This is a genomic window from Tolypothrix sp. FACHB-123 (assembly GCF_014697075.1).
Lineage (GTDB): Bacteria > Cyanobacteriota > Cyanobacteriia > Cyanobacteriales > Nostocaceae > Aulosira.
The window spans coordinates 57,672-140,783 of the sequence record NZ_JACJRE010000015.1; the positions used below are offsets into that span (position 1 = coordinate 57,672).

Genomic DNA, 83,112 nt, shown 5'->3' on the forward strand with positions numbered 1-83,112 from the left:
AGAACAAATTATTAATTGTCCCTTTACTGGTTTAACTAAAAAACTTTATTTAGAAAGTAAATGTTTAGAGCTAATTGCTTTAAAACTTGAACAATTAGCTGCTAGCGAAAATAGTTCCACAAAAGTCACTATTTTAAAGGGAGATGATATTGATAGAATCCATTATGCCAAAGAAATTTTAGCTCAAAACCTAGATAATCCTCCTTCCTTAATAGAACTAGCCAGACAAGTAGGATTAAACGACTATAAACTTAAGCTAGGCTTTCGCCAAGTATTTGGTACAACTGCATTCAGTTACTTACACCAACAACGCATGGAAAAAGCACGCCAACTACTTTTAGAAGGTCAAATGAATGTCAAAGAAGTAGCGCGTGCTGTTGGCTATACTAATCAAAGCCATTTTGCTACAGCTTTTCGTAAGCAATTTGGTACTAATCCTAAATCCTATGATTTGTTACTAAGAGCCTAAAAACCAGCTATTAGCTGTTAATTTTCGGAAAAATCCGTCTTCGGTTCAAAAAAATCCGTCTTCGGTTCAATCAGGTCTTCAAATTTATCTGCATTGTAGATTAAGCTTCTTGAAAAAGATTCCTAGCTAAGCATCATTATAGCCTCGGACATTCTATCGAGGTTAATCTACGTGAGGAGATTATGAGGAGACAGCCACAATTATTGATGGGTTTATGGTTAATCGGAGTAGTAATTGCTGTACAACCAGCCTGGGGGAACAGTATTACCTCTAGCAATCCTCAAGAATTAATATCTCAAGCATCTACACCTCAGTCTCCAATTGCGATTAATGGAGTGCGGATTGAGACCACAGATAAAGGTATAGAAGTAATTTTAGAAACTAAGCAAGGCGAAAAATTACAAGTAGCAAATACTAATTCGGGGAATAGCTTAATTGCTGATATTACTAATGCTCAACTAAGTTTGCCTTCTGGAAACACATTTCGCCAAGAAAAACCTTTTACAGGGATTGCTGAAGTTACAGTTGTCAACCAAGACAGTAATACTATCAGAATTACCGTCACCGGAGATGGGGGAATACCAACGTATGAACTATTTGATAGTGATGCAGGTTTAATTTTTAGCGTCACACCCGTATCTTCTTCCACATCTCAACCAGAAACACCACAAAAGCCACCAGCAGATAAGCCGACAACAGAGACTCCTACAGAACAACCAACGGCTGAAACTGATACACCTATTGAATTAGTAGTGACAGGTCAACAGGAGGGTTATCGAGTTCCAGAAGCATCAACAGGTACAAAATTGGATGTACCACTGCGAGATGTCCCAGCCTCGGTGCAGGTAATACCCAAAGAAGTCATTCAAGATAGACAAGTTATCAGACTAAACGAACTAGCAGATAATGTCAGTGGTGTACGTCCGCAAGAAACCTATGGTGGACTAGCATCTCAAGGTTATTTCATTCGTGGTTTTGCTACAGAATTTGAGAGTCTGCGTGATGGCTTTAGAGATTTTGGCTTTTTTAGCCCTCGTGATGTCGCTAATATTGAGCGTGTGGAATTTCTCAAAGGCCCTGCATCAGTTCTTTATGGTAGTGCTACCAGTCCAGGTGGTGTGGTTAATACAATTACTAAAAAGCCATTAGCTGACCCCTTCTATCAAATTAATGGCACTATTGGTAATAATGACTTTTATCGCACATCAATTGATTTTTCCGGGCCACTATTAGAAAATCGCGCCGCACTTTATCGGATTAATGCTGCTTACGAAAATGCTAAAAGTTTTCGTGATTTCGTCGAAAATGAAAGCACTTTTATTGCGCCAATAATTACTGTCAAAGCTGGAGAAAGGACAAATCTCACCTTTGGTTATGAATATCAAAAGTATGACTACACTTTTGAGAGGGGATTTCCTTCTGATAATCAAGTAGTTTTTGATTTACCTATCAGTCGTTTTTTAGGCGAACCTAACCTGAATAGAGGTGAAGCAACATCTAATAATTTTACTTATTTACTAGAAAGTGAATTTGGTTACAACAATAATTGGAAATTCCGCCAAGCTTTCAATGTTATTAACGTTAGCGGTAACACAAGAGGAGCGCAACCCAGATTTATCCGAGATGATGGAAGGACTGTAGCGCGGCGATATCGCAATGTTGATGAAGAGCAGAATAATCTATCATTTCAGAATGAAATTAGTGGCAAATTTAACACTGGTTCGATTCGCCATAATATTCTTGTAGGCTTGGAACTATCTCGTTACAAATACAGTTACAATTTCTTAAGTGGTAACATTGCAGATTTAGATATTTTTGACCCTGTTTACGGCGCAGCTGCACCATTAAATCTCAGCAGAGACAATAGTGAATATGGTGCAGATAATGTTGCGTTATATTTCCAAAATTTAATTGAACTTACACCCCAGATTAAATTATTGGCAGGTGGTCGCTTTGACTGGGTTGATTCATTTTATCGAGATCTCCAAACTAACACAACTTTGAATGAAAATTCAGATTCGGAATTTTCGCCAAGACTAGGGATAGTTTATCAACCTACTGATTCCACCTCAATTTATGCTAGTTGGACAAATTCTTTTAACCCACAAATATTTGGCACAACTCGCAATAATCAACCATTTAAACCAGAAACAGCAGCACAATTTGAAGTGGGAATTAAGCAGGAATTATTTGACAACCGCTTATCAGCAACTTTAGCTTATTTTGACATTACTAAGAAAAATGTCTTAACAACAGACCCAGAAGATGAAGACTTCCAAATTCAAACAGGGGAGCAAAAAAGCCGAGGTTTAGAGTTAGATATTGTTGGGGAGATTCTCCCTGGCTGGAAAATTATTGGCACATATGCTTACACTGATGCTTATATCAGCGAAGATAATGATGCCGGCTTACTGAATAATAGATTAACAGGTGTGCCTTATAATAGTGCGAGTTTATGGACTACTTATGAACTGCAACAAGGTAATTTGCAGGGTTTAGGATTAGGTCTTGGTCTTGTTTACGTTGGTGAAAGAGAGGCGAGTTTACCAAATAATCTCAAGATTCCTTCTTATCTCAGAACAGATGCTAGTATTTTTTATAAACGGGATAATTGGCGCGCTGCTCTCAACTTCAAGAATCTTCTTGATACCAAATACTATGAGTCTCAAGGCTTTTTCATTGTTCCCGCAGCACCTTTTACTGTTTTAGGAACTGTTTCTTTTGAATTTTAATATGGCTAGGGTGCTTGATACAATTTCAATTCAATAATGATATAAATAATCTATTTGTATTAGTATTTGGATCAAATGGTATGAAAATAAATTTAGGCGATCGCCAATTTTTAACCTATTAACAATAAAGGACAATTATACTTCATGCTGATAAATTATATAACATGAGAAAGTTCCTTAATTATTATATTAAAACTTTTGTGTTGCTAGTTATTTCATGCTTTCTCAGTATTGCTTGTCATAGCAATTTATATAGTAATTTACCAGATACAACATCGTTAAAATCTGAATGCAGATTAATTAAGCATGAATTAGGGGAAAGTTGTATACCTCTCAATCCGCAGCGCATTTTAGTGACAGATCAAGTTGCCTTAGAAGCTGTAATAGCATTAGGATTTAAACCTGTAGGTGCTCCTGATACTGCTTATGTAGCTAGTAAATCTAGCTTTCTAAAGAAAAAAATGACTGGTATAACTTATATAGGCAAAGAGCATCAGTTTAACCTAGAAACAATATTAAATTTACATCCCGATGTAATTATTAGCCTATACGGTATTAACTCAAATAACTATAAATTATTTTCCCGAATAGCCCCTACAGTTCAATTTAAATATGTTCATGCTAAATGGCAAGAATCTTTGCGGCAGATTGGTGAAGTATTAGGTAAGCGAGAACAAGCTGAAAAATTACTGGCTAATTACAAACAACGATTAACAGATTTACGAACTGTACTCAATCAGAAAATTAATCAACTAAAAGTCTCTATTAGCCGTTTTCACGGACAAGTCCAACTGCCTGAGTTTCGTTCTCAGTTTTCATTTCCTGGAAGTATTTTACAAGAAGTCGGTATTTCTATGCCAGAGGCTCAACGGCAGTTAATTAAAAATCCTGATGATACTTTAATAATTTTGAACTTAGAACGAATAGACTTACTCGATGCTGATGTTTTATTTGTCGCTGTAGATCCTGGTGCTAGAGATTTATTCCAAAAATATCAAAATACTCGTCTTTGGCAAACCTTAAATGTAGTGCAGAAGCAGCAAGTTTATAGTGTAGATTCTAGTTACTGGATTTTTGGCAGTATCCTCTCAGCTAATGCTATAGTTGATGATTTATTGAAGTATTTATTAAAAGCAGAGTGAATTGAATTCATTACTTTATCAGCCGAGCCGAAGCACTACGCCTAGCACAGCAGACTCTACTTAAAAATCCTAACTACGATCATCCACGCTTTTGGGCACCCTATGTTCTAGTGGGTAGTTGGCTTTGATCCCGAAATACCAATAAGCTAATGCGTGTCTCAAGCCCATTCGGGTTATTTTAACTATTAGCAATCAGAGATATTTTGGCAACTTGTTTTGGGGCATTTATTTCTGTAAATAACTGAATCGCCTGATGAAAATACATTTGACTCTCATCTAGTTTGTCTAAAGCTTGATAAGTTAAACCTAACTGAAAGTAGGATTCTGCCAAGTCACATTTTGCTCCTATTTTATCCAAAAGTTCGATTGCTTCTGTATGATGAGTAAGAGCTAATTTATAATCTGCTTGTTGGCGATAAATTTCTGCTAAACCATTTAGGGTTTTGGCTTTGACCTGCATATAATGACTTGCTTCTGCAAAGTTCAATACTTTCTGAAACATTTGATGAGCCTTGGATAAATCGCCTAACTTAACATAAGTTTGCCCTAAGATTTGCATAAAATAAGCAAAACTACCAGTCTTAATAAGTTTTTCGTTTTTAATATTTTCATAGGCGACATTAGCTAAATTATGGGCAGCATCACCTAATCCTAAATATGAATTAACTAAAGCTAAACACACAGAAGCTTTTTCTGCCCAGCGATGATGCGCGGTATTTTGAGCCAGGTAAATTACTTGTTGAAATAACTCTCCCGCCGTTTTTAATTCCCACAAATCTATTTTGTAAAGACCAATACTTAAAAGGGAATCTACTTCTAACATTCGCAGATAGTAAACTTTATGTTTATTCTCTGGTTGGGGTACAAGTGATTTGAGTGCTTGCCTGGCTAAAGTAATAGTTTTTTCTTGACAAATTAACGCCTGTTCAATATTACCTGCAATCCAATATAAATCACCCAAAATATTGTATAATTCAATAATATTTTGTTCGGATTCAACATGAATTAATACTCGTTCAATGGCTGTAAGTATGGGCTGAATTAAACCCATGCGATATAAGGTACTACCAAGAGGTAAAAACTGCTGCCATTGATTGTGACGACTCTGGAGAATCACTTTACCAGCTAACTCAAATTCATTAATTTCTATGTAGTGATAATATGCTTCTAGAGCTTGTAAAGCATCTTGAAAAGTGGCAATTTGGGTAACGCTAGCTGTCCAAAATTCTGCGGCTTTGTGGTTAGTAATTTGCCATTCATCACTCATGCGTAAACGCGCGATCGCTTCGACTTGAATTACCGGATGCAGCCAATATTCACCGCGATCGCATTCTACTAAGGAGCGATTTCTCAAAGAAGCTATAATCTGCCGATGTTCTGTCGGGGAAACGTCCCATAATAAACAAAATACTCCTGATGCTGGGATGGTGGGTATATCTTGATAACGATAGCAACCCAAACGGCAAAGCAGACGATAGGCTTGGGGATCGAGAGATTGTAGGCGATTAATTTGACTCACGGCTAAATTTTTTAAATCTGTTGCGGCTAAAGGATCGCCATGATTTTGTTGCCAATATAACGCCATATCACCGCCAAAATCTGCTTGCATTGCACCGCAGAGAATACCCATCGCTTTAGCATTCCCGCCATAGGTACGATGTATTTGTTGCAAGGTAGGGGAGTTAATAGTTAACCCTTGGATACTAAAAAACTTCAGCCATGCGCTTTGATCTAAACCAGGAAGGCGATAATGATGTACATTTAACTCTGGTTCGCACAGGCGATCGCGACTAGTAATTAGGGTGACAGATTTTACCCTAGCATCAGCTAAAATCCGCAACAGTTCTAAATAGTTGCGGTGGGGAGCAATTAACTTTCCTTGTTGATCTAAAGCTGGTTCCAAATTATCAATTAACACCCCAATGCGTCGATGATGAAGTAGACGCTTAAGTCGTCCCAAAGTTACGCCAAATTCTACCCCAGGTTCCTCACCAAAGTCTTGTTTGAGCCATTCTTCAACCACTCGTTGCGCTGAGGTGATGTTGTGAGTTTCTTTCGCCATCAACAGTTCTAAAACCAACTCAAAACCCTGAGTTTGTAGATATTGCTGTGCGAGAGTAGTTTTCCCTAAACCGCCTTCACCTTGGATGACAACTACTTTCGATCCCTGATTTACTAAAGTATTGAGGTGTGCGATCGCTTCTTCTCTACCCAAAAAATTGCTATCCTCTAGTTGAGGCGGTGAAAGCTGGGGCGTTTTTGGGTAATCAATTAGACCGGAGATAGTCGCAGTTTTTCTGAGAACACGTTCCAAAGTAGCGCGACAATTACTTTTATTAATCTTCTGTCGCAGGACTCGCGATAGCAACTTCCATAACTGCGAACCTACATCCTTAACGTGTCCTTCCGTACAACCGTAAGCATAGGCAATATCTAAATATTTTCTACCCAACCAAACCTGCACAAGAATAACTTTTTGCAAATCGCTCAACCGTTCTCCGGTCTGAGCAGGAATTATGGTATCTAACCATGCTAATGCTGCTTCAGCGTCCATTCTGTAGCGATGAGGGAGTTAAATTTGAGAACATAGATTAATCTACAATCCCCTGGCCTAATTTTCGGAGAAGATTCTGTAAATCCGACCTTTTCCCCGACTTTCAGACTGCAAATATTCCCAGCAGATCCGATCAAACTGCCAACTTCAGCCGACTGACAACAGAAAGTGCGATCGCTTAGGCTATTGGGCATAGAGTTAAAGTATAAACATTATGTTAAATACCGCCAGCGCGCAAAGCTTTTCTAGTTCTCACTACTGGCAAATACAGCATCGGATTCATTCTCTTATCGATAACTATCTTGCAGCCGCAAAACTACAAGAACGCTTGCAAGATTTACCCTTACAATTTACCAATCCCCAGCCACGCCCCTGGAAACCAATTAATTGGCAAGCTATTAACCGCAATCAAATTATCGGTATTAAACCAGAAGTATTTTTATCCATCTTAATCGGCGCAATGGATACAGAAGCCCCGATTCGCGGTTACACCCAAACCAGTCGCCAGTATTTAGAGAAATTGCATCCCCAAATGGCGCGGTTTGTTGGGGGAATAGTTGGTGAAGACGGCGAACTTCAAGAAATTGGCTTGTGGGAAAAAGAAGAACGCCAGCACACACCCGCATTAATCAAGGTTTACACCCAATTAACAGGCGAAAAAATCACCCCCAAACACCGCAGCGTCAGAGGCTACATCCCTACGGATAACCCCCACGAAGATCTCTATCGCCACGGCTTACATCGCGTAGCTACAGAATATGGTGCCACCTGCCTTTACCTGTGGCTGATGGCGCACACCACCGACGCACTCGCTGATGTTCTCGAAGAACTCGCCAAAGACGAAATTAACCACATGACTAAATTCTGGGGTTTTGGAGTCTGGGCTTTCCCCGATACCGGACTAATCCGAGTAGGAAGCACCCTCATCAAAACCCGTTCCCAAAGCTATAAACGTAACAACCTCATGCGTACCCTAGGCCGGATGATGGCGACACTCAACTGGAATGCTTGGACTTTCACCAACAAAGTCACCCTTCTATACACTTTCACCTACGCTATGCATCGCCTCTGGACATGGCACAACAGCCTCACACCAGAATATCTCAACAATCTCCTAGGAACCCGATAATCTCTCACCCTCTTCTCTGCGTCTCTGCGTCCTCTGCGGTTTGTTTTTCCCTTAACTCTACATAAATCCTGATAATATTCATCAATACCAATATGATCCCCCTAGACTTAAATCCCGAAAAAATGCCCCAACACGTAGCCGTGATTATGGATGGTAACGGTAGATGGGCGACTAGCCGAGGACTACCACGCATTGCCGGACATCGCCAAGGCGCAAGCACCCTTAAACAACTATTACGCTGCTGCAAAGATTGGGGAATCAAAGCCCTCACCGCCTATGCATTCTCTACAGAAAATTGGCAACGTCCAATAGAAGAGGTAGACTTTCTCATGCTGTTATTTGAGCGATTGCTACGCCACGAGTTAGAGCAGATGCATCGAGAAGGAGTGAGAATTTCTTTTATTGGCGATTTATCAGCTTTACCTGCATCTCTGCAAGCAGAAATTGAACGTTCCATGACAGAAACATTGCATAATCAAGCAATTCACTTTACTGTTGCTGTTAACTACGGTAGCCGCAACGAAATTACTAGAGCCTGTCGTCAAATAGCGCAACTGGTGGAACAAGGTAAAATCAGCGCCGAAGCCATCAATGACAGCCTTATAGAACAAAATCTCTACACAGCAGATACTCCAGCACCAGATTTACTAATTCGTACTAGTGGCGAGATGCGCTTGAGTAACTTTCTCTTGTGGCAAATGGCATATACAGAGATGTACTTTACTGATATTCTCTGGCCGGATTTTGATAGAGAAGTATTTCATCAAGCTTTGTTGAGTTACCAAAAACGCGATCGCCGTTTTGGTCAAGTGAAGGCTTTACTTTCAGCCTAACACCTAAGTTTTCTATGTAAAATCACTGTACTCATGAATTTTATAGACACCTAGCTCAAGCTTTTAGCTGATAAGCTAATGCGCGTCTAAATTGCATAACTATTAATATGGGCTGTTAACTGTTGACTGTTAACTGTCAAACGGTCAACAGCCCTCACAATGGATTGTACAACTTAAAAGCACAATAGCTTAACAGTCGCAGTGCAAATCAATGGACGTACTCGTACCACTATTACCGTTTCACCGAAAGCTTCGCATTCGGAAGCGATCGCACATTTCAGTTCCTGTAATCAATTTGCGGTTCGGTTGTGATTAGATTGGAAGTATTTAACCCCGCAGTTAATTAACTACTAGGTTAAATGTACTAGTCCAGAATGTCAAGCCAGGTTTTTGTTGAGTATTAGTCATCGGGCATGGAGCAAAGGGCATTGGTGAATGGCACTAAGAAAAGCTGAAAGCTCGTCTGGGTAGGGTGTTGGGGGCAGGGTGTTGGGTGTAGGGGGAAATTAAGAAAACCAAATATCGAGTACGAACATAAATATTTTCCTTCTTGCCTACGGCACGCTACGCGAACACTACACCCGACACCCGACACCCCACACCCAAAAGCCTTATAGGTAATGGGTTTGGCGTTATCTTAGTGCCATTCGGGCATTGGTAATTTCTTCGCCATGCCCCAAACCGCAGGATGCGCAGGGTGCGCACCCTACGCACCTACAGATCGGATTTTCCCGCAGCTTTCAATAAATTGGTAAGGTAATGATAAATTCAGTTCCTTTACCTGGGGTAGAAGTTACATCCAAACTACCGCCATGTTTTTCGACAATAATCGATTTAGCGATCGCTAATCCTAATCCTGTACCTTTACCTACTGCTTTAGTAGTAAATAAATGGTCAAAAATCTTTTGTTTTACTGATTCTGTCATACCTTTACCATTATCAGCAATTGCAATGGTGATGTTTTTATTTACGACTGAGGTTGTAATGATAATGCAGTTAGGATTGGCTTGGATTTCTGAATAAATTCGCCCCTGATTTGATTCATCTAAAGCATCAATGGCATTAGCCAGGATATTCATAAATACCTGATTTAACTGTCCAGGAAAACATTTAAATAACGGTAAATCTCCATAATTAGTCGTGACTTCAATTGCTGGACGTTGTTCGTTAGCTTTCAGACGATGTTTGAGAATTAAAATTGTGCTGTCAATTCCTTCATGGAGGTTAAACAGTACTTTGTAATCTTTATCGGCACGGGAGAATGTTCTTAAACTAGTGCTAATATTTTTTAGCCTATCGCAAGCCATCACCATTGATGCAATCATTTTTGGCAAGTCTTCTAAGCTATAATCCAAGTCAATTTCTTCCGCATGGTTGGCGATTTCATCATCGGGCTTAGGTAACTTTTCTTGATATAATTGTAAATGTTCTACAATATCAGCCAATGTTGGTTTAGCTTGTTGCAGACTAGCAGCTATAAAGCCCAAAGGATTATTCATTTCATGGGCTATACCAGCAACTAAATTTCCTAAAGCAGACATTTTCTCACTTTGAACAATTTGTAATTGTGCCTGTTGTAAATCTTGCAATGCTTGCTGTGCTTGTTGGTAAAGTCGAGCATTTTCTAAAGATATTGCAGCTTGAGAAGCAAGTAGCTTAATTACTCTGAGGCGTTCGTTAGTAAACACCCCACTTGTTAACTGATTTTCTAGATAGATAATCCCTAACAAATGCCCTTGATTAATAATTGGTGTACATAATATACTTTGGGGTTGGTGTTGCAACAAATATTCTTCAAGTAAACCAGGAATATCGGTTTGTCTGTGATTAATGACAACAGTTTCTTGCGTGTTTTTCACGTAATTAATCAGTTTGATCGGAATATCTGGAGATTCATCTAATAGTTGGGACTTAAGAATAGTTTTCACATGACTTTGAGCATGTAATTGATGTTCGATAAAGGTAAATGCCCGGACTTGCCATTGCTCGTTTTGGGGCAGAATTACTACAGATTTTTTTGCGCCTGAATTTTCTAAAATAATCCGCGTTAGCTGGGCGATTAGTTCATCTAATTCTAGAGAAATTGAAATTGCTTGAGCAGCTTTGAGAATGGAAGTTAAATCTAGAACATCTGAAATAGTAGTTTTACCAGTGCAAGTAGATGAGGAATTGGAAAGGCTGATATTACTGCTGATACTTTCTAGGGGATGTAACCCTAATTTTTGTTGTTGGAGGATTGGTTGCAACAGTTGCGGATAGCGTTTTTCTAAATCATCTGTTTTGGCTTTAGCTCCCCAACGGGCATAACAGTAATATGCTTCTTGCATATAGCCAGCAGCAACTTTTTGTTTGCCCCAGTTGAGGTAGAATTTAGCCGCTAATTCGTTGGCTAATCCTTCTTCATAGCCATATTTATTGATTTGTGCTTGGGTAATTGCTTGCTCATAAAATTCAATTGCCTGAGTTTTTTCTTGATTTAATCTAGCTTTTTCTGCTTGGATGAGTAGACACTTATGCAGCAGATTTTCTGGACAAGCTTTTGCCCAAAAATTTAAGCGTTCTTCCAGAGGAATCAGGGCTTGCCAATGGTGTTGATGTTCTGCTTGTGTGGTGGCAGTTTCAGCTAAAGCTAGATGCATTAAAGCTACATAAAAAACGCTAGAAGGCACTTTGGCATGACTGGCAATTGTATTTTCAATAATGCTGAGTTGGGGGATTAAATCAGGGTAGGCGGCTTGATTACCAAATAAATAGGCATGGCGAATTTTAACTGAATATAACCAAGCCAAGTTATAGGGAGCATTTTTGTATTTTTGCAAATACTGAACTTCACTAAAAGTTTCATCATCAAAGGTGAAAGGTGTTTTAGTTAAACCCAAAAGATTGCGAATTGGTTGAATGACTCCGGCTATTAAAGCATCCAGGTTATCTAAACTTTTAATTTGATGGAGAAAAGCGGCATGGTTTTGCGCGATCGCATATAAATCATCTAAGTTCTTACCGTAAGTCAGGCGATCGGAACCACTCTGCATCATCATAAAACTAGCTGTCAACCAGTTGCCGGCTTCCATACTATATTTATAGGCATTTTCGTAGTATGTATCTGCTTCTCGAATTGGGCGACTCCAGCTTTGGATATCGGCTGCAAACAAAAAGTTAGTCATACCGCGCACATCAGCATTATCAAACTGTTCGCACAGCTGTACTGCCATTTCGCCAATACGATGGGCTGTGTTAAAGTCCTTGAGTACAGTATTGGCAATTAAGCTATAGCCAGCATAGCCAAAGGGAGACATATCGCTATTGCCATATTCTAATGACAGGGTAGTCATTTTCGCCAGGGCTAGTAATGCTAAGGTACTTTGCCCATCTAGCCATGCAGCATAGAACACAATTTGTAAAATTCGCAGCATCTCTGCAATTTTGGCATCTTGCATTTTTGGGGCTGCGAGAATGGATTCAATGGAATGCTGTTGTAAAAATTGCTGTACAGTAGCGATTTCTGTATCTAGGTTAGCTTGGATCTGCGCCGGATCTGCGGGCATTGTCCAGCCAAGCAGCTGTAAACTTTGACGTTGAATTGCGATCGCTTCAGTATTTCTTCCTTGAAGTTGGTACTGCGTCATCTGCACGCGATAAATTATCGCTCGATCCAGGGGCGTTTGGGCGTGGATGAGTGCGGCTGCATACAAAGCTTCGGCTCGATCAAAGTTACCACAAAGATAAACCACTTCCGATCCATCGCGGTGCAAACTGTACATGAGCGGATAGTTAGTATGCCAAGTATTTTCGCACAATAAACCCATACCAATGGTGTAATAGTCCTGTGCGGCTTGATATGCGGCTGAAAGTTTAGCTTTTTGCCCAGCTTTTAAATTCAGAGCAGCTAATTCTTGTTTTTGCTCCTCCGTAGCGATGACAGCTTGCCCCATATTTAGCTGGTTGACAATATCAAACAGACGTTCTGCTTGTTCCTGTGGCGATAATCCTTGCAATAACAATTCACCAATCCGGAAATGGGTAGATTGTTTTTGGGCTTCGGGAATCAAAGAATATGCTGCTTGCTGAACGCGATCGTGGAGGAATTTGTAGGTGACAATTTGCGAACTTTTCACCTCATCCTGTGCTTCTTGCCCCACATAAAATTTATAAAATTCACTTTGGGGTAAAATCAATCCTTCTTGTAATGCCTTCCATAAAGCTGTAGCAGCTTCAATTTCTGATTTTTCGCAAATAATCGCCAATGTTACTAAATCAAATTGATTACCAATACAAGCAGCAAATTTTAAAATATTTTGTGTTGTCTCTGGCAATTTTTGTAACTGCGACGCCATAAATTCAACTACATCATCGGCAAGCGATAACTCTTTGACGGCAATAATATCACACTGCCAATTGCCCTCAGAACAATCAAATTTAATTAGTTCATCTTCATAAAGGGCTTTGAGGAACTGATTACTAAAAAAGGGATTACCTTGAGTTTTTTGATATACTAATTGCGTTAATGGCTGGGCAATTTCTAAGGAACAACTGAGTGTAGCTGCCACGAGTCGATTTAAACTATAGTGGCTGAGAGGCGCGAGGGTGATAGTATTGATTGTGGCTTGAAATTTTCTAATTTCTTCTAGAGTAAATATCAAAGGATGAGCGGCTGAGACTTCATTATCGCGATAAGCGCCAATTAATAATAAATAACCCGTTTCAGCTTCACTCATCAGCAATTCTATTAACTTCAAAGATGCTGAATCTGCCCATTGTAAATCATCTAAAAACATCACTAAAGGATGTTCTTTAGTGGTAAATACCTGCACAAATTTCTGAAATAATAAATTAAAGCGATTTTGAGCAGCAGTTCCTGAAAGCTTGGTAGCTGCTGGTTGTTGTCCAATAATTCTTTCTAATTCGGGAATGACTTCAATAATTACTTGGCCATTTTCCCCGACAGCCGCTAAAATTTTGCTTTGCCAAATTTGGATTTGTGCATTGCTTTCAGTAATCAATTGCGCCATTAAATCGCGGAAAGCTTGGACAAAAGCACTGAAGGGAATATTGCGATTAAATTGGTCAAATTTACCTTTAATAAAATAACCACGTTGTCTAACAATTGGTTTATGAATTTCGTTGATAACTGCTGTTTTACCAATCCCAGAAAAGCCAGCGACTAGCATCATTTCTGTTGTGCCGGTACTGACGCGCTCAAATGCTTGGAGTAGGGTTTCTACTTCGGCTTCTCTACCATAAAGTTTATCGGGAATTATGAAGCGATCGCACACATCCCGTTGTGCAATTGGGAAATCCCCAATTTTGCCAGTTTCCTTGAGTTGGATCAAGCATTTTTCTAAATCATACCTCAATCCTAATGTACTTTGATAGCGGTCTTCAGCATTTTTCGCCATCAATTTTTTGATGATTTTTGAGAGTACAAAAGGAATTTTCGGATTAATTTCATGCGCTAAAGGCGGAGTTTTCGCAATATGACAATGTACCAACTCCATCGCATCTTGTGATGGAAATGGTAATTGTTCTGTGAGTAATTCGTAAAAAGTTACGCCTAAAGAATAAAAATCAGTGCGATAGTCAATTCCTCGATTCATTCTTCCAGTTTGTTCTGGAGAAATATAACCTAATGTTCCTTCTAAAACATTAGGACTAATTAAAGTTTGCGTTTCTCTGGATAGCAAAGATGCAATACTAAAGTCAATTAATTTAACCTGTTTTGTTTGGGGATTAATTAAAATATTCCCTGGTTTAATATCTTTATGAATAATGCGGTCGTGGTAGAGAATATCTAATGTATTGCAAAGTGCGATCGCTAAAGTTAAAAATTCTTCAACAGAGATACCATCTAAATTCTCTACCTGAGTATAATCTTTGAGAGACATGCCTCCAAAGTCTTCCATCACTAATGCATAGCCATTTTGGCAAGGTTGGAGGCTGTAGGTTTGGATAATACTGGGTGAATTGAGATTTTTAGCGATTGTATACTGATTGCGAAATTGTACTAATTCGCTGAAACTAGGGTAAGCATTTTTTAGCAGCTTGATGACTACACTTAAAGAGTCAGCTTCTCGCACTGCACGATAAACTACAGTTCTTGAACCATTATAGAGTTGTTCGTTAATTCGATATCCAGGGATACTGACTACAGCGCTAACCATACTGTTGAATGTTGATGACTTCAAGATTTATTATTCCCACTTATACACAATAAATTTTTGAAAAATGGCACATAATTACTCATCATCAACTCTTCATATTCAACAAATTCAAACACGTTTTAACGGCTATTAGCTCTTTGCACAACTGATAATAGAACTACAGCTTAGCAAAATTATATTGCTGTCTATCTGGCTTATATCTTCCATTTTTAATGATATAAAACTAAGCCGATAATTAAGTGTACTGAAGAGCTAAAAATAAATATCTCAATGGTTTTACCAGAAAATACGCTTGAGTTAAGTGTAGGTTTAATTGAAGCATTTTATCAGGCTTTGTTGAGTTACCAAAAACGCGATCGCCATTTTGGTCAAGTGAAGGCTTTACTTTCAGCCTAACACCTAAGTTTTCTATTGGGGCGCGGCGATAAACAGATGTGTCTGATAACTTTTTGGATTCCGCCTGGTATTTTTTACGCTATCCATAGCGGTGTTTACATCAAACAATCCACAAGATTACCGAAAATATGCGATCGCTGAAATACAATACAGCGATCGCGGAAAAAATCATGCAACAGGTTTGTTCAAAATGCTATCCCTTGTAGCATTGTCACCCTATTGATTGAAGGAGTGCTTCGAGACGGTTCAAAGTTTCGCTGAGTCCCTCTTCCATGCCAGATTGGAGATGCCCATCTCGTTGCTCTCTAGATTGGTGTTGGATGTGGATATGCAGCGTTGTTTTGCCCTCAAGCTCAGTCAGGGTAAGAATATTGAGATGGTCGCTATTGGGAACAGGCTCATATATTTCGGTAGTTACCAATCGTTCTGGTGGGACAATTTCACGATATTCTCCTGAAAATGCGTGTTCAGTGCTGTCTTTGGGGTCATGTAAGACATAGCGCCAAACACCTCCCACGCGCAGGTCGATTTCGCAAACAGTCATTGTCATACTGCTACAACCCCCAAACCAGCGCTTAACATGCTCAGGCTGCGTCCATGCCTCAAAGACAAGTCTGCGTGGAGCCTTAAAGATGCGAGTAATCAGGATTTCTGTATCTGATGGTAATGTTACAGCAAAACCATTCTGTTGCTGTTTGGCTTGCTTGGCCAGGAATTCGTCGAGACAGTCGAAAGTGGAATTCCATCCTGCAACGACACCCATCTCTTCGTGCTTGCGGCGATCGCTTTCGGTTGCATGACGAATTTGGAGAGTCAGTTTAGTCTTGCCTTCCAAATCTTCAAACATCACTGTCATGACGATTCCTTGGGGCAAATCTCCGTTGATTAGTTGCTCAAAGCCTTCGTCAAATTCATCGCTGCTGACAATCCGTTCAGGAGGCACGATTTCGTAGAAAACACCTTTGACAGGATATTCTGTACCGTCAGGGCCCACCATGACATACCGCGATTGACCCCCTGGACGCAAATCTAATTCAGTTACACGAGTTGTAAAGCCTTTTGGCCCCCACCATTGGACAATGTGTTTTGGGTCTGTCCATGCCTGAAATACAAGTTCTCGCGGTGCATTGAAGATACGGGTAATGATAATCTCGCGTTCGGACTGAGTGGATGTGGAGTCATTTTGTTTCAACATCTTGTTTCTCCTGAAGAAGGGAACGCAGTTTAGGGTTCGCGATCGCGTTTGTTATCCTCTGCTTGCAATTGTTGTAAATACTCGTCTAGACGATCCAAATTCTGTTCCCAGAATTGGCGATATTGCTCAATCCAATCTGCTGCTTCCTTGAGCGCTTGTGCTTCTAATCGGCAGGGTCGCCACTGAGCCTCTCGACCTCGTGCGATTAATCCCGCACGCTCCAGCACTTTGAGATGTTTAGAAATGGCAGGTAGGCTCATCTCAAAGGGTTGGGCTAGCTCAGTTACCGATGCTTCGCCCAAAGCAAGATGAGCCAGGATTGCTCGCCGAGTCGGATCGGCAAGGGCGGCAAAGGTGACGCTCAATTGATCGGTGGACATTGAGATAGGATGTATTTAACCGCGCAGTTAATTAACTACTAGGTTAAATGTACTAGTCCAGAATGTCAACCCCTCCAAGAAATTTAAAATTCAAAATATCCTGCGGATTTGCTGTAGTGCTTTGCACAACCCGTATCCCTACTTTCAATCCGGGAGAAGGTCGGCTGAAGCGAACGAGTGCAGGAATTGAAATTGCGATCGCCCAAAATAACCAAGCAGCCAGGGCGAATTGCGACTCAGATTTTATCTGTCTTCAATAAGCGTACGTATCCTTTCAGCAATTGCGATCAACCTACCGTTCGCCAAATGCGTAGGCGCAGCCCAACCTAGGCATCGCACGTAACAGAAATTTTCTGCCGACAAACTAATCTAAAATTAGTCAACGCTTCAGGACAGACAGAATGTTAGAGAAAGATAAAGATATTTGGCAGAGCATTCGAGAAAAAGCGATCGCTTACGGAAGAGAGATGGTTCGCAAACAAACAGATATATCTCTCCCTCCTTTAAATACAACTGTTTCCACAAATCGTAAGCAGATCACCTTAAATTCGGTATCAGATAACGACTCCCAAAAATCGGCTTGAGCAAACGACTTCAACATGAGATAATCCTCTTCCGTCGTGGTATGAAGAGCATTTTTTTGTTGCTCGTGATTTTTCATTTGCTGCTGCAAATCGGTAATAGCTAAATCAATAGCTGGGTTTCGGGGTAGAGTTTGGAGTGTTTGTAGTTGGTGAGTCAGGGTAATAACTTTTTCATCAGTTTTTACTTCCTTTTGCGTCCTGCTGTTTACCTCCTTCACCACATCTTGAGCATGTTCTGAGAGAACCGTTATTACCTTTTTTTTAACTATTGATTTTGCGATTATTTTTCCGTTTGGACAAGCAGTTTTACCTAGCCGCTTGTACTGGGAGCATTGAAACTGTTGACCCGCCTTGGTTTTTGTCATTGCGCGTCCACAAACGCCACATTTGAATATTCCTGCAAGAATGTGTGGTTTAAACTTAGCTGGGTCTTTTTTGTTGGCGTGAGCAGTTATTTTTGATAAATCCTCATACTCTTGCTCGGATATTAACGCCTCATGGGTTCCGTAATGCCGTTCGATTTCTCCTGATTTGAGCTTATAAAATGTGTGCCCTCGCAGCGCAGGGTTATGTAACCAATTCCGGATGCTAGAAGGATACATTTTGATTGCAAAACTTTCTAGAAGCCAACGAGAAATAGAACCGTAGGAATTAGTGTAAAGCCTGTGAATCATTTCCTTGGCAATCAACCAGTTAGAAGGATGAGGAATGCATTTAGTGTTTTCGTCCTTTGTGTAACCAAATGGCGGACTCCCAAAGTATTTCAGATTGGAGCGGTAATAATCAGTTCCGTGAGAGATACGTTCAGATAATAAGCGACTCTCAAACTCTGCCAACCCAGCAATATTATTAATAGTTAGCCACCCGAAAGCAGAATTTGTATCGCCAAGAGGAGAATCAAGGATAGTTAACTTAACCCCCGTTTGTTGGAGTACTTCTAATGTTTTATGAATGCTAATTACGTTACGCCCAAGTCGATCTAGTCGCGTCACAATTATTTCTGTTGCTACCCCATTCTTGGCTAAGGAAATTATTTGGTTAAAGTTTTTCCTGGTGTCTTTTCTGCCAGATTCGATGTCATATAAGACTTTCTCAGATCCAGCTTTTTCCAGGCGGCTGATTTGTTGGTCAAGTGCTTCTGTATCTGCTTGCTGACGAGTTGAAACACGGGCATAGCCTATACGCATTTTGGGGTTTTGGGGTTTTTATCAGGTTGAAAATAATAGTACCACAGCGTATTTAAAACACAAACAATTATGGGGGTTCCCAAAGAGTTACCACCAGGCGTTAAACCCAAAGACTATGCCTTACTCACGATGGTAGCCAAAGACATAGCACCATCTTGGGCAGACGAAGATATTTTCACGATTTAGGGCATTAGGTATTGGGTATTGGGCATGGGTGAATAACTGATACCCTTGACCCTTGACTCTGAACTTTTGACTAATGACAAAGGACAAATGACAAATGACAATTCAAACATTAGATATATCGCCTGTCGGTAGAGTCGAGGGCGATTTAGATGTCCGAGTGGATATAGAGGATGGGTATGTAGTCAATGCTTGGACTCATGCGGAACTTTTCCGGGGATTTGAAGTGATCCTACGCGGTAAAGACCCCCAAGCAGGATTAATCGTCACACCTCGGATATGTGGTATCTGCGGTGGTTCGCACTTGACTTGTGCATCTTGGGCATTAGATACCGCCTGGGGTACAGAAGTTCCGCGCAATGCGATTTTGGCACGGAATTTAGGGCAAATTGTCGAAACAATTCAAAGTATCCCTCGCCATTTTTACGCACTATATGCCATTGACTTAACCCATAGAAAGTATCGCAGCAGTCGCTTCTATGAAGAAGCTACCAGACGCTTTGGGGCGTTTACTGGCACATCTTACGAACTCGGCGTGACTATTGCTGCTAAACCTGTAGAAATTTATGCATTATTGGGCGGTCAATGGCCCCACAGCAGTTATATGGAAATAAATTGGGGAATTGCTTATATAGTAAGGATTTACTAGGATAGGTGTAATCATTCCCTGGCTTTTCCTTAAATTAGGCTATCAACTACGCCATCAGCAAAGATCGCAAGCAGCAAATCAATTTATTTTTCTTTGCTAAAAGTTATTTAATTTTCTTCAGATATTACCTAATTTTTCCCTAACCCTAAATTAGCGATGTCTAACGACAAGCCGTACTCTCCGAGAAGCCTCACCCCTTCTCCCTCAGGAGAAGGGGAATTAAATCTCTTGCTCCCCTCTCCCACCAGGAGAGGGGCTGGGGGTGAGGGTAGAACGTTGTCGCCAAGCGGGTTTCGCCTTAAGTTGACACCAATGTGCCATGCCCCGAAGCGCGTACCTCATTTACCTGAAATATGCTGTAAGTATAATTATTCTCTTAATCTTGAAGTATAAAGCCGGATTTTCCTCAATATAAATACGCAAATAATATTATCTTGACTTTAAAAAATACATATTAGCTTAAGTATACAAGTATGAATTACTTTGAATTACTTTGTTTGTCAATTAAGCGATCGCTTTTCTCAAATCCCAATATATCAAGCATCATAACCATTTCCTTTGAGAATTATACGCAAATCAGTTAGCCCTTCCTACCTCGCCCCAACTCGAAAATCGTCTAAACTCAAAGTGTCCGCTAACTGCCAAAATCCCATGTCTCGCTGGTTCAACATTGCAGGCCCTTGTCAAGCTGACAAAAACTATATGCTATCCCCTACCAGTCGTCTCCCCGACTGGGAAATGCTGATTGAACAAGAAAGTTATTTTGTTGTTCATGCACCGCGACAAACGGGGAAAACCACAGCAATGTTAGCTCTAGCGCAGCAACTTACCGCAACTGGAGGTTATGCAGCAGTAATGGTATCGGTAGAGGTGGGAAGCGCATTTAATCATGACCCCAGTGCAGCAGAATTAGCGATTCTGGAAACTTGGCGCGATACAATTGAGGATATCCTACCTCCAGAACTACAACCCCCGACTTGGGTTTATAATGCTCCTGGGCAGAGAATTAGAGAAAATTTAAGAGCCTGGTCACGAGCGATCGAGCGTCCGTTGGTATTATTTATTGATGAAATTGACTCTTTACAAGACCAAACACTAATTTCAGTTTTACGACAGTTGCGGGATGGTTATCGCAGTCGTCCAGAAAATTTCCCTTCATCCGTGGGATTAATTGGTTTACGCGATGTGCGAGATTACAAAGTTGCATCCGGTGGTAGTGACAGATTAAATACATCCAGCCCTTTTAACATTAAAGTCAGTTCCATCACCCTGAGAAACTTTAACGCTACAGAGGTGCAAGAACTATACCAACAACATACAGAAGAGACAGGACAAATTTTTACAAAAGAAGCCACAGCAACAGCCTTTGATTTAACTCAGGGACAACCTTGGTTAGTTAATGCTCTGGCTAAAGAAGTTGTGGAAAAAATGGTTAAGGATAGAAGTATTGCTATTACAAAAGAGCATATTTTACAAGCCAAGGAAATATTAATTTCCCGTCAAGATACCCATCTTGATAGTTTAGCTGAACGCTTACGGGAACCAAGAATAAAAGCGATTATCGAGCCGATGTTAGCAGGTTTGGAATTGGGCGATATACCCAACGATGATATTCAATTTGTGATTGATTTGGGGTTGTGTAAAATGCATCCCCAGGGTGGATTAACCATTGCTAATCCCATTTATCGCGAAGTTTTACCCAGGGTATTAACGGTGACACCAATGGCTTCCCTACCAATGATTGCACCGACTTGGTTAACCCCAGAAGGAGAGTTAAATATAGATGCATTGCTAGCAGCATTTCTCAAGTTTTGGCGACAGCATGGCGAACCATTATTAGGTAGTACTGGCTACCATGAAATCGCCCCTCACATTGTGTTAATGGCTTTTTTGCATCGTGTTGTTAACGGTGGTGGAACCCTGGAGAGGGAATATGCAATTGGTAGTGACAGAATGGATTTATGTCTGCGTTACAAAGATGTAACTTTAGGTATCGAGTTAAAGGTATGGCGGGAGAAAAAGCGTGACCCCTTAACTGAGGGTATAGAGCAATTAGAATCCTATTTAGGGCGTTTGGGGTTGGATTTTGGTTGGTTATTTGTGTTTGATAGGCGTAAAAATGCCCTACCAATGGAAGAACGTTTATCGACTGAGGTTGTGCTGACAGAAAATCAGCGTAGGATTACTGTGATTCGGGCGTGAGTATTTTGAATGAATGATTGATTTCTTTGTTTGAAAATTGAGCGATCTCCGAAGACCAGGCTTTACCTATTGCTTTTCTCAAAGATGTTTAACGTTGCTCACCACCCGCCGCAGATAAACTCTGCATTATCGATCCACTTGTGGCGATCGGAGTGCATAGGCGTTGTTAGGATGCTCTTCAGACCACGTAAAATCCAATGAACTTTTGTAAGTCAATAACTATTTCACTCACTTTATTCTGCCTGACCTCCCAATTACTAACTCTAAAAATATTCCATCCCTCTACTTGTAATTTTCGATCTTCCTCTAGGCGTTTTGAGTAGGTTTCCTCATCAGCTATCCACTGATTACCATGCTTTATCGCGTAATGGCTAATGTCGTCAATCAATATCGCATATCTATGATTATTCCAAAATGCGACAAAATCTACACGATACAGTTCTTTTGCTAGTGAACTTCCTGAAGCTTGCAAAACCTTTTTAGATGACGAATGCCATTGTATCCAGGCTTGTGGAATTAACATTGGTATGTGATTATCAGCCATGCCGAAATGTTTGGCATATGACTGAAAAAATTTTTTTTCATACTCAGTTTGATTCATGGCAAAAAGAGCTTTTTTTAGTGCTAGGTTTGTTTCCGAGTTAATTCCACAAGCAGCTTGAAAAGTTGGAAAATCAAAATTTGGATATACATCCCGCCAAATAATACCTATCCCAGACTTCAATTCAAATTTCAATGATTGCTTGCCTTCCTTGGCAGTTACAGCAAACTCAGGTTTAACCAATCCAAAAGGAAGCCCCCCAGGAAATTGATGCATAAATAAATCATCAGGTTTATTAGGAGATGTTATTTGCGGAAGTTGGACTTGTTGCCCCTCAACAACCAAGCCTTCTTTTATACATATATTTCGTATAAAATCTTTTCCCTCATCAGAAATATAGGATTGCGATAACACCAATCCTATAACTTTTAAGAATTTTTGAGCATCTGTTAAGTTAGTCCAGTCTATAGATGCATAGTATTCCTCGACACGTGAACGTCTCGCACCGCTAACAACACGCTCAGATTGGCCTGGTTCAATACCAGCCATTTGGAAAATGTCATCAATCTGACGCAGAACTAGCTCGACACAGAATTCACGAAATTCCAAACGCAAAGCTGATGAAATATATTCCATAGAGCATTTTTATTTGTGGATAATTTTAGTTCACGGTCGCAGCCTAACTATTTATTATACGGAAAGTTTCTGTCTATCATGCCAAAAAATCCAGTCAAATAAAGCATTCTAGGTAATTGAGTCATAATATCAAGAACTTTTCTGGATATCGTCAATATTAAGCTTTAAACACAATTTTATTTCTCTAAAAAAAGGTATTAAAAAAGATTTACTGACAAAAAATGCGTAAATTTTTGTCAGTAAATCTAAATATTTGCTAACTGTTTTAACAACATATGAAGTTTTTGTAATTAACTACCAACAATATTTAAAAACAGGTTCCGGTTCGGTTGATTTAGACATTCTTCGACAATTTCAACTTTTCAACTTCCAACTTTAACCTTTCATTCTCCATCCTGAGCGCCAATATTTCATTTTTCTGCAACTCAATTAATGCTTTCTGACTAATTACCTCACCAAAGGCTTTTTTCCGATTTTCAATCCCAAACCATCTTTGATAGGTTTTTGTATGTTCATCAACAGTATGACCTAAATTGTCTGCTGCGGCTTTGATGGGTATTCCCTGAAGATGCGCTCGAATTGCGCAAGCATGACGCAAATCGTAGGGTTGAAACTCTATTCCCACTTTTCTAAACCATCTGGATATATCTCTGCGCATCCAATTAATATTTTGCACAGAGGCAATTTTTGTCACCTTTTTTTCTAAAATATTTAATGGTTTGGGATTTTGTAAATCAAATAATTCTATCCATTCTGGTACAAAAGGTATAACTTCTCGATATCCAGTTTTTGTATTTTTATTGACTTTCCAAGTATGGTCTATATTTTGGGGAGATATCCACCAATTAATATCAGGTTCTACAAATAATTCCCTTGGTCTTAACCCAAAGGTTGCTAACATTCCATATACCCAACGCCACATTTCCCATGTATCGATTTCATCACTGATGTTTGTATTTTTGCGGTTGAGGGCGAATTTTTCAAATAGGTCAAAAGCAGATATTATTTTATCATCGTCGGGGATTTCTCGATGGGCTGGGGTGACATTATCCCGTGTGACATCGAGTGTAAATCCTAAATTAAAGGTTTTAATAAAAACCGAAGTTACCGCAATCAGTTCATTTTTTTTATTTCCCTGAAATGAATTGATAATTTCCTCAAAGTTATTTTTTGTGGCTAAAGTCCTTAAAGGAAAGTTTCTTTTAATTACAGATAGATAGTTAGCAAAAGTATTTTGACTGGTAATAGTCTGCTGACGGTTTTGATAATATTTTTCAGCAAATATATCTAATAATTCCCCAATATTTTTTATCTCTTGCTTCTCTCTTGACTTAATTCCTAAATACTTTTCATTCCACTGGAAAGTATGACGAGCGATTAATTTACCCAACTCGTAACTTTCTTCAATTGCAGTTTTTAATCCCTCTAAATTTGCTGGTATTCCTAGAGACAAGTCATACTGCTTTTTTTCTTTACCTAAACTGCTATCGCCTGGTTTTAACGGTAGGGTAGCTCGTAACTGGAGAGAATTGCCAGTTTGTTTAATGCTAACTCTAACTCTATCCCTTTTTAAATTACTATTAGCTTCGACTAACTTCTGCTCAAAAACTGCTTGATACTGTAGTTCTGTTGCTTTAATTTTCGCCATTGTTCCCCTGTAGCTACCGTCTGTGGTGTTGTGCGGCTCAAAATCTGCAAACATATCGGCGAACAAGTCTGTTGAGTCTGCGTTTGCATACTCATCTGTAGGGGGATATGTATTATCGCAATTACCCTGATTTTGATTTTGCTCGCTCATTCCCTAAATATTCCCTTATTTATAAGCTGAAATAGTGAAAATAAAATGTTCTTATTGAGCAAAATCACTTTACACAACAAGTTACTCATGAACATTTTCAGCATATCACCAGTTACCACAGCAGTTATATGGTGCCTGGTGGTGTGATGTGCGCCCCTACCCTGACTGATATTACTCGCGCTTGGTCGTTGTTAGAATATTTCCGCACCAACTGGTTAGAACCTGTATGGTTAGGTTGTTCTCTAGAACGTTATGAGGAAATTCAGACTTATGATGACTTTATGAACTGGCTAGACGAAGACCGCAAGCATCGGGATTCGGACTTGGGTTTATATTGGCGCATGGGTTTGGATATCGGTCTGGATCGATATGGTGCAGGTGTGGGTAAATATGTCACATGGGGATATTTACCTCACGAGGACAAATATCAAAACCCCACGATTGAAGGGCGCAACGCCGCCATGATTATGAAAAGTGGGGTGTATGACAGTTTTGCTGACACTCATACCTTGATGGATCATACCTTTACCCGTGAGAATACTACTCACTCTTGGTATGATGAGGGTACAGCAGATATTCACCCCTTCGATCGCACTACGAATCCGATCCAAAAGAATACCAAAGACTTTGATAATGCCTATTCTTGGTCTACTTCTGTTCGTCACCAAGACTTTGGACGTTTAGAAGTTGGTGCTTTATCACGCCAATTGGTAGCTGGTGGTAAGCATGGCGAACCTTGGCAACATCAAGATGGGTTTATCCTCGATGTATTCAAACAAATGGGCGGTGCTAGTATCCATGTGCGTCAGTTAGCGAGAGTTCACGAACTGGTGAAGCTATATCGCCAAGCTGAACATTGCTTAAGAGAATTCAAATTAAACGACCCCTGGTATATTAGACCGAAAGAGAAAGATGGTAGAGGTTGGGGTGCAACTGAAGCTGCCAGAGGTTGTTTAAGCCATTGGGTAGAAGTAGAGGGTGGTAAGATTAAGAACTACCAAGTGATTGCGCCAACTACTTGGAACGTCGGCCCCCGTGATGGTGAAGGTGCAAGAGGCCCAATTGAGGAAGCTTTAGTTGGTACACCGATTTACGATCCGAGAGATCCAGTAGAAGTAGGTCACGTAGCGCGATCGTTTGATTCTTGTTTGGTGTGTACAGTTCACGCCCATGATGCGAAGACTGGCGAAGAACTGGCACGTTTTCGGACTGCTTAGATTCAGTTAATAGCTAATGGCTGATTATTCTTCAATTAGTCATTAGCTAAAGCTGTGTATAACTTTTAAAAAATTATTTTATACGTGTATTCAAAAAATCACAAAATTACTTATTATTTTGATTATTGACGTAGATAAGCTGAAACTTAATAGAGGTTTAGACTTCATATACCATGCCTAAAAATAATATTTTCAGGCATTGATTTTTCATGAAAACACAAGTACTTAAACCTCTTCCATAAATTATCTTACTAAACCTCTAACTGATAAATTTGTGTCAGTTCTGGCAATGTTCTAAACGTTCGCTATATGAAACTATCAATTGAATCGAACGTTCCGCCATATCTTCAAGGTGATCCTCAATTTTACTAATAATTTCTGAGAAATTAGCACATAATTCTTGTATTTTATCGTCAAGTTCATTCTCTGATAATCCACCAGCAATTGCACCAGCAGCCATTCCACCAACTAATTCACCAATCTTCCCAAACAAGACAGAACCAATTATACTACCCACAGTCTCAGCATTGTAAGCACTATCACTATATTTTTCTTCATATTCTCCTACCTCCTGAATGAAAAGTTCATAGCAAGATTCGTAATGATTTATCTCACTTTCTAAAAATGCTGTGTTACCTAAAATTGAATGTTTAACATTCTTCATCATACGAAATGACGGTCTGAGAGTAGACACTTGGGCGCTAGGATTTTCTTCTATAAACTCCTCATAAATCTCCTCACAGGCTTCTAAACAAACTTCTGAAAGCTTTTGCCCAGCATTAATAATTATTTGACGCAAACTATCTGGGTACATTAGTGGTAGACAATCGCTAATATCTTCTGTTCTTTCATACAAATCAAAAATATGGTCTATCTCTGAGTAAGCTGCTTCTCGAATTGAAGTAACTAATGGAGACTCTTGAGCGTCATTCATAAATACCTTACTGCTGTATCCGACACCATCAAAAATGTGATGGATGATCATAGTATTCCCCAGGATATCTGAGGTATAACTATTGGACAGTATTGATTATTCAAATATTATTTGGTTTTTACATTTAAAGCCTATAATGGCAATAATGCTGAAGATTTAGCGCATTTAGTACTAATTATAAAATTCTAAATAATCAATTATCATGCAAGTAAGAACACGGCAAAAATAGATTTTCGTTCAGGGAAATATCTAATTGATGCCGTGCTTCTGGCATTAGGGTATTTTTTTAATGGGAATTTCTTCGCTCATCAGCTGAGAGCGATCGCTAAAAAATTGCCTTTGATTTGATAAATTTTATACTGGATGCAAATTTACACATCCTGCATCACTTTGGGTAGCATCACAGCCATGACACAACCTACACCAAAAAATAAAAATCCGATACCCGGTACCCAAAATGCATCTAGGGTTAAGCCTGGTTCTAAAACGCTTTCACTGGGATTATCTGGCTTGTAGTAAACAGTCACCAATTTACCTTGAGGATAACGCTTGACTAAGGCCTGTGCTACAGACGAGCCACCGGAATCATTTCCTTTATAGGTGATGCGATCGCCTATATATGCTTTATCCTGAACTATAAACCGATAGCGCACCGCAGCGCGATAAGTTCTCTGACTACCTGAACCTTTGCTGCTAGTTACAGATGATTCCATAATTTGACCGGAAACTTGCGGCCAGGTTTCACTACTTTTGCCATTGTAGAGATTTTGCCCACCTATCCACAGTACTAGTCCACCTACAAGAATAAATGGCAAAGGAAAAAGTCGAGAAAACCAAAAAGAAAATTGCATGATTCATCTGCTAATCAACTGTGCTGCGATTATTTTCCCTTGTCAATGTCAGCAGACAGCGATCGCTTTACATTTTAATTTTTAACAGCCAATATAACCAAAATACAAGATGAACAGTTGCTATCAGCCAAAACACAACCTGATAGGAAACTTTGCTTGTCTTATGGCGTAGTATCTGTTGTGCCACAAACGCACCTAACCAGCCACCCGTTAATTCACATACATGCAAAGTATTTTCTGGCACGCGCCATTTACCTTGTTTGGCACGAGATTTATCCTCGGCGTAGAGTGCAAAGGTAATTAAGCTCATCAGAGGATAAAGAATCAGCCCAATTGGGTTGTTAGTTTTTATTGCAAGATAGATAGAACCCAAAATAGGCATTAAAGATAACAGCAACGTCTTGAAAGCTAAGGGTGAAAATTTCTTCACCAGCTTCTTTACCAGCTTAGTTTTAGACTTAACTGGTTTGCGAGAAGATGAGGAATTAACTATGGGTGTTGGTGTTCCCCCTTGAATGGAAGCCTTAGTGGCACTTAGTTTACCGTTTTTCTCAACTATCAGTTGATATTGAATCAAATCTCCAACTTGGGGACGATGGTTGATATTCTTAAATGCACTGATATGAATAAAGACTTCTTGACTACCATCATTAGGTTGTATGAAACCAAACCCCCGGTTGTCTATCCATCTAATTATTTGACCTTTACTGAAAACAGGTTTCATGGACAATGTTTATGACTATACTGAGTTTTAGTGTGCCCATTTATTCATAAAGATACAATCATAACTCTAGTTTTGCAGATTGTGCGATCGCTATTCCCCAGAAGCGATCCCCAAGGTGTTAGTGTAGTCATTACGCTTTCATGAATATGGCGATCGCAGTCAAATAAGTTGATTAATTATATATAAACAATCAAATCTCCCACTAAACCTAAATGAGTTTGTGGGAGAAGTAATGGTATGAGATTAAGAAAACAATAGCTAGTATTTATTCTCTATTTACCAAAAGCATCCTTAACGCTATCTACAGCACGTTCAACAGCATTCTTGGTGTTGTCTACTGCTTTTTGAGTGCGTGCTGCATCTTCTTCTGCTCTGCGTTCAATTGTTGCTCTGTCTCTTTTTGCTTTGCGCTCTACAAAGCTACCATCGTTATCAGTTGCGCGTTCAACTTTACTAGCATTTTTATTTGCAGTTTCCTCAACTTTATCTGCTGCATCGCGGATAAAATTCTTAGCACGTCCAGCATCTTCACTAGCTTTGCTTTGAATGCGATCGCCTGCGTCTGCTGAGGCGATGACAACTGGATTAGCCATTGCTGTGGTATTCGCCAAAAATCCACCTTGCCAAACAAAAGCAAATGCTGACAAGCAAAATAAAGTTGTAGCTAGCCAACGGACTACAGTAGAAAGCTTTTTGGTAAAATAATTTAGTTGCATAGAATACAATCTCCTTTAGATTTAGCATTCTATTTTTACTGCATCAGGCTCATCAGCTCAAACGCACCTGAGACAGAGGTTAGAAGTTTATTACCTATCAAAAGAATTAGCTCTTGCAATAGATTTAAGCACAGTTGTGGAGATTGAATCAGGCGATCGCTTATATTTGGTTGCTTCCTTAATATGCTCCCTGAGCAAAGCCGAAGGAAGCGTCCTTTGGCTAGCTGAGTGTGAAACCTGGAGATTATTTGACTCATTCACTCTCGGAGCTTGCTTCTCCTGGCTGAGCGAAGTCGAAGCCAGCATCTTATTCAAAAGCCGTAGCCTAACACACTAAAACTGCTCTACACATTGCGATAGGCTTGCCTTAATTCACTGCAAAAAATTCAAATCTATAAGGTAAGCTTGTGTCTGATATTGCGCTGCATAAATATCTCCCTCGCCTTCCCGACATCGCCCTGCAAGAGTTTACAGAATGGTGTGTTTTAGAACAGGCAAAAACAGCAGGATTTAACTTCACTCCTGATAATAGTAAGTTACAAAATTTACCGCCACAAGAATATATTCCCAAGCTGATTGAGCAGTTTATGAAAGTCAAACCAGACCCAATTAAAGCGGGTTTGGTAGCTGCAATCGCCGGAAAAGAAGCTGATCAACATAATTTATCTGGCGTAGCAGCTTTAACTGATTTTATTTCAATTTATGTCAAATACTTAGTACCAAAAGACGGTACTACCCCTGACCAAGCCAAGGCTTTATTGTTAGAAGCAGCACAAAAACAATGCGAGCAACTAACTCAAATTGCCAAAAAATATGGTGTAGACTTTTAGTTTGTAAATAACTAATTTTCAGATATAATAAACATTAGGGACACAATCGGTTGTGCCCCTAAAAGCCATCCATAACAATGCTAACTATTATTGGTTGTGGTAATCTCAATCGCAGCGATGACGCTGTAGGCGTAATTATTGCCCAACGCCTACAACAATATCTAGCCGAAAATCCTCATCCCAACGTGCGAATTTACGACTGTGGAACAGCCGGGATGGAAGTGATGTTTCAAGCCAGAGGAAGCAAACAGCTAATTATTATTGATGCTAGTTCGACAGCTTCCGAACCAGGTGCAGTATTTAAGGTTCCAGGAAAAGAATTAGAAGCTTTACCGGAACCTAGTTATAACTTGCATGATTTTCGTTGGGATAATGCTTTAGCCGCCGGACGGAAAATCTTTCACAATGACTTTCCCGAAGAGGTGACAGTGTACCTCATCGAAGCAGCAAATCTAGATTTGGGATTAGAATTAAGTCCTGCGGTGAAACATTCTGCTGAACTAGTTTTTGAAGAGGTAGCTGCAACCATCAGACAGATTGTTGGCTGTTGACTGTTGACTGTTGACTGTTGACTGTTGACTTCCAATCCAGTGGTACTAGCCGGCTAAGTCACGATAAACAGACAATTCATCTACCCGCATTTCAAAAGGTATACCTTGGCTTTCGGGAGGACAGACGCGAATTTTAGCGCTGCTGACGATGGGGTTAAGAATAGCCGCCATTGGGACAATTTTTTGTAAAACGCGCCAGTTGGTGACAGGATCGGGACATTCGATGACTAGTACCATAACAGTCGCTTGGGTAGTCATATACCAGCGACAGCTAGATAACAGGTTTTGGATAGTGCGATCGCAGGCTTCGTAAAAGTACCTGCTAATCGAATATTCTAGTTGCTGACGCAGAATAATATCTGCTGAAGTCAGCTGCATTGGATGAGAATCATCTTGTGGAGAGAAAATTTCTTTAGTCATTGCTGTTGAGTTCCTTAGTTATGTACCAATGGCCATTGCATAGAGTACATCTTTGTTAGTTTCCAAGAACTCTTGGGTTTCATCATCATAGAAAGCACCAATCCCACTACAATGAATACCCCAAAAATTGCTAACAAGATAAACTCTTTGCCCTAAAAAACCAGCTATTTGCATAGCTGTTTGGTAATTTATATAGTCGGACACAAAAAATAAAGTTACTGCACTGTCTTTGGCGATCGCTTGATTGATGCACAAGTAACCTGTTTTTTCCCTAAAATTGCCCGCCTTGATGAGATGCTTTCCCTTGTATAATCCTGGCGTCATACCCCTGACTTGATGCACAACCGAATAAACTTCTATTTCCTCATAATTTTCAGAAGGTATTGGCAGAGTAATATGTTGCAATATCCGCCAATAATTTTCTTGAGAAATCGACTGTTGATAAAATCGCCTACTTGAGCGTCTCATCCAAACAGTCTGAAAGAATTTATCCTTGTCAAAGTTAAATTGGGGATGCACTAATTTTTGTTGGCGACTTTTCTGGAGAGATGTTTTTTGATAGCCTGATTCTATAAACTCATTGGCTTCAAAATAATCAGTGCCACAGACAAAAGGAACTTGCAACCTTAAATGTCTGATTTTCTTTTCTTGTATCGTCCCCGAAATCGCACAAGCGCTAACAAACTCTTTATTCTCAAACCCTAAAGCTGTATTGAGAGCGAGTTTATCAAAATCGAAAATTAACTGTATCTCTTTGTCGTGAATATAGGCTGAAGCAGCAATTGCACCTAAATGGTGTCCGCTATCAAGCCAACAATATCTCAGGCTCCTGTCTTTATATTTCCAGCTAGACCTATAATAAACACAACTAATTAAAAAAATGAATCCATTAATACATTTTCCCGGTATCACATAATTCTCTAGCCCATCATCAATTAATTCATAGATGAGAGTTAGACAATTATTCTCAACTTCTAAATGATATATCCCATTGACAATTCCTTCAATACCGCGAATCTGAACATAAACCTCAGTTGGATATAAAGCCCCAGCAGATGGATTAACACGCAGTTTTTGTATTCCATCCTTATACATTTTCTCTAGAGTAACAGTACTCGTTAAGTTAATAAAAGAGTGATTGGGATTATTGAGATTTAATTTCACTCGTCTATAAAACTTTGGGTAAAATTTAAAAGCCGCAGGTTGAGTTGACGCATCAACATAATTTGGATCGAGCTGCACCGATAAGTAAGAATGCTTTGTTGCTTGATGATAATCTGACTCTGACAGCTTACTTTGAGGCATTTTTGAGAATCCTTAAGACTTCTACATTACTCGCAAAATCAATTGCCTTAAAATCGTCTAAGTTTTTTAAATTTATGTTAGGATGATGATGTAACAACAATTTAACTACTTCTGTTTTTCCTGCTGATGCCGCATACATCAAAACAGTAGCCCCATTATCATTTTGGTTATCAATATTGATGTTGGCAGCTAGCAACAAATTAATTAAATCGAAGTAGTTGCCAAAACAAGCAAACCACAAGGCATTATTACCGTCATTGTTCCTGACGTTAACATCTGCACCTAAAGCAATCAATTCTTCAACTACCGCGTAAAATCCTTCTCTGGTAGCTTTCATCAAAGCTGTATCGCCATTTTCACCAGCTTGATTTAAGTCATCAGCATGATAACCTTTTTCGCTCAACCATTGACTAGTTGTTAGAGTCAAATTTTGCTGATTTCTTGTACTCATAAACTTCCCTTTTCTCAATTCACATCCTCATGACCATCTGTCATAGCAATTCAAAAAAAAGGTAATGGTGGGCATTACCCACCACGTTAAAGAAATGCTATGAGACCCATTAAACTATGAAGAATGGATGTTTACTGTTAACTGTTAGACCACAACAATTAACAGTAAATACTTCAGAATCACGAACCATTGCTGATTGGTACAAAGCACCAATTTAGTCAGTATGTAATAGTTGCATTACCCAACCCGGTATCTATCCAAACTATCTCAGTTTTGCAACTTTGATTGAGGAGAGAGAAAGCTAACAAGAGTTAGAGAATTAGCAAGGTTATGAGTTATGCGATGAGAAAATTGATGCTTTCAACAATGCAATGTATCTCACCAGACAAATCAATTAACCGACAGTGACATATTCTCTACCTTCAGAGAATAGCTGTCTGGCTTTTTTTTCTGGTTTAGGCGCGCCATAATAACCAGCTTCAGCTTCTAGTTCGTCTACTAAATCCCAAGCTTCCTCGGCTCGTTTAGAATCTGCGCCATAGTTAGCAGCAACAGAACGAGCATTTGAGATAGCTTTATGAAGTTCTTTCTGCACAAATTTTAATTTTGGTTTTTCGACAAAATCGCCTTTGGTAATAATATCTGTGACAGAAATAATGCCAAGTAATTCACCTTGGATAACGGGCGCGCGCCATACACCAGTATTAGCAAATAACCGCGCTACATATTCTACATCTAGGTCTGGATTAACCACAATGCAGGGTTTGCTCATGACTTCGTAGACATGCATTGTTTCTGGGTCTTTGCCATAAGCAACAACCTTACCTACAATATCAGTCTCGGTAACAATGCCGTAAGCATCACCACTGTGACGAGGTTCAACAATCAACGCCCGTAATTCTTTGAGCCGCATTAATTTGACTGCTTCTGCTACAGTTGCGGAACCGCGAATAGTAGCTACATTTTGAGTCATAATTTGTTTAGCTTTCATGATTCTGGCTCCTTAAATTTGTTTTGCAAGTCAGGGAATTAATTCTAAACTGCTGCAATTCTTCCCAAACTGCATTTCATCGAGCTAACTTATTCAACATCAAATTAAATAATCAGAAAATGAATAAGCCACATGAAAAAGTGGTTACGGAAGTAAGACATTCCGTGAGAGCAACATTTGCTATTTCATCACTTAAGTACTCTGGTTATTTGGAGACAGAAGATTTACGCATTTTCCCCTCTGACTTCTCTTGAAGATCTCAGATTATCTGCCTCATCTTTGAACTTAACCAGCATTAAGTTGGGAATGTCTGAGTTAAGTCTGTAATCGCTTTTGCTGAAGTCTGGTTGACTGGCAACAATTTAGCTTACTTATATAGTATCACTCTCATAAGTTGGAATTATGAATGCTTTATAAAGATCCCCAGATATTTCATCAATAAAAGGGTTAAAAAAGGCTAAGAAGTATTAGTCTGAACTTTTTATTTGAGAAAATATGATATTTAAGTAAGCTCAAGTTAAATAGGAAGATATTGATTAACAATAAATAGCTCATTTATCCATAAAAAAAATCATTAAACTCTGTATTTATGTGAAATATAAGCATGAATCGGTATTGACTATTAGGTCATACTATATATAGTTAATTTTTGATTATTGCAATATATTGATGCACCTTAAAGCTACTAATTTTATTAAGAAAAAATTAAAGATTTGTCTGCTGACTATTTTTATTTGCTAAGGTTATCCTGGATACAAAATTCAAATAAGGTGTCAGAGAATGGAAATTAGCGCTCGTAATTCTTTAAAAGCTACTGTTAAAAAAGTTGTTGCTGGTTCTGTAAATAGTGAAGTAACTTTAGAATTAGCACCGGGAATAGAAGTAGTTGCAATAATTACAAAATCCTCAGCAGACAAACTCGGATTGGCAGAAGGTAAGCAAGCTTATGCAGTTATTAAAGCATCCGATGTATTAGTTGCTGTGGATTAATTTATAGTAAAAATTTTTTTCAGTAGGGTGTGTTATGCCGTAGGCTAACGCACCTTTAATATTTGATATTACAGCAGTTTTCACCTATTTGAACCACATCTGTCGTAGTAGGGGCACGGCACCAGTAAAATTATTGTATGTGCCAAAAGATTGTCTATGCCGTGCCCCTACAGTGTGGTCTATTTACCTGAAAATAGCTGTAAGATGTACGCGCTTCGGGGCATGGCAGTGCCAATGCCCCTACAATCAATGATTATTTGTACCTCACCAACTGGTAATATACTGTATGTCGTTGCGTTGCGCTGCGCGACAACACACCCTACATGTTTAAACGGACATAAATTTTTCGGGCAATTTCTTTGTCTATTGAGATAATTGTATTATTAACTTCTATTTGAAATATAGGATTTTTGGCTTTTAGAGTAATAATATTTCCAGGTGCTAGGCCAATTTCTATTAATTCCTGCTCATGGGTAATTTTAAAATCAGCGATTATTCCTTGTTCTCCAGGTTGCATTAATTCTAAGGAACAACCCTGAACAGTAAAGGGGGTAAACATGAAATATATCACCTCAATTAAAATAGCTTGCTTGAACCTAAGATAAAGATACTTTTCATCCTTCATCCTAGATTCAAGCAATAACTACACTTAAAAAACTTTATACAAGATATGGTTCTTGGTGGGTTTTAATTGTGCAGTTAGAACGAGGATAGGTAACACAAAGTAAAGCAAATCCCTTAGACATTTGCTCGTCATCTAAGAAGATTTGATCGGATTGATCTACTTCACCTTCGACAACCTTACCAACACAGCTAGAGCAAGATCCGGAATGACAAGAGAAGGGCAAATCAATACCGTTTTCGCCTGCTGCTTCTAGGATTGTTGTCTCTTCATCCACTTCAATTGTGGTGTCGAGGTCTTCTTTTTTGTTGATTAATCTAACTTGGTAGGTAGCCATTTTCCGATTCTCCTCAAACTTTCTACAATTAGGTTTAATTCCCAGATTGGGGGTTCTACTTTTGATGCAGCTACGCGGAGCGATTCTGTGACAGATTTGACAGAATTACTGCTAGGCGGAATTCAATCTTTTCACCCTGTTTTGTGAATTTCGCAAAGTAGTTTTAATGTGTTGATTAAATCTGAAACATTATTAGCTGCAAGGTACACCGTTAGGCGAGCAATCACCAGTTTTGAAGGATTTACCACAACCACAAGTATCGGTTGCATTGGGGTTAGTAAACTTAAAACCACTGTCCATAACCCCATCAACAAAATCGATGACGACACCTTCTAATAACGGTGCGCTGTTTGCATCAACGTAAAGTAGTACTTTACCTTGCTGAATTACTAAATCGTCTGGTTGTGGCTTACTAGTAATTTCGATACCATACTCATAGCCACTGCAACCACCATCTTTTACAGAGATGCGAACGCCTTTAGTTGCACTATTGGAGTCGGGAGCAGAACCGACTAAGAACGCCCGCAGACGGAATTCAGCTTTTTCTGTCAACGTAACAGTCATCACATCTCCTGATATATCGCGATAGTGGTTTTAATCACAGGTGGGTTTTTTAAGCTGTTAGACGTGCTAATTGCATATTTTTCCTTGATAATGAGTTATTTGAATGGGCAGAATCCAAACAACTAATTAAGGCGGGAACGAAGAGATATGCAATTGTGACGCAAATAAGCTGATTATTTTGTGAGATTACTGGTGGGTTCCATTGAACCTGATTGTGCGTATCTCCAGGGTGCACTATTTCCGCAAACTGGACAAGCGCGATCGCGTTGAGAACGTCGTTTGGCAAATTCCATCCGATTGAGGTCGATTGTCAACAGTTGTGACAGTAACGGTTGACTAAACCCAGTAATCAACTTGACCGCTTCTAGTGCTGTGAGACAAGCCAGTGTCCCAGAAACAGCCCCCAGAACTGAAAAGCCACGCCGATCCCAATCAGGTTTTTCTGGAAACAAGCAGGACAAGCAAGGAGTCACACCAGGAATAATGGTAGTCAGGTAAGCCTCCATTCCGTCCATTGCTGCTTCCACCATCGGCTTACGCCAACGCACACAAGCTGCATTCAACAAATTACGCTCGGTAAAATTATGGGCGCAGTCAAGAGCCATATCAGCAGACTGTACCAACTCATCTACATTTTCTGGGGTGATGTAATCTTGAATTGCTTCGACTTGGACATCAGGATTAATCGCTGCCAAAGTTTCTTTCGCTTTGAGTACCCTTGGCTTACCAACCCAATCGTCACTCATCAGAATTTGACGATTCATATCATCTAGCCGCAAGTCACCACCCCGGACTAAGATTAGTCGCCCAACGCCCGCTACAGCTAGGTAAAGCGCCGCCGTACCGCCTAATCCCCCCACACCTGTAACCAGAACCGTCGCTGACTTCAGGCGCTTCTGAGCTAATTCGCCAAAATTAGGGAGCATCATTTGGCGACTATAGCGTTCTAATTCGGTAGGCGTCAGGTTTACCACTATTTACCTCCTAATCAGAAGTGATTTCTGTCAGCTTGACTACATTCTTTGGCTTGTCGTTAAACACCTTAAACAGCTTCTGTTCTTGAGGTGTGGATTCGACAAATACGTCAGCAGCTTTTTGCAAGGCTATGGCGTATTGTGCGAGTTTTTCTTCTGGTGTTAAATCAGGAAAATTCTCATCAATTTCTCTGATGAATTGGGAGAATTTTTTGAGAATATGTAAACGGTTAACATTCACAAAATTTTGGTCGTAGGGCAGGTTAAAGAATTGAAAGAATTCCTCTGCATCTACGAGCTTTTTAAATTCATCAATATTCTGGCTCATTGACCTTTCTCCATTTTTTTAAGCTGTTGCTTAAGTTCATCTAACTCGCGATAGATGGCATAAGTTTCAGCAGCCACATCCATTAATTTCTCAAAGTCGGTGGGTAATCCCTCTGCTAAGTCATGCAGATCCATTTTCATTTGACCTGCTTTACTATTGAGCCTTCTGATTTTGCCTTGTAGTTCTTCGGTTGACATTGGTTATTTGTCAGTTGTCAGTTGTCAGTTGTCAGTCGTCAGTTGTTGCTTGTCTAAAACTAATCAACAATGACTATTGACCATTGACCATTGACTATTGACCAATGACCAATGACCAATGGCTATTGACTAATTAAAGCTTGCCAACTTCGGGGAAGCGTTTTGCTAAATCGATGCCCTTTTCTACTAGCTTGGCTCCTTCTTCGGCGACTTTTTCTAAGGAGTCAAAGCCAAAGCGATGAGCATCTCTTAAGGTTCTAGCTACTAACAAGAGGCGACCAGAGAATACAAGTACCCAGCCAAATCCTTCATGGCTTAAGTCAACTACGACGTGGGAAATTAAACCGGTTTCTTTTTCAATACAAGCGGCTACGGCTCGATAGAATGCCATGATTCTGGCTTTGGTGAGGGGGTCTACTTCACCATCGAGGGGGATTTCCCGTTTTTTTTGTTTGCTAACTACGTAAGGTTTAAGAATTAAATCATCTGCCCAATTCCGGTAGGTTCCATAGGTATCTTGTCCCCGAATTTGTTGGACAATTGTCTTGAGGAATGGTGAATTTGATACTGTGGTACTGGCGGTACCGTTAACGCTATTATCTAAGGTCATACTGTTGCTTCATTCTCTAATTCATCGGCAAAGCTTGTATCTTTCTGCTTTAATGCTTTCCGCAACCAAGGTGGGGGGTTACCTTTGAGTGTTTGCACTAATTTAGTTAAAACTTCGGCGATTTCTTCTTCTTCCGATCGCGCTTTAATTGGGGTGACACCTTTTTTGATTAAACGAGCAGCAGCGCTACCACCAATTGCTAATACATAAACAATGGTACAATCACCTAGCGCTTCTAGTTTTGGGGTGATTTTATCCTCGTTACCATCTTCTTTGAGGTCGCCTTCAAAGGTTAATGTCTCAACAAATGTAGATCCTTCTTCTGAGACTTCATAAACCTCAATTTGTCTTGCCCATCCGAAGTGAGCATTAATATGAACTCGGTCACTTGTCGTAAAGGCAATTTTCATTTTATTTGTCCTTTGTCATTTGTCATTAGTCAGTTGTCAAGTGTCAGTAGTCAGTAGCTTTTATGATTGCTACTGACTACTAACTACTGACCACTGACAATAGTTATTACCAATCTCCGTGGAAGTTTTTTACTCTCTCTTCTTCTGCTTCTAAAAACAGGTTGCCCATGCCAAACAAAAGTTCCATTGTGCCGCGGTAGCCGACTTTGGTAAACTGACCGTTACCAAGGCGATCGTAAATGGGGATGCCGAGGCGATAGAGGGGAATGGATAGACGTTTAGCGATCGCGCCTACGTTAGAGTTGCCAATTAACAAGTCTGAGCCTGTGGCTAGTTCCTCAAAGTCTTCTAAATCGCCAATGGTGACGCTTTTGATGGGAAGTTTTTCTAATAAAGGCGATCGCGTAGTTGTCACCGCCCCATGAATTTGCGCTCCCATCGATTGCAGAAAATGAACTGCTGACCACAACAAATCTGGTTCTAAAGCTAAGGATACTCGTTTGGCACCAAAATAAAAGTGAGTATCTAACATTGCGTCTTGCAATTGGCGACGCTGGCGGCGATATTTTTCCGGGACGCTGTTACCGCTAAGTACTGCTAAAGCATGAAGAAACTCATCTACAGGTTCTAAGCCTGTGAGTTGTCCAAAAACTTCATAGGGAATCCCAAATCTATCTTGGAGAATCCGCGCAGCACCGCGCATACTTTCACCCAAGGCGATTGTGAAGGCGGAACCGCCAACTTCCCGCAGTTGGGCTAATGTTGTCCCGCTAGCTGTGATGGCGCTGTAGGAATCTTCTAAATGTCCATCTAAGGAAACGCTCAAATCTGGGACAACAATGGGAACTAAGCCAAAGCTAGTTACCATTTCTTTAATTTCTTGGATGTCCCCTGGTGTAAAAGATGAACCCGCCAAGATGGTGACTTGTTCAATTTTGGTAGCACAAGGGCGAGGAATTTCCTTAACGATGCTTTCTACTGCTACTGCATAGCCATCTTGCAAAGCACCTTTAAAATCGGGTGTGGGTGCAAAGATAATCGGTAGCTTATCTAATTCTGGATGGCGATCGCGAATTTCTTTGAGGAAACGTTCGATGTCATCACCGCGAGTTTCCGTTAACCCTGTGCTACATAAACCGATAATTTCCGGCTGGGATTTTTCTACCAAGGTGAGAATTGCTTGTTCGACGTTTTCCTCACCACCTAAGATGGTAGTTACTTCGGTCATGGCTGTAGTTGCTAGGGGAATTGCTTCCCGAAAATGCCGCACTAATACAACTTTGGCAAAAGCAGTACAACCTTGAGAACCGTGAAATAAGGGAATGATTCCCTTTAATCCCAAGAAGGCTAGAGATGCACCTAAAGCTTGACTTTGCTTTAAAGGATTAACTGTAACTGGTTTGTTGGGAGTAGTAACGATCGCCATTAACTTACCTCTTCTACTAAGCCAGTTTCATCAGCCGTTGTGAAAAACCCTGTTTCCTCATCCCAAGGCGCTGGCTTGCGAATTTGTTCCCAAATTGGGCTGTAGAGTGCTTCATATAATTCGCGTGCCATTTCTACCATACCTACATAACCTGCATAGGGATGGTGACGTTCTTGGTTAATATCCAGGAAGGGAATCCGGGCTTTAAGGGCGGTATATTGGTTACGTCCCCCAGCAATTAACATATCGGCGTTGGTATCTTTTACCAGTTGCAGCAATTCTTTGGCATTGCCCTTTTCTAACATGATGCCTTCTGTGCCAAGTAATTTCCGAATCTTGGATTTGTCTTCTTCCGTACTTTTGCGGGTGCTGGTGGCGACTACTTCGATACCCAAGTCTTTGGCTGCGGAAATAATTGACCAACTCTTAACGCCGCCTGTATATAAGACAACGCGCTTGCCTTGGAGGCGGGCACGATAGGGAGCCAGAGCCAAATCTAGGGCAGCTGTTTCTTCAGCAATCAGTTTTTCTGTGCGCTCTTGTAGATCGGGATCTCCCAATTTAGCGGCAATATTTCGCAGACAACGGTTCATGTCATCGATGCCGTAGAAAGACTCTTCAATGTAAGGAATGCCATACCGTTCCTCCATTTTTCTCGCCATGTTGAGCAATGCGCGCGAGCAGATCATCACATTTAGCTTGGCGCGATGAGCATGGGTTATTTCTTGATAACGAGCATCACCTGTGATTTTTGATAAGACGCGGATGCCCAATTTTTCCAATAGTGGTGTCACTCCCCACATTTCGCCGGCAATGTTGTACTCGCCGATTAAGTTTATATCGTAAGGTGTAGTGTATTCTGGTTCTGCTGTACCAACTACATATTCCAGCAAAGCTTCACCACCAAAGCGGTTACCCAGGTTTTTACTACCAATAAATCCCGGCGCAATTACCGGAATCACTGGAGTTCCCAGTTTTTCTGCCGCAGTTTTGCAGACAGCATCCATATCATCACCAATCAACGCTGTGACGCAGGTAGCGTAGACAAAGATGGCTGCTGGATTATAGCGTTTATGTATTTCAACAATGGCTTTATAGAGTTTTTTCTCGCCACCAAAGATGACATCATTTTCAGTTAAGTCGGTGGTAAAGCCCGTTTTATAGAGCGTGGGGCCGGAAGAGAGACTACCACGGCTCCCCCAGGAATTACCAGCGCAAGCGATCGGCCCGTGGACTAAATGAGCAGCATCAGTAATCGGTACTAATGCAATCATCGCCCCATCAAAAGCACAACCTCCTTGAGCTGCTCCTGGTTGTGCTTGTTGGGTACAAGATTTGTTTTTCTTTTCGCTCTGTTTATGCTGATTATGTTCGCATCCTGGCTCACTAAGCAGCTCGTTGATTTTGCCTTGGGTGTTCATCTCTCTTCTCTTGCTGGATGGCAGGTAGGTGTATACCAATTCAAAATTCAGGCTTCGGCTTGCAAGAGCCTAAAAAATGAAGATATTGCTGAATTTAGTAGAATTGGTGTTAGTTGTTCTCTGAGTGTTGTCCGTTGTCATTCGTCGTTGTACTTTGAATAATTAATAACTAATAACTAATGACCAATGACTAATGACTAAATGGTAATAGGTAATGGGTATTGATTAATGTCTCAGGTCTAACAAATGTATTGCGTCACATCCTCGCCACATTCATCGCTCAGAAAAGATAAAGCCCGCAAACGCAAACTAACTACCTCGTTATACAAAGGATTAAATTTGCAAAGTGCAGGAATATGATAAGTCTTGCCAAATAATTTGATGTCGCGCTCAAAGGGACAACAACAAGGTATTACTCGACAAATTAAATGGGCAAGACGAACATTCTTTACTGTAATACCATCTACCAGACGACGCAAAGGCTGAAGGATATCAAAAGAACCAGAGCGTTTGTAGTTAGGTGGATGGTAATTACGATGATGATGAGGGTGAGAGTGATGGTGAGTGATACTTGCCATAATCAATACCTCAGGTACAAGGAAAAAGTAAAAAGTAAAAGAGATTTCTTGTTACTTTTTACTTTTTAAATATGCCGCGAGTGACTGTGATTTCTAACGAACTAAGTCGTAAGAAATATCTGTCTTAGAAGGAATGTTGGTACGTTGATCGATGTCCTCGAAGATTGTATTAACAACCCAGTTGAGGAGGTTGATTACACCTTGGTAACCGATGGTGCTGTAGCGGTGCAGGTGGTGACGATCCATGATGGGATAGCCAATTCTGACTAAGGGTACCTTGCAATCGCGCCACAGGTACTTACCGTAGGAGTTACCGATTAGCAGATCAACTGGCTCGGTGAACAACAGAGAACTAATGCGCTGGCTATAGAGTAAATAAAACTAAAGCTTCAATGGCTTGGTATATGGGCGTTTGCGGTGACTGATACTGATTTTGGGGCTAAATGCCATAGACTGCTATAAATCCCATTCATGCTTACCCTGCTCTACAATTTGACCATGCTCCATGACATATATGCAATCAGAAAAAATAGTAGAATCTCTGAAGCGAAAAGCATTGGGAATTGAGCAATTATCGCTGAATTTGTGGTTTATAGATAAATTCAGATTCAAGAAATCACGCCGCAGAAAATCGTCAAGTTCATTGAAAATGCGATCGCGCGGAGTATCAATAACACCATCCCAAAAACTGACTTTCAACGAATCAAAAGCAGTGTACCAGTTAAAATCAAGCTAGTGCCCAATATCACAGGTAGAGTTAACTGTTCCTTCAGAAAAAGTACTGAAAACATTAGCACTAAAACTAAACTCAATTTGTCCAAAGGTGCGACTAAAGAAGCTTTTCCGACTTGTAAAGCGCGAAAGTAAAACAACCAAGATAAGCCTGTGGACAACCCAGATAACACGAGAAATAGTAGAGTTTTTGGACTAATCGTCAGTATGGTATCTAGTTGTCCTTTAGCGACAACCCAACCCCAAACCATGATTAAAATTACTATTGTGCGGATGGCGGTTGCGATATTGGGGTTAATTGTTTCGACGCCAATTTTGGCAAATATAGTCGTCAAAGCCGCAAAAAATGCTGATAACAGGGCATAAAATATACTACTTACTTCGTTATCTAACATTTCATGCCCCCAATTGCATAAGTAATTATTGAAAAATGCGATCGCTATTGGCAACAGTATTGCCAATTCACGAGAATTTAACACCTGTAGAAACTTGAAATTATTAATTATGAATGGTGTTGATTTTGCCCTTGCGTCCTATGGGTACACACATTGGTGTCCCCAAAACTGGATCAGAAACAACACGACACTCTAAACCAAAAACCTCTTGTACCATTTCTTCAGTCATTACTTCTTGTGGTTCTCCAGCCGTGAAAATTCTTCCTTGTTTTACTACAACTAGATAATCTGCATAACGACAAGCCTGATTCAAATCATGCAACACCATGACAATTGTCCGTCCCTGATGCTGGTTCAATTCATATAACAAATCTAAAACTTCTATTTGATGTGCTAAATCTAAAAAAGTAGTTGGTTCATCTAATAGTAAAATATCTGTATCTTGGGCGAGTGCCATTGCAATCCAAGCACGTTGTCGTTGTCCACCCGATAAGGTATCTAATGCTCTATCTGCTAACTCTAATAAATCTGTAATTAACAGCGCCTGTTGGACAATTTTTTCATCTTTAGCTGACCACTGTTGCAACCAATTTTGATAAGGATAACGTCCTTGAGCTACTAAATCTCTGACTGTTAATCCTTCTGGAGCTACTGGACTTTGGGGTAAAATTCCTAATTGTTGCGCTACTTCTTTAGTAGACAAATTAAAAATTGAAGTGCTATCAAGATATACAGTACCACCAATAGGTTTGAGTAATCTGACTAAACCTCTTAATAAAGTTGATTTACCGCAACCATTAGCACCCACTAAAGCAGTAATTTGTCCCGTGGGAATTGCCAAAGTTAAGTCTCGGATAATGGGCACGCCATCATAAGCTAAAGATAAACTTTTGGTTGATAATCCTTTCATAGTTGTTATTATGTTGACGGTTGAAAGTTGACTGTTGACTGTTGACTGTTGTACGGGCGGGTTTAACCGACATATTTGTTTTCTGTGTGACAATCTCACAGAACCCGCCCCTACTTCTTGCGATTCCGAATTAATAAATAGAGAAAATAAGGTGCGCCAATCGCAGCAGTTACTACTCCACAGGGAATTTCGATAGGTGCAAAGATAGTTCTGCCAAAAAAGTCTGCCGCGACAACTAGCATTCCTCCTAACAATGCAGAAGTGGGAATTAAACCTTGATGATTTGTACCTACTAACTGTCTGCCTAAATGGGGTGCAATTAATCCCACAAAGCCAATCATTCCCGCTGTGGCGACGGCTGCACCTGCTAAGCCTACACCGACTAGCACGAGTAAACCCCGTTGCCATTCCACACGCGTACCTAACCCTTTGGCGACATCATCCCCCAAATTTAAGGCATTTAAATGTCTAGCTAGTATCAACGCCATTGGCACAAACACAATTAACCAAGGTAAAAAAGAAAAAACTTGTTCCCAGGTGCGTCCATAAACACTACCAGCTAACCACACCAACGCATCGCTGACGCTGTAAATATCGCCAAAGGTAATTAATAAACTGGTGAAGGCGCTGGCGATCGCAGATAAACCCACGCCCATTAAAATGAACAGAACGGGGGAACTCCCATTGTTCCAAGCTAAGGAGTAAATTAAACCAGCCATTAATAAAGCACCTGCAAAGGCTGATAGAGGCAAAGTATAAATAGGTGCTGATGGTAATAGTACAATTACTGTTACTGCCGCTAGACTTGCCCCGGCATTAATCCCAATAATGCCGGGATCGGCTAATGGGTTGCGTGTAATCCCTTGCAAGATAGTGCCAGAAATTGCCAGTGCTATACCCACCATAAAAGCCACAAGGGTACGGGGTAGACGCAAGTTATGAATCACAAAAGCATGATCGGGATTACCTGTATCAATACCCAATACGGTTTTGATAATGTCTAGGGGGGAAATCGGGTATTCTCCCCGGCCTAAATTCATCACCATCGCTACCACAACCGCCACTGCCAAACATAGCAGCATTGGTGGTACACGACGATCAATCCGCAAGGATATTGTCTCGGAACGGATGACAAGCCAATCCAACTTCATTTCTTCACCTTTGATTTAGCCAAGTAGACAAAAAAGGGTGCGCCAACTAATGCTGTCATCACACCTACAGGTAATTCCTGGGGTTTGAGTAATATCCGCGCCGCCACATCTGCAACTAAAAGTAAAGTTGCACCGACAACTGCGGAGTAAGGCAAAATCCAACGGTAATCAGCTTTGATAAAAAATCTCACCATATGGGGAACGACTAAGCCAATAAAGCCGATAGGCCCGGCTAGAGATACGGAACTTCCCGCCAGTAACACCACACTAATAGCAGTCGTAATTTTCACCCAAGCTGTCTGTTGACCTAAACCTTTAGCCACATCTTCACCCAGACTCATGGTTGTAATTTGTCTACCAAGGCTAAAAGCTAGGACTAAGCCAATAATGACGAAAGGTAATGCTGACAATAAGATGTTGATATCGCGGCCAGCTAGGGAACCAGCCAACCAAAAGCGAATTTCTTCTAAGGTGCGTTGACTGACGATGAGAATAGCCGTGGTGAGGGAAGAAATCAAAGCCGTGAGTGCTGCGCCTGCGACTGTCAGATTTAATGGGGTGGCTCCTCCCTTTCCTAAAGAACCCAGCAAGTAGACTAACATCGCTGTTGCTCCTGCACCCACAAAGGCCACAATGGTTAAAACGCCTAAGGAGGAGCCGCCAAAGAGAAAAATTGTGGTAACTACAGCTAATGCTGCGCCTGACTCAATACCCAAAATTCCTGGATCTGCTAAGGGGTTGCGCGTCAAACCTTGCATTAATGCGCCGGAGACTGCTAAGGCTGATCCTACCAGCAGCGCAATGAGCGATCGCGGTAATCTCACCGTCTGAATTACTAAATGTTCGTATGAACCGTCAAAGGTCACAAAGGAGTCCAAAATCTTGTCTAGAGGTATTTCCGCTGCACCCAATGTGACGCTATAGACTAAGCAAATTAGCAGAATCAATATGCCCAGAATCAGACCTATTAATGGCGATATTTTCGGTGTGTTCCAGTTTGGCGGTGATGCTGTGGTTGCTTTTGTCATGCTCTTACTTTGGCTTGAAGAAGATTGTCTAGTTTTGGGACTAGTTTTGCGCTCCCTATCATTTATACTCTCAACAGTCAACTAGTTTTTTAGGAGATAATTGACAATTTTTTTATAAATATATGAGTTGCCTAGTCATCAGAGTTTTAGGGTAGGACACCGTATAAAGCCTTATATAATCTTAATTTATTTAGATATCACTTTAAACTTATTGCTAGCTTTTATCAATAGTTTTCTATAAAAATTTTCTTACTGTTTGAGAGAATTTTTTATTAAGTTTTGAGCTTTTGGGCGTGGGGAAGAGATAACCAATGCTTGATGTCCAAAGCGGTAGTTCTCTCTAATCACCAGGGTATGGAGTTTCCCGACGCTGGTGATGAAGTTTTGACCCCAAGAATTGGGAGTATGGTGAGAACTAATGGGCTGGCGATCAATATAATAAGAAGCTAACGCTTCTATGGTTTGATATATGGACGTTTGGGGTTATGCACGGGTTTCAACGGATGAGCAGGCGGAAGATAAAGGTGCGTTAATCAAACAAATGCGGCGGTTGCGTGATGCTGGCGCAACGCACATATATTATGACGTAGAAAGCCGGACGAGCGATCGCCGCAAGGGACTGTTACAGTTAATTGAAGATATCAATGCAACCGCACCGGGGAAAGTAGCGAAGCTGTTATTTATTCGCATTGACAGGTTAACATCTTCATCAATGACATTTTATCGGTTGATGGATGCGTTAAAAAAGAAAAGTATACAGCCATCTGCGTTAGATGAACCTTTTGATTTATCAAGTATTGGTGGTGAGTTAACCATCGATGTCAGACTAGCAGCATCTAAGTATGAGGTGAAAATGCTGGCGATGCGAGTCAAAAAAGAACGCGATACCCGCAAAGAAAATAAAAAACCACACTGGAATGCCCCATTGGGGTATATTGTGGAGGATGATAAGTACAAACGCGATGAACGTGCTTGTGTTTGTTTGCTTGCTGGTAAGAGAGAATTTACGCGATCGCAATTAATGCGATTTGTCTTTGATACCTTTTTTAAAGTCGGTACAGTATCGCAAACAGCAAAAGTCCTTCACGATACTTTCGGTATTCAAGCCAACGCTGTCCCCAAAGCCACCGATACGAGAATAAATGTCCTCACAGAAAATGAGGAAATCTTACTAGAAAATATCAACAAATCCCGTAGCGGTGCATTAAATCTGCGTTATCCTCACACCGGGTTGAAATGGTCTGTTTCTGGGTTACGCTCTATACTGGTTAACCCTATCTATGCTGGGGGAACGCTGTACAATATTATGGTTCGTCCTAAAGGACACCGCAAACCTTTCGATGAATGGGAAGTCACCTGGGGAACCCACGAAGATGAAGCGATTATTACCCGTGAAGAACACGAACGGATCAAAGCCATGATTCGTGAGAATCGCAATAATCGCTGGGCTACTGAACAAAAATATGTTAACCCATTTGCTAACTTAGTTAAATGCGCACACTGTGGCGCAGCTTATAGCCGCCAATGCAAAAAATTAGTTAAACGCCAAGGGTTTATTCGTCATCACTATCAATGCAGTTTTTACCGCACAAATGCTTGTCAAAATGGACGCATGATTGCTTCCGATGAATTAGAAAAACAAGTAATTAATCATTTAGTTCGTGAAGCAGAAAGGTTAGCAGGATTAGTAGAAGTAAAAGTTGATAATACTGAAGAATCAGCAGAAATTAAAACACTAAGAGCTTCTTTAAATACCTTAGAAGCATTACCATCAAATCCTGCCATTGAAAAAGCTAAAGAAGATATCAGAATGCAAATAGCGACAGCTTTAGCGGTGACAAATAACGCATCCAAGCAATATTTAATCGCTAAAGAACGGATTATTTCTGCCTTTTCTAACGAGAGATATTGGCAACAATTAGAACCAGAAGATAAACAAGCTTTGCTTAAAGGATGTATCAAAAAAATAGTGGTAGATGGCAACCTAGTTACAGGAATTGAATTACTATATTTACACTAAGCAACTTTTTTCGATTTACGCTGCTTAGTAGCTTTTTTCTCTGGCTTTACCTGATGCACCTGAGCATTTTGGCGTTCTAGTTCGCGTTGCTCAAATTCAATTACCGTGCGGGCGACTAATTCAGCGAGTGTTTCATATCGTGTCATTTGTAGCGGCTCCATCATTACCTTAAACATAGCGAAGAAATTCAAAAAATCTGTTAGCTGTAAGCTTTTTTTATGTATTAAATTTTTACAGATTAATTGATGATAAAAAGCGCCATGAATGCAGAGGTATTTTTGCTGATTACAGAGAGCGATCGCTAAAAATTAGACACCAAATTATCATGTTTTAAAACAATCAATTATGGTAAATAATGCCACCAATATTGTCAGTAAAAAAATGTAACAAATGGGTATGGGCATTGGTATGACCTCTAGAATATATGGATGTATCGCAAATATTATTTAAATTGGTATCATTTAAGCTGAACTTCCACTTTCGCCAGTCATCACCGCAGCTGTAATTAAATGTGCTAACCGTAAAGCTTCAGGAACTTTCCCGCAGTCAGTTAAGCGTTCCAATACCTGAGCTATCACCGCAGGTTCTTCTCCGCTAACTTGGAAGAAAAACGGTGCATAATCGTAAATTGTCCCTGCTTGCTGTAAATTATTGTATCGCTTTTGAAAATCTGGTAAATTCCTCATGGCTGCTTCTACCGCAGCTAAATCAGGTTGACGACGCATCACAGTTACACAGGGTAATTGCAAGCGCAGAGATAATTCTCGAAGATTGACAACATTAAACCCACCAAAAGCAATGCCATCTAACAATACTAGATGTAATTGTGGTAAAAATTTTCTGCCGATTAACAAATTGCAGATAACTTCTGTAGCATCAAAACCATCTTGGTGAATTTTACCCCAAACCATACCTTCAAATCGAGTTCCCGCACACACTACCCCAGCTAGAGATACCTGCTCATCAACACCCTTGATAAAAGGTGCATCATCAAAGCCGATAACGCGAATAGTCCGATTGAGTTTGACTAAAGATTCAAGTTTCATGAAGCTCTTATTTGTGGACTGAAGTCTGCACTACAAACCTTTAATTAGTTGCAATAGCATAGCCTAGATATACCTAAATATAAACCTTGACTGTAGAATTTATCACCTGAGATAGATGAAAATATTAGTTAAAATATAGTGTTTTTTCGGACAAAAAATGGTAATCTACAAACTCATTTTGAGTCAAAACTGAGGTAAGTATATGGAAGCTCTTGCACTGCCTATATTTCTGATTTTTATGGCGTTGACTATCCATCTTCCCCAAAGAGGGCCAGCTAAAATCAACAGGACGAGAGGTGGAAGCGTAGTTATTGATGTCACATTCAATCAAAACAAGACATTTCCCATGATTTTGGATACAGGCGCAGATATGACAATCATCACGCAAAAAATGGCTAGTGCTTTAAAAGTGGAACAAATGGGTGCAATCCCATTTAGGGTAGCTAATAACCAAGTAGTTATGTGGCCTGTAGGGATGGTAAAGTCGGTAGAAGTTGGTGGTGCGGTAGTAGATAATGTTAATGTAGCGATCGCACCAGAAAGGTCAGTTGGTCTTTTAGGACAAAGCTTTTTAGCAAAATGTGATTACACCATCGAGGGTGATGTTTTGAAATGCACTCGCAAATGGACGCCAGAGGGTTGATATGTTCGCAATTAAAAAACTGATATTTAGCGAGATTTTGTAACCTACATCTGTTACCTGATTTTAATTAATTAGTATAAGACGTACTCTTCTGTGTCATTTTCATCATTTATATTAGACTTGCACAAAATATAATCTAGGTGCGCAAAAATGGGAGAAAATAAATTATATTTAAACGCAAATTGATAAAGCGTATTAGGTTTGTCCTTATTAATCAGGACTTACGCAAAAATTTCCCAAATCCTTAATTTATGGAACCGCCTTCGCGTAGCGTCTCGCAGAGAAGACGCCAAGACGCCAAGAATTAGTAGAGTGTGCGTAAGTGCTATTAATAAATATAGCGCAATTAAAAAGGCACTGGATAAACTCAACTTTACCCATAGTGCCCTGATAAGCTAATCTGCTTTGAAGTTGCATAATCCTTTGCCTTAGAAAGACGCGGGGACGCAGAAAAGGGGAGACACGGGGATGCAATTTGAATGATTACTAGCTTACTAATTATGATGTAAAATTACTGATAAACAGTGTTGCAGTGATTTTTATGTGATTGATAATTAGCAGATGAAAGCTTTAAGAGAATATTGTTTAAGTCTTGTAGATAAAGACCTGATGCCTACAGCATTTAAGACTGCTGTAGTGGTAGGTTCTCTCCTGTTTTTACTCAATCACGGAGCGGCGACTATCAAAGGTCAAATGAGTAGAGAACGCTGGATTTCTGCGGCGCTGACATACATAGTTCCCTATATGGTGAATATTCACGGTCAGTATGTCAGTCGTGCTAGAAAACGCTGACCAAAGATAGGCATTTTTGACAAGCTTTGCTAAAAAACCTTAAAGTAATCTTTATAGTAAAATTACTTACACATTTTTTGAATGCAGAGTATATTATTTAAACTATTGAACAAAGAATCGATTACATATTGGCTGATTGCAAGACAAAAAATTATGATTCGACAACAACAAGAAACAGAATTATGGATAAACCTAATGCGTCAACGACTAAAATATGTACCTAAGGGACTATACGCTTTAGAAATTGAGTATTTTTTAAATAAAATTGAAGAAAATTTGCATGATGAACGAATAGTTGATGATTGTATTTATAACCTGCAAATGTTACGCATTCAAAGACAACAGGAAAATTCGATAATGAATTAGCTTCACTTACACAAAATTGTGGCGATTAAAGCGTAGCTAGAATTAGGGTATTGATTGGAGGATACTGTCAGTTGTCATTGCGTATTTATTCCTTTGACTTCCTCCTGTTCACACCCCAATTCTATACAATATTTACGAGCTGCGGCGCTGACGCATAAATTTTTCTCGACTCAACAAAGCGATTCCTAATGTGACGATACCAATCCCTACACATTAAATCACATTTAAAGTTTCGCTAATTGTAGCCCATGCAATCAGGGCTGTCATTGCTGGGCTGTTAGCGCCGATAATAGAAGCTGTTGTTGCACCAATTTTGCGAATTCCTAAATTGTTGAGACTGGGTATTGGTAATTTCTTCCCTTCCCTATGACCAAAAACTTCATCCTCCTTGTGGGTAAAGTTTTTCATGTAAAACTAATTATTAGGTAAACTAAGCAAAGTATCACCCAGGGAAAAAGCCCACAATCGAGCTTAAGCTCATCCCACCTCTAAAAGAAGATGGGATTTCTCGTTGACGGTTGACGGTTGACAGTTAACAGTCATCAGTCAACGGTGTCGAGGTATCTTTCATCCCATCTCTAGAAAGGAGTGGGTTTTCCCGACACTTTTTTATAATTAAACTCGGATAGCTCAAGGCATAAAGATGATCAAAGAGATAACACGTCGCAACTTTATCGCAACTGCTACCCTTGCTACAGGCTTTGCGCTAGCAGTACAGCCTGTGACAGCGAAAGTCATCACCACCGATACTCAAGGATTAATCGCAGGTGCGGTGAAAATTCCTGTAGCAGATGGGGAAATTCCTGCTTATAGAGCGCAGCCAGCAACAGGCGAGAATTTCCCGATTGTGCTGGTGATTCAAGAAATCTTTGGCGTACACGAGCATATTCAGGATGTCACCCGCCGCTTTGCCAAATTGGGATATTTAGCGATCGCACCTGAATTATTTGTCCGTCAAGGTGATGTGTCAAAATTAAGTAATGTTGATGAAATTCGGCCCATTGTAGCCAAAGTCCCTGATACTCAGGTACTATCTGACCTTGATGCCACTGTAGCTTGGGCAGCAAAATCTGCCAAGGGCAATGCTGATAGAGTAGGGATTACGGGTTTTTGCTGGGGTGGTCGCATTACTTGGTTATATTCGGCACATAATCCCCAAGTTAAAGCAGGTGTGGCTTGGTATGGCAGACTAGTCGGTAATGCAACAGAACTTCAACCTACGCATCCCGTAGATATTGCTTCTAAGCTAACAGTTCCCGTACTCGGATTATACGGTGGTAAAGATACTGGCATTCCTCTAGACACAGTAGAGCAAATGCGCGAGCGTTTAAAGTCTAGCAGTAGCAAATCGCAAATTATTGTCTATCCCGATGCACCTCACGCTTTTTATGCCGATTATCGCCCTTCCTATCGGGAAAAAGAGGCGAAAGACGGTTGGAAACGCCTGCAAGCTTGGTTTAAACAGCATGGGTTGTAAAAGCTGCTGAATTACAGATAAGCTAATCTGCTTTTAAGTTGCACAATCCATTGTGAGGGCTGTTGACGGTTGACGGTTGATTGTCCTTATTTGTAGTTATGCAATTTAGATGCGTATTAGCTTATTTTTACGGGCACAATATATTGTGTCCCTACCTTTTTTTTACAAAGTCTCAGGATTTAGCGTGATGTCTACGACGGACTATGTCTACGCATTTATGCAATAATTTTTGACGATGAAATAAGCGATCGCGCATTCAGTCAACATACAAAATTTGCGATCGTTGGTTCACAACGTGAGGACGTTCGTTCACAATGTGAGGATGTTGGTTCATAACGTGAGGACGTTCGTTCATAACGTGAGGACGTTGGTTCACAACGTGAGGACGTTGGTTCACAACGTGAGAACGTTGGTTCATAACGTGAGGACGTTCGTTCACAACGTGAGGACGTTGGTTCATAAGACAAACGTTTTGGTGCGTTGCGCTACGCGACAACACACCATACATGTTTGAGTATAATTACAAATTTCAAAATAGAATAAAATTCGGTAATTACTGAGGACTTAATTAAAAATTTTTTGGGAGAAATGCCTGATTTTGGCTAATTTTACTGAACCAAATTTTTATATTCTTGAGAGACCCTAGAAAGAAGAATAAATTTAAGTAAAAGGTATGGATTAATGCCACGGCAAAAAAAAACTTCTTCTGTGCTGAAAAAAACTGAACAGCAGACAATTGGGTTTAAATCGATCGATCCCAATCTTGATTTTGGTGATTCCATCAGTTTGAAGCAATTGACTGAGTTAACTAAGGAATTACGGGAAGAACTCAATCAATATAATTATCTGTTAAACACCCTTGACTTAGCAAAGGCAAAAATCGAAACCATAGAAAAGAGCATTCGCCAAACTTCAGAACGCTTGGTTAGTGGTGTGGTGTTTAAGTATGGTAAAGATAGCAGGGAATATGAAATGCTCGGTAGGGTACGCACAAGCGATCGCGTCCGTAAAGCTATTATCACGCGGTTGAAAACAAAAGCCGAAGCAACAAAAGCAGCTTCTACAAAAACGGTTTAAATTGCATAACTACTAATCAGGGCTGTCAACAGTCAACAGCCCTCATAATCAATTGTGCAACTTAAAAGCAGAAAGCTCACTGCTTCCGCCGTACATAGCTAACCCCATCCAGCCAAATCACACTCTTGGGATCTTGCGGATCTGTAATGAGAATGCGCCGCTCGCTAGATTTATCATCGTAAGTAATGTACAGTGTTAACCCCTGAACGCGATAGGTACCGCGCTGATTGGGTGCGACGCTGTTGATAGCAACTGATTCGTTACTTGCACCTGCACCTTGACCGCGTATCACTCGTCCATTGGGAAAAAAGCGATATTGTTGCCATGCTACCACGGAATCACTACCGCCAATCGCTACGTTTCCCGTACCGGAGAGTGAGCGAAATAAGCCGTTAAGTTTGAAATTATCTGGTAATTTAGGATATGTCTTAGAAAAAGGTAAGGCTTTCCAATCGCCTTTGTTTGCTAGCTCTATTTTGCCACCTTGACGCCGCCAACGAGTCCATTCATCTGGGTTAGCGCGTTTGTGGGCGGCAATTCCACCTTTAAAAGATAACCCTTCCACATTAGTTAAAGCCTCACCGTTACGAAACAGCACTACAGGATAAATATCAGTAGTTAAAAAGCCACCAATGCCCATTTTTGTCCGGGAATTGAAACCAAAGCTGTCAATTTGCTTGACAATTTCATTATCTCCGGAGGAAGTAACAGCTTCAGGTTTTTTAGCAGCCTGTTGCGGAGCTTTTTTTGGTGTTTTTGGCGGTTGACTTCCTGATGAAATGATTTGTGGTGATACCTTAGCAAATTGAGCATCGGGTAATTGTGACAACGATACCGCCACAGTACAAACATCTACATTGGCGCGTTGACTGGTAACTGGTTTAATAATTGCTTCTAAAGCTGTGTCTAGTTGTCGTTTTTGAGTAGGGTATTTATCGAATTCCGGTAAACGCGAGCGGATTTGGGCGACACCGTTGGCTTTTTCCCAAGCTTGAACTTTAGCCGCATCCCCAGCAGTAAAGCCGCTACCTTGCTGACATTGGGTAGCAAAGTAATCGAATGCTTTCACCACTAGCGCCGCCTTCATGAATGCTTCACTTGTGATGTCAGGATTTTGCCCATAGGCACTCCCAACCCCAGTTAGTGAAACTAGCATAGTCATGGCGATCGCATTTACTCGCATACAAACCCCCATATCATGACGTTAACGGTGGAATTAAACGACAGTAGATATGTATAGCACCCACTCATGCAGATTATCTCTTCATCTCAGTTGTCACAGATGCGATTAATCGCATCTGTACAGTTGTCAGTTGCTCTAGAATACAACAAATGAGTAAAGTCAGAGAAATATCTTGTTTTAGCAGAGGTACGGAAATAAATGATGAATCCACCTGCAAGCGCACAAGAAAAAACTCAGCTTGAGCAAATATCAAAACCACTGGTGCAAAAAGTTGCAATTATTGGTGCTGGGCTTGGGGGATTAGCTGTAGCTGTAGCACTCCACAAATTAGGCTACAACGTCCAAGTATACGAAAAAGCACAAGATTTTCGTCCTGTAGGTGGTGGATTGGGTTTACTTCCCAATGGCTTGAACTTTCTCCAAGCGATCGCTCCTGAACTCGTCACATTAATTAAAAATTCAGGCTGTGAAGTAATTACAAGCGTTTTGAAAAACGACCAAGGAGAAACAATTCGCAGTAATCCAGCCAGCAGGTATCAAGATAAATACGGTCAGCCATTAGTAACTGTATGGTGGTGGCGTTTACAACAAGTGCTTGCTTCTCAATTACCTGCTGATATCATTCATCTTAATCATCGTTGTCTTGGTTTTCAACAAAATGAAAGTGGCGTGGAAATATATTTTGATAATGGTTCTGTGGTAAGTGCAGACTTATTGATTGGCGCTGATGGCATTAATTCTGTCATTCGCGAAGTTTTAATTCAAGATGGCAAACCACGCTATTTAGAAAGCATGTCTTGGCGTGCTGTGATTAAATGCAATCAACAGGTACTAAATCCCGGCGAACTCGGTTTTGTTAAAGGGAATCGAGATTTTATGTACCTGCTAAATGTTGGTGACGGTTATATTGCTTGGTTGTATCGTCGCTTATCATTAGATAATAGTCTTTCGGAAAATCCAGCTGCTGTGAAATCGCGGATTCTCTCTCACATAACCGATTGGGGCGAATCATTACGCGCATTAGTCGAAGCAACGCCAGCCGAACGAATTTTAGAAGGGCCGATTTGCGATCGCTTACCAGTTAATTCCTGGAGTCAAGGAAGAGTCACCTTGTTAGGTGATGCAGCTCATCCAATGGCTCCGGCTTTAGGACAAGGCGCAAATAGCACTTTTGAAGATGCTTATGAACTAGCATATTCTTTATCTCAAGCATCGAGTTTGCCAGCAGCCTTAACTAACTACGAACAGCGCCGTATTCCCCGCACCCAAAGCATTCAAACTCGTAGCGCCTTAGGTGAGATGCGCTATTACGAAACAGAAAGCGAAGCAGCAGCCAGACAAATGCAAGAGCAATCAGCTATCAGTAGAGAAGAATTTCAAGAGTCTTTATTGAGCTACAAACCACCCCAGGCGATCGCACATCACGCAATTTTGTAGTCAGGACTTCAGTCCTGATTTGCGGACTAAAGCGACATATCAATATATTCTAGAGGGCAAGGTATTGCCTTGCTCCTACAATCTGTCGCATTCTTTTTTCAAATTGCTATTAGCTCCCCGACAATTTCATCTTTAATTATCGGCAAATTCACTGATTACTCAATACTCAACTGTACTACCTCATCTAGTAAAAGTAGCAATGCCAATAAATTTAAGACTTGCTACTATTTTGCCTTCTAGATTAATACCAGGTGCAGAGCGTGACAGAATCCAACCGCATTATTAAAGATAACTTTAGCTATCCTCGCAGCCGTTATTATGGTCAAGTAAAACCAGAGAATTTAGTATTTAATGCCAATCTACAAGAGTTTTCGCAAAAAGTTAGTTATGTTTGCTGCCTAGAAACAAACGGTAAACTTTCGTCAGAAGAAGCTTACCAGGAAATTGAAAAGATGTGGGAGCAGTTAAAAAAATCCAAACAGGAATTAGGAATTACTAATAGCTGATATTTTTCATAATTTACCAATCCTGCAATGTTGGGCGAATGAGAATCTCATTCACGTTGACACGGGGTGGTTGTGTCACAACATAAGCGATCGCGGCAGCAATATCTTCACTTTCTAAAGGCGTCAGCGAACGACGGCGTTCTTCTATGTTTTGTTTGGCTACAGGATCGGAAATGCGATCGGCGGTATTTCCCCCATCAATTGCACCCACAGCCGCAATCCCTGCATTATTGACGAGGATATCTATCCGCCCAAATTCTGTTTTTGTCTTGTGGACTAAATTCTGTACTTGAGCCTCATCTGTGACATCAGTAACAATAGGTAACTCCAAAAAATAAATTATTCCAATTTCTGAACTGAACACAATTGTTTTTCTCCCCTGCTCCCTGCTCCCTTGCCTAATTAGCCTGATAGCAAACGCATTAGAGAACGTAAGTGCCACAAGTCTTTACCAGCCCAGATTTTACCTTCCTTACCGAAGGGGCTAGAATCTAGCAATGCTTGCAGTTCTTTTTCAAATACATCATTGGAGTTGTGAACCACAATGTGAACAGGTTCAGCACCCATTTCCAGCATGAAGCCAACAACGCTGTAAACCAAATCGGGATCGCCGTAGATAGCGAAGCGCTTACCGTGAAGCCAAGCATGAGAGTCAGTCATGGCGTCAACTGCACGACCGCGTTCGATTTCTAGCTCTTCAGGAATGGGTTTACCAGTCAGTTCGCTGAGTTTGACTAGGAACTCATCAGTAGCTTTAATGCCCCAAGGACGAGAAACTACTACATCTTGCTTCCATTCTTTAGCGATGTACTCACGGGTCTTAGGAGTAGAGTGAGCTTGCAGAACAACTGTAGCTTTAGCATTAATTGCATCTGCTGCATCTTCTAACTTAGTACCACCTGGGTACATATCGAATTCACCTGTGTTAGGTGCATCCAAATAATCGCTGTTGTCAGAAAGAATTGTGTAGTCGATACCGAACAGAGAAGCAATACGTTTTACTTCCCGGAGGTTACCAACGTAGGTGTCAAAACCAGAGATGAAGTTGATTTTGCCATTGCTGGTGGATTTCTTCTTACCTGCGGTTAAGGTAGAAAGAATTCCCTTCATCATGTTGTCGTAACCAGTGATGTGGGAACCAACAAAGCTAGGAGTGTGAGCGTAAGGAACTGGGAAATCTTGAGGAACTGAACCAGCGTTCTTAGCGTTGGTAATAAACGCTTGTAAGTCGTCCCCGATAACCTCAGCCATACAGGTGGTGCAAACTGCAATCATCTTGGGCTTGTAAAGCTGGTAAGAGTTTGCCAAGCCATCAATCATGTTTTGCAGACCACCGAACACCGCTGCGTCTTCAGTCATAGAAGAAGACACACCAGAGAATGGTTCTTTGTAGTGACGGGTTAAGTGGGTACGGAAGTAAGCCACGCAACCTTGAGAACCTTGAACGAAAGGTAAAGTACCTTCAAAACCAACCGCAGCGAACATAGCGCCTAAAGGTTGGCAACCTTTAGCAGGGTTAACTGTTAAAGCTTCACGAGCGAAGTTCTTTTCACGATAATCCCAGCTTTTTGTCCATTCCGCAACTCTTTCTACTTCTGCGGGATCGTGACCGTTTTCAAACTCTTTCTTGTTTTGGAAAAGTTGTTTGTACTCGGGTTGGTGGAATAGCTCTACGTGGTCTTGAATTTTATCTGGATTCTGAGGCATTTCTGGATCTCCAAGCTGACTGAATTCGTGACTGACTGGTCAAAGATGAGGATTTCTAGCGGGGTGAGTCACGAGAGTTGCAGGTGGGGAGCGGGAATTTTATTCAAAATTCAAAATGCAAAACCAAAATTTCCATTTTAATTTTTAGTTTTGAATCCTGGATTCCTAACTCCCCCCTGGGGTTTTAAGCCCCAGGCCCCTGTTAATCTCTCGATTCCATTACTCTAAACGGCAGCTTTAGCCTTAGCTCCAGCTTTCTTGCTCCAAGGAGCGCCAATTAAACCCCAGGTTGGGCTGTTGAGTGCCAAATCCATATCACGAGCGAAGATAGCAAATCCGTCATAACCGTGATAAGGGCCGGAGTAATCCTTTTTATGGTTCAATAACTTTCAGCAGCCTAATGTTCGCCGCAATCAATGTCAGTTTCAAACATTGTTCACCAAGAACACATTTATTTTTAGGCTAAATCTAGGCTAAAGATACCGCAATGCATAACCAGGGTCAAACAATTTTAGATTTTGGATTTTAGATTTTAGATTGAATGCACCCACTCTTAGGTTGCAGCTTGAGGATTTGAGATTGACGATTTTAGATTTGTTTCGCCCACAGGCGCTTGAAACAAGGAATAATCCAAAATCCAAAATTTAAAATCTAAAATTCAGAGGGTCAAGACCAATATCAACAAGCTTTTGCTGACTTAGAGCCTGTTTCGTCTACCGATGGCAGTTTTTTCGGCTCAAGTCTGCAAGCACAGCAGCAAAGAGAACACATGAGAACAAAAGTCCTGCAAGAGTTAGAGAAAGTAAATCTGCGTTTGAAGTCTGCAAAGACAAAGGTAACAATTCGCGAATCTAATGGAAGTCTGCAATTACGGGCGACGTTACCAATTAAACCGGGGGATACAGATAAAAATGGGACTGGGAGAAAACAATATAATATCAGTTTAAATATTCCCGCTAACTTAGATGGATTAAAAACGGCGGAAGAAGAAGCTTATGAATTAGGTAAGTTAATTGCTCGCAAAACCTTTGAATGGAATGATAAATATTTAGGTACTGAGGCGATTAAAAAAGATTTTCAAACAGTAGGAGAATTACTCACCAAGTTTGAAGATGAGTATTTTAAAACTCATAAACGCACTACCAAAAGCGAACATACATTTTTTTATTACTTTTCGCGAACACAGAGATTTACTAATTCTCAAGATATCGCCACGGCAGAAAATTTGCTAAATGCCATTGAAAAAATTGAGAAAGAATGGTCTAAATATAATGCAGCTAGAGCTATAGCGGCATTTTGCCAAACATTCAAAATCGAAATTGATTTATCTAAATATTCTAAAATGCCCGATCGCAATTCCCGCAACATCCCCACCGACGGGGAAATAGCCACAGGAATTGCCAAGTTTGAAGAATATCTGCATACTAGAGGTAATCAAGTAAATCAAGATGTAAAACATAGCTGGCAGCTTTGGCGCTGGACTTATGGTATGTTAGCAGTTTTTGGTTTACGTCCGCGAGAATTATTTATTAATCCTGATATTGATTGGTGGTTGAGTCAAGAGAATGTAGATTTAACCTGGAAAGTCCATAAAGATTGTAAGACTGGGGAAAGACAAGCCTTACCTTTACATAAACAATGGATTGCAGAATTTGATTTAAGAAATCCCAAATATTTAGAAATGCTGGCGACAGCGATTAGTAAAAAAGATAAAAATAATCATGCAGAAATAACAGCTTTAACGCAAAGAGTTAGTTGGTGGTTTCGGAAAATTGGTTTAGATTTTAAGCCCTATGATTTACGTCATGCTTGGGCAATTAGAGCGCATATTTTGGGGATACCAATTAAAGCTGCGGCAGATAATTTAGGGCATAGTGTACAAGTGCATACGCAAACTTATCAGCGTTGGTTTTCGCTAGATATGCGTAAGTTGGCGATTAATCAAGCTTTGAGTAAACGAGATGAAGTTGAGTTGATTAGAGAAGAGAATGCCAAGTTAAAGATGGAGAATGAGAAATTGAAGTTGGAAATTGAGAAGTTGAAGATGGAATTGGTTTATAAGCGGAGTTAAATGTGTTGATAAAATTGAGGCGGTTCTTTGCGCTGCGCGACAACACACCCTACGCACTAATTTACAACTTGTAAATCAAGTTTTCTAATTCGTGAATCAAGTATACGAGTTGTAAATCAAGTTTTCTAATTCGTGAATCAAGTATACAAGTTCTAAATTAAGTTTTCTAATTTATAAATCAAGTATACAAGTTCTAAATCAAGTATACAGTTTGTGCATTAACTCCACAATTCGTATACTAATGCTAGCATTTGCAAATGCAATTGAAACCGTATAAATCAGGCGATATAGAATAATTTTACCAAATTTAACTCGATTATCCTATTTACTGACCCTAATATTCTAAAATTTCTGTAACTTTACTCAGGCTGATATATGTGCTGACTACTTATACTTAAGCTATATAGCGAACTCAGTATAAACCACTATCAGGGTTCTCTATGGGAAATTAATCAGCAGAGGAAAAAATTATGAGGAGTCAGAAGCGAAATTCAAGCGCATTAACTAAAGCTGAACGTCGGATTGAAGGGTTACAGATGATTAACCCTAATTTAGATTTTGGTAATGGGTTTTCCATCACTGATTATCATCAAATGGTTCAGGATGTACGGGACAAGCTAGCCAGCTATAATCAATCGCGGAAGATGGTAAATCAAACGCAGAATGCTTTATTACAAGCAGAACGGGCTTTAAATACTTATACTGAGCGGATGCTGTTGAAGGTGGCTTCTCAGTATGGCAAAGATAGCGATGAATATAGTATGGCTGGGGGAACGCGCAAATCAGAGCGACGCAAACCACGCTCTACGGCTAAACAAAAGGTGATGTCTGCGGAGTTGGTGATTGAATAGATACTGATTTCTCTGATAATCAGGAGTGCGATCGCTCTTTTGTAAAAATGCGATCGCACTTCACTCGCTGACAATGCTTCGATATCATAGGAATATCAGGTTCTGGTTAGCAGATCGGATTATGGAAAGCATTAAGGTTAGGACATATATTGGTAATGACGGAATTCTACAAGTTCAGCTGCCGCCAGAAATTGTTAACCAAGAGTTAGATGTGGTGATTGTCTTTCAACCTGTGATTCAAGAAGCCTCACAGTATGCAAGCAAAACACCCCAAGAATTAGGATACTCGCACAGGTTTGTTGCTGAAGTAGTAGGTAGTTGGGAAGGTGAACCACTTGAACGTCCAGAGCAGCTTGCTTTTGAGGAAAGGGAGGAAATTCAATGGCCTACCTCCTAGATACTAATGCATGTATCCAAATTCTCAATTCAGCAAATTCACCTGTTACCCAAAAACTTCTTTCAATTCCGGCTCAAGATATTTACCTGTGTACTGTTGTTTATAGTGAACTGTATTATGGCGCTTACAAAAGTGCAAATGTTAATAGAAATATCACTCATCTAGAAAATTTCTTTGCAGAATTTGCTGTTTTACCATTGGATCTTCAAGCTGCAAAAATAGCTGGAGATATTCGCGCTCGTTTAAATACTTTGGGTACTCCAATTGGGGGAAATGATTTACTAATTGCGGCGATCGCTTTAGCAAATGACCTAATTCTTGTCACCCACAATACCCGTGAATTTAGTCGGATCGATGGTTTAAAGTATGAAGACTGGGAGTAAGTTAGGTTAGATAGCAATCTAGATTATGCTTGTGGACTGTTGAGGCGATCGCTCATCTCTATAAAAAACAGTCACAATATATACGTTCCCTAACTGTTCTCATCGCAGCAGAGGTAATCAGGTGCAAATCGAACAAACCGAAGTGATAATTCCTACCCCCGACGGAGAAATGTCGGCTTGGTTATATACCCATGCTGAAGGTAAACGCCAGCCAGCCGTTATCTTATTAATGGAAGCATTTGGTTTAACATCGCACATTCGCGACATAGCAGCACGAATCGCCAAAGAAGGTTACGTAGTTCTCGCGCCAGATTTGTACTATCGGGAGTTACCTAACAACAAATTTGGTTACGATCAAGTTGAGTCAGCAATGGCGATGATGTATCGCCTTGATTTTGGCAAACCTATGAAAGAAGATATGCAGGCGGCGTTAGCTTATGTAAAATCACGCGCTGATGTGTATCCTGATAAAATTGGTATGACTGGCTTTTGCTTAGGTGGGGGTTTGAGTTTTTTCACCGCTTGCTATTTATCATCAGAGATTGTGGCGGCGGCTCCTTTCTACGGTATGGTTCTCGATGAGTGGTTGGTAGAGGCAAAAAATATTACAGTACCAATTTACTTATTTTTTGGCGGTGTCGATCCATTTATTCCCAGCGATCGCATCCAGCAAGTTGAGTCTCGGTTACAAGAACTCGGTAAAGAATACAATATTAAAGTGTATCCTGACGCCGATCATGGCTTTTTCTGTAATGAGCGTTATTCTTACAATCCTGTAGCGGCTGAAGATGCTTGGCGAGAGTTGACAGGGTTTTTCCATAAACATCTTCAGGAGCAATAAAACACTACAGATTATCGTTGATTGTAAGGGCATGGCAGTGCCATGCCTCTAGTGGGTATAAAATACGCTATATGTTTGCGATCGCATCTACAAACAGACTTGAATTTGCTAACTATTAATTAAGCTTGTTCCCAAAGCGCGCGGATTTCATCGGGAAGCCAGCCAGCAATTTCCTGAATCCGTTCTGGGGAAAGTTCTTCTTTGGTTGCAGAAAATACCGCTTGAATCGCCTGATCTCTGTCTACTGTTCCGGGTATGCCGCTTTCATTGGCAACTCTAGTAAGAAAGAGATTAGAATCAATGCCAATAGGAGCCGGGCCGCGCAAAGGTTTACGAATGCGACTTAAAAATCTCACAATGGGGTTAGTATCTTTCCAGAGTTCAGCGACTTCCATTTGCAGCGCTTTTTCATCTGTATCTAAAGCTTCATGGTGCAATTCTGACTCAACGCGATCGCTCGCTTCTGTTGTCATTAAGTCCCGCATCACGCGAAAGACGACTTCGCTAAAGTCTCTAGCATCATAAAGATCCGCAAATCCGCTTCTCACCATCACTTTTTCTAGGAAAGAGCGATTTCCATCCGCGATCGCAGTCCGAGAATCTTCAATCTCGGTGGGGTCAACTTCAGGAATGTTTTTTCTAAATGTTTGATCGGGCATAGTTCTTTCTTTATTAATCTTGAGTTTTTATGCTTACCTATGTAAGGTCGCACAAATCAAAAACACTTGGTCTCATCCAGAAGTTCGAGATGTTATCTATCCAAAAGTAAGAACTTTAGCCACTAAATTTTTTGAATCTAGCACAAATGCTGACAAACTGCTTATATAACGCTTAAGTTAAATTAAATACCGCAAATCTGATTTAATTGTTAAATATCACGATTATGCACAAAATCTTGGTAAAAAAGTAATCACAACGTTTTACTGAATAGCTCAAAAGTCTTTAAACATTCCATAAACTACTAGAAGTGGAGAAAATCCATGAATGCTACACAAGTAAACTTGGAAATTCGCGATCGTTTGGAAATAGCTGATGCAATATATCGCTTTGGTGCAGGAATAGACTTCGCTGACGAAGAATTATTCACCTCTGCATTTGCACCAGATGCTGTTGTTGATGTCACTTCTAGCAATAAACTTTGGGGGCTAGATTTTCCAGTTTTTCATGGGCGTGATGCAATTGTAGACATTTTTAAAAGTACAGTTTTTCTCCTGGTTACAACCCACGCCATCACAAATCCACGCATCAAAATAAATGGCGATACAGCAAAACTTTATGTAGTTGCAGAAGCTCAACATCTACCGCCAAACGATCGTAGTAGACATTGTCTAATGAAGAGTCAATACGATGTCACCCTTGTACGCGATGGCGATCGCTGGGTAATTAACCATTTAATCATTAATGGCGTTTGGTTTACAGGTGAAACAAGCGTTTTACTGGGTAAATAACAGCATATTGCAATAATTTATGGCACAATTAAAAAACTTAGTTTTTCGCCAAGCTACAACTCAAGATAGCAAAGTAATTTGTGAAATTCATAACTCTAATGCGCGAGGTGAAACAGCCGCAAATCAGCATGGATTTCTCTTAGAAAAAACCACTGAAGAGGAGGTAGTGCAAAATTTAAATGAGAACATTCAATATTTTGTGGCTGTTAATTCAAGTAATGAGATTCTCGGATTTGTGACTGTAGCAAAACCAAAAATTAGTAATATTTTTTTGAACCAGGTTATTTGGCAAGATGATACTTATAAACCCAAAATTCTCAGCGAGCATCATCTTTACATTCAAAAAGTGGCAACTAAGGTAGATTATATGGGTAAAGGTATTGCGCAGTTTATGTATAAATCGCTGTATGAAAAATTTCCCAATTCAGTAATTACAGCATTTATCGTGAGCAAACCCATATTCAACGAGCGTTCCTTCAGGTTTCATCAACAACAAGGATTTCAGCAGATAGGAACTATTCAAAAAGAGCTATTTTTAGACTTGAGAAATTATGAAAGTGTTTTGATGGTAAAAGAAACTTAACAAAACAGCAATTAGCTCAACACTTACCTGTCACTCATTGAAAATCTCTCCTATTAGCTGTCAACCGTCAACCAATCTCAAACCTCATGAGTGACTGTGTAATTTCAAAGCGGAATAGCTGAGGATTTGATACCATAAACCAAATGAGCGATCGCAGTCTTGAGCAGATACGCAAACTTACTATGACAAAGCGCAAGAAAAGCAATCTCCAGTGGATTAAAGAAACCCTTGAACTCAAACCCGATCATCGTTGGGAATCGCCATCAGGCTACAAAATCTTTGTAGCCAATCGCGGCGCTGTTCGCTTCAATGTACCCCAAAATTGGGTTTTTGAGCCACAAGAAAAATCATTCAAGTTCATGGATAAAAAACCGCCTAATGATGATTGCTGTCTAGAAGTATCTTTTAATCCACTTCCGCCTAATGATTGGAGTATGTTTCCCCTCAAAGCCACCTTAAGAAAAGTTATGGAAGATGACAGCCGCAACGTCATTGAAAGGGGAGAAATTATTACCGTCAAGCGCCAAACAGCCAAAATTGTTTGGACAGAAATTAAATTTATTGACACCCAAGCCGAACCAAGAGAAGCATTTTCCCGGACTTGTATTGGTTTAGGTTCAAATGTTCAATGTTTAATTACATTTGATTATTGGGCAGATCAAGCAGAAGAATTAACACCAATTTGGGATGAAGTAATTCGCAGTTTGACATTAGGATTATATATCCGCGATCCTCGGACTGGTTTAGCTTATCCAGATTAAACACCAAAATAAAAATATCACTACTTTAATCTCTGTAAATGAGCTTTCCCCCAATTGCAGAGTACATTTAATGCTGGCATCAAACTACGACCATAATCTGTAAACGAGTATTCAACTTTAGGGGGAATATCTGAATAGACTGTTCGCGTCACAATGCCATCTTTTTCGAGTTCTCGCAGCTGTTGGCTCAATACTTTCTCACTAATATCGGGAATCAATCGTTTTAATTGACTAAAACGCCTACTTTCATCTTTCAAATGCCACAAAATTAAAATTTTCCACTTACCACCCAAAACCTTTAGTGTTGTTTGCACAAAGACTGTACCTTCAGTCTGTATTTCTGCCATTGATACTCTTCCCCAATCGGACTTACAAAAAAGTAAGTACTTCCACAAAAATTCATCTTAGTATACCTTGGTAATCGTTTAATCCATAGGTGAGGCAACGAGAAATGCAGATAAAAAACGCTGTTGCTTTAGTAACCGGGGCAAATGGAGGAATTGGTCAGTATTATGTAGAAGCACTCCTGACAGCTGGAGCATCTCGGATTTATGCAGGTGCAAGAAATCCCAAATCCCTAGATGCGATCGCCGCCACAGATCCGCAACGCATTATTCCCATTTCACTTGATATTATCGATGAAAAATCCGTAATTGCTGCTGCTGCTAAGTGTAGTGATGTGAATTTGCTGATTAATAATGCAGGTATTGGGTTACTCAAAGGATTTATCTCCGCAACAGATCTTACAAGTGCTAGATCGGAAATGGAAGTTAATTATTTTGGTACCCTAAACATGTGCCGTGCATTTGCCCCAGTTTTGCAAGCTAATGGCGGCGGAGCGATTGTTAATATGCTCAGCATCTTAGCAAAGGTTAATTTGCCAATGAATGCTTCTTACTGTGCTTCTAAAGCAGCCGCTTTACTAATGACTCAAGGGATTAGAGCAGAACTCGCAGCCCAAGGTACATTAGTCATAGGAGTAATGCCAGGAACCGTAGATACAGAAGCCAGTAAACATTTTCCCCCGCCCAAAGTCGCACCCGAAATCGTTGCTCAAACAGCGTTACAAGCTGTGATTGATGAAATTGAGGATGTTTACCCAGGCGAGCAAGCTATGCAAATGGCAGCCCAGTTACTCCAAGACCCCAAAGCACTAGAAAAAGCAATGGCAGCAATGTTGCCCAATTAATTTAGTTGAGATTTGAGTACAGATTATCGTTAATTGTAGGGGCACTGGCATTGCCATGCCCCGAAGCGCGTACCTAATTTACCTGCAATATGCGGCATATAGGATTATTTTTATCTGGAAAATATAAAATGTCTAATTAAACCTAATATTAACAAATGCCCTGGGTAGAATGCATAAAACCATCTAGCCCGCCGCCCTTGTTTACCATTGAATTGAAAGACAATGATACCTGCGAAAATTGCCAAGTTTTGCCCAAGAGAATTCATAGAACCGACGACTGCAACAAGATGAAGAATACACCAGTAAAGCGCCCAAATTGCGGGCTTGAGTTTATCAGTGAGAGACATTAAGAAAATGACGCCAATTCCATAGGCTCCATATTCACAGCGGAAAATTTCCGCGATCAATGCACATAATCCCACCATAGGAATTTGCTGCGATAATCGCGGATAACGCCTGATTAGACGCAACATTATCAATCCAATCAGCAGCGTAAACAGAATATTGAGGAATGACTTCCTAAAAACAATAGTATAGATTGGCTGAGAAATGATGGCTGCAATTAACAACCTACTACCATAGCGGTAGATATCTCGGGTGTGTTTTTCGCCTTCAGCCACAAGCCATGCAAACAGAGGAAAACTCAAGCGCCCAATATAATTCAAAATTACTAAATTTGGCATTAGTATATGGTAGACATGATCTATGACCATGAAAACTGCTGCCAAAACTTTAATGTGGAAAGCTGTAAGTTTAATCACAAAGTATAGTCAACAAATCGCTTACTGGGTCTTAATTTAGGGAAAATTGTATCGAACATAATTTGGCAATCCATCCCTATTAAGACGGAAGCATTACTCAAAAAAATCAAGGGTTTTGACAAAAAGTGTAGATTGTCAAACCAAGGCGCAAGCTAGAGAATTACGCAGTTAAAATTCATGCACAAATATCATTCTATATCCGTATAATTCTCTATTGAATTCACTCGTAAATATAACTTCTTGCCATTGTACATAGGAGCCATATTCCTCATGTAAAGTGGAATTATAGGGATAAAACAATAGGGAATTTTATGCTAAATCAATTACCAAATAGTATTACCAGCCCTGCATGGTGGCAACTCATCAATTGGATTGGCGATCCCATCGGATTTCAGCGCCAGAATAGCCAAAAGTATGGAGATATTTTTTCCATGCGTCTGAGTGGAATTGGATCTTATGTAATTATTGGTAATCCCCAAGCCATTCAAGAAGTTTTTAACCAAGATGCTAAATTTGATATCGGTCGGGGAAACGCACTAGCAAAGCCTCTTGTTGGAGAAAACTCTTTAATGTTAATGGATGGCGATCGCCATCGCAGAGAACGAAAATTATTAATGCCCCCGTTTCATGGCGAAAGACTTCAAACCTACGCCCATCAAATCTGTTCAATTACAGATGCAATTGCTAGCCAATGGCAAATTGGTCAACCGTTTATAGCTCGGTCTGCTATGCAGAAAATTAGCCTAGAAGTAATTTTAAAAATCGTTTTTGGTTTAAGTGAAGACGAACGCTATCAACAACTTAAACCTTTACTCACAGCCTGGCTAAATATGACCGATTCTCCCCTACGTTCTAGCATGTTATTTTTGCGGTTCTTACAAAAAGATTGGGGAAGTTGGACACCTTGGGGACGGATGAAACAAAGACAGCGCCAAGTTCACGATTTGCTACAAGCAGAAATTACAGAAAAAAGGACAAAGCAAGATGAGCAGATGGGAGGCGATGTTTTAAGTCTCATGATGGCAGCGCGAGATGAAAATGGTCAAGCAATGAGTGATGCAGAATTAAAAGATGAATTGCTAACCATTTTATTTGCTGGTCATGAAACTACAGCAACCACATTAGCTTGGGCTTTTTATCAAATTCATCAACATCCAGATATTCTAGAAAAATTACAGCACGAATTAGACAGTTTGGGAGACAATCCCAACCCAATGGAAATTGCACATTTACCCTACTTAACAGCAGTATGTCAAGAAACACTGCGGATGTATCCAGTCATTCCTATACTATTTCCACGGATTGCTAAATCAGCAGTCAAGATTGGCGGACATGAGTATGATGCAGAAACTACTTTTATGGCGAGTATATACCTCGTGCATTACCGAGAAGATTTATATCCCAATGCTGAACAGTTTAAACCAGAACGGTTTTTGCATCGCCAATATTCTGCTTGGGAATACTTACCCTTTGGTGGTGGAAGTCGGCGGTGTTTAGGACATGCTTTAGCTATGTTGGAAATGAAATTAGTCCTAGCAACGATTTTATCTAAATATCAACTCGCTTTAGCCGAGGATAAACCCGTGAAAGTGCAACGTCGGGGATTTACCCTTGCACCTACAGGCGGTGTGCGGATGGTGATGACAGGAAAACGTTACAGCGCTTAGGTGAGAAGGGGGTTATCGGTAGAGCGATGCCTGCGGCGGTAAACTACGCAACTTGATTGATATCCAACTAACCGCAAATTATACTCGTACTAATTCACATCATCTTTGCGACACAGACCCTATAAGGGGCGTACAGTTGTATACCCCTTATCTTTGTGAATGCAACTTATCCAAAAACCAACAAAAAGATTAATACAATTACATAGGTATTTCAATCTGAAATTTTGCACCAGTTCCTGGCGCAGAAATACAGTTTAATTTACCACCATGCTGCTCAACTATAATTTGATAGCTAATAGAAAGTCCCAAACCAGTACCAGAACCCACAGGTTTTGTAGTGAAAAATGGATCGAAAATATGAAACAAAGTTGCTTCATCCATACCCATACCATTATCAATAATCGAAATTCTCACAGCATTGTTTTCAGCAACCAACTCTGTTTTAATGTGAATCATTGGCTGAGGGATGGAGTGAGAATCAGAACGTAAAGCATCAATGGCATTATTCAAAATATTCATCAATACTTGATTGAGTTGACTAGCATAGCAGTTAACTGGAGGCAGTGGTTGATATTCTTTAATCACCTGAATTGGCGGAAATATCTGATTAGCATTTAATCGATGTTGCAGAATTAGTAAGGTACTTTCTATACCTTCATGTATGTCTATAGCTTTCTTGCTAGATTCATCCAACCGAGAAAAATTGCGTAAACTTAGGACAATATTACGAATGCGATCGCTCCCTGCTTGCATCGAATTCAGCATTTTAGAAACATCTTTTTTTAAATAATCTATTTCCGCTTCTTCAATTTTTGCCTGTAGCGCCCTAGAAGTATGGGGATATTCTGATTGATATCCCTCAATTAGTTCTAACAGAATATTGATAGAGTCTTTAGTATGGGCAATATTGCTATAAATAAAACCAATAGGATTATTAATTTCATGAGCAATACCTGCAACCAGATGTCCCAAACTAGACATTCTTTCTGCTTGAATTAATTGGGCTTGGGTTTTTTTCAATTCTTTGAGCGTTTGTTGCAAGTAAATATTTTGTTGTTTAAGTGCATTTTCTGCCAACTGTCGCTCAATTTCTGCTGCGGAACGCGCTGCAAAAATTTTTAAAATCGATTCCTGTTCTTCATAACTGCGTTCCAATGGTTTAGTATGCAAACCTGCAATATGTCCAAGAGGCTTGCCTTCAGGATTTAAAATGGGAACGCCTAAATAGCTTTCCGCATTTAACATGACTAAATCTTGGTCTTCTGGAAACGCTTTTTGGATACATTCAGGGTAAATTTGAAGACCTTGTTCATAAAGAACACCACAAGGAGTTCCCGCCAAATCATATTCAAAATTGGGGCCAAAGTTTTCTCCTGTCCAAAATGCCAAAACTTTAGCGCGTGGCTGAGTCTCATCAACAAACTCTGCAATCAATGCATACTGAATTTGTAATACTTCAGCTAAGTAATGGGCACAAGCTTGGAAGAAAGCTTCCCCAACCTGAGATGCAATCCCTTCTACAATCAGTTTTAGGTTAATATTTTCTTGGTGGAGTGGTTGAATTGCCAGTTCTGTTGAATGCGGATTCTGCATAATGGAAAGTTGAATTTTGAATAGTGTTATAGGTATTGCTATTAAGTTTCAGTCTTCCCGTTTAGAACTTATAAGTCTTGACAATCAGGAACAATTTAACTAAGGTTCATCAAAAGTTTATTATCACACTTTATATTGATGCATATTGATAGATATTGATGCGATCGCATTTTTAATGCAGGCAATTCAATGATTTTTTGAGTGCGATCGCCAAATTCTTGAAAATTATATAATACATATATAATTTTTAAAATTTTCCGCTATGGCAACATTTGATAATCAACTAGAAACCGTTTATGCCAAAGACCGTCAAGAATGGCGAGAATGGTTACAGAGAAATCATCATAGTTCTATAGGTGTGTGGCTGATCTACTACAAAGTCAAAAGTGGCAAACCAAGCGTTAAATATAGCGAAGCCGTAAAAGAAGCTTTATGTTTTGGCTGGATTGATAGTAAAGTCAAAACTATAGATACAGAACGTTATATGCAAATATTTACACCCCGCAAACCAAAAAGTGTTTGGTCAAAATTAAACAAGCAATATATCGAAGAACTCATCACCCAAAATTTGATGACTGAAGCAGGACTAAAAAAGATTGAAGCGGCAAAAGAAAATGGTTCATGGAGCAGCCTAGATGCGATTGAAGCATTAACAATTCCCGCAGATTTAAAACTAGCATTAACAGCTAATAAAACAGCCAATAAGTATTTTGAGGCGTTGAGTAAATCATCCAAGAAAAATATTCTTTCGTGGATTGAGAGCGCTAAACGTCCAGAAACAAGGTTAAAGAGAATTCAGCAAACCATAATTTCAGTAGCGCAGAATAAAAATCCCTTAAGCCGCTAAGATTAGGGATTCGTAACTTAAATAACACCAGCCTGAAATGTAGCGATCGCATTTAACATAATGCCTGAAATATGCAAATGAAGCCGCATATAACTATATAGTAATTAGAATTAACCAAACTCAGAAAACTGGCATATTCTCTTATGCTAATGCAGCTACTACATTGAGTCAATTACAAGCTCAACGCATTCAAATTGCAAAAACGGATTCGCGGATTGCAGCGGTCTTCCAGTCTTCTGAGACAAGCCATTCACTTGATTAACCGCAAGTAATAATGATCGCTTAGAATTTCATGTCAAACTGTTCTGGGAATGGACTGCTGACGATATTACTGTATCCAGCCATAAAATCACCAAACTGTCCGTTAATCGTTGGGGTTTCTGCTGAAAGGCGGTACTGCGAAGACTTAGGCAGTTGGAGCGAAGGTGAATAATTGAACGTAAGGGTGTAAGTGCAGCCATTACCCAGAATACTACCTTGTGCTTTTGTAGAACCCAACTCTACCTTTGGTATATTTCCTGTTCCGCTGGTAACGTTATGCCATATTTCTGCCTTCACTTTAATTTGGTCACAGTTAACAGATGTAGTATCAGAGCTGAACGCAGTTAGTTCTCCTCTCACAGTATGTGAACTGACTGCATCATTAACTTGAACTGAAGTGTTCATGATTTGACTTGGCTCAGTTTTAGCCTGAACTGCAATTGTGCTAGCAATACTCAAAATGCTAATTCCAATGAAGAGGAGAAACTTTGGCTTTAACATCATTGAATTACCGCTCCTGTTATAGTTTGATTCAGATAAATTAACTCTAAAATAGGACGTGAGCCTTTTGGTAATGTTCCAAACTTGGAGTAAGCTATTTATTTGCGATCGCGCCATTTAATCTAAAAAATGTCATTGAAATTAGTTTTTAACTTAACAGTTTTAATTTAAAACTCATGCAAGCAAAATCTCAAAACCAGACATAATAAGAGTTCTATTATCTCAATCATTAAAAGAGGTTGTTAGTAGATAACGCTGTAAATTACATTTAGGCTAGAAATAGAAGCTTTTTTCTACCGCCACTAAAAAACCCAGTATAATCTTGAGTCCTAAGGACAATTGCTAGGTTCGGAGTAATCCCAAGAGTGCATTTGACGGAAAGGAAGACCCATTTTTTGGAAAACGTACTTCTCTTTCACACCAGAAGCAATTAAATCTGGCTTGAGTGCTTTAACAAACTCTTCAAACTCGTAAGCGGTAACGTCGTCATAAACGATGGTGCCGTTTTCGATGTAGTGAGTGGTACGTTTGTAGTCATCATTATGAGCGAACTCATAACCTGTACCAATCATTCTCATACCCAAATCTTGGAAAGCGGGTACAACGTGGCGAGGACGTAGACCACCAACCATCATAGCGACGGTCTTACCTTCCAAACGGGGGCGATATTTCTTAATAATCGCATCCATTGTGGGCTGATACTTAGCAATGATCTTCTCAGCGTTTTCTTGGATCTTAGAGTCAAACTTAGAAGCGATTTCCCGTAAGGATTCAGCAATCTTAGTAGGCCCAAAGAAGTTGTATTCTAACCAGGGAATACCATACTTCTCTTCCATGTGACGGCTGATGTAGTTCATCGACCGGTAGCAGTGGATGAGGTTAATTTTTACGTTTGGTGTCAGCATCATTTCGTTGATTGTGCCATCACCAGACCACTGAGCAACTACACGCAAGCCTAATTCTTCTAAAAGAATCCGGCTAGCCCAAGCATCACCACCGATGTTGTAGTCACCAATAATAGCTACGTCATAAGGAGTAGAATCGAAAGGCAGTGTACCGTCTTTCTTAGCTTGGTCGGCTCTGGGGAATACCCAGTCACGAATTTGGTCGTTAGCAATATGGTGACCCAAGGACTGAGACACACCACGGAAGCCTTCGCAACGTACAGGAATAACAGGCTTGTTAATTTCTTTAGCTGCTTTCTTAGCTACGGCTTCGATGTCATCCCCAATCAAACCAATGGGACATTCAGATTGAATAGAAACACCACGGCTGAGGGGGAACAGTACTTCGAGTTCTTGAATCAGCTTTAAGAGTTTTTTGTCACCACCGAAAACGATGTCTCTTTCTTGGAAGTCGGAGGTGAAGTGCATGGTACCAAAGGTATCAACACCAGTTGTACCAATGTAGTAGTTACGACGACCAGACCAAGACCAGTAACCGCAACCTACAGGCCCGTGGCTGATGTGGATCATGTCCTTAATAGGACCCCAAACCACACCTTTAGAACCTGCATAAGCACAACCACGAGCGGTCATTACACCAGGTAAAGATTTGATGTTAGACTTAACGCCGCAGTCGGACTTACCTTCTTCGTATACATTTAAGTGCTTTTCCCGTTTTTTAGCTGCTTTTTCGGGATATGCGCCTAGAACTTCTTTAATTAGTTCTTTTCTTTCGTCAACGATATTCTTGTTTTCTGGAGGAGTCATTTCTAGTCTCTCTTGCTCCTAAGGAACCGGGATAGTCAGGGTAGGGGATTTCCCCTATGGGGTTGGGGACTCTTAGTCCCCGTGGGGGATAGAAATTAGATCAAAGGTAAAAGGGAAGTGATGTAGGTATTCCCTTTTCCTAAAACAAAGCTTACTGAGCTTACTTAGCGGAAGCTTCTGCGGGCTTACCGATGATATCTGCGTGCTTAGAATCGTCGTCAAGGATACCGTATTCGATCAACAGTGCTTCTAATTCATCCATTTCGATTGGTGTCGGAATGGTGAGTTTGTCGTTGTTGATGATCTTCTTAGCTAATGCGCGGTATTCTTGAGATTGGTTGCTGTCAGGTGCGTACTCGTTAACAGTCATCCGGCGCAATTCTGCGTGTTGAACGATGTTGTCACGAGGTACGAAGTGAATCATTTGGGTGTTCAACCGTTTTGCCAAGGTTTCGATGAGTTCGTGTTCCCGGTCTGTTTTACGGCTGTTACAAATCAAACCACCCAAGCGCACACCACCGGAGTGAGCATATTTCAAAATACCGCGAGCGATGTTGTTAGCAGCATACATCGCCATCATTTCACCAGATGTAACGATGTAGATTTCTTGTGCTTTACCTTCACGAATAGGCATAGCGAAACCACCGCACACAACGTCACCTAATACGTCGTAAGATACGAAGTCTAGGTCTTGGTAAGCACCGTTTTCTTCCAAGAAGTTAATAGCGGTGATAATACCACGACCAGCGCAACCTACACCGGGTTCTGGACCACCAGATTCTACGCACTTAACACCACGGAAACCGGTCAGCATTACTTCTTCGAGTTCCAAGTCTTCTACTGCACCGCGTTCAGCAGCCAAGTGCAGAACTGTGGTTTGAGCTTTAGCATGGAGCATCAAACGGGTGGAGTCAGCCTTAGGGTCGCAACCCACAATCATGATGCGCTGACCCATTTCTGCCATAGCTGCGAGGGTGTTTTGGGAGGTGGTAGATTTACCGATACCACCTTTACCGTAGAAAGCTATCTGTCTAATGTTTTCGTCAGTCATGGTTCGTGTTTCCTGCAATTGGTTGGTTGGTGGGTCTTTTGCTTTGGTCTGTTGGGTCTCACGCCCGTTGAAGCTCGGAGTGAGTTTGTTGTAGAACGTCGCTTTTGGCGTTGGTACTAGGTATCAGCCGGGGGCGATCGCTCCACAGCAAAGACTATCGGTTGTAAAGACATGTACTATGTTCCTCGGTCAAATTAAATTTTTTTTCTTTTATTCTTTGTTAATAGCCATTTTTATGACTATTAACAAAGGTAATTACGCACTTTACAAATACTTGTGATTCAGATAGAAACACCTGGTAGAACTTGACTAAATCTCTTCGTCAACAATCAATCATCAAGTCCAAATTACTTGTTTAAAATAGCGCCTTTGACATTGGAGACGCGAGCCATTGCAGCGCTGATATCATCAGCAGATACTCCATTGGCTGCCATTGCATCACTAAGGTGTTTAGCAATAACATCAAAGTGTTGGGGCTGGATATTCATACCAGTATGGGTTTTGTCCATTGGGCGACCTGCATATTGCTTGGGCCCTTCCAGTAACTGAGCTACGAATGCAACAAAGTGACTGCGTTGCTTCGCCATATCTGTCTTAGCGAAGAAAGTATTCACGCTGCTGTCTGCTTGGATGCGTTTGTGTAAATCTGCAACTACTTTATCGAGAGTTGCTTGTCCGCCAATTTTTTCGTACAGTGCGCTCATATCCTCATTCCTTTGAAGCGAGTTGGATTATGGAAATCGCAATTAGGCGTTGAATACTTGCCTATGTGCTTAAGCTGTCTGTTGTGGGTAGGATTTAATTTATTGATGCGAAGTGAATTGTCTCGGTCAAATCCTACTTTCTGTTTCTTTGAGTCTTGCACATTAGGTGTATTTGTGTGGTGCGTAAAGCTTTATAGCAGTGGCTCGACGGCTTCAACTATCAGGTTCTTGCTGACACGATCCTGCAATCTGGCTTCTATGGCAATTTTGAGAGTTGCTGTGCTGCTAGAACAAGAACCACAAGCTCCTTGAAGCAGAACCTTGACGCGATCGCCATCGACATCGTAAAGTTCAACATCTCCACCATCAGCAATCAGAACAGGTCTGACTTCTTCATCTAAGACCTTTTGAATCAGTGCAATCTTTTGCACATTCGTGAGTCCGAGTTGTGATTGTTTACCAGTAGCAATATCGGTTGCAACTTTCACGCCGTAGTTGTTGATTGCAGGTGTAGCGGCTTCTTGCTGAACTTCTTTAATAATATCATCAATATTCGCTAAACAGGAACCGCATCCGCCACCAGCTTTCACATAATTTGTTACCTGTTCCGCATCAGTGAGGTTATTTTCCAAAATCACGCGCCGAATTCTGGATTCGCTGATACCAAAGCAGCTACAAATTAGTGCCCCTTCATCATCGTCATCATGGGCAGCCAAGGGAATGCCACGATAATTATATATAGCTGCTTCTAGGGCTTCTTGTCCCATGACAGAGCAGTGCATTTTTGCTTCTGGCAATCCGCCCAGATATTCTGCAATGTCTTTATTCGATACATTGAGGGCTTCATCTAAAGTTAAACCCTTAATCATTTCGGTTAAAGCGCTGGAAGATGCGATCGCACTCGTGCAGCCAAAGGTTTGAAAGCGGGCATCAAGAATCTTATCACTAGCGACTTCAACTTTCAGGTGTAGTCTTAAAGCATCACCACAAGCAATGCTTCCTACTTCCCCAGTCGCCACCTTCACCCCAGCGTCATCAGCTTCTTCGATGACTCCCTGATTCTTGGGATTGTAAAACAGTTCTAATACTTTATCTGTGTAGTCCCACATAGCCGATTTAGGATTTTAGAGTTTGGATTTTGAATTGGGGGATTGGGCATTGGGCACTGGGCATGGGTATTAATTTCTATTCCCTATGCCCCATGCGCCATGCCCCATTCCCTATTAACGATGAGCCAATGTTTGTTCTTGCGCTTGCAGCCAACCAGCTTCATCATTTTTGAAGGGTGAAAGGGCGCGCAAACGTTCGACAATTTCCGGCATAACCGCAATTACTTGATCGATTTCGGCTTCTGTGGTGTAGCGACAGAGGCTAAAGCGGATGGAACCGTGTAAAGTGGTGTAGGGTAAGCCCATTGCCCGCAATACATGGGAAGGTTCCAAAGAGCCAGATGTACAAGCTGAACCGGATGAGGCACAGATACCGTATTTGTTTAGTAGTAGCAGAATGGCTTCGCCTTCAATGTATTTGAAGCCGATGTTGGTGGTGTTGGGCAATCTCTGCGTTGTATCGCCGTTAACTTCACAGTCAGGAATTTGAGCGAGTAAGGTTTGTTCTAGGCGATCGCGCAGCCTTCTTTCTCTCTTAGTCGCTTCTTCTAAATGTAACATTTCCAGTTCAGCAGCTTTACCGAGAGCAACAATCCCTGGAACGTTCTCTGTTCCCGCACGCCGCCCCCGTTCTTGGTGTCCACCAATTAAGAAGGGACGGAATCTGACACCGCGTCGTATATACAAAGCACCAATACCTTTAGGTGCGTGTATTTTGTGACCGGATAGCGTCAGCATATCTATGGTGCTATTCTTCATATTCAGGGGGATTTTACCCACTGCTTGCACCGCATCAACGTGGAATAAAGCGCCATACTCTTTAGCGCGCAAGCCAATTTGCTCGATGGGGAAAACCACGCCAGTTTCGTTATTGGCATACATTGTGGTTACCAAAGCGGTGTTACCTGTCAAGGAAGCTTCTAGCTCATTGAGATCCAATTGTCCCTGACCATTTACAGAAAGATAGGTAACACTGTAACCTTGGGTTTCTAATTGTTTGCAGACATTCAGTACTGCTGGGTGTTCAACTTGAGTTGTAATAATGTGGCGTTTGTTCGGTTGTGCCAACAGTGCAGCGCGAATTGCTGCATTATCACCTTCAGTACCGCAACTAGTGTAGACAATTTCTGACTCATCTGCTCCCAGAAGGGCTGCAAGTTGTTCTCTTGCTGTTTTCACTGCTTTGGCAAGTTGTCCGCCAAAGGTATGCATACTAGAGGGATTGCCGTAATATTCCGTTAAGTAGGGCAATATCGCCTCTACAACTTCTGGATCTACCTTTGTGGTGGCATTATTATCGAGATAAATGCAGTTGCTTTGCATTGGCTTTAATTTAGGAATTATGAATTATCAAAGATGAAAGATGAAGGGTGAAAGGTGAAGTATCAAGCTAGTCTTTCACAGGCAGTTTGAGCATCAACCAAATATGAAAATCCTATCTCTTCTGCCTTATTTTCCCGTGGAATTCTAGATTTAATACTTCATCCTTTATATTTTATCCCTCATAGTTCACCTGGGGTTGACGCTTTTGCAACTGCTCAGAGAATTTCTGAGAATAGAAGTATTCACTATCAAATATAATAAAGGTTGTGTCTATGCGCTGTTATGGAAAGTTGGGGTTACGCAAGGGTTAGCGGTGAGGAGCAGCAAACAGATAAAGGTGCGTTGCGTAAACAAATAGAACGCTTGCAAAATGCTGGTTGTTCCAAAGTTTACTGGGATATTCAGTCACGGACAACGGAAGTTAGGGAAGGGTTACAACAATTAATTAATGACTTGAAGACATCTGCAAAGGGTAAGGTAATATCTCTGCAATTTACCCGCATCGATCGCATTGGTTCATCATCGCGTTTATTTTATTCATTGTTAGAGGTATTACGTTCCAAAGGGATTAAACTGATAGCTTTAGATCAAGGAGTCGATCCAGACAGTTTGGGTGGAGAATTAACCATTGATATGTTGCTGGCTGCTGCTAAATTTGAGGTGAGAATGGTGACGGAGAGGTTAAAGAGCGAACGCCGTCATCGCGTTACCCAAGGGAAAAGTCACCGAGTTGCACCATTAGGATACCGCATCCACAACGATAAATATGTACGGGATAATTCTCCATGCGTTTGCTTGTTAGCAGGGAGAAGAGAATTAACTGTATCAGATGTAGCTAGATATATTTTTAATACTTTTTTTGAATGTGGTTCAGTTGCGGCTACCGTGCGTAAATTACATTCGGATTTTGGGATAGAAACAAAAGCTTTTGATTGGCATAAGCCAGAAAAATCTTCACGAATTATCAGCGATGAAGACTTAGATACAATTGTCTTTACACCAGCTAAAGCTAATCACCCTTTGCGTTATCCTTGGTCTGGTTTAAGATGGTCAATTCCTGGTTTAAAAGCATTATTAGTTAATCCTGTTTATGCAGGAGGGTTACCTTTTGATACTTATGTAAAATCTAAAGGAAAGCGCAAACATTTTGATGAATGGAAGGTAAAATGGGGAACCCACGATGATGAAGCCATTATTACCAGCACCGAACACGAACAAATCAAACAAATTATTCGAGGTAATCGCCATAACCGATGGGCTTCTAGAGAAGATAACGAAATCAACCCATTTTCTAATTTAATTAAATGCGCTCATTGCGGAGGTTCTATGACGCGCCATGCCAAACGAGTAGATAAGCAGGGGCAAGCTATTTACTATTATCAGTGCCGCTTGTATAAAGCTGGTAATTGTAATCATAAAGATATGATTTCCTCAAAAAAATTAGATATTCAAGTAGCAGATTTATTATCACAAGAAGCCGAACGGTTAGCCAACTTGGTAGAAGCAGATGAACCACCGATAATAGAGGAACCTCCAGAAGTAAAAACTCTGCGTGCATCGCTGAATAATCTAGAAATATTACCACCAAGTTCGGCAATAGAACAAATTAAAAATGACCTCAAAGAACAAATTGCGATCGCACTAGGAACAATGAATAATGCAACCAGAGAATCATTGATTGCTAAAGAACGGATTATCAAGGCTTTTGCTAATAAAAATTACTGGCAAGGACTCCAAGCCCAGGATAAAAGAGCTATCCTCAATGGCTGCATTAAAAAAATTTGTGTAGATGGGAACTTGGTAACAGCCATTGAGTATCGTTACTAGGGAGTTTTGTGATTGAACAACTAGAGGAACTGGAAGGGCACACTAGCTGACTACCTCACCGCTTATCTTCGAGAGGCTTGTCTGCGACACAATTCGTGAATGCTCGCCGATGATGTTCCTCAAAAGACCCCAATAATCTGGAAGTTCCAAGCAGTATCCTGTATTGTGAATTGTTTTGAGATAACGGGGATTGTCGCGATCGGGTTCTATTTTATCTCGGATGTTTTTGATATGAACGCGAATCGTTTCTGGATTATCATCGGGTTCATATCCCCAGACTTGTTTGAGAATCTTATGCAACGAAACAGCTTGATTGGGATACTGAAGCAGACAGTGGATGATGCCAAATTCCAGGCGAGTGAGTTTGACTTTTTCACCAAACCAAAGTGCCTCTAGTTCTGAAGGTATCAGAGTCAGAGGGCCATAACTCAAAATTTCGGTGGGTTTGGTTGTTTTGAAAAATCGCTCTGTGCGCCGCAAGATGGCTTGAACTCTTGCCAGCATCTCTTTTAGAGCAAAGGGCTTGGTGAGATAATCATCTGCACCTGCATTAAACGCCTTCACTTTATTCTCAGCTTGCTCCAAAGCTGTGATAATCATGATGGGAATATCAGCAGTGCGAGGATCTTGGCGTAAGCGACGACAAACTGTAAACCCATCAATGTTTGGTAGCTGAATCTCTAGCATAATTAAGTCTGGTAACAACTCTATGGCTAAAGCTTGACCCTTGATGCCATCAATAGCCCAACTCACCCGATGTCTATGCATTTCTAGACTGACAGCGACTAATTCCGAGAAGCTAAAATTATCGTCAATCAAAAGTATTTGAGACATTGCTCACTCCAAAATCAAATTGGGCATTACTGATTGCTGTAAAAACCTACAAGATGTTTGCCAAAGGCTTAATGGGGCTGGAATTTTATTTGGATTTTGGCATCACCATAAGCGCTGCGGCGATCGCACTCATCCACGCCAATCCAGTACATATAATCATAACTAGCCCAAAAGTATCGGCAAAAGATAGCTTAATTGCAGTTTCAACCGCCTGGAGATTTTCTGGTCTAACTCCTGCTAGCATTGATGTTTGACCAAGCTGATTGGCTTGGGATGCAAGCAAGATCCGTCCTGCCTCAGACAAATGAATACTTGCTGTGTGAACTTCTAACTTGTTTCCATAGTTACACAGTGCCACAGAACCGACAATGGCAATTGTCAGTACTCCCGCCATCCGCGCCACGGCGTTGTTAATTCCCGATGCAGTCCCTGCGTAGTGAGTCGGAACTGAACCCATAACTGTGGTAGTTAAGGGCGCTACAGTGATTGCCATCCCCAAACCAAATACTGTGATGCCAGGAAAGAATGTTGTCCAATAATCCTCAGCACCATCTGTCAGTCCCACGAATGCCATGATCAGGAACCCGAATCCAGCCAACAAGGGGCCAAGGATCAGCAGTGGACGCGGGCCGTATTGGTCTGCTAATTTACCTGCCCAAGGTGAAAATCCACTGAGTAACAGAGCAAAGGGCATATCTGCCATCCCAGCGATTGACTGACTGTAGCCTTGGGCTTGTACTAAGTTGAGTGACAAAAAGAGATTGCCCACATTTAATGCTCCATAAAGGAACAGGGTGAGCAGATTAGTGCCACTGAAGGTCAATGATTTGAATAGATGTAGGGGCATCATTGGGTCTGGGCTGTGTATTTGGACGATAATATAAGCAACCAAAGCTATAACCCCAAGACTTAAACTGCCATAGATGCGTGGATCGTGAAATCCAAAGTTGTGCAGAGAGATAAAACCGTATGTCAAACTTGCTAGTCCCAAAGCGACTAAAATTGCTCCCGGATAATCTATGTTTCCTGAGACTTGTTCATTGCGGCTCTCTGGAACCTGGAAATAGAGTATTACCAATGTGGTTAATCCCAGTGGTAGATTAATCAAGAAAACTCCGCGCCACAGCCCAGCATCAGCAAGTAAGCCACCCAACACAGGCCCCACCAGCGTGACAATCGTCGTTGCGGCTGACCATTTACCGATCGCACTACCGCGTTCTTCTGGCTGAAAACAAGCGGTGATGATGGCGAGGCTACCAGGGATTGTGATTGCACCACCAATACCTTGGACTACACGCGCCCCGATGAGAAATTCAATATTTGGCGCTAATCCACAAGCTAAAGAAGCCATGATAAATAGACTAATGCCAAACATAAACACTTTTTTGCGCCCCAAGCGATCGCCAAGAGAACCACCGATGAGAATTAGTGCTGCGAGCATTAATAGATAAGCATTGACAATCCACAGTAGTTGTTCGCCACTGGCTTGGAGATCATTTTGCAATGTCGGGAGGGTAACATTTAATGCTGAAGTATCGATAAAAGCCATACTTGATGCCAGAATTGTCGATAACAGCACCCAGTACCCTTGTTTAGGTAGTAAAACAATTAAGGTTCTTCAGTAGCTATTATGCCAAATTATTAGTTATAGCACTCATATAAACACAAAAAAAGCATCTTTATTTTGCCAAAAGCCTTATATGTATTGACATC

84 protein-coding genes and 4 pseudogenes (1 of these 88 cut by a window edge) are annotated in these 83,112 nt (G+C 40.5%); 35 read left to right on the forward strand and 53 right to left on the reverse strand.

Annotated features, from left to right (window positions below; translation table 11 throughout):
* The 4 genes from H6G41_RS12435 to H6G41_RS36195 all read left to right on the forward strand — a co-directional run.
* Positions 1–469, forward strand: partial view of an AraC family transcriptional regulator gene (locus H6G41_RS12435; protein ID WP_190746499.1) — the end only. 518 nt of this gene lie to the left of the window's left edge; only the last 469 of its 987 coding nucleotides appear in the window; its start codon lies off the left edge, out of view; its stop codon occupies positions 467–469.
* Between the two features lie 182 nt (positions 470–651).
* Positions 652–3,201 carry a TonB-dependent siderophore receptor gene (locus H6G41_RS12440; RefSeq protein ID WP_242037908.1) on the forward strand — a complete coding sequence of 850 codons (2,550 nt, stop codon included), beginning with the start codon at positions 652–654 and terminating at the stop codon, positions 3,199–3,201.
* A 200-nt stretch (positions 3,202–3,401) separates the two neighbouring features.
* Positions 3,402–4,343: an iron-siderophore ABC transporter substrate-binding protein gene (locus H6G41_RS12445; RefSeq protein ID WP_308796211.1), complete on the forward strand. Its 942-nt coding sequence runs from the start codon at positions 3,402–3,404 to the stop codon at positions 4,341–4,343.
* A gap of 17 nt (positions 4,344–4,360) precedes the next feature.
* Positions 4,361–4,471: a CHAT domain-containing protein gene (locus H6G41_RS36195; protein ID WP_374939424.1), complete on the forward strand. Its 111-nt coding sequence runs from the start codon at positions 4,361–4,363 to the stop codon at positions 4,469–4,471.
* Positions 4,472–4,521: 50 nt separating this feature from the next.
* On the opposite strand, the gene H6G41_RS12455 is transcribed toward H6G41_RS36195, so the two are convergent.
* Both H6G41_RS12455 and H6G41_RS12460 read right to left on the reverse strand, forming a co-directional pair.
* Entirely contained in the window at positions 4,522–6,897 is a 2,376-nt protein-coding gene (locus H6G41_RS12455; RefSeq protein ID WP_190746501.1) for a tetratricopeptide repeat protein, read from the reverse strand.
* Positions 6,876–7,091, reverse strand: coding sequence for a hypothetical protein (locus H6G41_RS12460; protein ID WP_190746502.1), 216 nt, complete (start codon positions 7,089–7,091; stop codon positions 6,876–6,878). Before H6G41_RS12460 ends, H6G41_RS12455 begins: the two co-directional genes overlap by 22 nt.
* A gap of 20 nt (positions 7,092–7,111) precedes the next feature.
* On the opposite strand from H6G41_RS12460, the gene H6G41_RS12465 reads away from it, so the two are divergent.
* Both H6G41_RS12465 and H6G41_RS12470 read left to right on the forward strand, forming a co-directional pair.
* A complete protein-coding gene (locus H6G41_RS12465) occupies positions 7,112–8,026 on the forward strand; it encodes a ferritin-like domain-containing protein (RefSeq protein ID WP_190746503.1) in 915 nt (304 codons plus the stop codon).
* Positions 8,027–8,118: 92 nt separating this feature from the next.
* Entirely contained in the window at positions 8,119–8,859 is a 741-nt protein-coding gene (locus H6G41_RS12470) for an isoprenyl transferase (protein WP_190746504.1), read from the forward strand.
* 740 nt (positions 8,860–9,599) lie between these two features.
* Here H6G41_RS12470 and H6G41_RS12475 read toward each other — a convergent pair.
* Entirely contained in the window at positions 9,600–15,017 is a 5,418-nt protein-coding gene (locus H6G41_RS12475) for an ATP-binding sensor histidine kinase (RefSeq protein ID WP_190746505.1), read from the reverse strand.
* A gap of 270 nt (positions 15,018–15,287) precedes the next feature.
* Between H6G41_RS12475 and H6G41_RS36200 the strand changes: the two genes are divergently transcribed.
* Positions 15,288–15,413, forward strand: a complete 126-nt coding sequence (locus H6G41_RS36200) for a hypothetical protein (protein WP_374939422.1) — start codon at positions 15,288–15,290, stop codon at positions 15,411–15,413.
* Positions 15,414–15,624: 211 nt separating this feature from the next.
* On the opposite strand, the gene H6G41_RS12485 is transcribed toward H6G41_RS36200, so the two are convergent.
* Positions 15,625–16,608, reverse strand: coding sequence for an SRPBCC family protein (locus H6G41_RS12485; protein WP_190746506.1), 984 nt, complete (start codon positions 16,606–16,608; stop codon positions 15,625–15,627).
* A gap of 29 nt (positions 16,609–16,637) precedes the next feature.
* The gene (locus H6G41_RS12490) at positions 16,638–16,988 is read right to left on the reverse strand and encodes a helix-turn-helix transcriptional regulator (RefSeq protein WP_190746507.1); all 351 of its coding nucleotides are present in this window, start codon (positions 16,986–16,988) and stop codon (positions 16,638–16,640) included.
* Positions 16,989–17,050: 62 nt separating this feature from the next.
* Here H6G41_RS12490 and H6G41_RS12495 point away from each other — a divergent pair, with 62 nt between their 5' ends.
* The gene (locus tag H6G41_RS12495) at positions 17,051–17,248 is read left to right on the forward strand and encodes a hypothetical protein (protein ID WP_190746508.1); all 198 of its coding nucleotides are present in this window, start codon (positions 17,051–17,053) and stop codon (positions 17,246–17,248) included.
* Positions 17,249–17,442: 194 nt separating this feature from the next.
* Here the strand turns inward: H6G41_RS12495 and xisF (H6G41_RS12500) are convergent, their stop codons facing one another.
* The gene (gene xisF / locus H6G41_RS12500) at positions 17,443–18,759 is read right to left on the reverse strand and encodes a fdxN element excision recombinase XisF (protein WP_190746509.1); all 1,317 of its coding nucleotides are present in this window, start codon (positions 18,757–18,759) and stop codon (positions 17,443–17,445) included.
* A 45-nt stretch (positions 18,760–18,804) separates the two neighbouring features.
* On the opposite strand from xisF (H6G41_RS12500), the pseudogene H6G41_RS12505 reads away from it, so the two are divergent.
* The 3 genes and pseudogenes from H6G41_RS12505 to H6G41_RS12515 form a co-directional block, all read left to right on the forward strand.
* A pseudogene (locus tag H6G41_RS12505) lies at positions 18,805–18,945 on the forward strand (hydrogenase); the annotation flags it as partial.
* 94 nt (positions 18,946–19,039) lie between these two features.
* Positions 19,040–19,549, forward strand: a pseudogene (locus H6G41_RS12510) (nickel-dependent hydrogenase large subunit); the annotation flags it as partial.
* Between the two features lie 693 nt (positions 19,550–20,242).
* Complete coding sequence (locus tag H6G41_RS12515) at positions 20,243–21,793, forward strand: ATP-binding protein (RefSeq protein ID WP_190746511.1); 1,551 nt, start codon at positions 20,243–20,245, stop codon at positions 21,791–21,793.
* A gap of 178 nt (positions 21,794–21,971) precedes the next feature.
* Here H6G41_RS12515 and H6G41_RS12520 read toward each other — a convergent pair whose 3' ends face one another.
* Complete coding sequence (locus tag H6G41_RS12520; protein ID WP_190746512.1) at positions 21,972–22,970, reverse strand: hypothetical protein; 999 nt, start codon at positions 22,968–22,970, stop codon at positions 21,972–21,974.
* Positions 22,971–23,304: 334 nt separating this feature from the next.
* On the reverse strand, positions 23,305–24,768 hold the full coding sequence (locus tag H6G41_RS12525; RefSeq protein WP_190746513.1) for a site-specific integrase: 1,464 nt from the start codon (positions 24,766–24,768) through the stop codon (positions 23,305–23,307).
* Positions 24,769–24,884: 116 nt separating this feature from the next.
* On the opposite strand from H6G41_RS12525, the pseudogene H6G41_RS12530 reads away from it, so the two are divergent.
* Positions 24,885–25,985: pseudogene (locus tag H6G41_RS12530) on the forward strand (nickel-dependent hydrogenase large subunit); the annotation flags it as partial.
* Positions 25,986–26,262: 277 nt separating this feature from the next.
* Here H6G41_RS12530 and H6G41_RS12535 read toward each other — a convergent pair.
* From H6G41_RS12535 to H6G41_RS12550, 4 genes are all read right to left on the reverse strand, one after another.
* The gene (locus H6G41_RS12535) at positions 26,263–26,970 is read right to left on the reverse strand and encodes a hypothetical protein (protein WP_190746514.1); all 708 of its coding nucleotides are present in this window, start codon (positions 26,968–26,970) and stop codon (positions 26,263–26,265) included.
* A gap of 320 nt (positions 26,971–27,290) precedes the next feature.
* Entirely contained in the window at positions 27,291–27,770 is a 480-nt protein-coding gene (locus tag H6G41_RS12540; protein WP_190746515.1) for a DUF3592 domain-containing protein, read from the reverse strand.
* Positions 27,771–27,837: 67 nt separating this feature from the next.
* Positions 27,838–28,494, reverse strand: a complete 657-nt coding sequence (locus H6G41_RS12545; protein ID WP_190746516.1) for a DUF1294 domain-containing protein — start codon at positions 28,492–28,494, stop codon at positions 27,838–27,840.
* A gap of 272 nt (positions 28,495–28,766) precedes the next feature.
* On the reverse strand, positions 28,767–29,210 hold the full coding sequence (locus H6G41_RS12550; protein ID WP_190746517.1) for a hypothetical protein: 444 nt from the start codon (positions 29,208–29,210) through the stop codon (positions 28,767–28,769).
* 407 nt (positions 29,211–29,617) lie between these two features.
* Here H6G41_RS12550 and H6G41_RS12555 point away from each other — a divergent pair, with 407 nt between their 5' ends.
* Positions 29,618–30,040 (forward strand): hypothetical protein, encoded by a 423-nt coding sequence (locus H6G41_RS12555; protein ID WP_190746518.1) that lies wholly within the window; start codon positions 29,618–29,620, stop codon positions 30,038–30,040.
* A 77-nt stretch (positions 30,041–30,117) separates the two neighbouring features.
* Entirely contained in the window at positions 30,118–30,591 is a 474-nt protein-coding gene (locus H6G41_RS12560) for a hydrogenase maturation protease (RefSeq protein ID WP_190746519.1), read from the forward strand.
* Positions 30,592–30,636: 45 nt separating this feature from the next.
* Here the strand turns inward: H6G41_RS12560 and H6G41_RS12565 are convergent, their stop codons facing one another.
* The 4 genes from H6G41_RS12565 to H6G41_RS12580 form a co-directional block, all read right to left on the reverse strand.
* Entirely contained in the window at positions 30,637–31,011 is a 375-nt protein-coding gene (locus H6G41_RS12565; protein WP_190550841.1) for a hypothetical protein, read from the reverse strand.
* Between the two features lie 18 nt (positions 31,012–31,029).
* Positions 31,030–32,316, reverse strand: a complete 1,287-nt coding sequence (locus H6G41_RS12570; RefSeq protein WP_190746520.1) for a SagB/ThcOx family dehydrogenase — start codon at positions 32,314–32,316, stop codon at positions 31,030–31,032.
* Positions 32,303–32,767, reverse strand: a complete 465-nt coding sequence (locus H6G41_RS12575; protein ID WP_190746521.1) for an ankyrin repeat domain-containing protein — start codon at positions 32,765–32,767, stop codon at positions 32,303–32,305. The genes H6G41_RS12570 and H6G41_RS12575 overlap by 14 nt, the downstream gene beginning before the upstream one ends.
* A 394-nt stretch (positions 32,768–33,161) precedes the next feature.
* Entirely contained in the window at positions 33,162–33,758 is a 597-nt protein-coding gene (locus H6G41_RS12580; protein WP_190746522.1) for a CBS domain-containing protein, read from the reverse strand.
* Between the two features lie 780 nt (positions 33,759–34,538).
* On the opposite strand from H6G41_RS12580, the gene H6G41_RS12585 reads away from it, so the two are divergent.
* The gene (locus H6G41_RS12585; protein ID WP_190746523.1) at positions 34,539–34,748 is read left to right on the forward strand and encodes a molybdopterin-binding protein; all 210 of its coding nucleotides are present in this window, start codon (positions 34,539–34,541) and stop codon (positions 34,746–34,748) included.
* 319 nt (positions 34,749–35,067) lie between these two features.
* Here H6G41_RS12585 and H6G41_RS12590 read toward each other — a convergent pair whose 3' ends face one another.
* The 17 genes and pseudogenes from H6G41_RS12590 to H6G41_RS12670 all read right to left on the reverse strand — a co-directional run bounded on the left by H6G41_RS12590 (position 35,068) and on the right by H6G41_RS12670 (position 46,431).
* Entirely contained in the window at positions 35,068–35,307 is a 240-nt protein-coding gene (locus tag H6G41_RS12590) for a FeoA family protein (protein ID WP_190550859.1), read from the reverse strand.
* 100 nt (positions 35,308–35,407) lie between these two features.
* The gene (locus H6G41_RS12595) at positions 35,408–35,707 is read right to left on the reverse strand and encodes a 2Fe-2S iron-sulfur cluster-binding protein (RefSeq protein WP_190617801.1); all 300 of its coding nucleotides are present in this window, start codon (positions 35,705–35,707) and stop codon (positions 35,408–35,410) included.
* Between the two features lie 192 nt (positions 35,708–35,899).
* Positions 35,900–36,271, reverse strand: a complete 372-nt coding sequence (locus H6G41_RS12600; protein ID WP_190746524.1) for an iron-sulfur cluster assembly accessory protein — start codon at positions 36,269–36,271, stop codon at positions 35,900–35,902.
* Positions 36,272–36,444: 173 nt separating this feature from the next.
* A complete protein-coding gene (locus H6G41_RS12605; RefSeq protein ID WP_190746525.1) occupies positions 36,445–37,245 on the reverse strand; it encodes a ThiF family adenylyltransferase in 801 nt (266 codons plus the stop codon).
* A gap of 10 nt (positions 37,246–37,255) precedes the next feature.
* Positions 37,256–37,573: a nitrogenase-stabilizing/protective protein NifW gene (nifW, locus tag H6G41_RS12610; protein ID WP_190746526.1), complete on the reverse strand. Its 318-nt coding sequence runs from the start codon at positions 37,571–37,573 to the stop codon at positions 37,256–37,258.
* Positions 37,570–37,770, reverse strand: a complete 201-nt coding sequence (locus tag H6G41_RS12615) for a CCE_0567 family metalloprotein (protein WP_190746527.1) — start codon at positions 37,768–37,770, stop codon at positions 37,570–37,572. The genes nifW and H6G41_RS12615 overlap by 4 nt, the downstream gene beginning before the upstream one ends.
* A gap of 133 nt (positions 37,771–37,903) precedes the next feature.
* A complete protein-coding gene (locus H6G41_RS12620; RefSeq protein WP_190746528.1) occupies positions 37,904–38,380 on the reverse strand; it encodes a NifX-associated nitrogen fixation protein in 477 nt (158 codons plus the stop codon).
* Positions 38,377–38,790, reverse strand: a complete 414-nt coding sequence (gene nifX / locus H6G41_RS12625) for a nitrogen fixation protein NifX (protein ID WP_190746529.1) — start codon at positions 38,788–38,790, stop codon at positions 38,377–38,379. Before nifX ends, H6G41_RS12620 begins: the two co-directional genes overlap by 4 nt.
* A 106-nt stretch (positions 38,791–38,896) precedes the next feature.
* Positions 38,897–40,216: a nitrogenase iron-molybdenum cofactor biosynthesis protein NifN gene (gene nifN / locus H6G41_RS12630; protein WP_190746530.1), complete on the reverse strand. Its 1,320-nt coding sequence runs from the start codon at positions 40,214–40,216 to the stop codon at positions 38,897–38,899.
* Positions 40,216–41,637, reverse strand: a complete 1,422-nt coding sequence (gene nifE, locus H6G41_RS12635; RefSeq protein WP_190746531.1) for a nitrogenase iron-molybdenum cofactor biosynthesis protein NifE — start codon at positions 41,635–41,637, stop codon at positions 40,216–40,218. The genes nifN and nifE overlap by 1 nt, the downstream gene beginning before the upstream one ends.
* Positions 41,638–41,876: 239 nt before the next feature.
* Positions 41,877–42,215 (reverse strand): Mo-dependent nitrogenase C-terminal domain-containing protein, encoded by a 339-nt coding sequence (locus tag H6G41_RS12640; protein ID WP_190746532.1) that lies wholly within the window; start codon positions 42,213–42,215, stop codon positions 41,877–41,879.
* Between the two features lie 93 nt (positions 42,216–42,308).
* Positions 42,309–42,566, reverse strand: a pseudogene (locus tag H6G41_RS12645) (nitrogenase component 1); the annotation flags it as partial.
* Between the two features lie 105 nt (positions 42,567–42,671).
* Positions 42,672–42,914: a hypothetical protein gene (locus H6G41_RS12650; RefSeq protein WP_190746579.1), complete on the reverse strand. Its 243-nt coding sequence runs from the start codon at positions 42,912–42,914 to the stop codon at positions 42,672–42,674.
* Positions 42,911–43,426 carry an EamA family transporter gene (locus H6G41_RS12655; RefSeq protein ID WP_374939423.1) on the reverse strand — a complete coding sequence of 172 codons (516 nt, stop codon included), beginning with the start codon at positions 43,424–43,426 and terminating at the stop codon, positions 42,911–42,913. The genes H6G41_RS12650 and H6G41_RS12655 overlap by 4 nt, the downstream gene beginning before the upstream one ends.
* Positions 43,427–43,445: 19 nt before the next feature.
* Entirely contained in the window at positions 43,446–44,252 is an 807-nt protein-coding gene (locus H6G41_RS12660; RefSeq protein WP_190746533.1) for an ABC transporter ATP-binding protein, read from the reverse strand.
* 110 nt (positions 44,253–44,362) lie between these two features.
* Complete coding sequence (locus tag H6G41_RS12665; protein WP_190746534.1) at positions 44,363–45,403, reverse strand: iron ABC transporter permease; 1,041 nt, start codon at positions 45,401–45,403, stop codon at positions 44,363–44,365.
* Positions 45,400–46,431 carry an iron ABC transporter permease gene (locus tag H6G41_RS12670; RefSeq protein WP_190746535.1) on the reverse strand — a complete coding sequence of 344 codons (1,032 nt, stop codon included), beginning with the start codon at positions 46,429–46,431 and terminating at the stop codon, positions 45,400–45,402. The genes H6G41_RS12665 and H6G41_RS12670 overlap by 4 nt, the downstream gene beginning before the upstream one ends.
* Positions 46,432–46,900: 469 nt before the next feature.
* On the opposite strand from H6G41_RS12670, the gene xisF (H6G41_RS12675) reads away from it, so the two are divergent.
* The gene (xisF, locus tag H6G41_RS12675; protein ID WP_190746536.1) at positions 46,901–48,451 is read left to right on the forward strand and encodes a fdxN element excision recombinase XisF; all 1,551 of its coding nucleotides are present in this window, start codon (positions 46,901–46,903) and stop codon (positions 48,449–48,451) included.
* Here xisF (H6G41_RS12675) and H6G41_RS12680 read toward each other — a convergent pair.
* Positions 48,448–48,597 carry a hypothetical protein gene (locus H6G41_RS12680; protein ID WP_190746537.1) on the reverse strand — a complete coding sequence of 50 codons (150 nt, stop codon included), beginning with the start codon at positions 48,595–48,597 and terminating at the stop codon, positions 48,448–48,450. The genes xisF (H6G41_RS12675) and H6G41_RS12680 overlap by 4 nt on opposite strands.
* A 315-nt stretch (positions 48,598–48,912) precedes the next feature.
* A complete protein-coding gene (locus H6G41_RS12685; protein WP_190746538.1) occupies positions 48,913–49,497 on the reverse strand; it encodes a DUF99 family protein in 585 nt (194 codons plus the stop codon).
* A gap of 202 nt (positions 49,498–49,699) precedes the next feature.
* On the opposite strand from H6G41_RS12685, the gene H6G41_RS12690 reads away from it, so the two are divergent.
* The 3 genes from H6G41_RS12690 (at position 49,700) to H6G41_RS12700 (ending at position 51,298) form a co-directional block, all read left to right on the forward strand.
* Positions 49,700–50,140, forward strand: a complete 441-nt coding sequence (locus tag H6G41_RS12690; RefSeq protein ID WP_190746539.1) for a TIGR02281 family clan AA aspartic protease — start codon at positions 49,700–49,702, stop codon at positions 50,138–50,140.
* Positions 50,141–50,701: 561 nt separating this feature from the next.
* Entirely contained in the window at positions 50,702–50,932 is a 231-nt protein-coding gene (gene nrtS / locus H6G41_RS12695) for a nitrate/nitrite transporter NrtS (protein WP_190746540.1), read from the forward strand.
* A gap of 195 nt (positions 50,933–51,127) precedes the next feature.
* Positions 51,128–51,298: a hypothetical protein gene (locus H6G41_RS12700; RefSeq protein WP_190746541.1), complete on the forward strand. Its 171-nt coding sequence runs from the start codon at positions 51,128–51,130 to the stop codon at positions 51,296–51,298.
* 213 nt (positions 51,299–51,511) lie between these two features.
* Here H6G41_RS12700 and H6G41_RS35085 read toward each other — a convergent pair whose 3' ends face one another.
* Positions 51,512–51,706 (reverse strand): DMT family transporter, encoded by a 195-nt coding sequence (locus H6G41_RS35085; RefSeq protein ID WP_242037910.1) that lies wholly within the window; start codon positions 51,704–51,706, stop codon positions 51,512–51,514.
* A gap of 238 nt (positions 51,707–51,944) precedes the next feature.
* Between H6G41_RS35085 and H6G41_RS12710 the strand changes: the two genes are divergently transcribed.
* The gene (locus tag H6G41_RS12710) at positions 51,945–52,775 is read left to right on the forward strand and encodes a dienelactone hydrolase family protein (RefSeq protein WP_190746577.1); all 831 of its coding nucleotides are present in this window, start codon (positions 51,945–51,947) and stop codon (positions 52,773–52,775) included.
* A gap of 256 nt (positions 52,776–53,031) precedes the next feature.
* Here H6G41_RS12710 and H6G41_RS12715 read toward each other — a convergent pair whose 3' ends face one another.
* Entirely contained in the window at positions 53,032–53,235 is a 204-nt protein-coding gene (locus H6G41_RS12715; RefSeq protein WP_190746542.1) for a hypothetical protein, read from the reverse strand.
* A 221-nt stretch (positions 53,236–53,456) separates the two neighbouring features.
* Between H6G41_RS12715 and H6G41_RS12720 the strand changes: the two genes are divergently transcribed.
* Positions 53,457–53,852, forward strand: coding sequence for a hypothetical protein (locus H6G41_RS12720; RefSeq protein WP_190746543.1), 396 nt, complete (start codon positions 53,457–53,459; stop codon positions 53,850–53,852).
* A gap of 76 nt (positions 53,853–53,928) precedes the next feature.
* On the opposite strand, the gene H6G41_RS12725 is transcribed toward H6G41_RS12720, so the two are convergent.
* Positions 53,929–55,035, reverse strand: coding sequence for a hypothetical protein (locus H6G41_RS12725; protein WP_190746544.1), 1,107 nt, complete (start codon positions 55,033–55,035; stop codon positions 53,929–53,931).
* A 198-nt stretch (positions 55,036–55,233) separates the two neighbouring features.
* Here H6G41_RS12725 and H6G41_RS12730 point away from each other — a divergent pair, with 198 nt between their 5' ends.
* Positions 55,234–56,472, forward strand: a complete 1,239-nt coding sequence (locus tag H6G41_RS12730; RefSeq protein ID WP_306790429.1) for an NAD(P)/FAD-dependent oxidoreductase — start codon at positions 55,234–55,236, stop codon at positions 56,470–56,472.
* A gap of 260 nt (positions 56,473–56,732) precedes the next feature.
* A complete protein-coding gene (locus tag H6G41_RS12735) occupies positions 56,733–56,978 on the forward strand; it encodes a hypothetical protein (protein ID WP_190746545.1) in 246 nt (81 codons plus the stop codon).
* A 13-nt stretch (positions 56,979–56,991) separates the two neighbouring features.
* On the opposite strand, the gene H6G41_RS12740 is transcribed toward H6G41_RS12735, so the two are convergent.
* The 3 genes from H6G41_RS12740 to H6G41_RS12750 all read right to left on the reverse strand — a co-directional run bounded on the left by H6G41_RS12740 (position 56,992) and on the right by H6G41_RS12750 (position 59,068).
* On the reverse strand, positions 56,992–57,342 hold the full coding sequence (locus H6G41_RS12740; RefSeq protein ID WP_308796212.1) for an SDR family NAD(P)-dependent oxidoreductase: 351 nt from the start codon (positions 57,340–57,342) through the stop codon (positions 56,992–56,994).
* Positions 57,343–57,380: 38 nt separating this feature from the next.
* Positions 57,381–58,685, reverse strand: coding sequence for a nitrogenase molybdenum-iron protein subunit beta (gene nifK / locus H6G41_RS12745; RefSeq protein ID WP_190746547.1), 1,305 nt, complete (start codon positions 58,683–58,685; stop codon positions 57,381–57,383).
* Between the two features lie 224 nt (positions 58,686–58,909).
* Positions 58,910–59,068: a nitrogenase molybdenum-iron protein subunit alpha gene (locus H6G41_RS12750; RefSeq protein ID WP_199316139.1), complete on the reverse strand. Its 159-nt coding sequence runs from the start codon at positions 59,066–59,068 to the stop codon at positions 58,910–58,912.
* A gap of 386 nt (positions 59,069–59,454) precedes the next feature.
* On the opposite strand from H6G41_RS12750, the gene H6G41_RS12755 reads away from it, so the two are divergent.
* The 5 genes from H6G41_RS12755 to H6G41_RS12775 all read left to right on the forward strand — a co-directional run bounded on the left by H6G41_RS12755 (position 59,455) and on the right by H6G41_RS12775 (position 63,228).
* Complete coding sequence (locus tag H6G41_RS12755) at positions 59,455–60,756, forward strand: site-specific integrase (protein ID WP_190746548.1); 1,302 nt, start codon at positions 59,455–59,457, stop codon at positions 60,754–60,756.
* Between the two features lie 470 nt (positions 60,757–61,226).
* Positions 61,227–61,607, forward strand: coding sequence for a hypothetical protein (locus H6G41_RS12760; protein WP_190746549.1), 381 nt, complete (start codon positions 61,227–61,229; stop codon positions 61,605–61,607).
* A 121-nt stretch (positions 61,608–61,728) separates the two neighbouring features.
* Complete coding sequence (locus H6G41_RS12765; RefSeq protein WP_190746550.1) at positions 61,729–62,004, forward strand: hypothetical protein; 276 nt, start codon at positions 61,729–61,731, stop codon at positions 62,002–62,004.
* The gene (locus tag H6G41_RS12770) at positions 61,989–62,387 is read left to right on the forward strand and encodes a type II toxin-antitoxin system VapC family toxin (RefSeq protein WP_190746551.1); all 399 of its coding nucleotides are present in this window, start codon (positions 61,989–61,991) and stop codon (positions 62,385–62,387) included. Before H6G41_RS12765 ends, H6G41_RS12770 begins: the two co-directional genes overlap by 16 nt.
* A 121-nt stretch (positions 62,388–62,508) precedes the next feature.
* Positions 62,509–63,228, forward strand: coding sequence for a dienelactone hydrolase family protein (locus H6G41_RS12775; RefSeq protein ID WP_190746552.1), 720 nt, complete (start codon positions 62,509–62,511; stop codon positions 63,226–63,228).
* A gap of 119 nt (positions 63,229–63,347) precedes the next feature.
* Here H6G41_RS12775 and H6G41_RS12780 read toward each other — a convergent pair whose 3' ends face one another.
* Positions 63,348–63,887: a DUF2267 domain-containing protein gene (locus tag H6G41_RS12780; protein ID WP_190746553.1), complete on the reverse strand. Its 540-nt coding sequence runs from the start codon at positions 63,885–63,887 to the stop codon at positions 63,348–63,350.
* Positions 63,888–64,208: 321 nt separating this feature from the next.
* On the opposite strand from H6G41_RS12780, the gene H6G41_RS12785 reads away from it, so the two are divergent.
* The 3 genes from H6G41_RS12785 to H6G41_RS12795 all read left to right on the forward strand — a co-directional run bounded on the left by H6G41_RS12785 (position 64,209) and on the right by H6G41_RS12795 (position 66,020).
* Entirely contained in the window at positions 64,209–64,676 is a 468-nt protein-coding gene (locus tag H6G41_RS12785; RefSeq protein ID WP_190746554.1) for a nuclear transport factor 2 family protein, read from the forward strand.
* A 19-nt stretch (positions 64,677–64,695) separates the two neighbouring features.
* Positions 64,696–65,259, forward strand: coding sequence for a GNAT family N-acetyltransferase (locus tag H6G41_RS12790; RefSeq protein WP_190746555.1), 564 nt, complete (start codon positions 64,696–64,698; stop codon positions 65,257–65,259).
* Positions 65,260–65,441: 182 nt separating this feature from the next.
* Positions 65,442–66,020, forward strand: coding sequence for a hypothetical protein (locus H6G41_RS12795; RefSeq protein ID WP_190746556.1), 579 nt, complete (start codon positions 65,442–65,444; stop codon positions 66,018–66,020).
* Between the two features lie 20 nt (positions 66,021–66,040).
* On the opposite strand, the gene H6G41_RS12800 is transcribed toward H6G41_RS12795, so the two are convergent.
* Positions 66,041–66,367: a helix-turn-helix domain-containing protein gene (locus H6G41_RS12800; protein WP_190746557.1), complete on the reverse strand. Its 327-nt coding sequence runs from the start codon at positions 66,365–66,367 to the stop codon at positions 66,041–66,043.
* 104 nt (positions 66,368–66,471) lie between these two features.
* On the opposite strand from H6G41_RS12800, the gene H6G41_RS12805 reads away from it, so the two are divergent.
* A complete protein-coding gene (locus H6G41_RS12805; RefSeq protein WP_190746558.1) occupies positions 66,472–67,209 on the forward strand; it encodes an SDR family oxidoreductase in 738 nt (245 codons plus the stop codon).
* A 110-nt stretch (positions 67,210–67,319) separates the two neighbouring features.
* Here the strand turns inward: H6G41_RS12805 and H6G41_RS12810 are convergent, their stop codons facing one another.
* Positions 67,320–67,970, reverse strand: coding sequence for a TraX family protein (locus H6G41_RS12810; RefSeq protein ID WP_190746559.1), 651 nt, complete (start codon positions 67,968–67,970; stop codon positions 67,320–67,322).
* Positions 67,971–68,281: 311 nt separating this feature from the next.
* Between H6G41_RS12810 and H6G41_RS12815 the strand changes: the two genes are divergently transcribed.
* A complete protein-coding gene (locus H6G41_RS12815) occupies positions 68,282–69,637 on the forward strand; it encodes a cytochrome P450 (protein WP_190746560.1) in 1,356 nt (451 codons plus the stop codon).
* A gap of 198 nt (positions 69,638–69,835) precedes the next feature.
* On the opposite strand, the gene H6G41_RS12820 is transcribed toward H6G41_RS12815, so the two are convergent.
* Positions 69,836–71,230 carry a sensor histidine kinase gene (locus H6G41_RS12820; RefSeq protein ID WP_190746561.1) on the reverse strand — a complete coding sequence of 465 codons (1,395 nt, stop codon included), beginning with the start codon at positions 71,228–71,230 and terminating at the stop codon, positions 69,836–69,838.
* Positions 71,231–71,492: 262 nt separating this feature from the next.
* On the opposite strand from H6G41_RS12820, the gene H6G41_RS12825 reads away from it, so the two are divergent.
* Positions 71,493–72,077 (forward strand): YdeI family protein, encoded by a 585-nt coding sequence (locus H6G41_RS12825; protein WP_190746562.1) that lies wholly within the window; start codon positions 71,493–71,495, stop codon positions 72,075–72,077.
* 282 nt (positions 72,078–72,359) lie between these two features.
* Here the strand turns inward: H6G41_RS12825 and H6G41_RS12830 are convergent, their stop codons facing one another.
* The 6 genes from H6G41_RS12830 to nifS form a co-directional block, all read right to left on the reverse strand.
* Entirely contained in the window at positions 72,360–72,743 is a 384-nt protein-coding gene (locus H6G41_RS12830; RefSeq protein ID WP_206756943.1) for a hypothetical protein, read from the reverse strand.
* Positions 72,744–73,168: 425 nt separating this feature from the next.
* Positions 73,169–74,551 carry a nitrogenase molybdenum-iron protein alpha chain gene (gene nifD / locus H6G41_RS12835; RefSeq protein ID WP_190746564.1) on the reverse strand — a complete coding sequence of 461 codons (1,383 nt, stop codon included), beginning with the start codon at positions 74,549–74,551 and terminating at the stop codon, positions 73,169–73,171.
* Between the two features lie 160 nt (positions 74,552–74,711).
* Complete coding sequence (nifH, locus tag H6G41_RS12840) at positions 74,712–75,602, reverse strand: nitrogenase iron protein (RefSeq protein ID WP_096647180.1); 891 nt, start codon at positions 75,600–75,602, stop codon at positions 74,712–74,714.
* Positions 75,603–75,949: 347 nt separating this feature from the next.
* Positions 75,950–76,306 carry a group 1 truncated hemoglobin gene (locus H6G41_RS12845; protein WP_190746565.1) on the reverse strand — a complete coding sequence of 119 codons (357 nt, stop codon included), beginning with the start codon at positions 76,304–76,306 and terminating at the stop codon, positions 75,950–75,952.
* Between the two features lie 191 nt (positions 76,307–76,497).
* Positions 76,498–77,415, reverse strand: coding sequence for a Fe-S cluster assembly protein NifU (nifU, locus tag H6G41_RS12850; protein WP_190746566.1), 918 nt, complete (start codon positions 77,413–77,415; stop codon positions 76,498–76,500).
* A gap of 114 nt (positions 77,416–77,529) precedes the next feature.
* Positions 77,530–78,738: a cysteine desulfurase NifS gene (nifS, locus tag H6G41_RS12855; protein WP_190746567.1), complete on the reverse strand. Its 1,209-nt coding sequence runs from the start codon at positions 78,736–78,738 to the stop codon at positions 77,530–77,532.
* 282 nt (positions 78,739–79,020) lie between these two features.
* On the opposite strand from nifS, the gene xisF (H6G41_RS12860) reads away from it, so the two are divergent.
* Complete coding sequence (gene xisF, locus H6G41_RS12860; RefSeq protein WP_190746568.1) at positions 79,021–80,565, forward strand: fdxN element excision recombinase XisF; 1,545 nt, start codon at positions 79,021–79,023, stop codon at positions 80,563–80,565.
* Between the two features lie 42 nt (positions 80,566–80,607).
* On the opposite strand, the gene H6G41_RS12865 is transcribed toward xisF (H6G41_RS12860), so the two are convergent.
* Both H6G41_RS12865 and H6G41_RS12870 read right to left on the reverse strand, forming a co-directional pair.
* The gene (locus tag H6G41_RS12865) at positions 80,608–81,399 is read right to left on the reverse strand and encodes a response regulator transcription factor (protein ID WP_190746569.1); all 792 of its coding nucleotides are present in this window, start codon (positions 81,397–81,399) and stop codon (positions 80,608–80,610) included.
* 85 nt (positions 81,400–81,484) lie between these two features.
* Positions 81,485–83,008, reverse strand: coding sequence for an MFS transporter (locus tag H6G41_RS12870; RefSeq protein WP_308796213.1), 1,524 nt, complete (start codon positions 83,006–83,008; stop codon positions 81,485–81,487).
* Positions 83,009–83,112 lie beyond the last annotated feature (104 nt).

Bases quoted from the DNA above. Each gene is read 5' to 3' on its own strand.
- H6G41_RS12440 (WP_242037908.1), top strand. From the start codon at position 652: ATGAGGAGACAGCCACAATTATTGATGGGTTTATGGTTAATCGGAGTA.
- H6G41_RS12700 (WP_190746541.1), top strand. From the start codon at position 51,128: ATGCGTCAACGACTAAAATATGTACCTAAGGGACTATACGCTTTAGAA.
- H6G41_RS12785 (WP_190746554.1), top strand. From the start codon at position 64,209: ATGAATGCTACACAAGTAAACTTGGAAATTCGCGATCGTTTGGAAATA.
- nifU (WP_190746566.1), bottom strand. From the start codon at position 77,415: ATGTGGGACTACACAGATAAAGTATTAGAACTGTTTTACAATCCCAAG.
- H6G41_RS12795 (WP_190746556.1), top strand. From the start codon at position 65,442: ATGACAAAGCGCAAGAAAAGCAATCTCCAGTGGATTAAAGAAACCCTT.
- H6G41_RS12600 (WP_190746524.1), bottom strand. From the start codon at position 36,271: ATGACTGTTACGTTGACAGAAAAAGCTGAATTCCGTCTGCGGGCGTTC.
- H6G41_RS12865 (WP_190746569.1), bottom strand. From the start codon at position 81,399: ATGTCTCAAATACTTTTGATTGACGATAATTTTAGCTTCTCGGAATTA.
- H6G41_RS12640 (WP_190746532.1), bottom strand. From the start codon at position 42,215: ATGGCAAGTATCACTCACCATCACTCTCACCCTCATCATCATCGTAAT.
- H6G41_RS12475 (WP_190746505.1), bottom strand. From the start codon at position 15,017: ATGGTTAGCGCTGTAGTCAGTATCCCTGGATATCGAATTAACGAACAA.
- H6G41_RS12760 (WP_190746549.1), top strand. From the start codon at position 61,227: ATGAGGAGTCAGAAGCGAAATTCAAGCGCATTAACTAAAGCTGAACGT.
- H6G41_RS36200 (WP_374939422.1), top strand. From the start codon at position 15,288: ATGGTTTTACCAGAAAATACGCTTGAGTTAAGTGTAGGTTTAATTGAA.
- H6G41_RS12590 (WP_190550859.1), bottom strand. From the start codon at position 35,307: ATGTTTACCCCCTTTACTGTTCAGGGTTGTTCCTTAGAATTAATGCAA.
- H6G41_RS12685 (WP_190746538.1), bottom strand. From the start codon at position 49,497: ATGAAACTTGAATCTTTAGTCAAACTCAATCGGACTATTCGCGTTATC.
- H6G41_RS12460 (WP_190746502.1), bottom strand. From the start codon at position 7,091: ATGCCCAATAGCCTAAGCGATCGCACTTTCTGTTGTCAGTCGGCTGAA.
- H6G41_RS12545 (WP_190746516.1), bottom strand. From the start codon at position 28,494: ATGAAACCTGTTTTCAGTAAAGGTCAAATAATTAGATGGATAGACAAC.
- H6G41_RS12815 (WP_190746560.1), top strand. From the start codon at position 68,282: ATGCTAAATCAATTACCAAATAGTATTACCAGCCCTGCATGGTGGCAA.
- H6G41_RS12575 (WP_190746521.1), bottom strand. From the start codon at position 32,767: ATGAGTACAAGAAATCAGCAAAATTTGACTCTAACAACTAGTCAATGG.
- H6G41_RS12550 (WP_190746517.1), bottom strand. From the start codon at position 29,210: ATGCAACTAAATTATTTTACCAAAAAGCTTTCTACTGTAGTCCGTTGG.
- H6G41_RS12515 (WP_190746511.1), top strand. From the start codon at position 20,243: ATGTCTCGCTGGTTCAACATTGCAGGCCCTTGTCAAGCTGACAAAAAC.
- H6G41_RS35085 (WP_242037910.1), bottom strand. From the start codon at position 51,706: ATGAAAAACTTTACCCACAAGGAGGATGAAGTTTTTGGTCATAGGGAA.
- H6G41_RS12580 (WP_190746522.1), bottom strand. From the start codon at position 33,758: ATGAAAGCTAAACAAATTATGACTCAAAATGTAGCTACTATTCGCGGT.
- H6G41_RS12720 (WP_190746543.1), top strand. From the start codon at position 53,457: ATGCCACGGCAAAAAAAAACTTCTTCTGTGCTGAAAAAAACTGAACAG.
- xisF (WP_190746568.1), top strand. From the start codon at position 79,021: ATGGAAAGTTGGGGTTACGCAAGGGTTAGCGGTGAGGAGCAGCAAACA.
- H6G41_RS12520 (WP_190746512.1), bottom strand. From the start codon at position 22,970: ATGGAATATATTTCATCAGCTTTGCGTTTGGAATTTCGTGAATTCTGT.
- nifX (WP_190746529.1), bottom strand. From the start codon at position 38,790: ATGAAAATTGCCTTTACGACAAGTGACCGAGTTCATATTAATGCTCAC.
- H6G41_RS12615 (WP_190746527.1), bottom strand. From the start codon at position 37,770: ATGTCAACCGAAGAACTACAAGGCAAAATCAGAAGGCTCAATAGTAAA.
- H6G41_RS12525 (WP_190746513.1), bottom strand. From the start codon at position 24,768: ATGAGCGAGCAAAATCAAAATCAGGGTAATTGCGATAATACATATCCC.
- xisF (WP_190746509.1), bottom strand. From the start codon at position 18,759: ATGCGTATAGGCTATGCCCGTGTTTCAACTCGTCAGCAAGCAGATACA.
- H6G41_RS12585 (WP_190746523.1), top strand. From the start codon at position 34,539: ATGGAAATTAGCGCTCGTAATTCTTTAAAAGCTACTGTTAAAAAAGTT.
- H6G41_RS12790 (WP_190746555.1), top strand. From the start codon at position 64,696: ATGGCACAATTAAAAAACTTAGTTTTTCGCCAAGCTACAACTCAAGAT.
- nrtS (WP_190746540.1), top strand. From the start codon at position 50,702: ATGAAAGCTTTAAGAGAATATTGTTTAAGTCTTGTAGATAAAGACCTG.
- H6G41_RS12730 (WP_306790429.1), top strand. From the start codon at position 55,234: ATGATGAATCCACCTGCAAGCGCACAAGAAAAAACTCAGCTTGAGCAA.
- H6G41_RS12770 (WP_190746551.1), top strand. From the start codon at position 61,989: ATGGCCTACCTCCTAGATACTAATGCATGTATCCAAATTCTCAATTCA.
- H6G41_RS12620 (WP_190746528.1), bottom strand. From the start codon at position 38,380: ATGACCTTAGATAATAGCGTTAACGGTACCGCCAGTACCACAGTATCA.
- H6G41_RS12680 (WP_190746537.1), bottom strand. From the start codon at position 48,597: ATGACACGATATGAAACACTCGCTGAATTAGTCGCCCGCACGGTAATT.
- H6G41_RS12570 (WP_190746520.1), bottom strand. From the start codon at position 32,316: ATGCCTCAAAGTAAGCTGTCAGAGTCAGATTATCATCAAGCAACAAAG.
- H6G41_RS12490 (WP_190746507.1), bottom strand. From the start codon at position 16,988: ATGTCCACCGATCAATTGAGCGTCACCTTTGCCGCCCTTGCCGATCCG.
- H6G41_RS12665 (WP_190746534.1), bottom strand. From the start codon at position 45,403: ATGAAGTTGGATTGGCTTGTCATCCGTTCCGAGACAATATCCTTGCGG.
- H6G41_RS12755 (WP_190746548.1), top strand. From the start codon at position 59,455: ATGAGAACAAAAGTCCTGCAAGAGTTAGAGAAAGTAAATCTGCGTTTG.
- H6G41_RS12485 (WP_190746506.1), bottom strand. From the start codon at position 16,608: ATGTTGAAACAAAATGACTCCACATCCACTCAGTCCGAACGCGAGATT.
- H6G41_RS12845 (WP_190746565.1), bottom strand. From the start codon at position 76,306: ATGAGCGCACTGTACGAAAAAATTGGCGGACAAGCAACTCTCGATAAA.
- nifD (WP_190746564.1), bottom strand. From the start codon at position 74,551: ATGACTCCTCCAGAAAACAAGAATATCGTTGACGAAAGAAAAGAACTA.
- H6G41_RS12715 (WP_190746542.1), bottom strand. From the start codon at position 53,235: ATGAACCAACGTCCTCACGTTGTGAACGAACGTCCTCACGTTATGAAC.
- H6G41_RS12690 (WP_190746539.1), top strand. From the start codon at position 49,700: ATGGAAGCTCTTGCACTGCCTATATTTCTGATTTTTATGGCGTTGACT.
- nifW (WP_190746526.1), bottom strand. From the start codon at position 37,573: ATGAGCCAGAATATTGATGAATTTAAAAAGCTCGTAGATGCAGAGGAA.
- H6G41_RS12800 (WP_190746557.1), bottom strand. From the start codon at position 66,367: ATGGCAGAAATACAGACTGAAGGTACAGTCTTTGTGCAAACAACACTA.
- H6G41_RS12825 (WP_190746562.1), top strand. From the start codon at position 71,493: ATGGCAACATTTGATAATCAACTAGAAACCGTTTATGCCAAAGACCGT.
- nifK (WP_190746547.1), bottom strand. From the start codon at position 58,685: ATGCCTCAGAATCCAGATAAAATTCAAGACCACGTAGAGCTATTCCAC.
- H6G41_RS12780 (WP_190746553.1), bottom strand. From the start codon at position 63,887: ATGCCCGATCAAACATTTAGAAAAAACATTCCTGAAGTTGACCCCACC.
- xisF (WP_190746536.1), top strand. From the start codon at position 46,901: ATGGACGTTTGGGGTTATGCACGGGTTTCAACGGATGAGCAGGCGGAA.
- H6G41_RS12595 (WP_190617801.1), bottom strand. From the start codon at position 35,707: ATGGCTACCTACCAAGTTAGATTAATCAACAAAAAAGAAGACCTCGAC.
- H6G41_RS12560 (WP_190746519.1), top strand. From the start codon at position 30,118: ATGCTAACTATTATTGGTTGTGGTAATCTCAATCGCAGCGATGACGCT.
- H6G41_RS12820 (WP_190746561.1), bottom strand. From the start codon at position 71,230: ATGCAGAATCCGCATTCAACAGAACTGGCAATTCAACCACTCCACCAA.
- nifH (WP_096647180.1), bottom strand. From the start codon at position 75,602: ATGACTGACGAAAACATTAGACAGATAGCTTTCTACGGTAAAGGTGGT.
- H6G41_RS12805 (WP_190746558.1), top strand. From the start codon at position 66,472: ATGCAGATAAAAAACGCTGTTGCTTTAGTAACCGGGGCAAATGGAGGA.
- nifE (WP_190746531.1), bottom strand. From the start codon at position 41,637: ATGAACACCCAAGGCAAAATCAACGAGCTGCTTAGTGAGCCAGGATGC.
- nifN (WP_190746530.1), bottom strand. From the start codon at position 40,216: ATGGCGATCGTTACTACTCCCAACAAACCAGTTACAGTTAATCCTTTA.
- H6G41_RS12540 (WP_190746515.1), bottom strand. From the start codon at position 27,770: ATGCAATTTTCTTTTTGGTTTTCTCGACTTTTTCCTTTGCCATTTATT.
- H6G41_RS12765 (WP_190746550.1), top strand. From the start codon at position 61,729: ATGGAAAGCATTAAGGTTAGGACATATATTGGTAATGACGGAATTCTA.
- H6G41_RS12660 (WP_190746533.1), bottom strand. From the start codon at position 44,252: ATGAAAGGATTATCAACCAAAAGTTTATCTTTAGCTTATGATGGCGTG.
- H6G41_RS12470 (WP_190746504.1), top strand. From the start codon at position 8,119: ATGATCCCCCTAGACTTAAATCCCGAAAAAATGCCCCAACACGTAGCC.
- nifS (WP_190746567.1), bottom strand. From the start codon at position 78,738: ATGCAAAGCAACTGCATTTATCTCGATAATAATGCCACCACAAAGGTA.
- H6G41_RS12670 (WP_190746535.1), bottom strand. From the start codon at position 46,431: ATGACAAAAGCAACCACAGCATCACCGCCAAACTGGAACACACCGAAA.
- H6G41_RS12455 (WP_190746501.1), bottom strand. From the start codon at position 6,897: ATGGACGCTGAAGCAGCATTAGCATGGTTAGATACCATAATTCCTGCT.
- H6G41_RS12565 (WP_190550841.1), bottom strand. From the start codon at position 31,011: ATGACTAAAGAAATTTTCTCTCCACAAGATGATTCTCATCCAATGCAG.
- H6G41_RS12830 (WP_206756943.1), bottom strand. From the start codon at position 72,743: ATGAACACTTCAGTTCAAGTTAATGATGCAGTCAGTTCACATACTGTG.
- H6G41_RS12535 (WP_190746514.1), bottom strand. From the start codon at position 26,970: ATGATCATCCATCACATTTTTGATGGTGTCGGATACAGCAGTAAGGTA.
- H6G41_RS12725 (WP_190746544.1), bottom strand. From the start codon at position 55,035: ATGCGAGTAAATGCGATCGCCATGACTATGCTAGTTTCACTAACTGGG.
- H6G41_RS12495 (WP_190746508.1), top strand. From the start codon at position 17,051: ATGTCAACCCCTCCAAGAAATTTAAAATTCAAAATATCCTGCGGATTT.
- H6G41_RS12465 (WP_190746503.1), top strand. From the start codon at position 7,112: ATGTTAAATACCGCCAGCGCGCAAAGCTTTTCTAGTTCTCACTACTGG.